Here is a 90833-nt window from a genome sequence, read left to right on the forward strand (position 1 = left end):
TGTAGGCTCCCTCACCATAAACGGAACGACTGGACGATAGCACCACTCGCTTGACCTTATGGCCATTCATTTTGCCAAGGACGTCGAACATCAAAGCAGTGCCTTGGCTGTTTACCTCATTGTAGTGCGCTATCTGATACATTGATTGGCCTGTGCCAGTCTCAGCAGCCAAATGGACCACCGCTTCAACACCTTTAAGAGCCCGCTCCCAATCCTCGCGTCGAGTCACGTCACCACGCATAAACTCAATTCCGTCGCCGTTTAACCATTCCAAGCCCGACGGCATCGCACCATGAACCTGAGCCGATAGCGAATCTAAAACACGAACACTTAAATCACTATCAATCAATTTTGGGATCAGGTGAGAACCTATAAACCCAGAACCACCGGTCACCAGCACAACTTTTTCCATGAACACCTCGATTTAAATTTGTAAAACAGCCCAAGCCATACAACACATATACATAGCAGTTAATAGCTCAACCCACAACTTAGCGCTGGTGATTTGAGCGGCGACCTCGTTAGACTATTTCTTTTCCGGCAGCCTCGTACAACCGAAGAAGAGAAAGCAACCGGGCGACTAAAGTGTTTCACAAGAAGCATTACGACCAAAAAATACGGATTAGTTAAGGAATTAGTCAGAAAAAGCAAAAGCAAAGCAAACCAAGCGACCCCGCCAGAGAGCAGCAATAGCAACAAAAGCAGTAAGCCGCCAGAAATCCCAAACAATACAAAAATATAGCTTAGCGAATTAAGCCAACTCACAGCCTGAGTATCTAGCCTGCCCAAACCTGGGAAAACAAAATCATTTAAGTTTCTGAAAAGATAAAGAAATGGATCGAAAAGCCTAACGGCCAGGCTTCCACCACCAGCGATAGTCTCCGCTACTCTAGAAGGAAAAAAACCGAAACTATAGCAAAAAACAAAAACCATCGATGAAAGCAATAACGCTAGAGCTAAAAAAGATTTCCTATCTGCAAAGAAACTGTAAAAGGTAACAACGACAAATAGAAAACCCAACGCAGAAGTGGACAAAATAATACTTACCGAAAAGAACGACCAAAGAACTATCTTCTTGGAATTGGCCGCGTAAAAAAGCGCAGGAAACATATAGATCACGTAATAACTTGGCTCCTTAAACACCCCTCCGGTTCTCATCCCATAGGCTTCGACGCCCAGCGACCGAACCGAGTTAACCTCAATATCGTAGGGCGTTTCCAAATAAACAAAAACCACACCAAAAAACTTATACAAAAAAACCTGAAGCACCAGCAAGACTGCAAACAGTACTGATAAACCCATGTACAATAAAGCAATCTGCCGCATAAGCCCTTCGCTTCGAAAGCCATCTAACAGAATAGCGAGGCAAGATATATAAAACAACATGCGCAAGGCAGGAAAATAGCCAACATTGAAAAAAATCAATTTATATATCAAAACAAAAAAAGCAAAAAAAGCAACAACACCTAACGCAACCCAAGAGTTCAGGCTTAAACTTCTCCGGGAAGTTAAAAACCAAACCAAAAAAAATAGCACCGCAAGGTCTCCCCAAGAGAAGCCAGGCAGAACCTTTATGTTACTTAAAAGCGGAGAAAGCAGGAATAAAAAAACCGCTATTAAGCGAATCATGCGAAAACTCAAAAGATTCAAATATATCCGAAATTCCATCTACCCAATTACTCGCTTAATGAAATACTTCAGGCCCACAATAGAACGCCCCAGCACCCGACCTCGAAGGGCGAAATGATTCATCCGCGCCAAGTAGTAGAGGACTTGGTATTTGAATCCTGACTGATTCCCTAAAACATCATACGCAAGCTTTAAAGCTAATGCGGAATCTTCCTCTAGCTGCCTAAATGCTTCTCCAGCAATATATCTCGCTTTTGCTTTTTTTATTAGCAACGAAGTGTCAGCTCCTCTAACACGATCCTGGAAGACATCCAACGCATATAACGATTCAGCAAGGAGTGAATATGTTTGTCGGCTGACCCCACCAACATGCTTTCGATATCTAGCAAGCACTTCATCGACTTTTTGCAGATTACCTTTTCTGGAAATCTCTAAAAATAACAGCCAGTCACTTACAGTTTTTAAGCGCTCGTCATAACCACCTTCCGGTATGGCACTCCGGCGAACCATAATGGAGCAGCCTCCCGGTATGCCTCCCTTCAGTAACAAATCCTCAGTCGAATATACATCTTCACCTCGATGCTGATTCGTAACGTACAATATCTTATTTGTGTCTGAGTCGAAAATTTCAACTGGGTGATAACATAAAACGCATTCCGGATCGCTATCCATCAATGCAACTTGCCGGGAGAGTTTGCCCGACAACATAACATCATCCCCCGCAAACAGCGAAACGTAGTCACCATCACAATACTTCAACGCCAAATTGCAATTAGCTGTAACACCCAAATTAACGGAATTAAATATGGCAATAATCTTATCAGGGAATTTTTCCTTGTAGCGCCTAATGATACTGGCCGTTCCATCCGTAGAGGCATCATCGCTAACGACTATCTGAAAGTCAGAATAGTCTTGTGAAAGGATCGAGTCCAATGCTTCAGAGATAAAGCTTTCTGCATTATATGTAGGCATCATCACACTAACCTTGGGCATCATATTTTCCTAATATGCCAAAAAGCAATGAAGGCAGTGAAAAACAAATACAGAATGTAATTGACCACAAACGCATACATTGCTCCAATCAAACCAAACTGACTGGTTAACAAAACCACCCAACCACAATACATACTGCTAAATGCAAGCTCCGAAAGCAGAAATGTCTTAGTCATTGCTTTCGCAAGCATCATATAAGAGAAAATGAACGAGGCGATTTTTATGACGTCTCCTATAAGCTGTGGTGCATATAGGTAGCTTGCCGACAAAAACTCCCTTGAGAACAGAACAACAGTAATAAGGTCACGGAACAAGTAGATAAGAACTCCAAGCACTGCCACTAACGGCATTAAATATACATAAGCGCCTTTAATCTCTCTTATGAGCTCTCTTTTAGCCTGTAACGCGGAAAGCTTTGGTAAATAGTAGACGCTAATGGCCATTGTAATAAAAAGCAGATAGGCTTCAGACACCTTACTAACCGCCTGCCAGTACCCCACCTCCTCCCAAGAGAAAACACCAGCCAAGTAGTTACGTACTGCAATCTGTACTATTGGGGCCAAGAGAGCGGACGTCAGTGTCATCAATGAAAAACGCGCCAATAGCGCAAAATCCGTTTTCTCGACACGCCAACCTATATTTTTCCATTTGAAATAATTACTGCGTTTGTAGGCCGAAAAACTAATCACCAGCAAAGCGGCCTGGGCCAGTACGAACGCCAAAAGTACTCCGTTGAGTGCGTAGAAATACCCCAGCAAAACGGGAAGTATCGTCCCGGCAAGGGCGCCACATACGTGTATGAATGCAAGGCGCTTTACATCCATCATCCCATTGACTGTGGCGATTACCAAATTATGCAAAGCCACAAATATCTGAGCAACAGCCAGAATAACTATAAGCCATTGAAACTCGCTGCCACCTAGAAGCCAGGCTGCGATGTAATTGCTCGATAGCAATACCAATAAGCACATGCATAGTGAAGCGATGACAGTAAAACTGAAAGCCGAGCGTAATAGATTAGCTGACTTGGCATCATCGCCCTTGAATTCCGCGAGATACTTGATTACGCCAGGGCCGACCCCCCCGCCAGCAAACACCACTAGCAATGCCGTCAAGCTCATAAACTGTCCCAACTGGGCCACGCCTTCAGGGCCTGATAGCACAGCCACCAGCTTCATCACAATGAATCCGGACAAAAGACGTGCAATCGTGGCAATGGCCGTTAAGACACTCGTTTTGAAGATATTCACAGCAAGCTGAACGCCAAGCAAGAAGCCAGACCAATGGTCACATGACCACTGTTGTTAGCTATTTCAAGCGAAAGCATTCACCGCTCCTATTACAGTGCTGATCTCTTCTTGGGTCATAACCGGACTGATCGGCAGGCTAAGCACTTCACTATGGATGGTTTCGGTCAAAGGTAATGTTAGCGAGTTATAAGATGCATAAGCCTGCTGTTTGTGGGGCGGAACAGGATAATGAATAAGTGTCTGCACACCCTGATCAGCAAGAAAAAGCTGGAGTTCATCGCGCCGGTCAGTGCGAACCACAAAAATATGCCAAACATGTGACTCTTCATTACCAACGTACGGTATTGAAACTAGTGGATTACTGATACCGGCACGGTAAGAATCAGCTATCTTTCTACGCAATGCAATTTCTTGGTCAAGATGCGCAAGTTTCACTCGAAGCATGGCGGCCTGTATTTCGTCCAGCCGGCTATTCACACCTAGATACTCATTCTCATACTTTTTATAGCTTCCGTAATTGCCCAGCCCGCGAACCAACTTTGCCAGCTCCACATTCTGGGTGAGCACTACGCCCGCATCCCCAAGTGCTCCAAGGTTTTTACCGGGATAGAAGCTGAAGCCCGCTGCATGCCCCCAAGCCCCAGCTTTTCTACCATCAATACTGGCACCATGTGCCTGTGCCGCATCTTCGAGCACAAGTAGATTGTGCTCAGCAGCCACAGCCATAATGCCAGGCATGTCTGCCAGCTGACCATAAAGGTGGACTGCAAGAACAGCTTTGGTCTTGGGGGTCAAGGCGGCCCTCACGCCCTTGGAAGAGAGATTAAATGTTACGGGATCCGGCTCGACAAATATCGGAACCAAGCGATTCTCTGTAACAGCCAACACACTTGCAATATATGTATTAGCCGGCACTATGACCTCATCGCCCTCCCGTAACAGCCCCATCTCCTTCCATGCGCGCAGCGATAGCGTTAACGCATCCAGGCCATTCGCTACACCTACGCAATGCTCGACACCGCAGTAAGAAGCAAACTCCTGTTCGAACGCAGCGAGCTCTTTGCCACAGATGTACCAGCCAGAGTCAATTACACGCGCGCAAGCTTCGAGCAACTCTGAAGCATAAACGCCGTTGAGCTTTTTAAGGTCAAGAAAATTAATCAATTTATACTGATCTCGTAAAAATCTAGAACCATACCGCGAGCGCCAAAACTTTCCTTTTGGTTAATCAACCCTGAGTTCAAAGTCTTGCCGCCATCCTCAGTAGAGATTCCGAAGCTGAAGTACTTACTGCCTCTTGCTGCGCTTTCCTGAATACAGGTTTCAATTAGCGCATCCAGCGCGCCCATTTCTTTTCCCTCATCACTTGTTGCCAAATATTGTGTATGAGTGACCTGGCCAAAGCGAAACAGGACGGCTCCAGCTAGCAGCCTCCCCTCATGACGAATCGTCTTGAGTTCGATATTTTGCTCGAAACGTGAGTGCAGCAACCGTAGCTCTTCAGGAGTGTGCGTAGGCAATGCCCCATGGCGTTCTAAAACGGAAGAGAGCAAATCATGGAAACCTTCCCAGTCGGTCGATATTTCGGGCTTCAGCCCAAACTTGGCTGCCCTAGCAATCAACCATTTTCTGCCCTTTGAGAGTTTCGGTCGGCTGTCTAAATGAATCACACTAGACAGGTCGCGGCGTACCAGAACGGCACCATGACGGGTTAAAGCATACAGGTCTTCCTGGCAACTCTGACTGGCAAAGACGTAGGGAATGGCCTTATATAACATTTTTTTATAACCAAGACCGCGAGCATGGGCAACCAGTGCATTAAAGACCGCCAGTACCGTATCGGCACGTACCTTGGAGCTTAACAACATTCCCCCAAATGTAAGTCCACCATGGCTGATCAGTGACTTTCCGTGCCTCGATGCCGGGAAGACGGCTACTAGCTTGCCGTCTTCATAGAACATTAGCGACGCGTCTTCGAAACGATCCGCGTGATACTCCATAAAGCCGCGTTTAAAGAAGAACAACGGTGTACGTGCGGAGTCAATCAAGTCGTCCCATGCATTACAGGCTTCAGGCTGGTAGGCAACGCATTTCATTCTGCTAGCAACTCCGCAACACCAAAGCCCTCGGCGCCCATATTGTTCCCGTTGTAAAAACAAAAGGTACGATCTCCTGCAACTATAAGCCTTGGGTAGCAAAGATGCCGGTTATCGAACCCTTCCTCGGAGAGGGATAAACCCAACATCTCATCTTTGCGCTCCCAACGGATGCCGTCGGTCGAATAAGCGACACCGGGAAAATAATCTTCACCGCTGACCCCACCCTTGGTATAGAACATCATGTAACCGTGACCGGTTTTATAGACAGAAGGACGCCCGATCCGATATTCGTCGCCTTGCACGTCTACGCACAGAATCCCCTTCGCTGGAAACGTCTTACCGTCGACAGACTCGCTATACCAGATGTTGTATTTCGGGTAAGGCACACCGTTAATCATTTGCCATTCATCACCCACTGCATACCAGATCTTCCAGATACCTTGCTCGAACAAAGCCGTATGTACGGCGCGAATCGTATTACCTTCCATCGAACGGTCAAGAACAGGCGCCTCGCTAACCCGATGGAATGTCTCTCCTTGATCCAAGCTCTCTGCTAAGCCGGTAAAAGCCAAAAACTTAGCCCGCTTCACCAACTGGAAGCCGACGTAATACATGCGCAAACAATCACCGTCACGCACCACGTCGCCTAAAATGACACCATTGTCATCGAAACAACCATCCCTTCCACGGTCCAGAACTGGCTTATCAGAAACACGAATAACACTGGTCGGATCCTGAGCGTCGACATCCACATAGCCGATCCGACTGATGCCTTCTCCATCACGAAATCCAGCATAGACGCGGATGATTTGATCGTTCAGCAGGAAAGGAGTTGGGGTAAGAGCAGAATTGCGACTCCAGGCGGCCGAGCCGCTCTGGGAGAATACCAGCCCGAGCTTTCTCCAGATCATGAGATTTTCCTAAAATTTAACGTTGAGCGCGCTTTTCTTCGGGAGCTGTTGGGCCGGTGCGCCATAATAAATACGCTCGGGTTCTTTTAGATCTTTATTAACGAGCGTCCCCGACGCAACAACGCAATCAGGCGCAATCGTAACCCGATCATTAATCGTAGCGTTTACACCGATAAAAGTAGACTCGCCGATACGGCAATAACCGGACACAACTACGTGAGATGAGAGAAAACAGTTATCTTCTATGACGCTCCGGTGACCAATATGATTGCCGCTCCAGAGAATCACATTATTTCCAATTTCCACAAAAGGCTGAACCGTATTATCTTCAAAAATAAAGCAGTTCTCACCAACCTTGGCGTTTCGCCAAACGAAAGCATGTGAGCTTATATAGGTAGCACAGCGATATCCCTTACCCTTAGCTTCTAGGTAGAGCCTTGTCCTGACACGGTTAAGCTGCGAAGCCGGAATAGCCACGAAAAGTTCAAATTCGGAAGGGGGATAAGCTCCTTCTATTTCCTCAAACGCAGAAACGGGTTTCCCGTTCAGGGTATCATCTTCAAGATACGCTCGTTCTACAGCGAAGCCGCAAACTTCATAATTCGAGTCGTATGTAAAATATTCATCGGCAATCATTGCCAGTTCGCCAGCGCCAACGATCACCAGCTTTTTATTTTTTTGCATTTCGGGCCTCTGTAAGGAATTTCTGATAGTCACGAATATAATCAGACTCGTCGTAGTGCTCGGTTGCCAAGACTAACAATACGCAATCAGGACTAAAGTCATGCATTTCACGCCATATCATTTTCTCGATAAGGAGCCCCCTTGCTGGACTATCCAACCAAGCCTCTTCACGGGTAGTTCCATTATCGAGAACCATCCTGCATCGCCCTGCTACACATATGGCCAATTGCGTAAGATTGTGATGCGCATGATAACCACGACTAACACCTAAAGCTGTACCATAGAGATAATAAACACGCTTTATATCAAGCGGTATGGCTTGCCCCAATTCGAAAGCTACCAAGCTTCCTCGCTCATCACCCAGAGCCTGGAAGTCATACCATTTAATTAGCCCTGCTCCGCGCTCCAGCCTAACCTGAGATAAAAGTGGAGCATTTTGGTCTTTTTCACTGACGATCAAATCGTCCAGCATAGGCCAAGGGATAGCCAACTCCGGGTCATCCCAGCGAATACTGGCTTCGTGAGTACTCTTGTAATAACTGGTTGTCTTGTAATGAAAATGTGTATTGTCTTCTAAAGCTACGAAGCCATGAGCAAACCCTTCAGGAATCCACAACATTCTTTGATTCCTTTCGTTAAGCTCTACAGCCACATGCTTTCCGTAAGTGAAAGAATTCGGCCTTATATCGACCGCAACGTCGAAGGCAGCGCCCTGTGTTACTCGTACCAGTTTGCCCTGAGCATGCGGTTCAATCTGAAAATGCAGCCCCCTCAGAACGCCCTTCCTTGAACAGGAATGGTTATCCTGTACAAACCTCTTGGGAACAGGCAGGTTTATTTTTTTTAATTCTTTATGAAAATCTTGCTCATTGAAGCTTTCCATAAACCAGCCACGTTCATCGCTAAACATGTCTGGTTCTATGATCAGCACGCCGGGTATCGTAGTGCGTATTATTTTCATTATTCCCCCGGCGCCAAACGCATTAGATATTGCCCATAACCGGTTTTCTTCAGCAGCTCAGCTTGAGCCTTAACTTTCTCAATACTTAGCCATCCATTATGGAAGGCTATCTCTTCGAGACAGGCAACCTTGAGCCCTTGGCGCTGCTCAATCGTATGAACAAAATGGCCTGCCTCAAGCAGCGATTCATGCGTTCCGGTATCCAGCCAGGCAAAGCCACGCCCCAGCATTTCCACGCTGAGGCTCTTGTCTTTCAAATAAAAACTATTGATATCGGTTATTTCCAGCTCGCCACGCTCGGAAGGTTTGATCGATTTGGCAACATCGACCACGCGATTGTCGTAAAAATACAAGCCAGTAACGGCATAATGCGATTTAGGCTTGGTCGGCTTTTCTTCAATGCTGACTGCTCGCCCCTGCTTGTCAAATTCCACTACACCGAAACGTTCAGGGTCTGATACGTGATAACCAAATACGGTTGCGCCTTCAGTGCGTGCGTTAGCTGCCTTCAGATTCTCAGAGAAGTGCTGCCCATAAAAAATGTTGTCCCCAAGGATTAGGCAGCAGGAATCGTTACCGATAAAGTCCTCTCCGATAATGAAGGCCTGAGCCAAACCATCCGGTGATGGCTGAACTGCATAGGAGAGCTTGATACCAAACTGCTCCCCATCACCTAGCAGCTTCTGGTAACTAGGCAAGTCTTCCGGAGTACTGATGAGAAGAATTTCGCGAATGCCTGCCAGCATCAGGACAGAGATGGGGTAATAGACCATTGGTTTATCGTAGATGGGCAACAACTGCTTGGAAACACCAAGGGTAATCGGGTGCAGTCGGGTGCCAGAACCGCCAGCGAGAACAATGCCTTTACGTTGGATCATATTTATTGTCACTTACTTCTTTCAACAGACGAGTTATGCCTTCCCGCCACGCTGGCAGGTGTAACCCAAAGCTATTAGACAGCTTTCCGGTGTCAAGGCGAGAGTTGCGTGGCCGCTGGGCCGAGGTTTGATATTCGCTCGTGCTAATGGGTGATATATCCTGAACCTTGAGTTTTATTCCATGGTTTAGCCCGCTAGTCACGATAAAGCGTGCATAGTCGTACCATGAGGTTTCACCAGCGGAGGTGACGTGGTACAGCCCAGCCAAAGCTGGCTTGATCACCGCGCGGTGCAAAGCATGAGCAGTAATATCAGCCAAGAGATCGGCCCCCGTTGGAGCACCTATCTGGTCATCGATGACTTTCAGGTGATCACGCTCACCAGCCAAACGCAGCATGGTTTTAGCAAAGTTGTTTCCATGCGCGCCATAAACCCAGCTGGTACGAAAGATCAGGTGCTTGCACCCGGATGCCTGTATAGCCTGCTCGCCAAACAACTTGCTCTTCCCATAAACACTTAATGGGGCAGTAAGGTCATTTTCACGCCAAGGGTTCTCGCCACTGCCGTCAAAAACATAATCGGTTGAGTAATGCACAAGCCAGCCATTGAGCCGGTGCATTTCTTCAGCGAGAAACTGAGGTGCCTCATGGTTTATCTGCAGTGCCTTAGCTGCCTCGCTTTCAGCTTTATCCACGGCGGTGTAAGCCGCTGCGTTGACGATGATGTCTGGCTGTACCCTTTCAATGGTAAGGCGCAAGCCATTTAGGTCGGCCAAATCACCACAAAGGCCGTTTTCACCTTCGCGATCAAGCGCCACCAATTTACCGAGTGGCGCTAGAGAGCGCTGTAGCTCCCAGCCGACCTGCCCATTTTTGCCTAAGAGAAGAATTTTCATGGAGTTACAGTCCGGTGGCTGTAGTTTTTCTCAAGCCACTGCTGATAAGCCCCACTCTTGATGTGTTCAATCCACTCGGTGTTTTCCAGATACCACTCAACCGTTCTGCGAATTCCGGTCTCGAAAGTTTCTTCTGGCGCCCAGCCCAGTTCGCGCTGGATTTTGCTTGCGTCGATGGCGTAGCGCAGGTCGTGGCCGGGGCGGTCCTGGACGTGGGTTATGAGCTGTCTGTAAGAGCTGATTGTCAGGCCTGTGACCTGATTCGCAACGGGGGCGGCGCTCCCACAAATTTTGTCATTGCTGGATACAGGGCGCATTTCATCGAGGATATCGCAAAGGGTATGGACGACTTCGATGTTCTGTTTTTCGTTGTGACCGCCGATGTTGTAGGTCTCGCCGATCTGGCCTTCGGTCAGCACCTTGTACAGTGCACGGGCGTGGTCTTCGACGTACAGCCAATCGCGAATCTGATCGCCTTTGCCGTAGATAGGCAGCGGCTTACCCTCCAAGGCGTTGAGGATGATCAGCGGAATGAGCTTTTCCGGAAAGTGGTACGGGCCGTAGTTGTTAGAACAGTTGGTAATCAGAACCGGCAAACCATAAGTCCGCAGCCAGGCGCGAACCAGATGATCGGAACTGGCCTTGCTCGCCGAATAGGGTGAGCTTGGCGCGTAAGGCGTGGTTTCGGTGAAGAGATCTTCAGGGCCTTCCAGATCGCCGTACACTTCGTCGGTGGAGATATGATGGAAGCGGAAGGCTGACTTGCGGTTTCCATCCAGCGCCTGCCAATACTGGCGGGCTGCTTCCAACAATGTATAGGTGCCAACGATATTGGTTTCGATAAAGTCAGCTGGGCCATCGATGGAACGGTCAACGTGAGATTCAGCAGCTAGATGCATTACGGCGTCGGGCCGATGCTCACGAAAAACCCGGTCCAGTTCGGCACGGTCACAAATATCGACTCGCTCGAAGGCATAGCGTGGGGTTTGACTGACATCAGCAAGCGATTCAAGGTTGCCGGCATAGGTCAGCTTGTCTACGTTGACGACGCAGTCATCTGTACAGCCAATGATATGCCGGATTAAAGCCGAACCGATGAAGCCGGCACCGCCGGTTACCAGAATTTTCATTTCTCAGTGATCCTTTAGTTACTTCCCTAGGCACCACGAACATGAAGGCCTAAAACATAACGTGTTGCCCGAAGCGCTCAGCGCATTATCTTCAGTTTCTTTTCGCCCTCGACATAGCGCGCTTCAAGATTGTCAGCCAATGCCCTCTTTGCCCCCTGCTCCCCATGCACCACACGTATCTCACTCGGCCACTGCTGCATCCCAGTCACGAACTCCACCAATCCTTTCTGATCTGCATGAGCCGAATAGCCACCGATGCTGGTAATGCCGGCGCGGATATCGATGCGCTCGCCATCAAGATCAACATAGCCGCCTTTGGATCCATAGGACTGGATTGCATGGCCGCGTGTACCCTTGGCTTGGTAGCCGACGAACAGGACGTTATGCCTTTTATCGCCCAGCATCGCCTTGAGATAATTAACGATGCGACCGCCGCTGCACATGCCGCCACCGGCTATAACGATGGCTGGGCGTGCGGTCTGAGCCAAATGGTTCACGATGCGCTGGTGGTCGCTGTGGCTGTCTATTGTGATCAGTTGTTCGAAGGCCAGCGGCCGGCGCCCGGATTGGATGCGGTCGTGGGCCTCTTGGTTCCAGAAGGGCTTGAGGCTTCGGTAGGCCTCGGTGAAGCGGCTTGCCAGGGGTGAGTCGAGGATGATGGGGAGTTCGGGCCAGTTGGCGTGATCCGTCCCTGGATAATTTTTGTTCGCGAGCGAGCTCGCGCCTACAGGAGCGGATGCGTCGTTGAGCCTGGTGTGGATGATCTCTTCGAGTTCGTAAAGCAACTCTTGGGTGCGGCCGATGCTGAATGCGGGGATAAGGACGGTGCCTTGGTCTTCGAGGGCTTGCTCGATGACAGCTTCGAGCCGCTTTCGGCGGTTTTGTCGATCTTCATGGAGGCGGTCGCCGTAGGTGCTTTCCAGCACCAGAATGTCGGCGCGCTCCGGTGATTCGGGCGGCATCAGGAATGGCGCGTGCGGCGCACCGAAGTCGCCGGAGAAGACTACGCGCTTGCTCTGCCCTGTTTTTGGATAGGCGAGATCGATTTCAACGTAGGCAGAGCCCAAGATATGCCCGGCGCGCTGCAGCCGTATGCGAGCCACCAGCTCGTCCGTATCCGTCAGGGTGAACCAGTGTTTATACGGCAGCGCGATAACCCGCTGCTCTACCAGTTGGATGTATTGCTCAATCTTTGCCCGGTCACGGCTGAAGCCTAACTTGAAGGCATCCTCCAGCACGATCGGCAGGAGTTTGGCGGAAGGCTCGCTACATAGGATGGGGCCATCGAAGCCTGCCGCCAGCAGGTAGGGGATGCGTCCGACGTGATCAATGTGTACATGGGTCGCGACCAGCGCTTTTATCGTGTCCAGCGGGAACTCGATGTTGAGGCGATCCGCGCCCGGCTCACCTGGGATCGATGCGTCGTTGCCCTGGAACAAACCACAGTCGATCAGCAGACTGTTAGCGGCGTTCATACGCAGTTGGTGGCAGGAGCCGGTTACGCCATCCTTGGCGCCGTGATGTTCTATTTGTGGATAGTTCATGGTTATTCCTTTAACTAGCACTTGAGTAAGCGCTCCACCCTTGGGAGGAGCACTCGACGTCTCCCCGCTCAGCAACACCGCAACGGAATGCGGCGAGTTTGCTTACGCCTGGCTCGCGTTTCGGCCAACCATGAGTCGTATCAATGCGACAAATACGCCGAGCATCCCGCCTAGTACCAATCCAAGCGCAACAATCATCATCTTCTTGGGCTTGATTGGGGTTTGCGGTTGCTGGGCAGCACTGTCTAGCGTGAACACGGCGACGGCGCTGGGGTCGATCTCGATGGTATTCAGGAAGGACAACTCTTCCTGCAGGCTGCGTAGTTCAGGAATGAACGGGTCATCGGATTTGCGCGCTTCCAAAACTGCCAGTTCAGCTTCGATGGCCCTGGCACCGCGCATATAGGTCAAGGTCCCATCGACAAACTGTGCCAGCTCATTGCTCGAAGACGTATGGCCCGCAGTCACTTGAGGCGTGATCATCCCGACCGCCCTTGCAACCACTAGCGCTTCTTGAAGCACAGCTATACGGTCCTGGCGGCGTTGGGATGCGGTGCTGCGCAAGGACGCAATGCGGCGTTCGGTTGAGCGGATCCGAGTATCTATCTCGCTCATTACGTTGCGTTGCATATCGCTCTTCGCCGCAGCCGAAGCACGGCTGACAAGGTCGTTGACCCAAGCCGCCGCTTGTTCTGGATCGTGATGCTCGACTTTCACCTCGTACATATCCAGCTGCTGCTCATCTGGCGCTTTGATAGAAAGCAGATCGTTGAAATTCGCCCAAAGGCGATCATCTGCCGCAGATTGGTCATCCGGCGGCAGAGATGGCAGATATACATCTCTGAAGAAAGCGCGGCGCAACGACAATGAATTCAGATTGCGTTTGAAAACAGCGTAAACATCCTCAGTCGAGAAGGTCTTCTGCCGTCCCTCGGTTGAGTCATCTCGATCTGTTCTGTAGGCCGGTACGTTTCGGCCAGCGTTATAGGCGGTAATGTCTGAAAGAAGCGGCGGCAAAACAGTCGCATGGGCTTCATATACGGGCCTCGCTAAATATGCGTACGCAGCCGCGCATGCAGTTACGGCGATGGTTACCCCTATTATGATTAGTTTCTGTTTCCAGAGTCCCTTGAACAGCTCCACCAGATCGATTTCATCGTCCCGGTATGAATTTGGATGGGTGTCCTTGTCCTGCATGAATCTCTCCAGGGGATGCGCCTAAAAAACGCGGAATCCTGCCATGGACGGGACTCAAAGCCAAACACAAATCACGTTTTTATCGGACGAAAGGAGGTGTGAGGTTCAAGCCGGCCTTAAACTTCGAGTCGTAAGTGAAAGCGGTTCTTATTCGTCCTCATTCACCCGGTCACGCAGCTCTTTTCCCGGCTTGAAATGCGGAACGAATTTGCCATCGAGCGGGACGGACTGGCCGGTTTTGGGGTTGCGGCCGACGCGTGGGGCGCGGTAGTGGAGGGAGAAACTGCCGAAGCCGCGGATCTCTATGCGGTCTCCGGTCGCCAGTGCTTGGGCCATCTGTTCGAGCATGGTCTTGATGGCCAGCTCAACATCCTTGGACGAAAGAAGGCCTTGTTGGGTGACGATACGTTCGATCAACTCCGACTTGGTCATGGTTTTCCCTTCGTTTTCAAGCGGCTAGATCAATTAGGTTGCGCTCGTTTGTAGCATGTTGTTCAGAGTTTGAACAGCCTAGACGTTTGGTTCAGGTTTTTGAATGTAGTGCAGGGTTGGGACGTTTAGCTTTTGGCTCGCGGTAGGGTGAAGCGCGATTCACCCTACCCTTCCGCCAGCGGTGCAAGTCGCTCCGGGGGCGACGGGTTTCATTCGCGCGGCACAACCCAGCCGAAAACCAGGCAACTACCGCAGGGTGGGTGACGCTTTTTTAAGCTCGACCCCATAACCCTGCTTGCGCAACTCCTCGGCGACAGCGGCGCAGGCGGAGCCGCAGCGGTGGCGTCGACTTGCTTGGTGGATCGGTGAAGCGTGATCCACCCAACCGTTCTCGCTTCAACGAGTTGAGCGCAAAAAAAAGGGTGGACCGAAGTCCACCCTTTCTATATCTGACGAGGCCTAGCCTCATCGCGTGCCGCTACATCCAAGCATCAATCTTCGCGATAGCGACGCAGCTTGAGTTGCTTACCGCCGACACGGGTGTCCTTGAGCTTGCCCAGCAGGCGCTCGAGGCCCTCTTCCGGCAGCTCGACCAGGCTGAAGCTGTCGCGCACTTGGATGCGGCCGATGTCTTCACGGGCCAGGCCGCCTTCGTTGAGGATGGCGCCGAGTAGGTTGCGGGCAGCAATACCATCGCGTGCACCCAGTGCGGTGCGGCAACGGGCGCGGCCTTCGGCCAACGGGACCGGGGCACGACGCTCGCGGTCACCGCTACGCTCGGGACGATCGGAGCGCTCACGCGGGCTGCCGGTCGGGACCAGCGGCTGCTCTTTTTCAACTTCAGCCAGGGTCAGCGCCTGACCGTTGGTGGCCTTGCGCAGCAGCGCAGCGGCCAGGGCACGCGGGCTGCAGCCGATATCGGCGATCAGCTTGTCGAGCAATTCACCGTGGCTTGCTTCAGCATCGGCTACCAGCGGCGACAGGCTGTTGGTCAGCTTCTTGATGCGCGCTTCCAGCACTTGCTGGGCGTTCGGCAGACGGGCTTCGGCAACCTTCTGGTTGGTGACGCGCTCGATGACCTGCAGCATGCGACGCTCACGCGGGGTGACCAGCAGCAAGGCACGACCTTCACGGCCGGCACGGCCAGTACGACCGATACGGTGTACGTAGGATTCCGGGTCGTAAGGCATGTCGACGTTGAACACGTGGGTGATACGCGATACGTCGAGGCCACGGGCAGCGACGTCGGTCGCAACCACGATGTCCAGACGGCCATCCTTGAGCGATTCGATCACGCGTTCACGCTGGTTCTGGGCGATGTCACCGTTCAGCGCGGCGGCCTTGTAACCCTTGGCTTCCAGCGCAGCGGCCAGATCCAGCGTGGCCTGTTTGGTACGCACGAAGGCGATCAGCGCATCGAAGTCTTCGACTTCCAGCAGACGCAGAACAGCCGGGATTTTCTGGTCGGCGTGGACCATCAGGTGCGCCTGCTCGATGGCGGTCACGGTCTGGGTCTTGGTAGCCACCTTAATGTGCTGCGGCTCGCGCAGGTGCTTCTCGGCGATTGCGCGAATCGAATGCGGCAGGGTCGCGGAGAACAGCACGGTCTGACGGCTTTCCGGCATGGCTTCGAAGATGACTTCGAGGTCGTCCATGAAGCCAAGCTTGAGCATTTCGTCAGCTTCGTCGAGCACCAGATACTGGATGGTCGACAGCAGCGTGCCGTTACGGCTCAGGTGGTCGACCAGACGACCTGGGGTGGCGACGATGATCTGCGCGCCCTGGCGGATGGCCTTGAGCTGAGGGCCCATCGGAGCGCCACCGTAAACGGCGACGACGCCAACGCCTGGCATCTGCTTGGAGTACGTTTCGAACGCAGTGGCAACCTGCAGGGCCAGTTCACGAGTCGGCGCGAGAATCAGCGCTTGTGGCTCACGCTTGGCCGGATCGATCTTGGAGAGGATAGGCAGCGCGAAGGCTGCGGTTTTACCGGTACCGGTCTGGGCCTGGCCGATCATGTCGTGGCCGCCGAGGATTACCGGGATAGCCTGGCTCTGAATGGCCGAAGGCTCTTCGTAACCTACTGCAATGACAGCAGCGAGTACGGAGGGATGAATACCGAGTGCGGCAAAGCCGCCGATTTCCTGGGTCATGGGTCTTTTCCTGATGCTCCGCAAAGACCCATGTTCCGAAGCTGCGCATGCCATGCAAAACCCGAAGGTCACCCTGGCAGCCTGGTCGGCGGGGTTTGCGAAAACGTAATGAATGATGAATCGTCTAGGACAGCCGCGAGAAGCGGACAGCAGCCGAAGCAGCGCTTCGTGTGTTGCAGTACCTGAACGCAGGCTGTGTTTCAGCCGGCGCGTACTATACCGGATTTCTGTGAAGCTGTGCGTGTAATTTGTCTTTGGAGTTAGGTTCCGGGAAGTGCATTTATCGGTGTCTCGCCGCTAGCGAATATTCCTGGAGTGGCCTCATCAGGGCGCGCCACAAATGGCGAAGGGTCGAGCCAGTCTTCGCGAGCAAGCTCGCTCCTACAAGAGCGTCGTGCTTAACCGTTGCCCTGGATGCCTCAGGCATTAAAGGGGTGCTGATAGCCAGCTCACTGCTTGCTCAGCTCGCCGGTCGTAGCGCATTGATCAACGAGTCCAGCGTGTATCCCAATCGCGGGGCCAGCGCTGCGGCGCGCTCGCGCAGGCTCGCCTCGTCGAGCGTCTGTTCCAGATCGGCGGGCACGAACAGGATGACGTTGCCCTCCTTCACCGGGCATTCCCAATAGTGGCGATGAAACAAGCCACGAAGCAACGCCGCGCCCAGCGGCTTGTCCTCGTCGGTACCCCACTGATTGATGATCAACCAGCCATCTGGGCTCAGCTTTTGCTGGCAGCTTTGGAGAAAACGCCACGCCAGGTGCGCGGCCGCCGGGCCTACGTCTGTATAAAGGTCGACAAATATCAGGTCCGCGGTCTCGGCCGAATCGAGCAACTCCACCGCATCGCCAATGCGGATGTAAAGCCGGGAATCGTTCTGCAGGCCCATATAACGCATCGCCAGTTCAGGCACGTCCGGCCGCAGTTCGATGGCCTCGACGTCTTCCAGCGGCAGGAATTCGAGGCATGCTTGGGTCAGGGTGCCAGCGCCCAGCCCGAGAAAAAGCGCGGTTTCCGGAGCAGCGTGCAGCAAGCCGCCCATCAACATGGCGCGCGTATAGTCGTACTCCAACCAGCTCGGATCTTGGGTAAACACGCAGCTCTGCTCGACCGCCGCGCCGAACTCTAGAAATCGGTACTCGCCCACTTCCAGCACACGGATCAGGCCGAACGCGTCATGCACTTCAGCCAGCAACACTTCCTGCTTGTCCACCTGCGTTCACTCCCAAACCGGTCGGCGCATCTTACCAGCCCGATTGGCAAGGGCTATCAGCGCTGAGCTGTCGCATCAGGTAAAATCCGGGCACTTTTTTGCGGACGGAATCAATTTCCATGACCCACGCCTGGAGCCCCACCAGCTGGAGAACCAAACCTATCCAGCAGCAGCCCGAATACCCGGACGCCGCGCATCTGCAGCGCGTCGAGAGGACGCTGGCGAGTTTGCCGCCGCTGGTGTTCGCTGGCGAGGCACGGGAGCTGCGCCGGCAATTCGCTGAGGTCACCCAAGGCCGCGCGTTTCTGCTGCAGGGTGGTGATTGCGCGGAAAGCTTCGCCGAGTTCTCCGCACCGAAAATCCGCGACACCTTCAAAGTACTGCTGCAGATGGCGATCGTGATGACCTTCGCCGCCGGATGCCCTGTAGTAAAGGTTGGTCGCATGGCCGGCCAGTTCGCCAAACCGCGCTCTTCCGGCGACGAGACTATCGACGGCGTGACCCTCCCGGCGTACCGCGGCGACATCGTCAACGGTATCGGCTTCGATGAGAAAAGCCGCGTGCCGGACCCGGAGCGCCTGCTGCAGGCATACCACCAATCCACGTCCAGCCTGAACCTGCTGCGCGCCTTCGCCCAAGGCGGTTTCGCCGACCTGCACCAAGTGCATCAGTGGAATCTTGATTTCATCGCCAACTCCCAGATGGCGGAGAAGTATCACCGCTTGGGCGCACGAATTGATCAAGCGCTGAGGTTCATGCGCGCCTGTGGAATGGACAATGCGCCCCAGCTGCGCGAAACCAGCTTCTTCACCGCTCATGAGGCATTACTGCTGAACTACGAGCAGGCGTTCGTGCGCCAGGACAGCCTCAGCGGTGGTTGGTACGACTGCTCTGCGCACATGCTCTGGATTGGCGACCGCACGCGGCAGCTGGACGGCGCCCATGTGGAGTTCCTCCGCGGCGTGGGCAACCCCATCGGGGTGAAGGTGGGGCCAAGCATGGCCAGCGAGGATCTGATTCGCCTTATCGATATCCTCAATCCAGAGAATGATCCCGGCCGCCTGAACCTTATCGTGCGGATGGGTGCAGACAAGGTTCAGGAAGGCTTGCCTCGCCTGATTCAGACTGTGCAGCAAGAAGGTCGTCAGGTGCTGTGGAGCTCCGACCCGATGCACGGCAACACCATGAAGGCCTCCAGCGGCTACAAGACCCGGGACTTTGCACGGGTGCTGGCGGAGGTGAGGCAGTTCTTCGACGTGCACCGCGCCGAAGGCAGCTACCCCGGCGGGATTCATATTGAAATGACTGGGCAGAACGTCACCGAGTGCATCGGCGGCTCACGCCCGATTACCGAGGACGGGCTCTCCGACCGCTACCACACCCATTGCGATCCCCGCTTGAACGCCGATCAGTCGCTGGAGATGGCGTTCATGATCGCTGAAACGCTGAAGCAGGTCCGACCTAGCTGATATCACCTGCAATAGCGTGCGCCTGCTCGGTTGGCGAGCCGGGCGCAAACCTCACGTTAAAGGACAGCGCGAGTCGCTGGAGTCAGGTGTACGGGACTGCAGCGAAGCGCTATCCGACCGTTCCCAAGCCCCCACTGCCGTGGTGGGCTGAAGCGGTGCACCGCCCACCCTACAAGCGTTCGCTTGGGACTTATGGCTTGAAGCCCGCGGCTGCCGTTACAAGCTCATCACATCGAGGAAGCGTGGCGTGGCGTCGTTGTCGATGCGCAGGCTGGTGAAATCGAACAGATTACGATCGGCCAGTTGCGAGGGCACCACGTTCTGCAAGGCACGGAACATGATCTCGACGCGGCCCGGCGATTTGCGCTCCCACTCCTGCAGCATCTCCTTGACCACCTGGCGCTGCAGGTTTTCCTGCGAGCCGCATAGGTTGCACGGGATGATCGGGAACTCTTTCATCTGGGAATAGGCTTCGATATCCGCCTCGCTGCAATAGGCCAACGGGCGAATGACCACGTTGCGGCCATCATCGGAAAGTAGCTTGGGCGGCATGGCTTTTAGCGTGCCGCCATAGAACATGTTGAGGAAGAACGTCTCGAGGATGTCGTCACGGTGGTGACCGAGCGCCATCTTGGTCGCACCGATCTCGTCGGCAAAGGTATAGAGCGTGCCGCGACGCAGGCGCGAGCACAGCGAGCAGGTGGTCTTGCCTTCCGGGATCTTCTCCTTGACCACCGAATAGGTGTCTTTCTCGACGATGTGGTACTCAACGCCGATGGACTTCAGGTATTCGGGCAGCACGTGCTCGGGGAAGCCGGGTTGCTTCTGGTCCATGTTGACGGCCACGATCTCGAACTTGATCGGCGCAACCTTTTGCAGGTACAGCAGCACGTCGAGCATGGTGTAGCTGTCCTTGCCGCCGGACAGGCAGACCATCACCTTGTCGCCTTCCTCGATCATGTTGAAATCAGTGACCGCCTCGCCGGCAAGGCGACGCAGACGCTTCTGCAGTTTGTTCTGGTTGACCGAGAGGTTGCCCATTTCAGGAGTCCGGTGAGATGCGAAAGGCGCGCATTTTACGCGCAAAAGGCACCAGTGCCCCACCCCATCCATCCAGCCGTTTGCAACGCTGGCCTTGTGCTAGGCTTTTCGACATGAACGACGATCTCGAACCCGAAATGGACTTGGCCGAGCAGATACTCGTGCTGCTGCGCGAGCAGCCGGAAGGCTGCAGCGAATATGAGTTGATTCAACAGCTCAAGGCCCGCCATAGCACGCATATCCCCAACCTTCCGCTGCTCGACAAGCTCGTGCTGTTCCGTACCCATTTCCTGGTATTCAATGCGCTATATCGCTTGCGCGACCAGCTCTGGGGCGAGACGAGCCATACCGTGCAGATCTCGCCGCTGTGCGTCCAGCTTCAACCCTACGTACCCGGGGTCAGCGGTATTGTTGAAAACGATCCGCTGCGCGATTACTACCTCGACATGACCAACCTTCGCGATACCGATGAGGCTGAAGTGGAGCGCCTGCTGGCGAGCTTCTGGTCGCGCATGCGCGGCGATCATCTGGGTGAGCGCAACGAAAGCTGGGACCCAGATCAGAAGCGCGCTGCTCTGGAGCTGTTCGAACTGGATCAGGACGCTGCGCCTTTGAGCCTGCACACCATCAAACGGCGCTATCGCCAGCTAGTCAGCATTCACCATCCGGACCGGGGCGGTAGTACGACACGCCTGCAGTCAATCAATCTGGCGATGGAAATACTGCAACGCTATTACCGATAGGCTCATAGCTCCCAAATGCTCTAATCCGGCTCAGTGCGCCGTACCGTCCTCTTCCTATACTGCGACTTAAGGTCGCACGCCCGTCCAACTGACGGCACGCCAGGCGAAGCGACCCTCCAAAACCGAGGAGACGCTGGCATGATCAATCACGTTTGGGGACTGTTTGCACACCCTGGCCAGGAATGGCAGGAAATAACCGGAGAAGAACGCGCCGTTGGCCGACTGCACCTTGGAGAAGTGGCGGTACTGGCAGCGATTCCAGCCATCTCGGCGTTCATCGGCACAACGCAGGTTGGCTGGAGCATCGGCGGAGGCGAAGCAGTCAAACTCACTGAAAGCAGTGCACTGCAACTGACCATCCTCTCTTACCTGGCGATGCTGGCGGGGGTCGCGGTCATGGGCGGCTTCATCCATTGGATGTCGCGCACCTACGACGCCAGCCCGACGCTCGTTCAATGCATCGTGTTTGCCGCATACACCGCCACGCCGCTGTTCGTCGGTGGCCTGGCCGCGCTCTACCCGCATATCTGGCTGGGCATGATCGTGGGTACGGCTGCGATCTGCTATACGACCTACCTGCTCTATGTCGGCTTGCCGACCTTCATGAACATCCACGCCGATGAGGGCTTCCTGTTCTCCAGCTCAGTGTTGGCTGTCGGACTGGTCGTCCTGGTCGCGATTCTGGCGCTCTCGGTGATCATGTGGGGCATGGGGGTTGGCCCGATCTACGTACGCTAACATCACCACGAAACGGGCCGACGCGATGGCCTCCGCGTCGGCCCGTTTTTTTGCCTGCGACAGAATGGCGTTGAATCCCTGCCGCGCTCGAGCGTCTAAACCAGCAAGACCCGCTCAAGCGTCAGCATCGGAGGCCTCATGACCCCAGAATTCATCAGCTTGTTCACCCGGCCCGACCGCGCCTGGGAAACCATCCGCCAGAAGGAAGATGCTCACTCGCTGCACTACCTGATGCACCTACTCCTGCTGGCCCTGGTTCCGGCCGTGTGCCTTTTCATCGGCGTCACCATCGTTGGCTGGAGTCTGGTGGATGAGGAGCGCGTTCGGCTCGATACCGCGAGCGCCCTACAGCTCTGTCTGTTGCTGTATCTCGCGATCGTTATCGGAACCGTGATCATGGGCTTCTTCGTACGCTGGATGGCACGTGCGTTTGATGTTCGTCCTAACCTCAACCAGTGCATCGGCTTCATTGCCTATGTCATCACGCCGTTCTTGCTCGCCGGTTTGACCGGGCTGTATCCTAATCGCTGGTTTGCAGCCATCGTGCTGCTTATCGCCGGCATCTATTCGACCTACCTGCTGTTTACCGGACTGCCTGCATTCATGCGTCAACGCAGCTCACAGAGCTTCCTCTATGCCGCTTCAATCTGGGGGGTAGCGTTGCTGACACTAGTAACGGTGATGGTTACTACGATTCTGTACTGGAATCTCTCCCTAGCGCCCACATACGAACGAACTGTGCAGCAGGACCAGGCCTACGGTACTCAGGACGATCTCCCAGAGCGTGTTCCCCCTAAGCTGTGAGTGGTTGTCAGCCAAGCGGAATGCGGCATAATTCAGGGCTTCCTCGGAGGCCCTATGCCCGATCAGCTACACGCTCGAGTCGAAGCCTGTTACCAACAGGCCGAAGCTTTTTTCAACAAGCGCTTCGAGCGGCCACAAGTCAGTTTCAAACTGCGTGGACAGAAAGCCGGCGTTGCGCACCTGAACACCAACTTGCTGCGATTTAACCCTCAGCTGTATCAGGAAAACAGCGAGCACTTTCTCAAGCAAACCGTGGCTCACGAAGTGGCCCACCTGATCGCTCATCAAATGTTCGGCGGCCGGATTCGTCCACATGGCGAAGAGTGGCAATTGATCATGCGCGGCGTGTATGAACTGGCGCCTGATCGCTGCCATAGCTACGCAATCACTCCTCGGCAGACCAGCGCTTATATCTACCGCTGCGCCTGTCCCGAGCGGGACTTTCCATTTACAGCGCAGCGTCATGCCCTGGTACGCAAAGGGCGACGCTACTTCTGCCGCAGCTGCCGCGCCACGCTGGCTTTCAGCGGCGAACTGCGTATCGACTGAGCGAACGGCGCGCTACAGGCGCCTGGCGCGCCAGGCGGCAATCAAAAACAGCGCTGCCAGCACCGCCATCAGCGGCAGCCATCCCGCATGTTCCCAGACGTAGCCCGCCGCATAACCCACCACACTCGAGCCCAGATAATAGGCACACAGGTAGAGCGCCGAGGCCTGCGCCTTGGCGCCCTTGGCATGTACGCCAACATGTCCGCTGGCCACGGCGTGCGCGGCAAAGAAGCCGAGCGTGAACAGCGCCAGCCCGACCACAATCGCGAACAGCCAGGGTGTCGAACACAACCCCACGCCCAGCAGCATCAGCCCAACACCGCCTTGCAGCACCGTTCTCGCACCCAGGCGTGGCACCAGCCGCCCGGCCCAACCGGCACTGAATATTCCGGCCAGGTAAACGGTGAACAGCAGACCGATAACGGTCGACGAAAGCCCGAACGGTGCCCCGGCCAGACGGAAACCAATGTAGTTGAACAAGGCGACGAAGCCGCCCATCAGCAGAAAAGCCTGAAGGAAGAGATTACGCAGGGTCGGATTGCTCAGGTGCTCGGCAAAATTGCTCAGCAACCCGCGCAGCGACAGCGGTTGAGCCTTGAAATGACGAGACGGGGGAAGCAGCCAGACAAAGGCGCCCAGCGCCACCAGACCCAAGCCGGCAATTCCGCCAAGCGCCAGCTGCCACCCGCCGAGATCGCTCAGCAGGCCCGACAGGAGCCTGCCCAAGAGGCCACCCAGTGCAGTTCCGCCGATATACAGCCCCATTGCCGCTGGCAACGATTCGGGATCGAACTCCTCCCCCACATAAGCCATCGCCAATGCCGGTAGCCCGCTGAGTGCGAGACCCAGTAAGGCTCGCAACACAAGCAGCAGCGTCCAGGACTCCACTATGGCGCAAGCAAGCCCAAGCAAGCCCGCCAACAGGAGCGCCACGCCCATGACATGCTTGCGCCCCCAGCTTTCCGCCAAGCCGCCTGAAATCAACAGGCAGAGCGCCAGTGACAGTGTGGTCAATGACAGGGCCAGGCTGCTGGTGGCGGCCGATACTGAAAAATGCAAGGCCAGCAGCGGCAGCAGTGGCTGCACGCAATAGAGCATGGCAAAGGTTGCGAACCCGGCGCAGAACAACGCCAGGGTCGCTCGACGGTAAGCAGCGGTGCCGCGTTTCAGGTGGGAATCAAGCGAGTCACAGGACATGAAAACAATCTCTACGCCCGCGCAACACGGGCCCAAAAAGCTTCACAAGCTAGCACAACCTTACTATCAGCAAGCTGCCTACATACCGTCCCAGAGCCTCGTATCCAGCAAATCGCGATCGAGCGCGACGGACGAAACACCTCCAGCACGAGCCAGTTTATTGCGCCAAATCAATATAAGTGGTTTTAGCTCATATAGCCCTTAGTCAAATAGACAGCTGACTTTGATTAAGCAGGGAACGCTTACTAGACTCCCACTACGCCACTCGGATTAAAGGTGAACGTAGTGCCGCACCATACCGATCCCGCACCTGTGGGAAAGCCGGAAGAAACACGGCTATTTGTCTTTCTGCTGGTCTTTCTATTTCCGCTTTTAAGCGTCCTGACCGTATCCGGCTATGGCTTCATCGTCTGGATAAGCCAGCTGTTTTTTGGCCCGCCCGGCCCGCCGAGCTGATTGCCTCAGCCCTGAACTCCTCCCTCCAATGTTTGCTTGCTCGTTTCCGGGCAGGCGGAGCTTCATAACAAAAATGACCAACGCCTTGCATATCGCGAGCCTGCTCGTGCACTGCCGCCCCGAGCTGATGGATGCAGTGAAACAGAACCTGATGCTATTGCCTGGCACAGAGCTGCATCAGGAAAGCGCCGCCGGAAAAGTGGTGGTGGTCCTCGAGGCGGAGCATGAAAGCCGCATTCTCGACACGATCAGCCACATTCAACAATTACCCGGCGTCCTCAACGCTGCCCTGATTTACCACGAACTCCTCAGCCCCGAAGGAGAGCCTGAATGAGCCTCACACGACGTCAATTCGCCAAAGCCAACGCCGCGGCCATCGCCGCCAGCGTTGCAGGCATGCCTATCGCTACCAGCGCCAGCAATCTCGTTACTGATCCGCAAGCGACGGCACTCAAGTGGCACAAGGCGCCGTGCCGGTTCTGCGGCACCGGCTGCGGCGTGATGGTCGCCACCAGCGGCGACCGCGTCGTCGCCACGCATGGCGATGTGAAGGCCGAGGTCAACCGCGGCATCAACTGCGTCAAAGGCTATTTCCTGTCGAAGATCATGTACGGCGCCGACCGCCTCACTGAGCCGTTGTTGCGGATGAAGGACGGCAAGTACGACAAGCAAGGCGAATTCCAGCCAGTGAGCTGGGAACAAGCGTTCGACATCATGGAAGAGAAGTACAAGGCTGCGCTGCGGGACCACGGTCCCACCGCCGTCGGTATGTTCGGTTCCGGTCAGTGGACCGTTTGGGAAGGCTATGCGGCCAGCAAGCTGATGAAGGCCGGTTTCCGTTCCAACAACCTCGACCCGAACGCGCGGCACTGCATGGCCTCCGCGGCCGTCGGCTTCATGCGCACCTTCGGCATGGACGAGCCCATGGGCTGCTATGACGATATCGAAGCTGCCGACGCGTTCGTGCTCTGGGGCTCGAACATGGCCGAAATGCACCCGGTTCTCTGGACCCGGGTGACCGACCGACGCCTGAGCGCGCCGCATGTGAAAGTCGCCGTGATGTCGACCTTCGAGCACCGCAGCTTCGATCTTGCGGATATTCCGATGGTGTTCACGCCGCAGACCGACCTAGTGATCCTCAACTACATCGCCAACCACATCATCGAGAGTGGCGCAGTCAATCAGGACTTCATCAAGAACCACACCAAATTCGCCAAAGGCAATACCAACATCGGTTATGGCCTGCGCGCAACCGATGCGCGGGAGATGAAGGCCGAGAACGCTGCCGCCGCAGGCGGTTGGACCGACATCAGCTTTGAAGACTACGCCGAGTTCCTCAAGCCCTACACGCTGGAGCGTGCGGCTCGCGAATCGGGTGTTCCGGCAGAACGGCTGAAGATGCTCGCCGAACTCTATGCCGATCCGAAAACGAAAGTGATGTCGTTCTGGACCATGGGTTTCAACCAGCACACCCGCGGGGTCTGGGCGAACAACATGATCTACAACATCCATCTGCTGACAGGGAAAATCAGCGAGCCCGGCAACAGCCCCTTCTCGCTGACCGGACAGCCGTCAGCCTGCGGTACGGCACGTGAAGTCGGCACCTTTTCGCACCGTTTGCCTGCGGACATGGTTGTTACCAATCCCAAGCATCGGGCTGTTACCGAAAAGATTTGGAAACTGCCCGAAGGCACCATCCCGGAAAAGCCCGGTTTCCATGCCGTGCAGCAAAGCCGCGAGCTGAAGGATGGCAACCTCAAGGTCTACTGGACCCAGGCCACCAACAACATGCAGGCCGGGCCGAACATCATGCAGGAGGTGCTGCCGGGCTGGCGGAACCCGGAAACCTTCGTGATCGTTTCCGATGTTTACCCCACCGTATCTGCCCAGGCAGCAGACCTGATCCTGCCCGCCGCGATGTGGGTAGAAAAGGAAGGCGCCTACGGCAACGCCGAGCGTCGCACGCACCTGTGGCATCAACTGGTCAGCCCGCCTGGCAAAGCGCGCTCCGACCTCTGGCAATTGATGGAGTTTTCCAAGCGTTTCACCACTGAGGAAGTGTGGCCGGCGGCGCTGCTGGCCAAGACACCGGACCTCAAGGGCAAAACGCTGTTCGAGGTGCTGTTCAAGAACGGTCAGGTCGACAATTTCCCGGTGTCGGACATCCAGGAAGGCTATCGAAATCAAGAGTCGGAGGACTACGGTTTCTACGTGCAGAAAGGCCTGTTCGAGGAATATGCCCAGTTCGGCCGTGGCCACGGTCATGATCTCGCCGACTTCGACCGCTATCACCAGGAGCGCGGCTTGCGCTGGCCCGTCGTAGACGGCAAGGAAACCCTCTGGCGCTATCGTGAAGGCCATGACCCCTACGTCGAGAAAGGCTCAGGCGTCCAGTTCTACGGCTACCCGGACAAGAAAGCGATCATCTTCGCACTACCGTATGAAGCACCTGCAGAGATGCCGGACGAAGAGTATCCGTTCTGGCTCAGCACCGGCCGCGTCCTGGAGCACTGGCACACCGGCAGCATGACCCAGCGTGTCGATGAGCTACACCAGGCAGTACCCGATGCCCTGGTGTACATGCACCCCGACGATGCGCGTGACCTCAAGGCCCGCCGCGGCAGTGTGGTCAAGGTCATCAGTCGTCGCGGTGAAATGCAGGCCCGCATCGAAACCCGTGGTCGCAACAAGCCACCGAAGGGGCTGATCTTCGTGCCCTTCTTCGATGCCAACAAACTGATCAACAAGGTCACCCTCGACGCTACCGACCCGATCTCCAAGCAAACCGACTTCAAGAAGTGTGCCGTGAAGATCGAAGTGGTCAGCATCGCCTGAGGAGAGTCACCATGAAATACCGTTTACTGCCTTTGATGCTCCTCGCGGTGTTTGGCCTGGCCGTCGCAGCCGGGCCCGACTACCCACTGGATGCGCCTGCCCCGGACGGCCGCCGGCCGGGCGGCACCATCACCCAGGAGTTCACCCCGCCGCCGCTCAAGGATGAGGAAAACAAGGACCTCAAGCGCGAGCGCAACTATCCGGAGCAGCCGCCGACCATTCCGCACACCATTCGCGGTTATCAGGTCGACAAAAACAGCAACAAGTGCCTGTCCTGCCACAGCCGCGCCAACAGCGCGCGCACCCAGGCGCCGATGATCAGCATCACGCACTTTACTGATCGCGATAGCCAGACGCTGGGCGCCGTCGCCCCTCGTCGCTACTTTTGCACTCAGTGCCATGTGGTGCAGCACGATGTGAAACCGTTGGTGCAGAACAACTTCGAGAACATCGACGAGCTGCTCTATCACGAAAACAAACAGAACGAACAGTGAGGACGCCTGGATGAAGTCGATACTGTCGTTTCTCAAACGTTACTGGACCGTCCTGCGCCGACCGAGCGTGCACTACAGCCTGGGTGTCCTGACGCTCGGGGGTTTTCTAGCTGGCATCATCTTCTGGGGCGGTTTCAATACCGCACTGGAGGCAACCAACACCGAGGCCTTCTGCATTTCCTGTCACGAGATGGAAGACAACGTGTACATGGAGATCAAGGACACCATCCACTACACCAACCGTTCCGGCGTGCGTGCGACCTGCCCGGATTGCCATGTGCCGCACGAATGGACGGACAAGATCGCGCGCAAGATGCAGGCCTCCAAGGAGGTGTGGGGCAAGATCTTCGGCACCATCAACACACGCGAAAAATTCCTCGGCATGCGCCGGGAAATGGCCGAGCGTGAATGGCGTCGCCTGAAAGCCAATGACTCGCTGGAGTGCCGCAACTGTCACAACTACGAGTTCATGGATTTCACCCGCCAGAGCAAACGCGCCGCTGAGTTCCACTCCACAGCGCTAGGCAAAGGCGAAGCGACCTGTATCGACTGCCACAAGGGCATCGCCCACCGCCTGCCGGATATGCATGGCGTGCCTGGCTGGTAACCCACAGAGCCGGCGCTGATCTACATCGACAGCGCCGGATCGCCATTGATGAACCTGAGCCCAGAAACGGGCTCGGGCCTTCCAACCAGTTGGTTCCTCCCTCTCTCAAGCCACTGAACAACCCTGTTGCAGCTATGTCGAACTCCAGCTATCTATCGGATCGTCTCGACATCAACGACAACAAGGAGTCCACCATGCGATATCACCTGTTCGGTGCAGCCCTGATGGCTTTCAGCGCCTTCGCTCACGCTGAAATTCAGACTCAGGAAATCCCCTACACCGCCGCCGACGGCACCAAGATGGTCGGCTACTACGCCTATGACGACGCAGTCGAAGGCCAGCGCCCGGGCGTCGTGGTGGTCCATGAGTGGTGGGGCCTTAACGACTACGCCAAGAGCCGCGCCCGTGACCTGGCCGGGCTTGGTTACAGCGCTCTGGCGATCGACATGTACGGCGAGGGCAAGAACACCGAGCATCCAAAGGACGCGATGAGCTTCATGAAAGCCGCACTGGCCGATGCCGATGCCGCCAAAGCCCGCTTCAACGCCGGCCTGGATCTGCTCAAACAGCAACAACAGACCGACAGCGCCAAACTCGCCGCCGTTGGCTACTGCTTCGGCGGCAAGGTCGTGCTGGACATGGCCCGCCAGGGCGTCCCGCTCGAAGGTGTAGTCAGTTTCCATGGCGCGCTGGCTACCGAAACCCGCGCAGCGCCGGGCAGCGTCAAGGCGCGTGTACTGGTCGAGCACGGCAGCGCTGACAGCATGGTCAGTGCCGAAGACGTCGCTGCCCTGAGCGCGGAAATGGTCAAGGCCGGCGCCGACTATCAGTTCGTCAATCTGCCCGGCGCCAAGCACGGCTTCACCAATCCAGGCGCTGACAAGTTTCAGGAAAAAGGCGTCGACGTGGCCTACAACAAAGCTGCAGCCGAACGCTCGTGGAACGACATGCAGCGGTTTCTCGACGAAACATTCGATAGCAGCCGACCATGACTTAACAGGGATCGCACCGGCACTCGTTGCGAATGGCTTGGATGTTGGAATAGCTGAACGCTCTGCTTCAGCGTTCTGGTTGTACTGAACGTGTTGACCACTCCTGATAGCCAATGCCGAGGATGGCTTAGTGGAAGCAGTTCCAATACGTCCGAAACTACTGTACGGCCTGCCCCCTCTCCCCTGAGGGGAGAGGGCTGGGGTGAGGGGCTAGCGTCGCCGAATACCGGTTGCCTATGGCCCCACCCGCAACCTGCCTCGGTTGCGATTACATTGCCTGCAATTCGCGGTAGTGATCTGCCGGCCCGCACCCATCTGGTCACCAAGAATCCTCGAAATATACCTCGCGACTAGAGCTGCCAAACCTTGTCTCGACAGCCCACCGAGCCGATGCCGTGCTAGCATTGCGACCTCATCGCCCCTCTCCATTTCGAACTGATCGCGAGTCATGGCCGAACACGATTTCCGCTACACCCTGCTCAATCCCGGACACACCCTCACCGAATGCCGCGCCTTAGCGCCGGGCCGTTACCAGGTCACCGGTAACGGCGGCAACGTGCGCGCCGGTGACGTCCTGATCGTCACCCTCAAGGGCAGCCGTGACCTCTACCAGCGCCTGACCGTGGACAAGGTTCGTCACCTGATCAATCCACCAGGCCAGTGGATGGCCGTGGCGAACGGGCCTGTCTTCAAGGAACTGGCGATCATCAACTGGCAGGTCGACTGTGACGGCTGCGGCAAACAGCTGGATTTCGAGTTCGCCGTGGACGCCGCCAAAGGCGAAGCCGCGCGCGCCCCAGCAGCCGAAGCGCGGATCGCCGAGCTGGGCTGGAAGAACGACGCTGGCCGTCACCTGTGCCCCGCCTGCCAGAGGGCGAATCCGTGAGAAAAGCCTTGTTTGCCAGCTTGACCTTCTTGTCCGTAACGGGCTGCTCAGTTGAACCCTTGACCCTGCAGAACGAAGTCACCTATATCGCCGAATGGATCGGTGACGACCCAGTGGTAGGCCGTAACCCTGTCTCGCTGACCTTCAGCGAAGACCGCGCCTACGGCAACGCCGGTTGCAACCACTGGTTCGCCAGCTACCAGCTCGACGGTCAGAAGCTGCGCTTCAGCGAAATCGGGAGCACGCGGAAGATGTGTCCTGAACACATCATGAAGCAGGAACGGCACTTCCTCGAACTGCTCTCGCAGATTGAGCGCTGGGACGTTTCCAGGATCGATCAACTGCGCTTCTGGCCCGCAGAAGGCGCACCGCTGCGGGTATGGCCAGAGCAGAACTGAACTGCGCCAAAGGTGGGCATGCCGACAGTGGCGTGCCCTTCGAGCAAGCGTAAATCCGATGTGACGCTGAGCATTCAAGGCCTCTGGTAACCAGAGATACCGCTCGTGTCGTCTGCAGTCAGCATCAACAAAAGCCGCGAGAAGCCGCATAAACGCTGCAGCTCAGGCCGCATACCGACCTTAAGGCTGCCGTCTGACGGTTACCCACCGCAACAGCAGAGATAGTCGCAGGAATTGGCACGCCCTCTGCAATGACCCAGGTAACCAGTTTTGGGGACCCTGGTACAGGCAGGCCAGGGATTCCCCTCTTTTACACCCAGACGAAAAGGCCGCTCAGTGAGCGGCCTTTTTGTATTCGGTTATTCACATTCCCCGGTAAATCTCGCGGCGGAAGATCAACGGCTTCGGGCCATGGTAGATCCCAAAACTGGCCAGCCCCTGGCTCGCCTCCCGTCCTTCTCCCCGCCAGTCATACCAAAGCCATTCCGGCACATTTTGAAATCCGATGCGAGCTTCGCCGGTGGCTTCCGGTCTAGTAATGGTCAGGCTGCCTTCGTACCCAGCTTGTCCACCAGCAATCAGTAACGTCTTGCCTACAATTTCGCCAGTTTGCTTCGTGGCCTTCGCATCCCCCCAAACCGTTGCACTGCAGGCATCACCGGCTTCAGGGAGAAAGATATTCGAGCTCTCCCAGGTCTCAATGACCCAGGGCAAGCTCAAGTCCTGCAACTCCGATCCATGGCCGTTGCCGATATGTAGCCGGCCTAGGCGGAACTCGCTTTGATCCAGGATCGCCTCGGTGTCCTGACAAGTGCTGCCGGTACAGACACCGTCTCCGTCTGTCAGCTCTTGCGCAGTGAAGTGCAAGAGGACTTGGAAAGGATGGTCATCGGCATCCGGTTGCGCTGCTCGACCGTATCGTAGCCAATCTGCGTCCCAAGTATAGGTCCGCTGCCCGTCGCCGTCGTTCTCGCCGCTCTCGCTTGGAGCGAGGTCTTTGATGGACTGCCAGGTCACCGTCTCAAGGATGCCCTCTCCCTGATCCAGTCGAGGGGTCAGGTCTAGATTCCCGTCAGCCGCCAACCAACGCGGGACTGGGCTACTATCGAAGCCCCAGAAGCCATCGAAATCATAATTCTCGGTGGGGTACTCCGCCCCGTCGGCAACGCCATAGCCGGTGATCGTCAGCGCGGGCGGCGCAGCCACAACTACTGGCTGATCCTGATAGCTGAACACGCCGCAACCCGCTTTCAGCACACCTTCGATCTTTGCCTTCAGGTGGCGCGGGATAAACCGCCCGACTGGAGCCGAGTCGCTGACTGGTACCGTCACGCCGAGATAGGGGGGCGGCTCGACGCGCAGACGAAACACGCCAACCTCCGACAGCGCCACATCTTCGGCGACAGTTCCATCCCAATTCGCCGGTAATCCCGGTGGCAGATGATCATAGTGTTCGTCTACCGGTGTGAGTACACGTCCGGCGACCCCGCCGATAGCTGAAGAGGGGGTCAACACAACCGGACGCAGCTGCAGCCGGTCCTGTCGATAGTTTCTGGTCGTGCTCGCGTTACAGAGCTCACCATCGGCACGCCAGGCCACCGGCCTGAGCGTTGTTGAAAAAGTCTGCCCAACTTTCCGGAACACATCGCAGCTGCTGTCTCCTGCCGAGCAGGTCTGCGACGGCTCGATGCAGAACCCCGCCGGCGTGGAAACGAAGTCATCGCTGCCGCTCATCGGTCCGCTGTCACTCTCCTCCGTGCTGCCCGGATAGTAGGCGTTGAGAAGCATTCGGCCGGCTTCAACGTAGTTCACGTCGAGCGAGGTGGCGCCGTTCTGATCGAAACGAAGCGCGAGCGACCGAGCCTCTGCAAAGTTCTGCCCGACCGATTCGGCATTCACTTGAACCGGTTTCGAACTGTCCGACAGCTCGCTGACGGAAGGGGTGACAAAGCTGCTCCAGAAACGCACATCACGCGTGGTATCGGTGAACGCCGGCTCGCAGCGAGGGCTTCCCTCATCCCCAACGTCAACGACCGCTCGCATAGCGACGTTGGTCTGCCCACGATCAGCCTGCATGTCCGGCACATCGAAGATAAAGCCGCTCTGCGCGAAGTTCAGAAGACAGTTGGAAGAAAGCGGCGCATCGCCAATCCGGCAAAGTGTCGATCTAAAAGCATCGGGCTCTGAAGCGTCGACGGCTAAGGGCATCTGCAGCTGGAGTCCCTGCAGCTTAAAGGTCCCGACGCCGCCCCTGAGCGTCTGCTGGTTGCCACCGAGCCAGCCACCTCCTCCGAGCGTGACCGATACCTCACCCGGATAGGGGTGACAGGCCTCAGGGGCTGCATTGGTACAAGCCATGAGGGTGACGGTTTGGGGGCTACAGGTATGTGCCAAGGCACTAGTGGTGAATTCGAAATGATCAATGCTTGCTGGCGTGCCACACCAATGGCGCGCTGCCATCTGCCTCTTGTAGTCATCGATTGTCCATAGCCCTTGATGTAACCGAACCTCGTCGATCGATCCGACCAGACCACTTGGATCACCTGCGATGATAAGAGGGTCAGTGTCATTCGGAATTGAACCAAACAAGAATGTCTCACTGGCTGCCGACTCGGCAGTTCCGTCCAAATAGAGTGCCCCTTCTAGCCTGTCTATGCCTAAGAAGACGACCGCTAGTTTGAGGTGAAAGCCTACGTGGACCCACTTGCCAATCGGGAGTGGGCCAGATTCAACCGTCAAAGCTCTTCCGCCGAACCAGGTAGGTGCTCGTGAAGTTAGTACCAACCGACGTTGGTTATCTAACTCAAGCCTGTACCTAGCTCCCTTAGTAAACACGGCGACGTTACCGCTCGGCGTTGCCTCCACCTTGAGCCAAAAACTCGCGCTCAATTCACTATTGAGATCCAGTGAGTCTTGATCTCGCACCTGGACCCCGCTTGCAGGCGCATCGAATCGTCCATATCGACAGGTTCCCTCGCCCTGCGCGTTGGCTTTCAGCGCAGGATCGCCCCCGGATGTAACAGCTCCGCCAAAAGCCTGAATATCGAAAGCCCCACGCCCAGTGTTCGCTGGTACGCCCCAGCTCGCCTCGTCGAAGCGCAGGTAGAGCGGGATATTTTCCGTAGTCTGGCAGAGGTCGCCTTGGGCAAATGCCGAAGCGGCCACCTCATCGTAGGTGATGGTGTCCTTGACCTTGGTATTGATACTGCCTTCGGCTGTTAGGGCACCCTCTATGTGGGAGCTGGGATTAGCGGTGACATCGCCGGTCACATACACCAAGGCATTGATATCGTTCTTGGTGCCGATGCTCAGATTGCCGCGCACGACAATCAGCAAGTCGGACGCCGAACCGTCCGGATTGATCTCGCTATGTGACGCAAGGTCAAGGTCGCCATTTACGAATATGCGCACGGGCCGGCCGGCCGTTATCGAGATAGTCTCGCCATTGTTCAGCTTGCCAGCGTTGTAGAAGTAATCCCCAGACGCGGCGTACGCCGCACCGCGGGAGGGAAAGGGACCGTAGACCTGGCGATCCATTACGGCAAGGTCGAGTGTCGCGCCAGTATCCGGTGTCGCGTCCTGGGGAAAGACATTTGGGCAGAGCGCCGCCGACGCGGTTGGGCTGCCCAGGCAGGCAATACAGAGCAGGCATAGCACCGCGAGCGACGATGCCTTCACCCGCACCCAGTTCGCGAGGATCCGCCAGCCGCCGCGTATTCTGTCGATCATGTCAGTCTTCCTTTTCCACGACGGCATTCAAACGGCGATAGGCGTGATCCGGGGTGCCTGGCGAAGCGTATTCGGCCGCGCTGGTAATGCTGAAAAAGGTAACGGTCGAGACTCCTTCTTCCGGCAGGGGCGTCGACCCTTCTGTCTTCTCGCAAGAAACATCCACGCGAAACTGTTCTGCGAAACCGTCCGGTGTAAAGCTTGGATTCACAAGCGAGCAGTTGCCCGCGAGCGCGCTGGATATGCCCCACTCGATTCCCGCCCGCGCAGCCTGATACGCACGGGACTGTTGCAGAGACAAATTGTTGGTTGCAGTTTGCGTGACCGACATACGCCACATGGACGCAATCGCTCCGGCGACCACGATGATCAGGAACATCGCCGCGACCAGGCCGAATCCCCGCTGCTGGCGGCCTGGAAGGAGCGAGCCAAGCGCGCTGTGCTTGTGGGCGACCGGCGTTAGCGGGAATCGCCGGCTCGTACGGCGTACGGCGTGGGGGGAATCAGGGTGCATTGTCGACCTGAACCTGCTGAAGCAACGTGATGGCTCCACCGTCATTGGCCAACACCAGCTTGAGCGTTACGACGCCGTTACGTGTATGGGTGCTGGTGTCGTAAGCAAACCGGCTCCGGCTGCAGTCGACGTGATCGACCACTTTGGCGGCTCGCGAGTAGTCAGACCCATCGAGCTCGTCGAACTCGGCACGAACGAGCGCGCCGGCTTGGCAGCGATAACCGATGACCCGGTCGGCCAGGAAGAACCGATGCTGCGGTGAGGCGAATTCGAAGCGGAAACTCCATAGATCCGCCTTAAGCACCCCATTTTTCCAGGTGAAGGCCTTGGGTGAAATCGGCGAGACCGCCCCATCGACGGCCTCGGGGCGCCCGACAAGCGAACCGGTGTTGTAAATGATCAGCCAGTGCTTGTTGTCCTTGCTATCTGCCGGCTCGATTGGGCTGAGAATATCGATCGCACAGGAAGCGCCGGATGGCTGGGTGCAGACTGGAGGGTCCTGGCGCGGACCGGCTGGGTCCGGCTGATTCGCACGATAGCGACCGGCCGCCGCGATCGGGATAAGCCGGATTTCGTCACCCGCGTCGGCTACGACAACGGAGTTTGGTACGGCTAGCCGAATGTCACGCGCCATCCGGTTTAGCGCGGTGGCAGCCAGATCGGTCAGCTCTGCCCGCAGGCGATGATCCGCAAAGCCCTGCAAGGGCCGCGACATGACCGTGCCGACCATAACCGCGACGACGCCGGCCAGCGCGATGACCATAACCAGTTCGACCAGGGTAAAACCCTGGACACAGATCCCGCGTCTAGACGCCTGGCGGCGGAGTGCCCCGTCTTGAAGCTTCATGGGCATAGGCCGTTTCCGGCAGCGTCGTACTCACCGTAACAGGTGCGCCATCCTGACAGCTGTATAGATTGCTTTTGCGGGTCGAGTACGATCACCTCGATATATGTGGCATCCACGCCATTCAGGCTGGCGCCGCTGTCTACTGCCACCCGCACCGAGTAGCCTCTTAGCTCACCGATAGGTCTTTTGTCCACATCCTGCGGCGGCGTGGGTCCTTGCGCCGCTGAACTTAATTGTCCATATGGAAGCGCTAAGGCTGCCTCCAGGTAGCTCTCCGCAATCATCAGGCTTTGCTCGCGCAGCAGCGGGTCGGCCGAGCGAGCAGTAATGGCGGCCATGGCGGAAAACAGCGCGGCGGCGGCGATACCGATGATCACGATGGTGATGACCAGCTCGACCAGAGTCATGCCGCGTTGAGCGCGGGTCATGGTAATGATCTCCGCACAGTAGGAAATCCGTAGGGTGGAAGACCGCGATGCGTTTTCCACCGTTTATTCGGAATGAGGATCTGGGGCTGTCTCACATTGGTGGATGGGTGAAGCGTCATCCACCCTACTTTTGTACCCGGCAGGCTGTGGTTGGAACGTGTCACGTCCAAGTCCAATGTGCATCGAAGCGGTGGCAGGAGCGTGCCGCCGTGGCGCCTTTTTCTCTGCTCGTTGGGCTTCGCAGGCTCAACCCAATCTACGGTCTGGGTCCGAGTCATTGGCCTTCCTCGATAAAACCGGTGGAGTGGACAGTTAGCTTGAAACTTCCATCTGCGAATTCGACGCTATCGGTAGGACTGGCCGCCCCGAGAGAGTCGAATGTCACAACCAAGTTTTTATTAATTTTTACATGGCGCTCGTTAGCACCTTGATAAACCCCACCCGATGGATCAGCAACAAGATCGTTGATCTTGGGATCAGTCGCTCCATCGCCACAATCTTTTGCATAGGTCAATCGATAGCCATCGTGATCGACCAAAACTTTTATTGAACAACCACTCGCCACCGCCAACTGCTGTGCATAACGAACAGACGAAAGAACTTCTTCGAAATAAAAGCGCTCATCGAAAGTCTTTCGATCGAAAAAGCGCGGAAGGGCCACGGCGGAGATGATACCGAGGATCATGACCACCATGATCAACTCGACGATCGTGAAACCGCGCTGCCTAACCATTGGCCAGCCCTGTCATCGAAGCGGGAAGGAACCTGAAATCAACCAGCCTTCTGAAATTGCGCACCCCGGCCAAAAGCCAGGGTGCGGTATAGCATTGCAGGGCGGATGCAATCCGCCGAACCAAAGCAAGGTTACCGTCAAAGGCGGGTTGCAACCGCCCTACTTCGGAGAGCAAATTACCTGCAATTATCAGCGATGACCGGAAGGTTAGTAGTAGTTGCGCCTTCGCCTTCACCAGTGATACCCGCAAACGTGGGTGCTCCACCTGCAGCCAATGGCGCGGTATATGTGAAAGCGCAATTTGTATATGTATTACCAGCTTGCTCTATTCGGCTACCCGAAGCTTTGAAATCACCGGTCATTCCGGCCGCCTTCACAAGCTCAGCTGCATTAGCGGGATAGCCATTCGCCAGCGTTATATCTGTACCTTCAAGAGTAACTTTGGTCACCGCCGCCTCACCCTCGCCTGTAGTACTTGCTTTCCCCATTAAATAAGCAGAATGCACAATAGCACTGGCCGACTTAGCAGACCCCAAAGCACCATTAATGGATGCGGCCCGGGCATCGGAACCAAAATCTGCGAATTTCGGCAAAGCCACTGCCGCCAAAATCCCCAAAATCACAATAACCATAATCAACTCAATCATGGTGAAACCGCTCTGTTGCTTTTTCATAGTTTTCGCTCCTTGTTGACTCAGTTGAAGTTGATGAAAACTTCGCCGGTATTGGCGTTGTATTCGATGACGTCGTCACCGCCATCGAGGTTGTAGGTGTACAGGCAGCGGGTGCCGTTGGCTGTAGCGGTCAATGCCGGGTTGCTGCCGGTCAGGCTCTGCGAGGAGGCCTGCAGCAGATTGCTCCAGAGGTTGCGGCATTCATCGGCAGACATGCTGGTGTTAGCGAGCGGGGTGCCGCTGCGTTCTGTGCCGACCGGCCAGCCGTTGGCATTCACATCCATCGCGCCATTGCCGTAGCCCTGCACGTTGATCTGGCAGTTTCCGGCCAGGCAGGTATTGCTGCCCCCGTTTCGGTTCAGTTCGTACTGGCCACGCAGCAGCGAGACGGCAGACGTTAGCGCACCGCCTGCGCTGCGCACGCTGGCGCGGTGGGCGTCCTTGGCGGAGTCGATAAAGTGCGGCAACGCCACCGCTGCTAGGATGCCGAGGATGGCGATGACCACCACCAGTTCGATCATCGTGAAGCCCTTGTATCGCTGCATTCCGCTTGTCCGCTGTCGATTTTCAGTCATCTGCTTGCCTATGATTGGGCACTTTGCAACCGCCGTGCCTGTCGGATCGCTTCTATGTTCGTGTATCTCGAAGCTCATCACCCTCTCCCCTGCGCTGCACTACCCAGCTCCCACATCGGCAGAAATACGCCCAGCGCCAGCACCAGCACCATCACGCCCATGCAGACGATGAGAATCGGTTCGATGGCTTCGGCCAATTGCTTGAGGTCGTAGTCGACTTCCTGCTCGTAGAAGTCGGCGACTTCGATAAAGAGGTCGTCCAGTGCGCCGGTTTCTTCACCGACCGCCATCATTTGCAGGACAAGCGGTGTAAACAGACCGGAGTTGTGGGCAGAGCGAGTCAGCGCTTCGCCGCGCTCAACGCTTTCGCGGATGCCGAGAATCGCCTGACCGATATGCTGGTTGCCGACGCTGGCGCTGTTGATCGAGAGGGTTTGCAGCAACGGCACGCCGGCGCGGTACATCATTGCGAAGGTACGGGTGAAGCGCGCCAGGGCGATGCGTTCGAAAATGCCGCCGACGATGGGCAAACGTAACTTGATCCGGTCCCACTTGAGTTGACCTGGGTCGGTCTCGATCCATTTGAAGAAGGCGTAGAGCCCACCGACGATGCCGAGCAGCAGTAACCACCACCAATCGCGCATGAAGTTGGAGGTGCCGATAAGCACACGAGTGGCCCAGGGCAGCTGGGCGTGGAACTGAGCGAAGACCTTGGCGAAAGCCGGGATCACTAGCAGGTTGATCACCGCCAGCGCGACGCCCATGGCGACCATGACGAATATCGGGTAGCGGGTCGCCTGCTTGATGCGCTTGCGCGTTTCACGCTCCAGCTCAAGGTAGGCCGCCAGTTGCTTGAACGCCTGATCAAGCTGGCCTGTGTTCTCGCCGACGCTGACCATGCTGACGAACAGGTTGTTGAACACCTTGGGGTGCGCATTCATCGCCACGGCCATCGACTGGCCGCTTTCCAGGCTGGAGCGCACGTCCTGCAGGATGTGGCGGAAGAACAGGTTTCGGTTCGACTCTGCCAGACCGCCGATAGCGCGGATGATCGGCACGCCCGCCTTGCTCAGGCTGTACATCTGACGACTGAAGATGATCAGCTCATCCAGATCGACGCGCTTGCGGCGCAGCTGTTCGCGCAGCATCACCAACGCATCGCCGCTGCCCGTCTGGCTCTCGCTGGCCTCGATGGTCAGCGGGGTGATTTGCCGTGACAGCAGTTCGCCCGCAACGGAATTGGCGCTGGCGCCCTCGAGTGCGCCGCTGATCTTGGCGCCCTGGGCGTTGCGCCCGGTGTATCGGAACGTGGGCACTAGATGGGTGCTCCAGCTGTTCGCAGGCCGCGTCGGCTCTGTGCACAACCCAAAAGCGTCCCCTCACCCCAGCCCTCTCCCCAGAGGGGCGAGGGAGCGTTGGTGCGGACGTGATGATCAAGCTTTCTGAAGAATTCCGAGGAAGCCACGCGTCTGTGGGAGCGAGCTTGCTCGCGAACGCAGTTCAGTAGCGTGCATTGCGCATTCGTCAGCAAGCTGACGCTTACAAAAACTATTTGGCGGCTGGCCCTGCACGCTTTGTTCGCCAGCATGCTGGCTCCTACGAGAGCAGCGTGGCCAGACCGATGCTGGGCGTTCACGCCGTCACCTCGTCATCCGCGAGGGTCGCGCAAACCTTGAGCACTTCATCGACGCTGGTGATGCCGGCGATGGCGTAATCAAGCGCGCATTCAGCCAGCGGCCGGTAGTGCGGTTGCTGGCGTGCCGCTTCGGCAAAACCTTGCGGATCACCCCGGCGCAGCGCAGCGATCATTGGCTCATCGAGTTCGAGCAGTTCGTAGACGCCAATCCGGCCGCTGTACCCGCTGTTGTGGCACTGGTGGCAGCCGCTGCCGCGACGGAAACGCTTGTCGGCGAGCGAGCCGCCATGCAGCGTCTCCAGCCAAGCCAGCTGGCGCGGATCCGGCTGGTGCTCTTCCTGGCAGTTCTCGCAGACGCGGCGAATCAAACGCTGGGCCAGCACCGCGTTGAGCGCCGTGGCGACGAGGAAGGGCTCCACGCCCATGTCGATCAGGCGCATGGCCGAGGTCAAGGCGTCGTTGGTGTGCAGCGTCGACAGCACAAGGTGGCCGGTCAGCGCCGCGCGCAGGCCGATCTCGGCGGTTTCCTGATCACGGATCTCGCCGACCAGGACGATGTCCGGGTCCTGACGCAGGGCGGCACGCAACACGCGGGCAAAGGTCAGGTCGATCTTGGCGTTAACCTGCACCTGGTTGATTCGTGGCAGGCGGTATTCCACCGGATCTTCCACGGTGATGATCTTCTTTTCCGGGCTATTCAGCTCCGAAAGTCCTGCATAGAGCGTGGTGGTCTTGCCCGAGCCGGTCGGGCCAGTGACCAGCACCATGCCGTGGGGACGTTGCAGCAAGCGACGGAAGCGTTCGAGCATCGCTGCCGGCATGCCGGTGCCGTCGAGTTGGAACATCGCCCCGCTCTGGTCGAGCAGGCGCATCACCACCGACTCACCGAACTGCACGGGCATGGTCGAAACCCGCACGTCGAGGTTGCGGCTCTTGACCCGGATATTGAAGCGGCCGTCCTGCGGCAGACGTTTTTCGGAGATATCCAGACCCGACATGATCTTCAAGCGCATGACCAGCGCCGAGGCGACGCGGTGCTCCTTCATCACCTGCTCATTGAGCACGCCGTCGATACGCTGACGGATCCGCACCACGCCTTCGTCCGGCTCGATATGGATGTCCGAGGCTTTCATCTGTACCGCATCTTCGAACAGCGTCTGCAGCAGCCGCACCACGGGTGCGTCACTGTTGCTTTCGGCACCAAGGCGCGAGAGGTCGAAATCGCTTTCCTGCAGTTCGCCTTCCAGCTCACCGGCCAGCGAGGCGATTTCACTTGTCCGGCGGTAGAGCTGGTCGAGCGCGCCGAGCAATTCGCTTTCACGCACCACGGCCGGGAACACCCGCTTGCCCAGCATGCGCTCCATCTCGTCCTGCGCGAACAGGTCGAGTGGGTCGGTCATGCCGACCAGCACGCCCTCGGCCTGGCGTGACAGCACGATCACGCGGAAACGTCGCGCCACCGCCTCGGGCAGGCTCTGCGTCAGCTGATTATCGAACTTGTAGTGTTTGAGCTCGACGAAGGGAATCTGCAACTGCTCGGACAGCGCCCTGAGCAGGCGGCCTTCATCGATAAAGCCAAGGTCCAGCACCGTGCGCCCGAGCTTAGAGCCGGTCCGCTTCTGGTCCTGCAGCGCGAGCTGCAACTGAGCGTCACTGATCAGCCCGGCTTGGACCAGGAGATCGCCGAGGCGAATCTTGCGCTGGCGGATATCCTGAGTCATTGCGTGCCTCCGAGTGGACCGGCGCGTTCGGTGGCGAACCGACGCGCGCTTTCATCCAACCCCTGCCCTTGAAGAGCGAGCCGGTAATGCCGGCCGGCCTGCGCCGGCTGATCGAGTTGTTCCAGCGCGATAGCCAGGCCAAGCTGCCAGGCGCCCTGCCCGGGTTGAACGGCGATCAGCTGGCGGTAGGTCGCAGCGCTTGCGGACCAGTCGTTGACCTGCTGGTAGAGCGCAGCCAGCAGCGCGTGATACGCCGTGTGACGCTGCAGTGGCGGCGCGCTCTGCTGCAGCGTCGCGATGGCTGCGTCTTGATCCCCGAGCTGTAGCTGTCCGCGCGCGAGCAGCTCGCGCAGCTCGGCATCGAACGGACGCGCCTGTAGCTGAGCCGGCAGCCACTTGAACAATGCGGCGGTGTCGCCGGCACTGAGGTAAGCACGAGCCAGCCAGCGGCTGATCTCCGGGTTGTCCGGTTGTGCCTGATGCAGTGCCTGCAATTGCTGAATAGCCGCTAGATGATCACCTCGATCCAGAGCGCTGCGGGCTTGCGCGAGGGGATCGGGCTGATGCGCACCGATGGTGAGATTTGCTTTCGCTGAGGGAGCAACGGGTTCTGCAGCAACTGCAGCGCGGGGCACGGCCATGGGCTCTGGTGACGGCTTAAGGCGGGCCGGCTCGTTGAGCGTCTCAGCCGGCTCGACTTCACGGGTCACCCAGTCCGGCAATTCCTCGTCCATATCCGGCGATTCGGCAACTGGCAGCGATAGGGTCTGCGGGTCGGCTTCAGCGGCGCTGCCAAGCGACACGTCGAGCCAGAGCTGCGAGCGTTCACCAATCGATTCGAGGCGATCAGCGACGTTCAGCTGGTCGCCGAAACCGATGATCAGCACATTGACATCGCCGTCCTGCGGCTCGACGCGCCACGACAGCGTTTGCCCGGCTTTTTCGATGCGCCCGGTGCGCGCCTCGCCTGTGAACTGCACATCGTTGAGCCGGAAGCTGACCGACCCGGTCGTATCGACTCGCTGGTAGCTGACGGATCGATCAAGAAGCAGTTGCAGGACGAAACGCCGCCCGTCGTTTTGTGGCAACACATCCAGCAGCCGCGTCGTGGCGACAACCTCTGGCGGCGGTGCAACCTCTTCGATCAGTGCCGGGACAACAGGGGCTGAGACGACTGGTGGCTTGGCAACCGGCTGCAGGCGTTCTGAAAGCAGGAACAGCCCAACGGCCGCTACCACGAGGGCCGCGGCGACCAGCAAGCCACGACGCATGCGCCCATGACGCTCACGCCTTGCCGCGGCGGCCTCGTCCACGGCGTAGAGGCTGCCCAGTTGCTCACGTTCGGCCGGCGCGGCGCGGCGGGTCTCCAGATCCCGCAACATGTCATTGACCAAGCTCACGGCAGCACCTCGGCGAGGTGCGCTAGCCAGGGCCAGGCACCGACGATCAGCACCAGTGACAAGCCGCCAGCAGCGATCTTCCAACCCAGCAGTCTTGAGGCACTTCGCCAGAATGGCTTTGCCCCTTCGGTATCGTGCAACGCACGGCGGACATGACGGGCCAGGACCTGACGAGACCCTTCGCCGAACGCCACCATCAGGCACTTGTTCGCCAGAATGTTGAGCAAGCGTGGAATGCCGCCACTGCCGCGCACCAGCAATCGCACCGCCGCAGCCTTGAACAACGGCTCGCCACGGTGGCCGGCCACGGCCAGCCGCTCTTGCAGGTAGCGAGTAGCATCGCTGACATCCAGCGGCCGCAGGCTATAGGAAAAAGTGATGCGCTGACGCAGCTGGCGAAAGTCTTCACGGGCCAGCGTCGCGTCCAGTTCCGGCTGGCCGAACAGCACCACCTGCAGCAGCTTGCGCTGTTCGGTCTCGAGGTTGGTCAGCAGACGCAAGGCTTCCAGCGTCGCTGTCGGCAGCGCCTGGGCTTCGTCGATCAGCAGCACAGTGCTCTTGCCCTGCCCGGCCAGCTGGATCAGGCGCGCATGGAGCGCGGTGAGCAGGCCGTGGTTATCCAGCTCCGCCGCCCCGGCTATATGCAGCTCTTGCGCCAGCGCCTGGCGCAAGGCCATCGGCGTCAACGTCGGATTCGGCAGCCAAGCGACCTGGTACTGGGCAGCGTCCAGTTCGTTGAGCAGCGCGCGGCACAGTAGCGTCTTGCCCGTGCCCACCTCACCGGTGACCTTGATGAAGCCCTCGCCCTCGCCCAATGCCACCCGCAGCAGATTGAGGCAGGCCTGGTACGGCGCCAGCTGGACCATGAAGCCGGTGTTCGGCGTTAGCGCGAAGGGCTTCTCGCGCAGGCCGAAAAATGCTTCGTACATACCGGCCGTTACCTGGTCGACCGGAAGGATTCGGCGGATTTGCGCAGATCATCCAGCCAGACCTGATCGTCCACTACTTGCGGCCGCATGAGGATCACCAGCTCGGTCTGCAGCAGGGCTTTGCGCTGCTGCTGAAACAACGTGCCGACTATCGGCAGCTTCGACGCCCAGGGAATGTTCGCGTCAGTGTTGGTGTTGCGGTTTTCCAAGAGGCCGCCGATCACTACAACCTGACCGCTGCGAGCGCGCACAATGGAGTCGGACTGACGCGTGGTCGAGAGTGCCAGCGGCAGATTGAAGACGTTGTCCGAGCCGCCCAACTGGATGCTCTTGTTCTGGTCCTGCACGCGGCTGACAGTAGGCCGCACATGCAGCGTGACCTGGCCGCTTTCATCGATCTGCGGGGTGACGTCCAGCGAGATGCCGGAGAAGAACGGAGTCAGGGTGATGTCCAGATCCGGCGCGGTGGTGCCGCCCACCAGGGAAGTGGTGGTGGTCGAGACATCGGTCACGAAGAACTCGTCGGTCCCGACCTTGATCACCGCCTTCTGGTTGTTCAGGGTCGAAATCCGCGGACTGGACAGCACCCGCACCTCGCCCTGGGTCTCCAATAGCTGCAGCACACCGCTGAAATCGCCGACCTGCACAGCGGCACTGAACACACCACCAACACTGTTCGGTCCGCTCAGGGTGTCGCCTTGCACGCCGAGGCTGAAATCGGCATTGCCCATGCTGCCGAGCTGCGCCCAGTTGATCCCGGACTGGAAGCCATCGGACAGGTTCACTTCGAGAATCTTGGTTTCGAGGATGACCTGACGCTGCAGGTTGCGCTGCGCCAGCGCGAGAAAACGTTCCACCGCCTGCTGGTCTGCGCTGGAGGCGCGCACCACGAGCAAGCCGCTTTGCGGATTGACCACGACCTGATTGCCTTCTTCGCCGCCAATCATCATTTCGATCACCGCGCGTACTTCACTCCAGAAGTCCACATTGCTGGTGGTCAGCAATTGGCTGGCGTTCACGGTCGAGGAGGTGCTGCTGGTCGTGGTGCCTGCCGCGCCCACACCGGTACTGTCACTGCTGGTGACCTGACCGGAACTCACGCGGGTATCGGTCATCCCCTGGCGCTGGACGTTCAGGTAGTCCAGATCGTAGGTGCGGGTGATCGCCTGATTGGGCTGGATCTGATAGCCGTAGGCAGTGCGGCGGTAATCGTAGCCGTAGCTATCTCGCACCGCCGCCAGTGTTTCTTCGAGGGTGACATTACGCAGGCTGAAGGTCACGTTGCCGGTCACCCCGGGATGCACCAGCAGATTCTCCCCAGCGCTTTCCATCAGGCTCAGGAAAAATTCGCGGGCCGGCATGTCGCTGACGGCCACATCGAAACGAGGCCCCGACACGACCAGGTTGTCAGCTGCCAGCGGCGGAATCAGACCGGCCTGTACCGAAACCGGCGGAACAACCTTCAGCTGATTCTGTTCCAGGCTTTCCTCGAACAGACGATTGCTCTGCTCGTACAGGCGTTTGTCGCCGTCTTCAAAGGTCTGGCAGGCAGACAGCAGGCAGAACAGGCTCAACACGCCGAAGCGAGACATCTGGGTCGGCATCATGGCTGGGTACGGCTCATTTGAATGATGGGGGTGCTCAGGTGCAGCTCTTGCTGCTTACCCTCGCGATCGATGACGACGGCGTGCCGGTGGACTGCGAGGATGCGGGCATCCCCCACTCGATCTCCAACCCGCAGGATGTTTCCGTTGATCACGGCACTGGCACGCCCGGGACCTCGCAGGATCGCCTGCAGATGCAAGCTGGCCGCAGCCTCTGCCGGCGCATCAGCAGCGAGCCGCCCGGTCGGCGGTTGGGTAGGATCCAGGGCTAAGACCGGCGCGGTGAAACACAGCGCGGCCAAGCAGATCGTGTTGACTGCAGACTTAAACACCAACCCACCCCGCATCGCGACTCAAGGTATGCAAGTCGAGGATGACGCGAGCCCGGCTAGCGCCCTCCTCTCCGACTTCGTAATTCAGGCTGTCCCAATGCAAGCGCCAGCCACTTGCCTGGATTGCGTTGAGATACGCCAGCAGATCGAAATAGCCACCTTCCAGCGTCAGGCGCAGGCCGTGGCGGTAGAACACCACCGGCGGCGTCTTCTGTTCTTTGTTATCAGCCGTTACCGCTGAAGGCACAGCAAGGGGCCCGCTCGAACTCTGCAGGGCGACCAGTTTCAGCTTGGCCTGGTTGCGCAAGAGATCCTGCAGCAGCGCCTTCATCCGTGCCGGTGATATCAGCGTGCTGGTTTCCAGATCAATGCGCTGCAACAGGTTGTCGTGGCTGGTCTGAGCGGCCGCCAAGGCCTGGCGGTAGCTCAGGTTCGGATCAGCCGCGAGCTTGGCCTGGATTTCGAGGATGCTGTTGTCGGCCGCGAGGAGACGGGTATGCGCGTCCTGTTGCCGACTGCCTTCGGCCGCGATGCGCAAGCCCAGCGGCTCGGCGATCAGCAGGACGTAGAGCATGATCAGCAGTGCCAACCCGACGCCGTAGGTCAGCCATTGCTCACGCGGCGCCAGGGCCTGCCAATGCTGGATGAGCTTATTCATCGTCCTGCTCCGTCACGGCTTGCGAGGACAAGCGGAATTGCAGCAGATCGCTGTCGTCGCGCTGAATCTCGAACCGGGCAAACGCTCGCCCGCTAAACGCGCTGCTTTGGCCCAGACTCTGCAAATAGAGCGGAAGAAGTTCCTGATCCTGCGTCAGCCCCAGCAGTGCCATCTCATCCCCTCCCGCCTGCAGGCGAATCTGCGTCAGCCACAGCCCGTGCGGCGGGTGGCGATCAGCCAAACCCTGCAGCAACGCCGAGAAGCCGCTGCTGCGCTGCGCATCGAGCGTTTTAAGATGGTCGGCCAGTCGTTGCAGTTCGCGGTTCTCGGCTTCGCGCGCGGCCAGCTGCAGCGGAAGCCGCGGATCGAGTGTCGGCTCGCGGAAATCCGCTTTGACCACGTCTAGCCGGGCCTCAGCCTGCGCGGCCTGTTGTTCGGCAACTACGGCCGCTTGGCCGGCGGCATGCAGCTGCCAACCCTGCCATGCGCCATGGATCGCCAGCACTGCGATAACCGTTATGGCGCCAAGCAGCATATGCCTGGGCCGTGGTCCGCCGCCGCTACGGCGCTCGCGTTGATAGAGGTTGATGTTCTGCATCAGACTTCATCCTGACGCAGGGCGGCGCCGACCGCGCCGATACAGAAGGCCTGGCTCGATTCGGAGAGTTCGGCCGCCGGTTGACCCGGGAACAGCTCGCGCAGATCCATCCGTTGCAGATTGACTGCCAACCCGGCCGCCAGCGCCTGGTGGGTCCGCTCACCGTCCTGTTTCATCGGCAGCAGCAGTAGGCGGCTGATATAGCCTTTGCCCAGTTGGCTTTCGTAATAATCAAGCGAGCGTTGGATTTCCAGGGTCATGCTGGACAAGTCCTGCTCGGCACGCGCCAGGCCGTGTTCGATACGCCGCGCCATGTAGAGTTCGGCGCCATTCTGCACACTAATCAAGCCTTCGCTGGTGCGCAGGCGCAACAGCGCCAGATTGATGGCATCGGCGCCGGCCAGCAGCCCTAGGTTGCGAAAGGCCATCTCGGTGATATCAATGCTTGCCAAGGTCAGGCCGGCCTGCTGAACGAGCGAGCGAAACTCGTTCATCCGGGACTTTTTCAGCACCACGCAATAGACCATGCGCGTGCGGCCACGGTAGGCATCTTCAGGAAGGCTGAAGCAATCGATGACAACGTCTTCAAGCGGTTCGCTGAGCAGATCCTTGACGCGCCAGCGCATGGCGTCACGCAGCTCTTCGGCCGGAACCTCGGGCGCTTCCAGCAGGAACATCTGATAAGCCGAAGGGTGCAGCAGGAGATTCACCGGCATACCGCTCAGGCCATGGTCGGCAACGACTTGCCTGAGCAACTCGGCTTGCGCCTCCGGCTGACCTTCGAGGTAGTCGCAACGCAGCAACTGTGGTGCCTCGCCGTCAGCGCGCCGAACCTGCGCGAGCGCGACGCCTTGCGGCGCGAATTCGAGGCCCAGCAGCCCGGCTGCAGCGGCTTTGCGACGCTTGAAAAATAGCCCCATCAGGGAAGGCACTCCTGCCGCTTCGCGACTTGCACAACTGTAAACACGAGACGGAACACACTCACCCAGCCTGATATCAGATTGCCACCCTTGCCGCGGGAAGCCTAACAAAATGCGTTGCCCAGTCCAATCACCGTCACCCGTGCACGCTTCAGATGGAGCCGCGCCGGAAAAGTGACCTTTTCGGCAACGCCGCTACGCCTGCAGCAACAGGCGTACCAGAAAGCTGGATAATTTTTGACAGAGACGATCGACCGACGGGTGGTGACCTAAAACAACCGCAACTGCTCGAAGCCGCTACGCAGGTCAATCAGGCGAACCCCGACACCAATCAGCCGCACCGGTCGCTTGCCACGGGCGAAGGCGCCTGCCAGAAGATCGGAATAGTCTTCAAGCTCCAGTCCGGCCCCGGACTGTTCGAGGGTCGTCTGGGTGAAGTCATGGAACTTCAGCTTCACGAAAGGCTTGCCGGGACGGTAGCCACTATCGAGTCGGGCCATTCTGCCGGCGAGCTGCTCGAGCAGCTCCGGGAGGCACTCAAGGCAGGCGGCGAGGTCAGGCAAGTCGCGCTCGTACGTGTTCTCGACGCTGACCGATTGGCGCCGGCTCTCGACCTGAACCAGGCGCTCGTCGACGCCATGCGCCAGCCCCCAGAGCCGCTCACCGAACGAGCCGAAATCCCGAACCAGATCAAGGCGCCTCCAGCTGCGCAGGTCAGCGCAGGTGTGAATACCCATGCGCTTCAGCTTCTCCGCCGTCACTCGGCCGACACCATGGAGTTTGGTGACCGGCAGTGCGAGTACGAAGTCGTCCACCTGATCCGGGGTAATCACGAACAGTCCGTCCGGCTTGTTCCAATCGCTGGCGATCTTCGCCAGAAACTTGTTGGGCGCGACGCCTGCCGACACCGTGATGCGCAGCTGCTGCCAGACTCGCCGGCGGATGTCCTGAGCGATACGCGTGGCACTGCCGGCAAAATGCTCGCAGCCACTCACATCGAGAAAGGCCTCGTCGAGCGACAGGGGTTCGATGAGATCGGTGTAGGTTCGAAAGATCCCGTGGATTTCGCGGGACGCTTCCTTATAGGCATCCATCCGGGGCCGCACAATCAGCAGATCCGGACAGAGCTTCAGCGCATGTCCGGAGGCCATCGCCGAGCGAACGCCGTATGCGCGAGCTTCGTAGTTGCAGGTTGCAATCACGCCGCGCCGATCAGCCAAGCCACCGACCGCTATGGGCCGGTTGGCGAGGCTGGGATCGTCACGCATTTCGATCGCGGCATAGAAGCAATCGCAATCGACATGGATGATTTTTCTGGACGGGCTAACGGTAGGAAACTCGTGAGTGGACTGAAACGCCGCGCCTCTTGCACAAGGTCATCAAGAGCGAAGCGGGCCGCCCGACATTATGGCCGATCCGGGCGGCGACGAGGATATGGCGGGGATGAGCGGATAAGCGAGGCGTCAACCTGAGAACCGTCCAGAAAAATTAGCTGCTTGCCCTTCAAACAGAGTAATTACCCAACTGAGCAAGCCACTCACACGGCAAACCGACCAGAGGTAAGACGCACGAAAGCGCTGCGCTAGAGGCTACGCCAACGCTTGCACGCCCGGCGGCAGGGGCTATCCACGAACAATTTCCGGGCTACCGAGTCGGATTTTAAGAGGTAGAGCAGCAAACACTTCCAAGCTACCCGGAGGATGACCGATGAAGACCTTGAGTATTGCCACTGCCGTTTTCACCAGCCTGCTTGCGACCGGCGCCATGGCCAATCAGGAAGCCATGCAGGACGACGACCTTGGCTTATCCAGCACCGCCCAGGGCAGCGCGATGAACGAAAACCACCAGCGCGCCAATACGGCGAACATCAAGAATGATCCCAAGACCCTCGAGCAGAAAATGGAAAACGAGGTGCAGGACGACTGGCGCGGCGATGCCGAGGAACGTCGCGAGGCAGACGTCAGCAAGCCAGAACAGCGCTGACCGGTACAGGCATCAGAGTTCGAGGGGATAAGGCTGAACCAACGCCTTGCCGTACCCCTCGACGAACTCGCCCGGCATGCGTTTGGGCTTGCCGGTGGACAGCTGGATGCAGACGAACGTGGTTTGCGCACGCAGCAGCGTCACCTGGTCTGCTGTCCTGATCAACTGGAAATTACGCTTCATCTTCAGGCGCTGATCAGAGTCCACGATCCAGGTGCCGAGCTGCAATTGATCGCCCTTATACGCAGCAGCCACATAGTCGATCTCGTGCCGCAGCACGGCCATCGCGCGATCCAGACGGCGATAATCCTCCAACCCCAGCCCTAGGTTCTGTGAATGCCGCCAGGCGCATGTTTCCAGCCAGGTCACATACACCGCATTGTTAGCGTGGCCGAGCTCGTCGATGTGCTCGGATTGCACCTCAATGTCGATGACGAATGCGTCCGCCTGGTCCCAGATCATGCATACCCTCGCTGTGCAGTGCGCCGCCTATGCGGCCGTATCGCCTATTGGAAGCCACACACGGATGATTGTCACGCGTACTGCGGACATCTATGACGAGCCATTCAGCATGACGGTTCACTTCAGATTGATGACGCTGCGCTGAATTACAGGCAAAACAAAAAGGGTCATTTCGTGAGAAATGACCCTTCGGTGCCCAAACCGGGCAAAAAAATGGCGTCCCCTAGGGGACTCGAACCCCTGTTACCGCCGTGAAAGGGCGGTGTCCTAGGCCACTAGACGAAGGGGACGAAACCTTCGATGAACAGACCGTAAGTCGCTACGTTCTGTCGTGGATTGGTGGAGCTAGACGGGATCGAACCGTCGACCTCTTGCATGCCATGCAAGCGCTCTCCCAGCTGAGCTATAGCCCCGGATTTAACGTCTCTCGACTCGCCTCGCTTTCGCGTTGCGATTTTAATAATGGCGTCCCCTAGGGGACTCGAACCCCTGTTACCGCCGTGAAAGGGCGGTGTCCTAGGCCACTAGACGAAGGGGACGCAAAGCCCTTCAAAGGCAACCGGCGTGAACCGGTGTGGCAATCGAGATTGGTGGAGCTAGACGGGATCGAACCGTCGACCTCTTGCATGCCATGCAAGCGCTCTCCCAGCTGAGCTATAGCCCCATCTCGAGGACGGGGCGCATATTAGGTGTGGCCTCTCGGAGTGTCAACGATATTTTTGCCTGACCCCGAAGATTTTTTGGCATCAGAACAAATACTTACCGGCGACGAGTGGCAAGCGGCGGACAACTGCGGCGCAGCGCCAACCGCCGCCCATGAAGCAATCGCGGGTCAGCCCATCGCAGCGAAGAGCTTCTCCCACTCCTTCACTTCCTTCTTCGAGGCGCCGCCCAACAACTCCAGCGCCTGACGCAGGCGGAAGCGGGTCAGGTCTGGCCCGATGATTTCCATGGCGTCGAGTACCGACACGGAGCTGGCCTGGCCAGTGATCGAGGCGAACATCAAGGGCATGACATCGCGCAGCTTCAATTCGAGATGCCCCCCAACCGCCTGGATGCACTCGGTAATGCGCTCTTTGTCCCACTGACGCAGCGCTTCCAGCTTCCACAGCGTCAGCTGCAGCACCTGACGGACCTGGGTGCCGTCGAGCTTTTTGTGCTCGAACAAGGCCGGATCGAGCGTCAATGCGCCGGAGAAAAAGAACCCTGCCAATGGCGCGATCTGACTGAAGGTCTCGACACGCTGCTGCACATGGGGCGCAATCTTCATCATGTAGTCAGGGTTGAATGCCCACTTCTGCACCTCGTGTGCGAACTGCTCGACCGGCAGCTCGCGCAGCCACTGACCATTGAGCCAGGACAGCTTCTCGACGTCGAAAATCGGCCCACCCAAAGAGACGCGGTTGATGTCGAAGTGCTCGATCATTTCCGCCAGGGTGAATTTTTCGCGTTCGTCCGGCATCGACCAACCCATGCGGCCCAGGTAGTTGAGCATCGCTTCGGGCATGAAGCCCATGCGCTCGTAGAAGGTCACCGAGGTCGGATTCTTGCGCTTGGAAAGCTTGCTCTTGTCCGGGTTGCGCAGCAGCGGCATATAGCAGAGCTGCGGCTGTTCCCAACCGAAATACTCGTACAGCTTGATCAGTTTCGGCGCCGATGGCAGCCACTCCTCGCCGCGTAGCACATGGGTGATGCCCATCAGGTGGTCGTCAACGACGTTGGCCAGGAAGTAGGTCGGCAGGCCATCAGCCTTCATCAGCACCTGCATGTCCATGCGATCCCAGCCGATCTCGACCGTCCCGCGCAGCATGTCATTGACCTGACACACGCCCTCGCTCGGGACCTTCATGCGGATCACGTGCGACTCGCCTGCCGCGATACGCTGTTGCGAGGTCTCGGCCGAAATATTCATGCAGTGGCCGTCGTAGCGCGGCGTTTCCTTGTTCGCCATCTGCTCGGCACGGACCTGATCCAGACGCTCGGCACTGCAGAAGCAGGGAAAGGCATGGCCCTTGGCGACCAGCTCGTCGGAGTACTTCTTGTAGATCTCGCCGCGCTCGCTCTGCCGATAGGGGCCGTGCGGGCCGCCCACGTCCGGGCCTTCGTCCCACTCGATACCCAACCAGCGCAGCGCGTCATAGATCTGTTGTTCCGACTCACGCGTGGAGCGCAACTGGTCCGTGTCTTCAATGCGCAGGATGAACTGGCCGCCGTGCTGGCGTGCGAAGCAGAGATTGAACAACGCGATATAAGCGGTGCCGACGTGTGGATCGCCGGTGGGAGATGGTGCGATGCGGGTGCGAACGGTGGTCATGATGTTCTCGAATCAAGGCACAAGAAGACACGGCGGCTGCGATAACCGGCTCGGTCGGCTGAGTCAGCGCGTGTAAAGGCGCGATGTTAGCAGGCGTGCCTCTACCGGCTCCACCAGACGACCCTCGACAACCGGCAGCGATTGCATCAGGAAGTCGAGAAAGGCCTTGACCTTCATCGCCTGAAATCGACGCGTTGGGTACACCGCATAGACCTCTCCGGTCGGTAATAAGACGTCGGGCAAGAGCTCCACCAGATGCCCATCACGCACCTCCTGATCAGTGATCATGGTTGGCAATGCCGCGATACCGGCGCCGGCCAAGGCCGCTTCGCGGGCGAAGGTGATGTTGTTGCAGGTCAACACGCGACGGCAGCTGATGTTCCGCTCGGTGATGGGCCAATAGCGAACCGGATCGCGCGACAGCGTGATCGCACGATGACTGGCCAGGTCCTCAACTTGCATCGGCACACCATGCCGAGCCAGATAGTCTGGGCTTGCGCAAAGTCGACGCCGCGTCTCGAATAGCTTGCGCGCGATCAACGTTGAATCCTGCGGTTGTCCGACCGATATGGCGATATCCACGCCCTCCTCCACGGGATCGACCGGCCTTGAGGCCAACTCGACCTCAGCGTTGATATCCGGATACAGGCGCATGAATTCCCCCAGCACCCGTCCCAGAATCCACTGACCAACCTCAATCGGCGCGGTGATCCGCAGCAAACCTGCCGGTGCCTGCTGAAGCTGCATCACCGTCTGCTCGGCCTCGGCAAAGTCGAGCATGATCTGCCGGCAGCGCTCGTAGTAGGCCTGGCCGACTTCGGTCAGGCGCAAACGCCTTGTGGTGCGGTGGATAAGCCGAACACCGAGTCGCTCTTCGAGCTGGACGATGCGCCGGCTCACAGTGGATTTCTGCATTCCTAGGCTTGTGGCCGCTTGAGTGAAACTGTGGCACTCCACCACCCGGGTGAAAATCAACGCGTCGTCCAGGCCCATCCATTGTTCCTTATACGCAACAAAGTTTAGCGATTGTAACGGCTTATTACAGAACCGGAACACTGATAGATTGCCCGGCTCACTTACCGGCCAAGAGCGACGACATGCCCGCCAAGCTGAAACGCCGACTGTTCATTTTCATTGCCCTGGTCCTGCTGGTGGCGGCTGCCTTTTTCGCTCACTGGTACTTTGTTGGCCGCTATTACGAGCACACCGACAATGCTTATGTGCAAGGTGAGATCACGCGTGTATCCAGCCAGCTTCCTGCCCGTATCGAACAGGTTCACGTTCAGGACAATCAGCATGTGAAACCCGGAGACCTGCTGGTGACGCTGGAACCGGGCGATTTCCGCCTGGCACTCGAGCAAGCCCGAGCCAACCTCGCCATCCGTGAGGCAGAACTCGCCCAGGCGCGAAGCCGACTGGCACAGCAGAGCAGCACAATCGCTGCCAGCCAGGCGTCGGTCGGCGCGGCTCAGGCCAATCTCGAACGGAGCCAGATGGACCTGTCGCGGGTCGAAGCGCTACGTAAGCCCGGCTTCATCTCGGAGGAACGTGTCACTACGCTCTCTGCAGACGCAAAGGTCGCCCGCTCCCAACGGCAAAAGGCTGAAGCTGATCTGACAGCTCAGCGCCAGCAGGTGGAGGCCCTGGATGCTGACGTCAAGCGTCTGCAAGCGCAGATCGCCAGCGCTCAAGCTGAAATCGAGCAAGCCGAGCTCAACCTGAGCCGCACGGAAATCCGCTCGCCCATCAGCGGCATCGTCGGCCAGCGGTCGGCGCGCAGCGGCCAGTATGTGCCTGTCGGCGCGTACCTGATGTCCATCGTTCCCGACGAGGAGATCTGGGTGCAGGCCAACTTCAAGGAAACCCAGATTGGCCCAATGCAGGAAGGCCAGCGCGCAGAGCTGACCTTCGACAGCTATCCCGATACGCCTATCGAAGGCCGTGTCGAAAGCTTGTCTCCCGCATCCGGCGCTCAGTTCAGCTTGCTGCCGCCTGACAACGCCACCGGTAACTTCACCAAAGTGGTTCAACGCATCCCCGTCAAAGTGACCTTCGCCAGCGACAACCCGCTCAAGGGCCGCATCCGCCCCGGCATGTCGGTGGATGTGAAGATCGATATCCGTGGCCGCTGATGCGCTGATTCGGCCGGTTGGCGAGCCCAGCCGGCGTGACTGGATTGCCGTGATGAGCGTCATGCTGGGTGCGTTCATGGCGGTACTGGATATTCAGATCACCAACTCTTCGCTGAAGGACATCCAAGGCGCGTTGTCCGCCACGCTGGAGGAAGGCTCCTGGATTTCGACGTCCTATCTGGTCGCGGAAATCATCATGATTCCGCTCACGGCCTGGCTGGTGCAATTGCTCTCGGCGCGCCGGCTGGCGGTATGGGTGTCGATTGGTTTTCTGATCTCCTCCCTGCTCTGCTCCTTCGCCTGGAACCTCGAGAGCATGATCGTGTTTCGAGCGATGCAGGGCTTTACCGGCGGCGCGCTGATTCCGCTGGCCTTTACCCTGACGCTGATCAAACTGCCCGACCACCACCGCGCCAAAGGCATGGCACTGTTCGCCATCACGGCGACCTTTGCACCCTCGATCGGCCCGACTTTGGGAGGCTGGCTCACCGAGAGCTGGGGCTGGGAATACATCTTCTACATCAACGTGCCGCCCGGCCTGCTGATGATCGCGGGCCTGCTGTACGGCCTGGAAAAGAAGCCACCGCACTGGGAGCTGCTCAAGAGCACGGACTACGCAGGCATCGTCACCCTGGCCATGGGGCTGGGTTGTCTGCAGGTATTTCTCGAGGAAGGCCATCGCAAGGACTGGCTGGAGTCGACCCTGATCGTCCAACTGGGCTCGGTGGCCGTGGTCAGCCTGATCCTTTTTGTGATCCTGCAGCTATCGCGCCCCAACCCGCTGATCAACCTCGGCATTCTGCGCGAGCGCAACTTCGGCCTGACCAGCATCGCCAGCCTGGGCATGGGACTCGGGCTTTACGGATCGATCTATCTGCTGCCGCTGTACCTGGCGCAGATTCAGAACTACAACGCGCTGCAGATCGGCCAGGTGATCATGTGGATGGGCATTCCGCAGCTGTTCCTGATTCCGCTGGTGCCCAAGCTGATGAAGATCATTCCGCCGAAGCTGCTCTGCGCAGCGGGGTTCGCCCTCTTTGGCATATCCAGCTTTGCCTCCGGTGCGCTCAATCCCGACTTCGGCGGCGATCAGTTCCACCCGATCCAGATCGTTCGCGCGCTCGGCCAGCCAATGATCATGGTAACCATCTCGTTGATCGCCACCGCCTACATCCAGCCGCAGGATGCCGGCTCCGCCTCCAGCCTGTTCAACATCCTGCGCAACCTCGGCGGCGCCATCGGCATCGCCCTGCTCGCCACCCTGCTGGACAGCCGCGGCAAGGTTTACTTCGACTACCTGCGAGAATCCATCGTACCCAACAACCCGGCAGTAGCCGAACGCCTGACTGCACTGACCCAACAGCTGGGGAGCGAGCAGGCGGCGTTGGGACGAATCAGCGAGATCGTGCATCAGCAAGCCATGATCATGGCGTACAACGATGCCTTCCACTTCGTCGGTATTGCCTTGGCGGTCAGCATGGTCGCGGTACTGCTGACGCGTCATCTGCCCGAGAACATGAAGGGTGGCGCCGCGCACTGACCTCGGGGGCGCCATGGAAAGGAGCAGATAAACTTGACGCAGCAGGACTGCAAGCCCGCACCGCGGCGCCGGCTTAGGCACATCAGAACCTGCGCTGAGCGCCAGCCATCAAACCTGCAGCAAGCGCTCACGCAGCTTGTGGATTTCGTCGCGGGTCTGCGCGGCGGCCTCGAATTCCAGGTCGCGCGCATAGGCGAGCATCTTTTCCTCCAGCTGGCGAATCCGCTTGGTGATTTCGCTCGGCGAGCGTAGCTCGTTTTCGTAGCGCGCCGCTTCCTCTGCTGCCTTCGCCTCGCCACGGCGTTTTTTACTGCGCGAGCCTGGCACAGTGGCGCCTTCGAGAATGTCCTTCACATCCTTGAAAACCCCTTGCGGAACGATGCCATGCGCCTCGTTGAAGGCGATCTGCTTGTTGCGACGGCGCTCGGTTTCGCCAATGGCTCGCTCCATGGAGCCGGTCATATTGTCGGCATAAAGGATGGCGCGCCCGTTGAGGTTACGGGCCGCGCGACCGATGGTCTGGATCAAAGAGCGCTCGGAACGCAGGAAGCCCTCCTTGTCGGCGTCGAGGATCGCCACCAGCGACACCTCGGGCATGTCCAAACCTTCGCGCAGCAGGTTGATGCCCACCAACACATCGAACACACCCAGGCGCAGGTCGCGGATGATCTCAACCCGCTCCACGGTATCGATGTCCGAGTGCAGATAACGCACCCGCACGCCGTGGTCGCCGAGGTAGTCAGTGAGGTCTTCAGCCATGCGCTTGGTCAGCGTCGTGACCAGCACCCGCTCTTCTTCCTTGACCACACACTTGTTGATTTCCGAGAGCAGATCGTCGACCTGAGTCAGGGCCGGCCGCACCTCGATCTGCGGGTCCACCAGGCCCGTAGGACGCACCACCTGCTCGATCACCCGACCGGCGTGTTCCGCCTCATAGGGCCCCGGAGTGGCGGAGACGAAAATCGTCTGCGGGCTTATTGCCTCCCACTCATCGAAACGCATCGGCCGATTATCAAGAGCCGAGGGCAACCGAAACCCGTACTCGACCAGCGTTTCCTTGCGCGAACGGTCGCCTTTGTACATGGCGCCGACCTGCGGCACGCTGACGTGGGACTCGTCGATCACGAGCAACGCATCGGCCGGCAGGTAATCGTAGAGGGTCGGTGGCGCTTCGCCGGAGGCTCGACCCGACAGATAGCGAGAGTAGTTCTCGATGCCGTTGCAGTAGCCCAGCTCCATGATCATTTCCAGATCGAAACGGGTGCGCTGCTCCAGCCGCTGCGCCTCTACCAGCTTGTTATTGCTACGCAGGTAGTCGAGGCGATCTTTCAGCTCCGCCTTGATGTTCTCGATGGCGTCCAGCAGCGTTTCCCGCGGCGTGACGTAGTGGCTCTTGGGATAAAAAGTGAAGCGCGGCAGCTTGCGGATGACCTCGCCAGTCAGCGGGTCGAACGCAGACAGGCTCTCCACCTCATCGTCGAACAGCTCGATACGCACCGCTTCCAGATCCGATTCGGCCGGATAGACATCGATCACATCGCCACGCACGCGAAAGGTCGCACGGGCGAAATCCATTTCATTGCGGGTGTACTGCAGACCGGTGAGTCTGCGCAGCAGCTCACGCTGATCCAGACGATCGCCTCGATCGATGTGGAGCACCATTTTCAGGTAGGTTTCGGGGCTACCCAGACCGTAGATGCAGGACACTGTGGTCACGATGATCGCGTCCGACCGCTCCAGCAGCGCCTTGGTCGCTGATAAACGCATCTGCTCGATATGGTCATTGATCGACGCATCCTTCTCGATGAAGGTATCGGACGACGGTACATAGGCTTCCGGCTGGTAGTAATCGTAGTAAGAGACGAAATACTCCACCGCATTGTTCGGGAAGAAGGCCTTGAACTCCCCATAGAGCTGGGCTGCCAACGTCTTGTTTGGCGCAAGCACCAGCGTGGGCCGCTGCACGTGGGCGATCACGTTGGCGATGCTGAAGGTCTTGCCGGACCCCGTTACACCCAGCAACGTCTGGTGCGACAAGCCGGCCTCGATGCCTTCGATCATCTGCCGAATGGCTTCAGGCTGGTCTCCGGCTGGCTTGAAGCGCGTGACCAATTCGAACTGCGACATATCGACCTCTTCAGATAGCGAGACGACTCGAAACATGAATATTCGAGCCGCTATGGCGGTGTTTCCAGACGTGCAACGTGCTGCTGGCAACGCGGCGCACAGCAACCACAACCCCTTTCAATGCGGGCTCGCCCAGCGATATCAAGTGCTAGGGCGACGAGCAGGCAAGGCCATGAAAAATCGCGGCCTCCGCTGGGCTTAAACCGACAGAAAAACCGCCCTAGCATATCGCGACGCAAGCCTAGTCCCGTTATACTCTTGCCCCGTTTGCGCACCGCCCTCAGCGCGAAGCGAGGGTGCTGCATCAGTCACCTCCTCTCTTCGAGCCTCCCCATCATGAGTTTGTTCTCCGCTGTCGAAATGGCGCCGCGCGATCCGATCCTCGGCCTCAATGAAGCCTTCAATGCCGACACGCGGCAGAACAAGGTCAACCTGGGGGTGGGCGTCTACTACAACGAAGAAGGTCGGATTCCCCTGCTGCGCGCTGTCGCTGCCGCCGAGATGGCGCGACTGGAGCTGAACGCACCACGTGGCTACCTGCCGATCGAAGGTATCGCCAGCTACGACATGGCCGTGCAAGGCCTGTTGTTCGGTGCCGACTCGGCGTTGGTTGCCGATGGCCGCGTGGTCACCACCCAGGCACTGGGCGGCACCGGCGCACTCAAGATCGGCGCGGACTTCCTCAAGCGCATGTTGCCCGATGCGGTCGTGGCCATTACAAACCCAAGCTGGGAAAACCATCGCGCACTGTTCGAGGCCGCCGGCTTTCCTGTGCAGAATTACAGCTATTACGACGCGGCCAGCCATGGCATCGACCGGGCTGGCATGCTCGAAGATCTGAACAGCCTGCCGCCCCGCTCCATCGTCGTTCTGCATGCCTGCTGCCACAACCCGACCGGTGTCGATCTGCAGCCGGAAGACTGGAAGCAGATCCTCGAAGTACTCCGCGCCAACGACCATGTACCCTTTATCGACATCGCCTATCAGGGCTTCGGTGACAACATCGAAGAGGACGCTGCTGCAGTGCGCCTTTTCGCCGAATCAGGCATGAGCTTCTTCGTCTCCAGCTCCTTCTCCAAGTCGTTCTCGCTGTATGGAGAACGCGTCGGCGCGCTGTCGATGGTGACTCAGAGCCGCGACGAATCAGCCCGCGTACTCTCGCAGATCAAGCGAGTGATCCGCACCAACTACTCCAACCCCCCGACCCATGGCGCCACGGTGGTGTCCGCCGTGCTCAACAGCCCGGAATTGCGGGCCATGTGGGAGACCGAACTCGGCGAGATGCGCACCCGAATCCAGGACATGCGCCTGACCATGGTGCGCCAGCTGGCTGAAAAAGGCGCCAAGCAGGATTTCAGCTTTGTCGCCAAACAACGCGGAATGTTCTCTTACTCAGGACTCACGGCCGCTCAGGTCGAGCGCCTGCGCGTCGAATTCGGCGTATACGCGATCGGCACCGGCCGCATCTGCGCCGCGGCACTGAACCATGGCAATCTGGACCATGTAACCGACGCCATCGTGCAGGTCCTGTAACTGGCGAGGGGTTGACTTCCCCTTAGTTATCATTAGGATACGCACCGCTGTTCCGCGATAGCTCAGTCGGTAGAGCAAATGACTGTTAATCATTGGGTCCCTGGTTCGAGTCCAGGTCGCGGAGCCAACTTCAAAGCCTCAGACGATTGTCTGGGGCTTTTTTGTATCACCCGGACTCTCGCCAGGGACGCTGTCCCAGGTTATTCGGCTCACTCAGCCTCACGGAGCCGCGCCGAAGCGCGTTCTGCTGCGCAGTCGAGTCCAGGTCGCGGAGCCAACTTCGAAGCCTCAGACGATTGTCTGGGGCTTTTTTGTATCCGCTGCACCCTCACCAGGGACGCTGTCCCAGGTTATTCGCTTCGCTCACATTCACGGAGCCGCGCCGAAGCGCGCTCTCCTGGCAGGCCACATACGCCGCGGAGTCGACGTCAAAGCATCAGATGAGAACCAGGCGCTTTTCGCCTTCGTACGACAGTAATCAGTTACGAGAACAGCCTGTAGGAGCCAGCTTGCTGGCGAACCGAGCTCAACGCTTGCTTCGCGACGGCATAGACACTGATCGCAGGTACGCTCGCCCCTACAAAGGGCATGCCCCGCAAACCATTTCGAACACCATGACAACTCTGAAAACAAAAACGCCCCGCATCTGCGGGGCGTTTGGTTGGCGCGGAGCAGTTACTCCTTGGTCGCCTCGATAGCTTCTTCGACCGCTTCCGGCGGAGGCGTTGCCTCAGCCTTCTCGTCTTTGATACCCAGCAGCTCCAGGTCGAAGACCAGAACGGAGTTGGCCGGGATCAGCGGGCTCGGGCTCTGCTCGCCATAGGCAAGCTCGCTCGGAATATACAGCTTGTACTTCTCACCTACGTGCATCAGTTGCAGTCCTTCGACCCAACCTGGAATCACGCCACCAACAGGCAGATCGATCGGCGTGCCACGCTTGATGGAGCTGTCGAAGACCGTACCGTCAGTCAGGGTGCCTTCGTAGTGAACAGTGACGACATCGTCCGGACCCGGCTGGGCGCCGTCGGATTCTTTGATCACTTCATACTGCAGGCCAGACTCAGTGGTCTTCACGCCTTCACGCTTGGCATTTTCTTCGAGGAACTTCTTGCCGGCGCTAACCGCCTCCTTGTTCATCTCGACCATGCGCTCTTCGGCACGAGTCTGCAGGTAAGCGAAGGCTTCCATCAGTTCTTCATCGGTCAGCTGCTGGTCTTTCTTGCCGAGCGCATCATCGATGCCTTGCGCGACGGCTGTCGAATCCAGATCAGCCAGGCCTTCCTGCGCCAGGCTCTTGCCCATATTCAGGCCGATGCCGTAGGAGGCTTTCTGCGCCGGCGTTTCCAGCTTAGCGCTGGTTTCCGAATCACAGCCCGCCAGGACCAGGCCAACCAGGGCTATCGCCGACGCCAAACGTTGAGGTCTCATTCTGTTTCCTTATTACCCAAGAAGTGGTGCAAAAACATTGCCGGAGCTTAGCAGCGAGCTCGGGCAGTGGCTACCGAGCACACCGCGCTAATAGGTAAAGACAGTGAAAAGCACAGAAGTGCCGCACGAAACGACGAAACAGATGAAGGGAAAAATCGAGGACAAAAAAAAGCGACCCTAAGGTCGCTTTTTTCGAGCTATCAAGGCGTTCAGTGGTCCTTGATGGCAAATTTGGCGCAGCGGACGGGACTCGAACCCGCGACCCCCGGCGTGACAGGCCGGTATTCTAACCGACTGAACTACCGCTGCGCTAAACCTCGAGTGGTGGGTGATGACGGGATCGAACCGCCGACCCTCTGCTTGTAAGGCAGATGCTCTCCCAGCTGAGCTAATCACCCGTTTGCTCTCGAAGTGGGGCGCATTCTAGAGATGGATCTGGACCTTGGCAACCCCCTTTTGAAAAAAAAATTGAAGAACTTACAAAGACTTAGGAATCCCTCGGTTTAAGGGGCGTTTTTGTGGTTTCCATCGGCATTGCCCTTGCGCAGGGTTGGCCTGCGTTCGCCGGAGGGGAATAATGCGCGCTTTGCTTTTACCGGAGTTTCAAATCGCCATGTGGTTTCGCAACCTGCTCGTCTACCGTCTCACCCAGAACGTCCCTTTCGATGTCGAGACACTTGAAACCGCATTGGCCGCCAAGCCCGCGCGCCCCTGCGCCAGCCAGGAACTCAGCACCTACGGTTTCGTCGCGCCCTTCGGCAAAGGTGAGGATGCACCGCTGGTACATGCCAGCCAGGGCTTTCTGCTGATCTCCACCCGCAAGGAGGAGCGCATCCTGCCCGGCAGCGTGGTCAAGGACGCGCTGAAGGAAAAGGTAGACGAGATCGAAAACGAGCAGATGCGCAAGGTCTACAAGAAGGAGCGCGAGCAGCTCAAGGACGACATCATCCAGGCTTTCCTGCCTCGCGCATTCATTCGCAAGTCCGGTACCTTCGCAGCCATCGCGCCGGAGCAAGGTCTGATCCTGGTGGATGCTTCCAGCCCGAAGCGCGCCGAAGATCTGCTTTCCACGCTGCGTGAAGCCATTGGTTCGCTACCGGTTCGCCCGCTGACCGTGAAAATTGCCCCATCGGCCACCATGACCGACTGGGTCAAGACGCAGAAAGCCGCGGACGACTTCTTTGTCCTCGACGAGTGCGAGCTGCGCGATACCCATGAAGATGGCGGCGTTGTGCGCTGCAAGCGCCAGGACCTCACCAGCGATGAAATCCAACAGCACCTGGAAGTCGGCAAGCAGGTGACGCAGCTGTCGCTGGGCTGGCAGGACAAGCTGTCCTTCGTGCTGGATGACAAGATGGTGATCAAGCGTCTGCGCTTCGAAGAGCTGCTGCAGGATCAGGCCGAGCAGGACGGTGGCGACGACGACCTCGGCCAGCAGGACGCCAGCTTCTTGCTGATGATGCTGACCTTCAAGGAGTTCCTCCCGGCGCTGTTCGAAGCCCTGGGTGGTGAGGAGATTCCGCAGGGCATCTGATCGGCCTTGTGCGCCGCCGGTTGAGACTGGCGGCTTAGACGCACGTTGATATGCCGAACCGGGCCGGGCCCATTGCCCGGACCATCGCATCGTGGACAATAGCGCCAGCTGAGGACGACCTCAGGCTGCACCACTCACCGGGGACGGCCCCACCCAATCACCGTCCTGCCGAGGTGCATATGTCCTGGATCATTCTGTTTCTTGCCGGCCTGTTCGAAATCGGCTGGGCTGTCGGGCTGAAATACACCGATGGCTTCACCCGTCCCCTTCCCACGCTGCTGACCATTGCGGCAATGGCCGCTAGTCTGGGCCTGCTCGGGCTCGCCATGAAAACGTTGCCACTGGGCACCGCCTATGCCGTGTGGACCGGGGTGGGCGCAGTTGGAACGGTGATCGCCGGCATCATCCTGTTCGGCGAATCGATGAGCCTGCTTCGTCTGGGTAGCGTGCTGCTGATCTGCATTGGCCTGCTTGGCCTGAAGCTCAGTCATTGAATGCACCAGGACGACTGGCGACAGAGACCGGTCGGATACAACAGCACTGGCGGGATATGCCCCCGCGGGCCGGGCCAGTCAATACGGCCGCTTCCCAGCCACCCAATGCCGCGGCTGAAGCGTTGCGACATGACGCTGCCGCTAGCGACTCCCCGCCGCGTAATACCGAGGCAGATGCCCAAGCATAGAGGCCGTCCACCACAGAGAGCTTAGGAACAAGCCTCTGCACGAGCTCCCAACCATACCGCTCGTCATAAAAGCGTCGATAAACAAGCGAATCGACATTTATCTGTCACGACCAACTTCTAGGATTGATGAAGCTCCAGGACTGATTCGCAGTAGCTGCCGCCTAGCAGACCTGCGCAGCCGCCCAGTCAGGAGCGACACGCATACAAAATCCATGGAGAGATTAAATGTTCAAGTGCAAGCCCCTCGCAGCCGCCATCATCGCGATTCTGGCCACCCAGGCACACGCCGCAGACAATAGCGCAGAACAGAATCAGTCCGGTGCGGACAACATTGTGGAAGTCACCCAGACTGGCGGTCAGGACAACATTTCCTATCAGGCCCAGACCGGCGAGGCCAACGACGGCATGGTGACCCAGACCGGGGCCACAATGTCCGACGCCGTGCAAACCCAGGCAGGCAACCAGAACTTCGCTGACATCGTCCAGACCACGACCGAGCAGAGTGAAGCAATCCAGCTGCAGGACGGCGAGAACCATGACGCGAGCATCATTCAGAGCGACTCCTTCGGCGCCACCGCCCGCCAGTACCAGCAGGGCAGCTTCAACACGGCATACACCGAACAGACCGCCGCTGACCTGAGCACCGCCGTGATCGACCAGGACGGCAGCGACAACTTTGCCGAGTCCATTCAGAGCAGCACAGAGCTAAGCGTTTCGGAGCAGCGCCAGGTCGGCAATGAGAACGTCTCGCTGGTCTGGCAGGAAGGCGGCGCGCGCAATGATGGCGTGGTCAATCAGGAAGGCAACGGCAACGAAGCGACCGTCTACCAGATGAACGCCTCTGACTCCATCGCCGATATCGACCAGCAAGGTGATCTGCAGGTCGCGTCCGTTACGCAGGGAGGCACCGATCACAGCGCAGATATCGAGTCCAACGGACTGCAGAACGAAGCCTACATCGACCAGAGCGGCTCGCTGCAGACCGCATCGATCTACCAGGACGGCACCGCAAACAGCGCCGACATCTTCCAGGTAGGCGATGGAAACACCGCCAGCACCGAGCAAACCGGGGACAACAACTATGCCATCGTCGATCAAGACGGCAGCATGCAAACCGCTTCGCTGCAGCAGGCTGGTGAATACAACGAGGCCTATATCACTCAGCAAGGCACCGATCACCTGATCGATTTCGCCCAGGACGGCACCGACAACCTGCTCACCGTGACCCAAACCGGAAATGGCAACGAGCTGACCGGCTCCAGCTACGGCGACAACAACCGCGTGGATGTCCTGCAGGGCGGCGACCTCAACGTGGCTGACATTCAGCAGATCTACGGCTCAGACAACGAGGTCAGCCTGACACAGACGGGCGAAGCCAATCTGGCGCAGGTCATGCAGGGTGGTGTCGGCAACCAGGCGATGCTGACCCAGAGCAGCATGGGCGACTCGGCAATCGTGTCGCAGATGGGTTCTGGCAACATGGCCACCGTGACTCAACAGTAATGTGTATGGCGGCCGGTCCCAGGTCGGCCGCCACACACCTTCGGTACGCCACAGACTGCTGGAATGCCGTAACCGAACGGTTCAGATCAAACCTGACCGGCAGCCTTGGCTGCGGCTTCCCTTACCGCATCAGCACTCGTCGGCCGCACCACCCGCGACAATTCCTGCCCAAGGCGGACGAATACCAGCGTTGGCCATAATTTGACCCGGTAGCTGCGCCCGAGCGGCCGCCCCTGGCCATCTTCGATCTTGATGTGGTTGACCTGCGGAAAATCAGCCAGCGCCCGCTCGACATGCGGCTCCGCGGAACGGCAATGCCCGCACCAATTGGTGCCAAAGTCGAGCACTGTTATCCCGTCCAGCGAATCGACCTCGGAACGTGTGATGGTTTCTGTCTTGTATAAGTCGGCCATGCTTCATCTCCGATCCTGTTCTCTTAATCGACCCCGACTCGACGCGAGCGATCCATGCCCTTGCTTGAGCACGCTGAGATGCATGACGCCTTAACCCTTGGTGCCCTGAATGCAGACACTTGCTGCCTAGCGCCGGTCGCCACGTAACAGACTGACTTGCGCCTGTAGCTGCTCACGACTGGCTTCGCTGGCGGCGACAGGCGAACTGGCGACCAGATCTACCTGCGACCAGATCCGCCGGAAGAAGCCTTTATCCGGATCGCGACTGAAAAAGCTGCCCCACAGCCCTCGCAGGGCCATCGGCACCACGGGCACAGGATTGGCCTCGAGGATGCGCTCGACTCCCGCCTTGAACTCGTTGATCTCGCCGTCGGTGGTGAGCTTGCCTTCGGGGAAGATGCACACCACTTCGCCATTGCTGAGGTAGCGACTGACGCGCTCAAACGCCTGGGTGTAGATCGTCTCGTCTTCGTGTCGCGCAGCGATGGGCACTGCGCCTGCCGTGCGAAAGATGAAGTTCAACACAGGGATGCGGAAGATCTTGTAGTACATCACGAAGCGAACGGGTCGGCGCACCGCCCCGGCAATCAACAGCGCATCAACGAAGGACACGTGGTTGCAGACCAGTACCGCCGGCCCCTCATCTGGGATCGCATCAAGTCCTTGCTGGCGCATCCTATACATGGAGTGGCCGAGCAGCCAGACCATGAAGCGCATGCTGAATTCCGGCACGATGCTGAAGATATAGGCGCTCACGGCCACGTTCATCAGCGACACCACGAGAAACAGCTGCGGAATCGACAGCCCCACGACACTCAGCAGCAAGATCGCCACAATCGCAGAAATGACCATCAGCAGCGCATTGAGAATATTGTTTGCCGCCACCACCCGCGCCCGCTCGTGCTCAGCGGTGCGCGACTGAATGAGCGCATACAGCGGCACGATATAAAATCCGCCGAATACACCGATCCCCAGCACCGAGGCGAGAATCCACCAGGCCTGCCCGATACTCAGCAGCGTTAGCCAGTCGTGAGGCACTGCAGCCTGCGGAAAGTCGCCCGAACACCACCACAGCAGCAGACCGAACAGCGTCAGACCAAAAGAGCCGAACGGCACCAGGCCGATCTCGACCTTGTGGCCGGAGAGCCGTTCGCAGAGCAGCGAACCGAGGGCGATGCCCACCGAGAAGACCGTCAGGATCAGCGTGACGACGGTTTCATCGCCATGCAGCAGATCCTTCGAATACGCCGGGATCTGCGTCAGATAGGTCGCGCCGAGAAACCAGAACCAGGAGTTACCAATCAGCGAGCGCGACACCGAGAGGCGCTGTCCCAGGCCCATGCGCAGGATCGCGCCGGTCTGACGAAACAGATTCCAGTCCATCTCGAGTGTCGGTAAGGACGCACCGGTCGCAGGCACGGCTCGGCTGGCGAGATAGCCGGCAACCGCTACCAGTAACACGCTGCCTGCTATCAGCTGCGCATACCCGTCGGTGGCCATCATGACGCCAGCCGTGATGGTGCCAGCAAGAATGGCCAGAAAAGTGCCCATCTCCACCAGCGCGTTGCCACCGACCAGCTCGTGATCCTCGAGCAGCTTGGGCAATACGGAATATTTGACCGGCCCGAACAGCGCGGACTGGGTGCCCATGCAGAACAGCACGGCCAGCAGCAACGGCAGGTTGCCGAGCAGCATGCCCGCGCCGCCAGCGAGCATGATGAAAATCTCACCGGCTTTGATTGCCCGGATCAGTCGCTCCTTGGCGTATTTCTCGCCAAGCTGGCCGCCCAGCGCCGAGAAAAGGAAGAACGGCAGGATGAACAGCAGCGCGCACAGGTTGATCAGCAGGCTGCTGTCAGCATTCGTGCCGATCTTGTAGAGGATCGCCAGGATCAGCGCCTGCTTGAACAGATTGTCGTTGAAGGCCCCCGACAGTTGCGTCAGGAAGAACGGCAGGAAGCGCCGCTTACCGAACAGAGTGAACTGGGAATGAGGCTTGGTCATCGATCCGCTTCCATGGAAAACATGTTGGCTATTTGAGCCTCCAGGGTCCGGCAAAGGCACAGCACTGCCACGCGCGTGTCGCGGACTGGGCGATACGTCACAGCGGCAACTGCCCGAACGCCCAGCGCAACAGAAAGAAGGCCAGCAACCCGCCCGCGATGGTCGCCAGCAGATTTCGGCTGAGGGCCGCGATCAGGATCGACAGCACGCCCGCCAACAGATAGGCGTTACGCCAGTCCAGCCACCATTCGCCTGCTGGCATCAGCATTCCTGGCACCACGATGGCGGTCAGCACCGCGACCGGCACGTAATGCAGCCCCTGCTCCACCAGGCGTGGAAAGCGCAGGTTGGGCCAGGCGAAGAAGCTGAATCGAGTCAGAAAGGTGATCGCCAACATTCCGAGAATAAGTAGCCAGATCTGCATCAGCACACCTCCGTTTGAAGCTGCCGCTCGGCCCGGCGCTCCAACCAGACACCCACGACAATGCCCGCCAGCGCGGCGGCGATCAGACCGAGCTTGTAGGGCAGCTCCCAGGTCAACAGCGCGACGACCGCTGCGACCAGCGCTGATGCCACCTGCGGGCGGGTGCGCATCATGGGTACGGCGATGCCGATAAAGGTGGCGATCATGGCGAAGTCCAAGCCCCAACTGGCAACGTTTGGCACAGCTTGGCCAAAGGCGATACCGGCCAGTGTCGCCAGCTGCCAGCTCAGGTACATGGTCAGCGCAGCACCGAAGAAGAACCAGTGCTTGTGCGGCGAAGCGTCATCGCGCGCATATCGATGCTGGATCACGGCGAAAGCTTCATCGGTCAGCCAGAACGCCAGCGGCACACGCCAACGGCCAGGAAGGTGTCGAACGAAGGGCTGCATCGAGGCGCTGTAGAGCGCGTGGCGCAGATTGACGACGAAGGTCGTGAGCAGCACCACCGCTGCCCCAACGCCACCGGTGATCAAGGTGATGGCAATGAACTGCGCCGAGCCGGCGAAGACCAGGGCAGACATGCCCATGGCCTGCCAGCCGGACAGCCCGGCACCTATGGCCAGGGTTCCGAAAATGATGCCGAAGGGAATCGCGCCGACGATAAGCGGCAGAATATCGCGGCAACCGTGCAAGAACTCTTGCGAGCGGGACATCGGGGCTCCTTAGGTATGCACCGCAAACGATGATGAGCTACGCACCGCCGTCGTGGCCGGAGCATAGGGAAGGTTGAAGACAGGCGGATGAACGCTGAAGCAGCGCTTCTGGAGGGGCCCAACATTACCCCAAGTCGAGGCCCGAGGGCGATGGCCGGCACCTGAGGTGTTGATACCGGCCGAAATCCAAAAGTCGAACCGAACTCGGTCGGCCAGCTAGGGTTCAACGCATGCCGGTCTCCAGCAAACGCTTGACGGACGGCCAATCGCGGTCGGTGATGCTGTACAGCGCGGTGTCATCCAGGCGGCCGTCGGCGAGGCGGCGGTGATTGCGCAAAAGCCCCTCCCGCTGGGCTCCGAGCTTTTCGATGGCGCGCTGGGAGCGCAGATTGCTCACCGCGGTTTTCAGCTGCAGACGCACTAGCTGCCAGTCCTCGAAGGCATGCTTGAGCAACAGGTATTTGATCGCAGTATTGAGGCCGCTGCCATGCTCGGCCTTGTCCAGCCAGGTCCAGCCCAGTTCTGCGGCTGGCAGCGAAGGATTGAAATCAGCAAAGCGGGTGGTGCCAACAATGCGTCCGGCCATGCGCAGGGTGAAGACCACGGCACGACCCTGGTCCTGCTCGGCAAGCGCCAGGCGATACCAGTCGGGGCGCAAGGGCCCGCACAGGTAGATCAGTTCGTCGCGGTTGTGGTTGGCCAGTTCGACCAGGGCCGGGATATCGGCGTCCACCAGCGGCTCCAACCGCAGCGCTCCCCGCTGCAAGGTGACTGGCCCTGGCATGAACATCGCGGTTTCTCCTGACATGGATGGAATGAGGCGCTGCTGTTATCTCAGCGGCGACGGTAAGTGTGTCGAGCATGAATGACCAGCGCGGCACGACCAAGCGGACGTGCGCCTCGGTGGCTCGCTCCTGCTCAACGGCAATCGCGCGGTACTGACTCTGCAAATTGCCACTATGACCAAGCAGGTTGTCTATCGCAGGGCTTTGCGGCGGATCCAATCATACTTGTCGCGCTCATGCGACCATGGTCGCAGCCGCAACACGCCGCCCCGTTTTACTGCGAAACTTTACCCATTCAACTATCAATGAGCGGTAATTCCGGCCATCCGAAACCTGCAGAGTATGAGCAGCACCCAAGCACTATCCCGGTAGCCTCCCATCTATCGGCTGCGCCTGAACGCAGCTCGAGTGACCAGGCCGGCTACTGGCAAATGTGAGTGCTGCCCGACCCGGCATGACTCGACCACCCGGCAGAAATGGCCAGGCTGAAGCCCGCTTGATTTATGTGTATCTGGAGTTCGCATGTCGTTGTCCGGTGGGCTGATTGCGCTGGTCGCCCTCACTTATATGGCCGTGCTGTTTGCCATTGCCTTCTACGGCGATCGCAACCGCAGCCAGTTGTCGCCGCGGGTTCGTGCCTGGGTTTATAGCCTGTCGCTGGCGGTCTATTGCACCAGCTGGACCTTTTTCGGCGCGGTCGGCCAGGCGGCTGAACAACTCTGGGCCTTCTTGCCGATCTACCTTGGCCCGATTCTGCTGATGCTGCTGGCGCCTCAGGTCATCCAGAAGATGATCATGATCAGCAAGCAGGAAAACATCACTTCGATTGCCGACTTTATTGCGGCGCGCTACGGCAAGTCGCAGCCGCTGGCGGTGGTGGTGACGCTTATCTGTCTGGTCGGCGTGCTGCCCTACATCGCACTGCAGCTCAAGGGCATCGTCCTTGGCGTGAACCTGCTGGTGGGCAATGAAGGCGAGGCCGCAGCCGGCTCCGGCGCGCAGGACACCGCGCTGATCGTATCGATGGTGCTGGCGCTGTTCACCATTCTGTTCGGCACTCGCAACCTGGACGTGACCGAGCACCACCGCGGCATGGTCCTGGCTATTGCTTTCGAGGCATTGGTCAAGCTGTTTGCCTTTCTCGCGATCGGCGCCTTTGTCACCTTTGGCCTGTTCGATGGTTTCGGCGACTTGTTCAACCGCGCCCACGACGCCCCCGAACTCTCGGCCTTTTGGCAGGAGACGGTGAACTGGCCGGCCATGATGGTGCAGACCACCGTCGCGCTGATGGCGATCGTTTGCCTTCCACGCCAGTTTCACGTGACGGTGGTGGAAAACATCGAACCGCGCGACTTCCGCCTGGCCCGCTGGGTATTCCCGCTGTATCTGGTGCTGGCCGCCGTGTTCGTCATCCCGATCGCCCTTGCGGGTCAGTTGCTGTTGCCCAGCGGCGTCAGCCCGGACTCCTTCGTGATCAGCCTGCCGCTGGCAGAATCGCATCCAGCCCTGGCCCTGCTCGCCTTCATTGGCGGGGCGTCAGCGGCGACCGGCATGGTCATCGTGGCCAGCGTGGCGCTGTCGACCATGGTCTCCAACGACATGCTGCTGCCCTGGTTGCTGCGTCGCAAGGAAGCCGAACAGCCGTTTGAAGTGTTCCGCCACTGGATGCTCTCGGTGCGCCGGATCAGCATCGTCGCGATCCTGCTGCTGGCTTATGTCAGCTATCGCCTGCTGGGCTCCAACGCGAGCCTGGCGACCATCGGCCAGATCGCCTTTGCCGCGCTCACTCAGTTGGCACCAGCCATGGTCGGCGCCCTGTACTGGAAGCAGGCTAACCGCCGCGGTGTGTTTGCCGGCCTCACTGCGGGCGGATTGATCTGGATTTACACCCTGATCCTGCCGCTGCTCGGCTGGCCGCTGGAAATGTTCCCCGGCCTGCAGTGGATGTACACAGCCGATCTGCCATTCAACACCAGCGCGCTGACGCTTGGCGTCACCCTGTCGCTGGTGGGCAACGCGACGCTGTTCTTCTGGGTGTCCATCCTGTCGCAGACGCGCGTCGCCGAACACTGGCAGGCCAGCCGTTTCATCGGTCAGGAAATTCACTCCACCGCGAGCACCCGCCGGCTGCTTGCCGTGCAGGTGGAGGACCTGCTCTTGCTGGCCTCGCGTTTCGTTGGTGCCGAGCGCGCCGAACTCAGCTTCCAGCGCTTCGCCCGGCGTCACGGTCACGACTATTCACCCCGGCAGCAGGCTGACGGCCAATGGATCGCCCATACCGAACGACTGCTGGCCGGGGTACTGGGCGCCTCGTCCACCCGTGCCGTAGTCAAGGCTGCGCTGGAAGGCCGCGACATGCAGGTTGATGACGTGGTGCGCATCGTCGGCGAAGCCTCCGAGGTGCTGCAGTTCAACCGCGCACTGCTGCAAGGAGCAATCGAGAACATTACCCAGGGCATCAGCGTGGTCGACCAGTCGCTGCGGCTGGTGGCCTGGAACCACCGCTATCTGGAAATGTTCGAGTACCCGGACGGGCTGGTCTACATCGGCCGCCCGATCGCCGACATCATCCGCTACAACGCCGAACGGGGCCTTTGCGGTCCCGGTGATGCCGATACGCACGTAGCCAAGCGGCTTTACTGGATGCGTCAGGGCCGTGCGCACACCTCGGAGCGCACCTTCCCCAACGGCCGGGTGGTCGAGCTGATCGGCAACCCCATGCCCGGTGGCGGCTTCGTCATGAGCTTCAGCGACATCACCGCCTACCGTGACGCCGAACGTGCCCTGAAAGAAGCCAATGAAGGCCTCGAACAGCGCGTCAGCGAACGCACGCAGGAACTGTCCAAACTGAACAAGGCGCTGACGGCCGCTAAGAGTGCGGCCGAGGCCGCCAGCCAGTCGAAGACACGCTTCCTTGCCGCAGTCAGTCATGACCTGATGCAGCCCCTGAACGCGGCGCGGCTGTTTTCCGCCGCGCTGTCGCACCAGCACGACGCCCTGCCGGTAGAAGCGCGGGAACTGGTGCGTCATCTGGACAGCTCCCTGCGCTCTGCCGAGGACCTCATCTCCGATCTGCTCGATATCTCGCGGCTGGAAAACGGTCGCATCACACCCGACCGCAACCCCTTCCCGCTGGCGACCCTGTTCGACACCCTGTCCACGGAGTTCACCATGCTTGCCGCCGAACAGGGCGTCGACTTCAGGGTGCATGGCAGTCGTTTGCGGGTCGACAGCGATATCCGCCTGCTGCGCCGAGTGCTGCAAAACTTCCTCACCAACGCCTTCCGTTACGCCAAAGGCCGCGTGGTGCTGGGAGTGCGTCGCCAGGGCTCCTCGTTACGTCTTGAGGTGTGGGACCACGGCCCGGGCATCGCCGAGGACAAACTGCGCGTGATCTTCGAAGAATTCAAACGGCTGGACAGCCATCAGACGCGCGCCGAGAAAGGGCTCGGACTGGGTCTGGCGATTGCGGACGGCTTCTGCCAGGTGCTCAATCATCCACTTGCGGTTCACTCCTGGCCCGGCAAAGGCAGCGTATTCAGCGTGACCGTGCCAATCGCCAGCCAAGTGCTGCGACAGGCTACCGGCAACGGCAAAGGCGAAGCGCAGCAAACCGCCCTGACCGGCATTCAGGTGCTCTGCATCGACAACGAAGACAGCATCCTGGTGGGGATGAACAGCCTGTTGTCACGCTGGGGCTGCCAGGTCTGGACGGCCAGTAACCGGGCCGAATGCGAGGCGTTGCTGCGCGAGGATGTGCGTCCGCAACTGGTGCTGGTCGACTACCACCTGGACCACGGTGAGACAGGTTCGGAGCTGATGGCCTGGCTGCGTACCCGCCTAGGCGAGCCGGTGCCCGGAGTGGTGATCAGCGCAGACGGGCGCCCGGAGCTGATCGCCGCGATCCACGCGGCGGGACTGGATTTTCTCCCTAAGCCGGTCAAGCCTGCCGCGCTGCGCGCACTGATGAGCCGTCACGTTCCGCTGCATTGATGCCGCGTTGCGCCAGCGCAAGCCGCCGCGGCAGCGAGACGGCTAGACTGATGTCATCAGAAGTTGCTGACGGCCTTTGCCCATGACCCTCGAATTACTGTTGAACCTGGCAACCGCTCTCGGCGTGGGCCTGCTGATCGGTACGGAACGAAGCTGGAGCGGCGGTGACCAGGAAGGCCAGGAGATGGCCGGCATTCGCACCTTCGGCCTGGCAGGACTGTTCGGCGGCTTGGCTGCACTGAGCGCCAGTCACTTCGGTATGCCCGCCTGGATTGCAATGTTCGTCGTACTGGCCCTGTTGACGATTGCCGGCTATGTAATCGAATCCCGCACCAACAGCGACCACGGCATGACCACCGAGATGGCGCTGCTGCTGACCTTCCTGCTGGGCAGCCTCGCGGTAGCGGAGAGTCGCTTGCTGGCCGCCTCCGTGGCGATCGTCGTAGCGCTGCTGTTGAGCCTGAAAGCGCGTCTACACGGCGCGCTGCACAAGCTCAACGAGGCCGAACTGAGCGGCGTACTGAAACTGCTGTTCATTTCCGTGGTGCTGCTGCCAGCGCTACCCAATCAGGGTTATGGACCCTGGCAAGCTTTCAACCCCTACACCACCTGGTGGATGGTGGTGCTGATCGCCGGCATTGGCTTTGCCGCCTATGTCGCCATCCGTCTGCTGGGCACCCGACACGGATTGATGGTCACGGCGCTGCTGGGCGGCATTGTTTCATCCACGGCGATGACCATCACCCTTGCTCGACTGGACTCAGGGAAAATGCGCCATGCCTTGGCCGCCGGTCTTCTGGCAACCTCGGCGCTGATGTTCCCGCGGGTGCTGCTGGAAGTCGGGGTGGTCAATCGGGCGTTGCTACCGGCATTGCTTGCGCCGATGCTGACGGCCGGTCTGATCTACGCCGCCGGTGCGTTGTTTTACTACTTGCGCGCCGGTCAGCAGCACGACAACACCGCCGAGCCGCCCTTGAAGAACCCCTTCGAACTTGGCCCCGCGCTGCGTTTTGCTGGCCTGTTAGTACTCATCCTGTTCCTCGTCGAAGCCGCGCAACGAGGGCTTGGCGATGCGGGGGTCTATCTGGTTTCCCTGTTGTCAGGGCTGACTGATGTGGATGCCATCACCCTGTCACTGGCCAACAGCGCCCGGACCGACCTGGCGGAGCAGGTCGCGGTGCAGGGAATCTTTCTCGCCGCGCTGAGCAACAGCCTAGTCAAGGGCGGCCTGATCGTCTTTATCGGAGGGCGTACCCTGGCGCTGCTGACCTTGCCGTTCATGCTCAGCGGTCTTCTCGCCGGCCTGGGAGTGCTGTGGCTGCTGTGACAGAGACGCGCGCTATTCCTCGGCCTCCAGCGGCGCCTCGGCCCCGGCGCGCTCGAGCCAGTCGGCCGGCAGGCGCTTGCTCGCCCGTGCACCCAACAACTTGAGCTGTTCGGCGCGGCTCACCAGATTGCCGCGCCCGTCGGTGAGCTTGTTGCGCGCGCCGAGGTAAGCCTTGTCAAGTTGCTGCAGGCGGCTGCCGATTTCGTCCAGATCCTGAATGAACGCCGCGAACTTGTCGTAGAGCGCCCCAGCACGCTCGGCAATTTCGCGGGCGTTCTGGCTCTGTCGCTCCTGGCGCCAGAGGCTGTCGATCACCCGTAGCGTCGCCAGCAACGTCGTCGGGCTGACGATCACAATGTGCTTGCTGTAGGCCTCCTGAAACAGCTCCGGGTCGCCTTGCAACGCCGCCGCGAACGCAGCTTCGATCGGCACGAAAAGCAGGACGAAATCCAGACTCTGTAGCCCCCCAAGCCGCTGATAGTCCTTGAGCGACAAGCCCTTTAGATGGTTACGCAGCGACAGCACGTGCTGCTTGAGTGCAAGCACACGGCTGCTTTCATCCTCGGCGCTGATCATCGCCTGGTAGGCGGTCAGGCTGACCTTGGCATCCACCACGACCTGCTTGTCGCCGGGCAGCTGAATCAGGACGTCGGGCTGAAAGCGTTCGCCATCGGAGCTCTTGAGACTGACCTGAGTATGGTATTCGCGGCCTTTTTCGAGGCCGGCATGCTCAAGCACCCGCTCAAGGATCAACTCGCCCCAGTTGCCCTGAGTCTTCTGCCCCTGCAGCGCGCGAGTCAGGTTGGTCGCTTCATCACCGAGGCGCTGATTGAGCTGCTGCAACCGCTCCAGCTCCTTGGCCAGGGAAAAGCGCTCACGCGCCTCGTTCTGGTAGCTCTCCTCGACGCGCTTCTCGAATGACTGAATTCGTTCTCTAAGCGGATCGAGCAGCTGCCCAAGCCGCTCATGGCTGGTCTCGGCAAAACGCTGCTCGCGCTCCTCGAAGATCTTGCCCGCCAGCTCGGCAAACTGCGCACGCAATTCATCGCGCGCACCCTGAAGATCTTCCAGGCGCTGCTCGTGGGTTTTCTGCTGTTCGTTCAATTCGGCTGTAACCCCGGCGTGAGCGGCGCTCAGCGCGCGCAGCTCGGCTTGCTGAGCATCGCGCTCGGCCTGCAGGTCATCAAGGGTTTCGCGGGTTTCTAGGCGCTGAGCCTGCAGCCATTCGGTTTCCCGCCGCAGCACGGCGGCTTCCGCCTGCAGCGCCGCCCGGGCCTCATGCAGGTCGGCCTGCTCCTGACGACTGGTTTCCAGCTGCGCGCCGAGGCCTTCCTGCGCCATGACCGCCTGACTCAGCCGCTCGTCCAGCAACGAAAGCTCAGCCCGCTGCAGGGACAGGCGCCGTTGCAGTGACAACGTGACGACGGCGAGTAATAAACAGAGGGCACCGAGACCGGCTGCTAGATAGAGGGGATCGAGAGGCATGTACGGCTCCGACTGAACTGCCCGGCAGTATAGCCAGCCAGCCCGTACAGGTCAGGCCGGCCCGTCTGCGACGCCGAATCTAGCGCTTGGCCGGCAGCCGCAAAAGGATGCGCGAGGCTTCGGCCGAGCCTTGGGCCGCTGCCTGTTCCAGCCAGTGGCGCGCTTTGGACAGCTCGCGGTGCTGCCCCTGACAGTAAAGCTGACCGAGCTCGAGCTGGGCCTGACGGTCGCCGGCTCTTGCTGCCTGGCGCAGCAGTTCGAAACCGATGCGGCGATCACGCTGGCTGTCGCAGTCATGACAGAGCAAGCGTCCCAGTCGGCTCTGTGCTTCAACTACACCTTCGAGTGCCGGCTGCTTGAGCATCCGACCCGCGATACGTTTAACACTCTTGGTCTGTCCTAGACGCTGGCTGTCCAGCAGCCACAACGCCATGCGCATCGGCAGGCGTGGAGAAGATGATGTGCTCTCGAGCGGGCTCGAGGCGAGTGGACGCGTTCTCATGGTCACCGAATGGTTCGGGGGAACAAGGGCGCGCACTCTACTCCTTTTTTCACAGAGTTAAAGTCTTGAAAAAATCGGAAATACACGATCTGGTTCACACAATTTTTTAATCCACAGAAGCTGTGGATAAGTCTGTGGGCAAACAGGTTACAAAATCCCCTAGAGCCTATGGTTAGTGGGCTCGAGTTAAACTGGCGTTTTTTTCGACAACGCAAAATATGCTTATTTTTCAATTAGTTATTGAAGACATAAGCTTCCGCTTGGTTTGCGACAGATTGTCATAAGCGCTTGACAAGGCATGCTGGCAGATGTGCACAAGTTTGGCGCAGCCCTCTCCAAACGCCCGCCAGAGCGCTGTTCCTGGCCTTGCCGCTGATTTCCTGGGAACTTTCCAAGTGAAGATCAGTCTCGCCGAACACGCATCGGGGCCGGTCGCAAGCGCGCCATGACCGGCCTATGCTAGAGCATCGATTTTCAGCGGAACGGGTCATGACAAAGCGGCGGACAATCCTCGTCTGGGCGGTTGCCGGCCTGACTCTACTCATCATTGGGTTCGGGTTTTACGCAGGCTTTCGCTGGCAGCAGTTGAAGCGTGACCTCGGGATCGTCACGCTTGAGGTGAGCGGACCGCGCCTGACACTCAGCCACCTTGCCGTGCGACAGATTGTCCTTGTCAGACAGCCATCAGCCGACGAGCGGCTCGCAGTATTTCTCGATGAACTACGGCTCGACTTTGCAGACGGTTGGCAATTGCTGCCGCTGCAGTCACTGCGCATCAAGCGCCTCGACGCGCAGTGGCAGCCCCCGTCGAGCAACGATGACAACCCGCCCTTCTCTTTGCCCGACTTTAATCAACTGGTCGACTGGTCAGCCTGGCTGCCGCGACAAGCACAGATCGACTCGCTGGACCTGACCGTGCCCTGCGCAAGCGGAACCTGCCAGGCTCAAGGGCAACTGACGTGGAGGCTTGGCGAGCACGCCCCCTTGCCCGCCACGCTTGATCTGCAGCTGGACCATCAGACGCACCACCTGGCGCTGGAGCTGCAAGCCTACGAGCAAGACAGCGACACCCATCTGGATCTCGATCTCCAGCTCGACGGTCAGCAGCGCTTGAGCATGCAAAACCAGCTTTCGGCAAACAGCGACTCGACACTCTGGCGCGGCACATTGGCCATGAACGAATTGCCGGAAGCGCCTTGGCTGCTGGATTGGCTAAGTGAATGGGTGGCTTATTCGCCGCCCGCGCTGCCGGCACTGCCGGAGCAGATGCGGATCGGCGCAGGCTGGGCACTGCAGATCGACACGCAGGCTCTGCCGCAGGATTGGAAAGCGCTGAACGGCGAACTGCGGTTGTCGGCCAATTTGCCGGCGCCATGGCCAGTGGTCGGCCTGGGCCAGGTACAGGGTCAGGTCGACCTCAGCGTTCGTGCCGATGGCGGCCTCTGGATACCAACCGAACTGAACGGCGATCTCACCCTGCAGCCGGTCGCCGATCTGTTCGCCGGATTGCCGGACCCACTGCGCCCACGGGCCGTCAGCCTCAAGATCGTTCCGGCACAGAATGACGAGGCACCCCAGACGCTGCCCTTGAATGTTCAGCTGGCTGCCAGCGGTCCCTCGCCTATGACGCTCGATACGCACCTGGTACTGCAAACCGCTGCGCCCTATACAGCAGCCTTTGACCGCACCCAGGTCAAGCTGCGCAGCCCGGCGATCACAGGGGCGGACTTCAGCTTTAAAGGCTTCGAAGCGGACCTGCGATTAAGCGGACGGGTTTCACAACAAGACGCGACCGTTCGCCTGGAAAAAGGCTCGAAGCTACGGCTGAACAGCCTGACAGCCGCCTCAGACCTAGCAGCCAGCACGCTGATGATGGAGCTGGCGGGGCTCGGCGCTGAGGCAAGCTTCAGCGATGGTCAGATTCAGAGTTTGGCGGTCACTGGAAAAACAGCCGTAACCGCCGGTGAAGTGAAGCAGCCCGCGTTGCGTCCTCAGGGCTGGCGCTGGAGCGGCACGCTCAATGCGGACCAGTCCCAGATTTCGCTCGACGGCCCGCTGAGCAACGACGCCGGAATCAGCCTGCCGTTGAAGCTGACCCATACCCGGGTGGACAGCGCGACTCGACTCAATGTCACCCTGCCGGAGCTGTTCCTGCGTGCTGGCAATCCGCTGGCCGCGAGCCTCGCCGATTGGCCGCCACTGCTGGAACTCAACAACGGCCGCATGCAGGCCCAGGCGCAACTCAACCTGCCCGGCAGCGGCGCACTTGCGGCAACGGCCAAGCTCAGCGCAAAGGGGCTGGGGGGTATTTACGACCGCACCGAACTCAGTGGGCTCGATGCTGAGCTGTCAGCCGTCCTGCGGCGCAATCAACTGCGGCTGGACGTGTCCGAACTGACGCTGCGTGAAGCCAATCCCGGCTTTACCTTTGGCCCCCTGCGCTTTGCCGGCGAATACGCGGCCTCGCTCGATACGCTCGCTCAGGGGCGCCTGGCCTGGAGTACCGCCGAGGTGCGGCTGCTCGGTGGTCGCCTATGGCTGGAACCAGGCGCGGCCGACCTCGCGGCAGGTACCCAACAATTGCATGCCCATCTGCGCGGCCTGCAATTGCCTTTGTTGCTCGAAGCCTATCCTGCCGAGGGACTCACCGGCACTGGCGTGATCGATGGAGAACTGCAGCTGCAGCGCAGCGAAGCCGGTATCAGTATCGAGCAAGGCTCGCTGCAGGCGCGCGAACCTGGAGGCGCGCTGCAATTCCGCTCGCCGAAGATCCAGGCCCTGGGGCAGGCCAACCCGGCGATGCGCCTGGTGACCGAGGCACTGGATGACTTCCACTACGATCTTCTGGCCAGCGACGTACATTACGCCGCTGACGGAAAGCTGGACCTGGGACTGAAACTGCATGGAAGAAACCCAGCACTGGAAGGCGGCCGCCCGATCAACTTCTCGATCAATCTGGAGGAAGACATTCCAGCGCTGCTGACCAGCCTTCAGTTATCCGACCGGGTCAGCGAAACCATTCAACGGCGCGTGCAGGAACGCCTCAGATAAGGCACTGTAACGCCGTCCTCGACCTGGAGATGCCGTCATGCGGTTGCCCCACCCGATCAGCATTTTACTGCTCGCCCTCCTCGCCAGCGCCTGTACGCCACGCGTAGAGCTCGCCGTGCCCAACGAGCCAATTAACATCAACCTCAACGTGAAAATCGAGCACGAGATCTACATCAAGGTCGACAAGCAGCTCGACTCGATCATCAATGAAGACAGCGGCCTGTTCTGAGGAGCGTTATGAAGACCTATCTGAAACTTGGAACCCTGCTGCTGGCGCTGTGCCTCGCCCTGCCGGCCGCGGCCATGACACTCAACGAAGCCATGTCCGCGCTCGGCCAAGCCAAGGCCAGCGGCCAGCTCGGCGAAAAGCCCGACGGCTATCTGGGCGTGGTGCAGAGTGGCGGCCAGGCTGAAGAAATCGCCAGCCAGATCAACCAGGCGCGGCGCGCCGAGTACTATCGCCTGGCGCAGAAGAACGGCATCGGTGTCGCTGACGTCGAGGCGATTGCCGGCAAAAAGGCCATCGAGAAAACCCCAGCTGGACAGATCATTCAGCTGAACGGCAACTGGATCAGAAAGTAAGCGAAGCCTCCGCGGGGTGCATCCGCACCCCGTTTCTTTTCGACTTTAGAACCAGGTCGAAACCGTCAGCGATCCGAACTGATCGTGCTGGTCTTGCCCGTTGAATTCACGGGTGCGCCAGACCCTGGCGAAAGCCAATTGCCAACTGTTCCAGGTCAGCGCGACGCCTGCTTTGGCATCGCCAACCCACTCGTTTGGGTCTACCGAATGGCTGTCCTTGAAGGTATTGCCTTCGAGCAACATGTTTTGCGCCATGTAGCGCCCTTCGACGTCCGCGAACAGGCTCCAGGCGAAGCCGCCGCCCTGATCAAAAAACATACTGCCACTTTGGGCGGGCGCCACGGCCGGAATGCTGAAGCTGCGCTCCAGCCGCTGCCCGATGCGCAAGCCGAACCCGGCAGAACCGTAGGTATAGAGATTGCCCAGTGCAAAACCGGCACTCGGGCCGTATTCGAACTCCAGCCCGCCAAGGCGTTGCTGCTGCCACCAGCGGTACTGGTAAGCGAGGTTGACGAAGGGTTCGTTGCGCAGCTGGTTGTCCCAGCCGCGCGGGTCGTCGCTATTGGTGATTTCATGGACCCGGCGCTGAATTTTCTCGCCACCGGCCGCCGGGCCGACGATACCGATGTCCAGATGCAACCCACTGGCGCCGCGCCAACCCTCGTGTTGGTCATCCGAGAAGATCGACATGCCGGCAAACAGCAGCGCAGCATAGGGACGGTCATCCTCGATCAGCTCCGCACGCCTGATGTTGTCCGGCGTATAGAGCTGATGGCCAAGCCGATAGGCGATGTTGTCGACCTCCTTTGCCTCCCAGCCTGGCATCGCCTCTGCGAACCGTCGCGACCAGTGATCGGCGTCGGGCTTGAACGAGCGCATCAGCTCGAACCCGTTGGTGTAGTGGCCATCGTCAGAAGCAAAAATGTCGTTTTCGATTTTCAGCGAGTACAGGCCCGCCTGGCTCACCAGCGGCGTACAAGAAACAATGACGGCGAGGGACACGCGTGTGCGCAGCGGCGAAATAGCCATGACCCGGCTCCTTGGTTACATGCAAACAGGTATGTATCAGCCTGTTAGAGCCGGGCCGCAGGTTAAACGTTCAGCATGAGCGCGGTGCACGAGATGCGCAACGGCATGGATGGCCGCCTGTAAATGAGCGCATCAGGTTCCGATGACGCCCCCGTCATTTTTGGTGATGAGCACCGTGGAAGAACGAGGGCGCGTCTTGCCATCGCTGGTTGGGAAGCTCAGCTCGGGGTGTTGGATATTGATCCACATGGCGCGGTAATCCGGACTCCAGGTGATGCCTGTGATCTCGCACCCACGCGGGCCAACCAGGAAGCGCCTGACCTCGCGAGTTCGAGGGTCAGCGCAGAGCAGCTGATTGGTGCCCATGGCCTGCATCGCGGCCTCTTCGTCGCCGTAGTCGGTTTCGATCCACAGCCGCCCTGCTTCGTCGAACGCCAGGCCATCTGGAGAGGAGAAGATGTCGCCGTTGATCGTACCGGTGAGGTTGGGTGGCACCGGCTGGCCGCTGGCATCCTTGGCGCCTGGTTGTTCCCCGGCCAGTAGAAAGACTTCCCAGGTAAAGGCGGTGGCGGTCGGGTCGGCGCCCTTCTCGCTCCAACGCAGAATCTGTCCGTGCAGGTTGACTGGCCTCGGGTTGGCCTTGTCGGTTGGCCACTTGACTCCACGGTTGTCGTTGTTGGTGAGTGTTACGTAGACCTCACGGCTACGCGGGTGCACTGCAACCCACTCGGGTCGGTCCATGGGCGTCGCACCCGCTTGGTCCGCAGCGGCACGCGCATTGAGCAGCACCTCGGCCTGATCGGTGAATCCATTCTCGACGGTGAGCCCGTTCTGGCCGTGGACCAGCGCCAGCCATTCACCGCTGCCATCGGCTATGAATCGCGCCACGTAGAGCGTGCCGCTATCGAGCAACTGGCGGTTAGCCTGATCGGCGCCCGGCACGAAGCGGCCGGCGGGGACGAACTTGTAGACGTACTCGCCCTTGGTGTCGTCGCCTGAGTAGAACGCCATGCGGCCGTCTTCACCCAATGAGAGCACCGAGCATTCGCGGCAGTAGCGGCCAAAAGCGGTGCGCTTGACCGGTTTGCTCTGCGGGTCGAACGGGTCGACCTCGACCACCCAACCAAAGCGGTTCGGTTCGTTCACGTAGCCGCTATGGGGTTGCGTCGGGTCCGGGGTGGCGTTGAAGCGCGCGTCGGCGGTTTCCCAGCCGTAGAGCTTGCTCAAGCCTTCGCCAGCGATGCCGTAGCGCTTGTGCGACGTGCGCTTGGCCAGATCAGCCGCATCGTGATTGACGAAGTAGTTGTGCCAGTTCTCTTCACACATCAGGTAGGTGCCCCAGGGCGTGACGCCGCTGGAGCAGTTGTTGACCGTGCCGATGATTTCGCGCCCGCTCGGGTCGGCAACAGTTTTCAGCGCCTCGTTACCAGCCAGCGGACCGCCAACTGCCATGGGCGTCATCGCGGAGAGGCGGCGGTTGTAGCGCGACGGCATGACTCGCTGCCACTGCCCCTGGGCATCCTTCTTCACCTCGATGATGCTCAGGCCGTGGGCTGCCTGTTCCTTGCGCACCTCGTCCAGCGGGCGCTTGCCGTCGACGAAAGTCATGCCGTTGGGGTGCAGCGGCGGGTTGACGTATTCGTGGTTCATCACCAGCAAGCCGTGGCTATCAGGGGCGTCAGGGAACGGGAAGAAGTGCATGCCGTCATGGTTGTCGCCGGCCTGTTTGAGCTGGGCCTGCCAGTCGTCGGTTGCGTCCGGGTTCCAATCTGGCGCATCGGCCAGCACGGCGTCGCCCCAGGAAAAGAAGGTGCGCGCGCTGTAGCCCGGCGCGACCTGCACGCTGTCGAATTTAGGGTCGAGCTGGGTAGGAATCCCGCTGAAGCCGATCAGCGAATCCGACTGTACAGCGCCACGACAGGCGCTCAGCGCGCCGCCGAGAAAGCCCAGCGCGGCGAGGCCCATGCCGCCCCTGAGCAGGTTGCGCCGACCCTGATCGACCAGCTGCCCGAGCGAGGGATTGGCGCTGGGGTTGATGGCCTGATCGTCCAGGGCGGAAAGGTTGGCGTGGAAACTCTGAAAGTCCTGTTTCATTCACTGGCTCGTCTGGCAAATGGATCTGCTGCGCATCACTGGATGCGGTAATGAAAGGTGTTCTTTACTTCGGGAACGGTCACAGCACGACCCTCGACAATACGCGGCTGATAGCGAAAGCTTTTCGCCGCCGTCAGCGATGGCCGGATAAACAGCGGGTGGCAATCCTCGAGGGCCCTCGGGTTTTCGATCCGCCCCTGCGGGTTGACCGAGTAACTCACCGTGCAGCTGCCTTCGATGCCCTTGTCCAGTGCACGCTGCGGATAGTCCGGCGCGTGCTTGGCGATCGGCAGGTACTGGCGGCTGGCAGCTGCGGCGGCCTCAGCCTGTCGCGCCCGTTCCGCTGCCGCCTGGGCCTGCTGCGCAGCCTGTTCGCGCTGTTGCGCCTCGCGCACCAGCTGCTCGCGGCGCTCAGCTTCGAGCCGTTCCTGCCGCTCACGCTGGCGTTTTTGCTCGAGCTGCTCGTCGCGTAGACGTTGCTGCTCCAGGCGCGCCGCCTCTTCCTGCTTTTTCTGCTCGGCCCGCTTGAATGCCAGCTCGGCCTGTTCGAACCGATGCTGTTCGATTCGCGGATCGACCTGCGGTTCCTCGAGCACCGGCTCGATGGCTGCCTCGACCGGCTCGGGCACGGGCTCTGGTTCGACGGGCGCCTCGAGCACCGGCTGCGGCGTGGGCAGGCTGACCAGCTGGGTTTTGAGCACCTGCGTAGAGCTGGGCGGCGTCAGTTCGGGCGTCCAGCCGTGCAGCAACAGACCGAGCACCGCGGCATGCAGCGCGACCGTTACTGTCGCCGCGCTGGCATGGCTGCGCCATTGGGGACGAGCCACCGCAAAGCTGCTAGGTAACGGCATGCTCAGACTGCTCATGGTGCGGGCTGTCCGGGGGGCGCCTCGGTGATCAGACCGAGATTGACCACCCCGCCTCGCTGCAGCTCGGCTATGCCAGCCACCACGCGGCCATAGTCCGCGGCATCATCGGCGCGCACGTAGACCTGGGTGTCGCCGCGCTCGGCAATGATTGCCGCAACCTTCCCGCGCATTTCCTCAAGGTCGATGGCGCTGTCGGTCTGGTCATCGGCGTTCAGCTCGTTGCCCAGGTTCCAGTAGAAGCCGCCATCAGCCTTGACCGAGAGCGTCAGGATCTGCCGCTCGTTCTCGGTGGGCATCGCCTCGGCGGCGACCTTGGGCAGCTCGATCTTCACGCCTTGCACCAGCATCGGCGCGGTGACCATGAAGATCACCAGCAATACCAGCATCACGTCGATATAGGGCACCACGTTCATTTCAGCCTTCGGGCCGTGTTTGCGCTGCGGTTTAACCAGCATGGCGAGGCTCCTTTCAGGCGGCTGCGGCGATGCTCGGCGAGCCGGCATGCAGCCGGCGATGCAGCCGCGCCTGCAGTTCGTTGGCGAAGCTGTAGTAGCGAGCGCTGAGGGTCTGGCCACGGGCGGAGAAGCGGTTGTAAGCCATCACTGCCGGGATCGCGGCAAACAGGCCGATGGCCGTGGCGATCAGCGCTTCGGCGATGCCTGGAGCAACGGTGGACAGGGTTGCCTGCTGCACCATGGACAGCCCGAGGAAGGAATTCATGATTCCCCAGACAGTGCCGAACAGGCCGATGTAGGGGCTGACCGAACCGACGGTAGCGAGGAATTGCAGCCCGTTTTCCAGCCGCTCTTCCTGCTCGGCGATGGCCACATAGAGGCTGCGTTCCACTCCATCGATCACCGCATCCGGAGCGATGCCGGGCTGACGCTGCAGCTGGCTGAATTCCTGATAGCCGGCGAGAAAGATGTGCTGCAGGGCAGCCTCGCGGGGAAGCGACTGCTCGTTGCCCTCGCGATAGAGCTGGCTGAGTTCGCCGCCACTGCGAAAGCGCTGCAGGAAGCTTTTCAGCAGCCGTTCGCTGCGGCGCAGCGCGGCGCCGCGCTGGATGATCAGGTACCAGCTGGCGACGGACGCCAACACCAGCGTCGTCATCACCAGTTGCACCACCAGGCTGGCTTCGCTGACCAAACCCCAGACCGACATATGTTCGTTTTGCATTTCTGCTCCTCCGGCCGTCCCATGCAACGGCGCTCATTGGATTGCATTGGGGTTACGCTTCGATGACAGCGCGGCGTAACCCGGGTGGTTCACGCCGGTCAGTCCAGCCCCAGCGCTTCGGCGACGGCCGTCCACGGCACGTATTTGTAGTTCTGAGCACCTTCAGGCATGCGCTTGCGGCCGTCCTGTACCACCAGCATGCCGCGACCCCAGACGCCGCCGAGATTGGCCGAAGTGACCTCCAGGCCATCGGTCTCCGAAGCCCCGTCGATGCCGCGCTCGGCATTCAGGCCCACGCGGAAGGCGCCGCGCACGGCATAGGGCGCGCGCGCATCGAGCACCAGATAGCTGTCGTTACCCTGGCTGGAGACCACCAGGTAATCGCCGGCCGCACCGCCATAGATCGCCAGCCCCTCAACATCGGCATGCAGCGGGCCGCCCACGTCGATGACCTTTTCCAGCGCAGCCGCATCGCTGCGCAGATCCAGCGTCCATACCGCCGCGTCTTCCTCGCCCACAAACAGTCGCTGGTTGCGGTCATCGGCGACGCAGCCTTCAGGCTGGCTGTCCACCTTGAACTCGCGCACCTGCTCGCCACGCGGCGAACCGCTGCTGCCATCCAGGCGGTACTGCAGGAAAGTGCCGTCCTTGTCGTTGGCGATGGCATGGATCGCGCCCCGGCGGTCCTTGAACAGGCACAGGCCGTAGATTTCACTGAACGGCGTTTCGATCTCGCCAATGCCGCTGACCTCGCCGCTGTGCGGCTCAATGGCGAACAAGTGCAGGCTGTTGTGATCACGATTGCTCGCCACGGCCAGATCGACCCGCTTGCCACCGAGGGTGAAGCCGTAGCGCACGTCGACATTGTTCAACCGCCCTACCGGTAGGTACTGCAGCTGCTTGCCGGTCAGGTCGTAAACCGCCAGCCCGCCTTTCTTGTCGGTGCCGAGCACGCGGCTGCGTGCCGAATCGGTCGGATTGACCCAAATCGCCGGATCGTCCGCCGCATCGCCCAGGTGCGGCACCGGATCGGTCTGCACCATCGCGGGCAGCATCGGGATAACCGGCGTCACGGCCGGCGCATCCGGTTGCCAGTCCAGGCGAGCCATGTGCGCACCGCGTTCGTCGGTCAGCAGCAGGTCGAGACCGTGTTCGCCCAATCGCGCACTGACCTGCTCCGGCTCGTCGAACCCGTCCAGCGCAATCACCTGATGGCTGCGCCAGGCATCGCCATCGCGCCGATACAGGTGCAATGCACCCGCCTCTGGATCCAGCGCCAACATGCCGCCCGGCACCAGCGCCATGCCGGCGGCGGCTTCGGCGATGCCGCCGAACGGCTGCACGATGTCGATCGGATGGCGCAGCAACGGCGCTTCGGCATCGGCGGCATAACGCCAGAGGCCAACGTTTTCCTCGTTCACCACCAGCTCGCCGGTCTGGTCGTCCGCCTGGCAGTAGCTGCTTCCCGGTGGAAGGCTCAGGCCCCGCACGCGCTTTGGCGCAGCCAGCAACTTCTGCCCTGCCGCCACCAGCCATTGCTCGCCGATGCCATCCTCACCGATCAGAAACAGGTAGCCATTGCGCCCGGCGTCGCGATACAGGCACAACCCCTCGATCGCGAAGCTGGTCTTCGGCACGTAGAGCGGCTGGCTCCACCGATGCTGGCGATCGAGCCCGAGCAGCACAGCCTGCTGACGCTTGCGGTCGAGGGTCGCGACCAGCAGGCCCTCCTCGCTGGCACGATGATCAAGCCCCTCGAAGCGGCCTTTGAACGCACTGAGCGGCGCGCCCTGTGCGTTCAGCAGCTCCACGCCGCGCGAATCCGGCCGAACCAGCAGCTGCGAAGCGCCCGGCCAGAACTTATCGGTGCCGATCAACTGCGCACTTTCGGCTTCCAGTGGCGCGGCGCTCAGTGTGCTCAGGTGCAGTGCGGCCTGGCCGGCAGCTGGCTGACCGGCGCCGGCCTGACAGGCCGCCAGTGCGATGCAAAGGCTCAGCCACAGGGGTTTAAACGACGTTACGTCCATGGTTTTTCCATTCAGCAGCCGCTGACCGGCACCGGTCCGAAGGGGAACGAAGCGGTGTCGGGGCGGCGTAAAAGTGAAGTCGGTAAGGTTCGGGATCAGAAATGCGTCAGGGTCAGGCCGAGCTTGTAGGTCGGGCCGTACTCTTCGTACTGGGCGTTGTAGTTGCTGCGCCCGGTGTAGACGAAGTAGGACTCGTCGGTGAGGTTCAGCGCCTCGAACGTCACCTGCAGGTTCGGCGTGATGAAGTAGCCGGCCTTGAAGTCGAGAAACAGCTGCTCGTCGGCGTAGAGGTCGTGCGCTTCATCGTCGACGCCGGACACCTCAGCCAGGTATTCGGACTTGTAGTTGGCCGCCAGCCGCATGTTGAAGACGTCGTTTTCCCAGCCAACCATTAGATTGCCGACCGTATCGGAGTGGTTCGGCAGGTCGATGCTGCGACTGCTGTCCTGGCCTTCGATATCCGCGTCGGACTTGCTGAGGGTGGCGTTGGCGCCGAGCAACACGCCGTTCCAGGGCGCTGGCAGCCAATCGAGCTTCTGCGAGTAGGACAACTCGACACCGTAGAGCTTGGCGCTGCTGCCATTCTCGTAGCTCAGCGCCTCGTCAAAGCCGGCCCACTGGCCGGTGCCGGCCACGTCGGTGTTGTAGATGAAGTTGTCGATGTCCTTGTAGAACAGATACGCCGACACAGCGCCCGCGCGGCCCATGTAGTGCTCGATGCCGAAGTCGTAATTCATCGACTCCAGCGGCTTGAGGTTGGGGTTACCGAACTCCGCCTCGTCGCCATCGATGATGAAACCGGGCGCCAGCTGCTCGAAGGTGGGACGCACCACGGTGTTGGTCCAGGCGGCGCGCAGAAGGGTGTCGCCCGTCAGTTGATAGCGCGCGTGCAGGCCGGGTAGCCAGTGGTCGTAGCGGTTATCGCTGGAGATGGATTCGAACTCGCCCTCGCGTATGCCGGTGCCCTTGGCGCTGAACTCGGTGCCCTCGTAACGCAGGCCGGCGATGATGCGCCACTTGTCCAGGTCCAGCGTGTTCATGAAGTAGGCGGCGTTGATGTCTTCGCTCATGTCGAAGTCGCCGATGCGCGACTCTTCTTCGTCCCGGAACGCACTCGCGTCCAGACCACCAATGAGGCCTTCAAGGGCGCCGGCGCTGATGCCGGGGCCGAAGCGGTCGAGGCTGTAGTCCACGGTCCCGTGCTGATAGTCAGCCAGAGTTAGGTCATCGAAGTCATCGTAGGCCCAGACATCGACGTCGTTGGTCTTGTCGCGCCGGCTCAGCTTGCCGCCTAGCTTAAATTGCGAGGCGTAGCCCTGGATGTCGTATTCGCGGGCCAGGTCCAGGCGGATGTTCTTTTCCTTGTCGCGGGCGTCGCTCTCTTCCCACTCCACCTCATCCAGCTCGAAGCTGGCGGGATCGTAGAAGGACGGATCGACAGTCAGACGCGGCTTAGTGGTACTGGAAAAACCAACGTCAGCGAAGTCGCCTTCGAAGGTAGCACTGGAGATGCCGCCCGGGTTGCGCTCGCGCGCCTCGCTGTAGCCGGCCTGTCCGCTAAGGGTCCACAGGCCCATCATCCGTTCGCCGCCGAACACGTAGGACTGGATGGTCTGGGTCTCCTCGCGGGACTTGATCTCGCGCCAGCCCTCGGCATTGCCCAGCTCGCCGGCCAACTGCGCATCTTCGAACTCGACCCCGGCGGCATTGCGGGTTTCGGTGTCCTTGAAGCGGCTATAGAGGGTGCGCAGGTAGTAGCTGCTGAAATCGTCTGGCTGGTAGTCGAAGTTCAGGCCGACACCGGCGCGTTCGCGGGTGATCTCATAGTCGCGCTGCTCAAACTCCTCCAACCGGGCTCCGTTCTCGAAATCCCAGTTGCCGCCGGTTTCGACGTTGTCGGAGCCGAAGTCACGCTCCTGCCAGCTCAGGGCGGCGGCGACACCGAAGTTGTCCGCGCCATCACCGAGGCTGAAGCGGTTGCTGAACGCACCGGAGAACTTGGAGCTGGTCTTGCCGACGTTCTCGTCGTAGCTGCCTTCGGTGCTGAGGCTGTAGAACAATCCGTCGTGGTCGAACGCCGACAGGCTTTCCACCTCGATGGTGCCGCCGAGGGAGTTGGCGTCCATGTCCGGGGTGAGCGTCTTGACCACCGAGAGCGACTGAACGAGTTCGGAGGGAAGCACGTCCAGCGCCACGGCGCGACGACCGCTTTCCGGTGAGGGCACCAAGGTGCCATTGATGGTAACGCTGTTCAGATCCGGCGCGATGCCGCGCACGCTGACGAAGCGGCCTTCGCCCTGGTCGCGCTCGACCGAAAGCCCAGGGATGCGCTGCAAGGCTTCGGCAGCGTTGTTGTCTGGCAACTGGCCGATACCGTCGGCATGGACCACGCTCTTCACGCTGTCGGAGTTGCGTTGTTCCTTCAATGCTTCGTCGAGGCTGACGGCCTGGCCGATCACCTCGACGTGCTCCATGACAAGCGGCTCTTCGGCCCAGGCCGAACCGGCGCTGATGGCCAGGGCCAGCAGGCTGATGCGGAACCCTGCATGGCGGATGCCGCTGCGGTATGTGCTCATGAACAAATCCCCCGAACGCTGATTACCGGGTCCATCCCGGAACTGGAGCGGACGGTAGGGGTGGGATATGGC

At 59.2% G+C, this 90833-nt stretch carries 80 protein-coding genes, 7 tRNA genes and 2 pseudogenes (1 of these 89 cut by a window edge); 28 read left to right on the forward strand and 61 right to left on the reverse strand.

The features are described from left to right. From ALTERO38_RS12455 to ALTERO38_RS12535, 18 genes and pseudogenes are all read right to left on the reverse strand, one after another. Positions 1-412 carry the 5' end (the start) of an NAD(P)-dependent oxidoreductase gene (locus ALTERO38_RS12455; protein WP_159968590.1) on the reverse strand. Its footprint begins 725 nt before the window's first position, so 412 of the gene's 1137 nt are visible here — the first part of the coding sequence; it begins with the start codon at positions 410-412; its stop codon lies off the left edge, out of view. A 59-nt stretch (positions 413-471) separates the two neighbouring features. Then, entirely contained in the window at positions 472-1629 is a 1158-nt protein-coding gene (locus ALTERO38_RS12460) for a hypothetical protein (RefSeq protein WP_159968591.1), read from the reverse strand. A 39-nt stretch (positions 1630-1668) separates the two neighbouring features. Then, positions 1669-2622: a glycosyltransferase gene (locus ALTERO38_RS12465; protein WP_159968592.1), complete on the reverse strand. Its 954-nt coding sequence runs from the start codon at positions 2620-2622 to the stop codon at positions 1669-1671. Next, on the reverse strand, positions 2622-3872 hold the full coding sequence (locus ALTERO38_RS12470; RefSeq protein WP_159968593.1) for an O-antigen translocase: 1251 nt from the start codon (positions 3870-3872) through the stop codon (positions 2622-2624). The genes ALTERO38_RS12465 and ALTERO38_RS12470 overlap by 1 nt, the downstream gene beginning before the upstream one ends. A 63-nt stretch (positions 3873-3935) precedes the next feature. Further along, entirely contained in the window at positions 3936-5036 is a 1101-nt protein-coding gene (locus ALTERO38_RS12475) for a DegT/DnrJ/EryC1/StrS aminotransferase family protein (RefSeq protein WP_159968594.1), read from the reverse strand. Beyond that, a complete protein-coding gene (locus tag ALTERO38_RS12480; RefSeq protein WP_159968595.1) occupies positions 5033-5968 on the reverse strand; it encodes a GNAT family N-acetyltransferase in 936 nt (311 codons plus the stop codon). The genes ALTERO38_RS12475 and ALTERO38_RS12480 overlap by 4 nt, the downstream gene beginning before the upstream one ends. After that, on the reverse strand, positions 5965-6882 hold the full coding sequence (locus ALTERO38_RS12485) for a hypothetical protein (RefSeq protein ID WP_159968596.1): 918 nt from the start codon (positions 6880-6882) through the stop codon (positions 5965-5967). The genes ALTERO38_RS12480 and ALTERO38_RS12485 overlap by 4 nt, the downstream gene beginning before the upstream one ends. Positions 6883-6891: 9 nt before the next feature. After that, positions 6892-7566: an acetyltransferase gene (locus ALTERO38_RS12490; RefSeq protein ID WP_159968597.1), complete on the reverse strand. Its 675-nt coding sequence runs from the start codon at positions 7564-7566 to the stop codon at positions 6892-6894. Beyond that, positions 7553-7975: an FdtA/QdtA family cupin domain-containing protein gene (locus ALTERO38_RS21545; RefSeq protein ID WP_256663943.1), complete on the reverse strand. Its 423-nt coding sequence runs from the start codon at positions 7973-7975 to the stop codon at positions 7553-7555. The genes ALTERO38_RS12490 and ALTERO38_RS21545 overlap by 14 nt, the downstream gene beginning before the upstream one ends. A 3-nt stretch (positions 7976-7978) precedes the next feature. Then, positions 7979-8527 (reverse strand): annotated as a pseudogene (gene rfbC, locus ALTERO38_RS12495) (dTDP-4-dehydrorhamnose 3,5-epimerase); the annotation flags it as partial. Further along, positions 8527-9411 carry a glucose-1-phosphate thymidylyltransferase RfbA gene (gene rfbA / locus ALTERO38_RS12500; RefSeq protein ID WP_159969701.1) on the reverse strand — a complete coding sequence of 295 codons (885 nt, stop codon included), beginning with the start codon at positions 9409-9411 and terminating at the stop codon, positions 8527-8529. The gene rfbA and the pseudogene rfbC, both read right to left, overlap by 1 nt. Next, complete coding sequence (gene rfbD / locus ALTERO38_RS12505) at positions 9392-10300, reverse strand: dTDP-4-dehydrorhamnose reductase (RefSeq protein ID WP_159968599.1); 909 nt, start codon at positions 10298-10300, stop codon at positions 9392-9394. Before rfbD ends, rfbA begins: the two co-directional genes overlap by 20 nt. Then, the gene (gene rfbB / locus ALTERO38_RS12510) at positions 10297-11430 is read right to left on the reverse strand and encodes a dTDP-glucose 4,6-dehydratase (protein ID WP_159968600.1); all 1134 of its coding nucleotides are present in this window, start codon (positions 11428-11430) and stop codon (positions 10297-10299) included. Before rfbB ends, rfbD begins: the two co-directional genes overlap by 4 nt. Positions 11431-11507: 77 nt before the next feature. Further along, the gene (locus ALTERO38_RS12515) at positions 11508-12974 is read right to left on the reverse strand and encodes an MBL fold metallo-hydrolase RNA specificity domain-containing protein (protein ID WP_159968601.1); all 1467 of its coding nucleotides are present in this window, start codon (positions 12972-12974) and stop codon (positions 11508-11510) included. A 102-nt stretch (positions 12975-13076) separates the two neighbouring features. Continuing rightward, on the reverse strand, positions 13077-14171 hold the full coding sequence (locus ALTERO38_RS12520) for an LPS O-antigen chain length determinant protein WzzB (protein WP_159968602.1): 1095 nt from the start codon (positions 14169-14171) through the stop codon (positions 13077-13079). Positions 14172-14318: 147 nt separating this feature from the next. Then, on the reverse strand, positions 14319-14603 hold the full coding sequence (gene ihfB / locus ALTERO38_RS12525) for an integration host factor subunit beta (RefSeq protein WP_019340642.1): 285 nt from the start codon (positions 14601-14603) through the stop codon (positions 14319-14321). Between the two features lie 491 nt (positions 14604-15094). Beyond that, a pseudogene (locus ALTERO38_RS12530) lies at positions 15095-16788 on the reverse strand (DEAD/DEAH box helicase). 428 nt (positions 16789-17216) lie between these two features. Further along, positions 17217-17966 (reverse strand): spermidine synthase, encoded by a 750-nt coding sequence (locus ALTERO38_RS12535; protein ID WP_159968604.1) that lies wholly within the window; start codon positions 17964-17966, stop codon positions 17217-17219. 119 nt (positions 17967-18085) lie between these two features. Here ALTERO38_RS12535 and ALTERO38_RS12540 point away from each other — a divergent pair, with 119 nt between their 5' ends. Beyond that, complete coding sequence (locus tag ALTERO38_RS12540) at positions 18086-19435, forward strand: class II 3-deoxy-7-phosphoheptulonate synthase (RefSeq protein WP_159968605.1); 1350 nt, start codon at positions 18086-18088, stop codon at positions 19433-19435. Between the two features lie 216 nt (positions 19436-19651). Here the strand turns inward: ALTERO38_RS12540 and ttcA are convergent, their stop codons facing one another. Next, the gene (gene ttcA, locus ALTERO38_RS12545; RefSeq protein WP_102834678.1) at positions 19652-20476 is read right to left on the reverse strand and encodes a tRNA 2-thiocytidine(32) synthetase TtcA; all 825 of its coding nucleotides are present in this window, start codon (positions 20474-20476) and stop codon (positions 19652-19654) included. Between the two features lie 113 nt (positions 20477-20589). Here ttcA and ALTERO38_RS12550 point away from each other — a divergent pair, with 113 nt between their 5' ends. From ALTERO38_RS12550 to ALTERO38_RS12565, 4 genes are all read left to right on the forward strand, one after another. Continuing rightward, complete coding sequence (locus ALTERO38_RS12550) at positions 20590-21219, forward strand: DNA-J related domain-containing protein (protein ID WP_159968606.1); 630 nt, start codon at positions 20590-20592, stop codon at positions 21217-21219. A gap of 138 nt (positions 21220-21357) precedes the next feature. Then, positions 21358-21957 (forward strand): Yip1 family protein, encoded by a 600-nt coding sequence (locus ALTERO38_RS12555; protein ID WP_102834680.1) that lies wholly within the window; start codon positions 21358-21360, stop codon positions 21955-21957. 138 nt (positions 21958-22095) lie between these two features. Beyond that, positions 22096-22761, forward strand: a complete 666-nt coding sequence (locus ALTERO38_RS12560; RefSeq protein ID WP_102834681.1) for a Yip1 family protein — start codon at positions 22096-22098, stop codon at positions 22759-22761. A gap of 54 nt (positions 22762-22815) precedes the next feature. Beyond that, entirely contained in the window at positions 22816-23310 is a 495-nt protein-coding gene (locus tag ALTERO38_RS12565; RefSeq protein ID WP_159968607.1) for a SprT family zinc-dependent metalloprotease, read from the forward strand. A gap of 12 nt (positions 23311-23322) precedes the next feature. Here the strand turns inward: ALTERO38_RS12565 and ALTERO38_RS12570 are convergent, their stop codons facing one another. After that, positions 23323-24507: an MFS transporter gene (locus tag ALTERO38_RS12570; protein WP_159968608.1), complete on the reverse strand. Its 1185-nt coding sequence runs from the start codon at positions 24505-24507 to the stop codon at positions 23323-23325. 285 nt (positions 24508-24792) lie between these two features. Here ALTERO38_RS12570 and ALTERO38_RS12575 point away from each other — a divergent pair, with 285 nt between their 5' ends. The 8 genes from ALTERO38_RS12575 (at position 24793) to ALTERO38_RS12610 (ending at position 31175) form a co-directional block, all read left to right on the forward strand. Next, positions 24793-24963: a nitrate reductase gene (locus ALTERO38_RS12575; protein WP_081262905.1), complete on the forward strand. Its 171-nt coding sequence runs from the start codon at positions 24793-24795 to the stop codon at positions 24961-24963. A gap of 73 nt (positions 24964-25036) precedes the next feature. Then, positions 25037-25297: a chaperone NapD gene (locus ALTERO38_RS12580; protein ID WP_102834684.1), complete on the forward strand. Its 261-nt coding sequence runs from the start codon at positions 25037-25039 to the stop codon at positions 25295-25297. Beyond that, a complete protein-coding gene (gene napA, locus ALTERO38_RS12585) occupies positions 25294-27798 on the forward strand; it encodes a nitrate reductase catalytic subunit NapA (protein WP_159968609.1) in 2505 nt (834 codons plus the stop codon). The genes ALTERO38_RS12580 and napA overlap by 4 nt, the downstream gene beginning before the upstream one ends. Before the next feature lie 11 nt (positions 27799-27809). Further along, positions 27810-28292, forward strand: a complete 483-nt coding sequence (locus ALTERO38_RS12590) for a nitrate reductase cytochrome c-type subunit (RefSeq protein ID WP_102834686.1) — start codon at positions 27810-27812, stop codon at positions 28290-28292. Positions 28293-28302: 10 nt separating this feature from the next. Beyond that, positions 28303-28899: a cytochrome c3 family protein gene (locus ALTERO38_RS12595; protein WP_019341552.1), complete on the forward strand. Its 597-nt coding sequence runs from the start codon at positions 28303-28305 to the stop codon at positions 28897-28899. 194 nt (positions 28900-29093) lie between these two features. Beyond that, a complete protein-coding gene (locus tag ALTERO38_RS12600) occupies positions 29094-29891 on the forward strand; it encodes a dienelactone hydrolase family protein (protein WP_159968610.1) in 798 nt (265 codons plus the stop codon). A 448-nt stretch (positions 29892-30339) separates the two neighbouring features. After that, complete coding sequence (locus tag ALTERO38_RS12605; RefSeq protein WP_148924826.1) at positions 30340-30777, forward strand: hypothetical protein; 438 nt, start codon at positions 30340-30342, stop codon at positions 30775-30777. Beyond that, positions 30774-31175 carry an META domain-containing protein gene (locus ALTERO38_RS12610; RefSeq protein WP_148924825.1) on the forward strand — a complete coding sequence of 134 codons (402 nt, stop codon included), beginning with the start codon at positions 30774-30776 and terminating at the stop codon, positions 31173-31175. Before ALTERO38_RS12605 ends, ALTERO38_RS12610 begins: the two co-directional genes overlap by 4 nt. A gap of 363 nt (positions 31176-31538) precedes the next feature. On the opposite strand, the gene ALTERO38_RS12615 is transcribed toward ALTERO38_RS12610, so the two are convergent. From ALTERO38_RS12615 to mshL, 12 genes are all read right to left on the reverse strand, one after another. Continuing rightward, entirely contained in the window at positions 31539-34904 is a 3366-nt protein-coding gene (locus tag ALTERO38_RS12615) for a LamG domain-containing protein (RefSeq protein WP_159968611.1), read from the reverse strand. Position 34905: 1 nt separating this feature from the next. After that, entirely contained in the window at positions 34906-35283 is a 378-nt protein-coding gene (locus ALTERO38_RS12620) for a pilus assembly protein MshP (protein ID WP_256663893.1), read from the reverse strand. A 124-nt stretch (positions 35284-35407) separates the two neighbouring features. Beyond that, positions 35408-36271 (reverse strand): PilW family protein, encoded by an 864-nt coding sequence (locus ALTERO38_RS12625; RefSeq protein ID WP_159968612.1) that lies wholly within the window; start codon positions 36269-36271, stop codon positions 35408-35410. After that, complete coding sequence (locus tag ALTERO38_RS12630) at positions 36262-36693, reverse strand: prepilin-type N-terminal cleavage/methylation domain-containing protein (protein WP_256663894.1); 432 nt, start codon at positions 36691-36693, stop codon at positions 36262-36264. Before ALTERO38_RS12630 ends, ALTERO38_RS12625 begins: the two co-directional genes overlap by 10 nt. A 274-nt stretch (positions 36694-36967) precedes the next feature. Continuing rightward, positions 36968-37426, reverse strand: coding sequence for a prepilin-type N-terminal cleavage/methylation domain-containing protein (locus tag ALTERO38_RS12635; RefSeq protein WP_148924822.1), 459 nt, complete (start codon positions 37424-37426; stop codon positions 36968-36970). A 176-nt stretch (positions 37427-37602) separates the two neighbouring features. Then, positions 37603-38100 (reverse strand): prepilin-type N-terminal cleavage/methylation domain-containing protein, encoded by a 498-nt coding sequence (locus ALTERO38_RS21650; protein ID WP_148924821.1) that lies wholly within the window; start codon positions 38098-38100, stop codon positions 37603-37605. Between the two features lie 20 nt (positions 38101-38120). Beyond that, positions 38121-38645, reverse strand: a complete 525-nt coding sequence (locus tag ALTERO38_RS12645; RefSeq protein WP_159968614.1) for a type II secretion system protein — start codon at positions 38643-38645, stop codon at positions 38121-38123. Between the two features lie 107 nt (positions 38646-38752). After that, positions 38753-39991: a type II secretion system F family protein gene (locus ALTERO38_RS12650; protein WP_159968615.1), complete on the reverse strand. Its 1239-nt coding sequence runs from the start codon at positions 39989-39991 to the stop codon at positions 38753-38755. Between the two features lie 316 nt (positions 39992-40307). Next, entirely contained in the window at positions 40308-42032 is a 1725-nt protein-coding gene (locus ALTERO38_RS12655; protein ID WP_159968616.1) for a GspE/PulE family protein, read from the reverse strand. After that, complete coding sequence (locus tag ALTERO38_RS12660) at positions 42029-43432, reverse strand: lipopolysaccharide assembly protein LapB (protein WP_159968617.1); 1404 nt, start codon at positions 43430-43432, stop codon at positions 42029-42031. Before ALTERO38_RS12660 ends, ALTERO38_RS12655 begins: the two co-directional genes overlap by 4 nt. Continuing rightward, positions 43429-44361, reverse strand: coding sequence for an ExeA family protein (locus tag ALTERO38_RS12665; protein WP_159968618.1), 933 nt, complete (start codon positions 44359-44361; stop codon positions 43429-43431). The genes ALTERO38_RS12660 and ALTERO38_RS12665 overlap by 4 nt, the downstream gene beginning before the upstream one ends. A gap of 8 nt (positions 44362-44369) precedes the next feature. Next, entirely contained in the window at positions 44370-45968 is a 1599-nt protein-coding gene (mshL, locus tag ALTERO38_RS12670; RefSeq protein WP_148924815.1) for a pilus (MSHA type) biogenesis protein MshL, read from the reverse strand. A gap of 47 nt (positions 45969-46015) precedes the next feature. Here mshL and ALTERO38_RS12675 point away from each other — a divergent pair, with 47 nt between their 5' ends. Then, on the forward strand, positions 46016-46237 hold the full coding sequence (locus ALTERO38_RS12675) for a hypothetical protein (RefSeq protein WP_159968619.1): 222 nt from the start codon (positions 46016-46018) through the stop codon (positions 46235-46237). 52 nt (positions 46238-46289) lie between these two features. On the opposite strand, the gene gspM is transcribed toward ALTERO38_RS12675, so the two are convergent. The 4 genes from gspM to dinB all read right to left on the reverse strand — a co-directional run bounded on the left by gspM (position 46290) and on the right by dinB (position 49783). Beyond that, on the reverse strand, positions 46290-46955 hold the full coding sequence (gene gspM / locus ALTERO38_RS12680; RefSeq protein ID WP_159968620.1) for a type II secretion system protein GspM: 666 nt from the start codon (positions 46953-46955) through the stop codon (positions 46290-46292). After that, positions 46948-47553, reverse strand: a complete 606-nt coding sequence (locus tag ALTERO38_RS12685; RefSeq protein ID WP_159968621.1) for a PilN domain-containing protein — start codon at positions 47551-47553, stop codon at positions 46948-46950. The genes gspM and ALTERO38_RS12685 overlap by 8 nt, the downstream gene beginning before the upstream one ends. Beyond that, the gene (locus tag ALTERO38_RS12690) at positions 47553-48473 is read right to left on the reverse strand and encodes an MSHA biogenesis protein MshI (protein WP_159968622.1); all 921 of its coding nucleotides are present in this window, start codon (positions 48471-48473) and stop codon (positions 47553-47555) included. The genes ALTERO38_RS12685 and ALTERO38_RS12690 overlap by 1 nt, the downstream gene beginning before the upstream one ends. A gap of 269 nt (positions 48474-48742) precedes the next feature. Continuing rightward, a complete protein-coding gene (gene dinB / locus ALTERO38_RS12695) occupies positions 48743-49783 on the reverse strand; it encodes a DNA polymerase IV (protein WP_102834703.1) in 1041 nt (346 codons plus the stop codon). A gap of 397 nt (positions 49784-50180) precedes the next feature. Between dinB and ALTERO38_RS12700 the strand changes: the two genes are divergently transcribed. After that, positions 50181-50456, forward strand: coding sequence for a hypothetical protein (locus ALTERO38_RS12700; protein WP_148924811.1), 276 nt, complete (start codon positions 50181-50183; stop codon positions 50454-50456). Positions 50457-50468: 12 nt separating this feature from the next. Here ALTERO38_RS12700 and ALTERO38_RS12705 read toward each other — a convergent pair whose 3' ends face one another. After that, positions 50469-50918 carry a thioesterase family protein gene (locus ALTERO38_RS12705; protein ID WP_159968623.1) on the reverse strand — a complete coding sequence of 150 codons (450 nt, stop codon included), beginning with the start codon at positions 50916-50918 and terminating at the stop codon, positions 50469-50471. On the opposite strand from ALTERO38_RS12705, the gene ALTERO38_RS12710 reads away from it, so the two are divergent. Continuing rightward, positions 50917-51063, forward strand: coding sequence for a hypothetical protein (locus tag ALTERO38_RS12710; RefSeq protein WP_159968624.1), 147 nt, complete (start codon positions 50917-50919; stop codon positions 51061-51063). The two genes, ALTERO38_RS12705 and ALTERO38_RS12710, sit on opposite strands and share 2 nt — an antisense overlap. A gap of 69 nt (positions 51064-51132) precedes the next feature. On the opposite strand, the gene ALTERO38_RS12715 is transcribed toward ALTERO38_RS12710, so the two are convergent. The 6 genes from ALTERO38_RS12715 to ALTERO38_RS12740 form a co-directional block, all read right to left on the reverse strand. After that, positions 51133-51208, reverse strand: a tRNA-Glu gene (locus ALTERO38_RS12715). Positions 51209-51255: 47 nt separating this feature from the next. Then, positions 51256-51331: transfer RNA gene (locus tag ALTERO38_RS12720), tRNA-Ala, on the reverse strand. Positions 51332-51381: 50 nt separating this feature from the next. Continuing rightward, a tRNA-Glu gene (locus ALTERO38_RS12725) sits at positions 51382-51457 on the reverse strand. 49 nt (positions 51458-51506) lie between these two features. Beyond that, positions 51507-51582 (reverse strand) — tRNA-Ala (locus ALTERO38_RS12730). Between the two features lie 168 nt (positions 51583-51750). After that, positions 51751-53232, reverse strand: coding sequence for a glutamate--tRNA ligase (gltX, locus tag ALTERO38_RS12735; protein WP_148924809.1), 1482 nt, complete (start codon positions 53230-53232; stop codon positions 51751-51753). Positions 53233-53295: 63 nt separating this feature from the next. Then, positions 53296-54225, reverse strand: a complete 930-nt coding sequence (locus ALTERO38_RS12740; protein ID WP_159968625.1) for a LysR family transcriptional regulator — start codon at positions 54223-54225, stop codon at positions 53296-53298. A gap of 104 nt (positions 54226-54329) precedes the next feature. Between ALTERO38_RS12740 and ALTERO38_RS12745 the strand changes: the two genes are divergently transcribed. After that, on the forward strand, positions 54330-55364 hold the full coding sequence (locus tag ALTERO38_RS12745) for an HlyD family secretion protein (protein ID WP_159968626.1): 1035 nt from the start codon (positions 54330-54332) through the stop codon (positions 55362-55364). A 49-nt stretch (positions 55365-55413) separates the two neighbouring features. After that, the gene (locus tag ALTERO38_RS12750) at positions 55414-56904 is read left to right on the forward strand and encodes an MDR family MFS transporter (RefSeq protein WP_178114642.1); all 1491 of its coding nucleotides are present in this window, start codon (positions 55414-55416) and stop codon (positions 56902-56904) included. A gap of 108 nt (positions 56905-57012) precedes the next feature. Here the strand turns inward: ALTERO38_RS12750 and uvrB are convergent, their stop codons facing one another. After that, entirely contained in the window at positions 57013-59031 is a 2019-nt protein-coding gene (gene uvrB / locus ALTERO38_RS12755; RefSeq protein ID WP_159968628.1) for an excinuclease ABC subunit UvrB, read from the reverse strand. Between the two features lie 336 nt (positions 59032-59367). Here uvrB and ALTERO38_RS12760 point away from each other — a divergent pair, with 336 nt between their 5' ends. Together ALTERO38_RS12760 and ALTERO38_RS12765 are read left to right on the forward strand one after the other, a co-directional pair. After that, positions 59368-60564, forward strand: a complete 1197-nt coding sequence (locus tag ALTERO38_RS12760) for an amino acid aminotransferase (RefSeq protein ID WP_159968629.1) — start codon at positions 59368-59370, stop codon at positions 60562-60564. Positions 60565-60615: 51 nt separating this feature from the next. After that, a tRNA-Asn gene (locus ALTERO38_RS12765) sits at positions 60616-60691 on the forward strand. A 548-nt stretch (positions 60692-61239) separates the two neighbouring features. On the opposite strand, the gene ALTERO38_RS12770 is transcribed toward ALTERO38_RS12765, so the two are convergent. From ALTERO38_RS12770 to ALTERO38_RS12780, 3 genes are all read right to left on the reverse strand, one after another. Further along, the gene (locus ALTERO38_RS12770; protein WP_178114585.1) at positions 61240-61992 is read right to left on the reverse strand and encodes an FKBP-type peptidyl-prolyl cis-trans isomerase; all 753 of its coding nucleotides are present in this window, start codon (positions 61990-61992) and stop codon (positions 61240-61242) included. A 232-nt stretch (positions 61993-62224) separates the two neighbouring features. Then, positions 62225-62301, reverse strand: a tRNA-Asp gene (locus ALTERO38_RS12775). Between the two features lie 13 nt (positions 62302-62314). After that, a tRNA-Val gene (locus ALTERO38_RS12780) sits at positions 62315-62390 on the reverse strand. Between the two features lie 215 nt (positions 62391-62605). Here ALTERO38_RS12780 and rdgC point away from each other — a divergent pair. The 3 genes from rdgC (at position 62606) to ALTERO38_RS12795 (ending at position 65711) form a co-directional block, all read left to right on the forward strand. After that, a complete protein-coding gene (rdgC, locus tag ALTERO38_RS12785; protein WP_159969703.1) occupies positions 62606-63526 on the forward strand; it encodes a recombination-associated protein RdgC in 921 nt (306 codons plus the stop codon). A 179-nt stretch (positions 63527-63705) separates the two neighbouring features. Then, on the forward strand, positions 63706-64020 hold the full coding sequence (gene sugE, locus ALTERO38_RS12790) for a quaternary ammonium compound efflux SMR transporter SugE (RefSeq protein ID WP_102834713.1): 315 nt from the start codon (positions 63706-63708) through the stop codon (positions 64018-64020). A 413-nt stretch (positions 64021-64433) separates the two neighbouring features. Further along, positions 64434-65711: a hypothetical protein gene (locus ALTERO38_RS12795; protein ID WP_159968630.1), complete on the forward strand. Its 1278-nt coding sequence runs from the start codon at positions 64434-64436 to the stop codon at positions 65709-65711. Between the two features lie 86 nt (positions 65712-65797). Here the strand turns inward: ALTERO38_RS12795 and ALTERO38_RS12800 are convergent, their stop codons facing one another. The 5 genes from ALTERO38_RS12800 to ALTERO38_RS12820 form a co-directional block, all read right to left on the reverse strand. Continuing rightward, positions 65798-66124, reverse strand: coding sequence for a thioredoxin family protein (locus tag ALTERO38_RS12800; RefSeq protein ID WP_148924803.1), 327 nt, complete (start codon positions 66122-66124; stop codon positions 65798-65800). 126 nt (positions 66125-66250) lie between these two features. Then, on the reverse strand, positions 66251-68128 hold the full coding sequence (locus ALTERO38_RS12805) for an MFS transporter (protein WP_159968631.1): 1878 nt from the start codon (positions 68126-68128) through the stop codon (positions 66251-66253). 97 nt (positions 68129-68225) lie between these two features. Continuing rightward, positions 68226-68552 carry an AzlD domain-containing protein gene (locus ALTERO38_RS12810; RefSeq protein ID WP_148924801.1) on the reverse strand — a complete coding sequence of 109 codons (327 nt, stop codon included), beginning with the start codon at positions 68550-68552 and terminating at the stop codon, positions 68226-68228. Then, on the reverse strand, positions 68552-69265 hold the full coding sequence (locus ALTERO38_RS12815; RefSeq protein WP_102834718.1) for an AzlC family ABC transporter permease: 714 nt from the start codon (positions 69263-69265) through the stop codon (positions 68552-68554). The genes ALTERO38_RS12810 and ALTERO38_RS12815 overlap by 1 nt, the downstream gene beginning before the upstream one ends. Positions 69266-69488: 223 nt before the next feature. After that, positions 69489-70055 (reverse strand): GNAT family N-acetyltransferase, encoded by a 567-nt coding sequence (locus tag ALTERO38_RS12820; RefSeq protein WP_159968632.1) that lies wholly within the window; start codon positions 70053-70055, stop codon positions 69489-69491. A 517-nt stretch (positions 70056-70572) separates the two neighbouring features. Here ALTERO38_RS12820 and ALTERO38_RS12825 point away from each other — a divergent pair. Next, positions 70573-74043, forward strand: a complete 3471-nt coding sequence (locus ALTERO38_RS12825; protein ID WP_159968633.1) for a PAS domain-containing hybrid sensor histidine kinase/response regulator — start codon at positions 70573-70575, stop codon at positions 74041-74043. A gap of 82 nt (positions 74044-74125) precedes the next feature. After that, positions 74126-75370, forward strand: a complete 1245-nt coding sequence (locus ALTERO38_RS12830) for an MgtC/SapB family protein (RefSeq protein ID WP_159968634.1) — start codon at positions 74126-74128, stop codon at positions 75368-75370. A 12-nt stretch (positions 75371-75382) separates the two neighbouring features. Here ALTERO38_RS12830 and rmuC read toward each other — a convergent pair whose 3' ends face one another. Both rmuC and ALTERO38_RS12840 read right to left on the reverse strand, forming a co-directional pair. Then, entirely contained in the window at positions 75383-76855 is a 1473-nt protein-coding gene (gene rmuC, locus ALTERO38_RS12835) for a DNA recombination protein RmuC (RefSeq protein WP_159968635.1), read from the reverse strand. Positions 76856-76934: 79 nt separating this feature from the next. Beyond that, on the reverse strand, positions 76935-77288 hold the full coding sequence (locus ALTERO38_RS12840; RefSeq protein WP_234484500.1) for a tetratricopeptide repeat protein: 354 nt from the start codon (positions 77286-77288) through the stop codon (positions 76935-76937). 558 nt (positions 77289-77846) lie between these two features. Here ALTERO38_RS12840 and ALTERO38_RS12845 point away from each other — a divergent pair. From ALTERO38_RS12845 to ALTERO38_RS12855, 3 genes are read left to right on the forward strand one after another with little or no spacing between them, the layout of a single operon-like run. Continuing rightward, entirely contained in the window at positions 77847-80408 is a 2562-nt protein-coding gene (locus ALTERO38_RS12845; protein WP_159968636.1) for a YdbH domain-containing protein, read from the forward strand. A gap of 37 nt (positions 80409-80445) precedes the next feature. Then, entirely contained in the window at positions 80446-80637 is a 192-nt protein-coding gene (locus ALTERO38_RS12850) for a YnbE family lipoprotein (protein WP_073300661.1), read from the forward strand. Positions 80638-80645: 8 nt separating this feature from the next. Beyond that, positions 80646-80990 carry a YdbL family protein gene (locus tag ALTERO38_RS12855; RefSeq protein ID WP_159968637.1) on the forward strand — a complete coding sequence of 115 codons (345 nt, stop codon included), beginning with the start codon at positions 80646-80648 and terminating at the stop codon, positions 80988-80990. A gap of 45 nt (positions 80991-81035) precedes the next feature. Here the strand turns inward: ALTERO38_RS12855 and ALTERO38_RS12860 are convergent, their stop codons facing one another. From ALTERO38_RS12860 to ALTERO38_RS12890, 7 genes are all read right to left on the reverse strand, one after another. Further along, positions 81036-82019, reverse strand: coding sequence for a lipid A deacylase LpxR family protein (locus ALTERO38_RS12860; protein ID WP_159968638.1), 984 nt, complete (start codon positions 82017-82019; stop codon positions 81036-81038). Between the two features lie 132 nt (positions 82020-82151). After that, positions 82152-84113, reverse strand: a complete 1962-nt coding sequence (locus ALTERO38_RS12865) for a PhoX family phosphatase (RefSeq protein ID WP_159968639.1) — start codon at positions 84111-84113, stop codon at positions 82152-82154. Positions 84114-84148: 35 nt separating this feature from the next. Further along, complete coding sequence (locus ALTERO38_RS12870; protein WP_159968640.1) at positions 84149-84979, reverse strand: TonB family protein; 831 nt, start codon at positions 84977-84979, stop codon at positions 84149-84151. Beyond that, positions 84976-85437 (reverse strand): protein TolR, encoded by a 462-nt coding sequence (gene tolR / locus ALTERO38_RS12875; protein ID WP_159968641.1) that lies wholly within the window; start codon positions 85435-85437, stop codon positions 84976-84978. The genes ALTERO38_RS12870 and tolR overlap by 4 nt, the downstream gene beginning before the upstream one ends. Before the next feature lie 13 nt (positions 85438-85450). After that, positions 85451-86158: a protein TolQ gene (gene tolQ, locus ALTERO38_RS12880; RefSeq protein ID WP_159968642.1), complete on the reverse strand. Its 708-nt coding sequence runs from the start codon at positions 86156-86158 to the stop codon at positions 85451-85453. Positions 86159-86256: 98 nt separating this feature from the next. Beyond that, a complete protein-coding gene (locus ALTERO38_RS12885; RefSeq protein WP_159968643.1) occupies positions 86257-88185 on the reverse strand; it encodes a phytase in 1929 nt (642 codons plus the stop codon). Between the two features lie 95 nt (positions 88186-88280). Next, positions 88281-90761, reverse strand: a complete 2481-nt coding sequence (locus tag ALTERO38_RS12890; protein WP_159968644.1) for a TonB-dependent receptor — start codon at positions 90759-90761, stop codon at positions 88281-88283. Between the last annotated feature and the right edge of the window lie 72 nt (positions 90762-90833).

Origin of the sequence: Pseudomonas sp. 9Ag (genome assembly GCF_902506445.1) — a bacterium.
In the GTDB taxonomy this organism is placed as follows: Bacteria; Pseudomonadota; Gammaproteobacteria; order Pseudomonadales; family Pseudomonadaceae; genus Stutzerimonas; species Stutzerimonas stutzeri_AB.

Coding starts and splice junctions, on each gene's coding strand:
- ALTERO38_RS12460 (WP_159968591.1), bottom strand. CDS start 1,629: ATGATTCGCTTAATAGCGGTTTTTTTATTCCTGCTTTCTCCGCTTTTA.
- ALTERO38_RS12465 (WP_159968592.1), bottom strand. CDS start 2,622: ATGCCCAAGGTTAGTGTGATGATGCCTACATATAATGCAGAAAGCTTT.
- ALTERO38_RS12480 (WP_159968595.1), bottom strand. CDS start 5,968: ATGAAATGCGTTGCCTACCAGCCTGAAGCCTGTAATGCATGGGACGAC.
- ALTERO38_RS12485 (WP_159968596.1), bottom strand. CDS start 6,882: ATGATCTGGAGAAAGCTCGGGCTGGTATTCTCCCAGAGCGGCTCGGCC.
- ALTERO38_RS12490 (WP_159968597.1), bottom strand. CDS start 7,566: ATGCAAAAAAATAAAAAGCTGGTGATCGTTGGCGCTGGCGAACTGGCA.
- rfbD (WP_159968599.1), bottom strand. CDS start 10,300: ATGAAAATTCTTCTCTTAGGCAAAAATGGGCAGGTCGGCTGGGAGCTA.
- rfbB (WP_159968600.1), bottom strand. CDS start 11,430: ATGAAAATTCTGGTAACCGGCGGTGCCGGCTTCATCGGTTCGGCTTTA.
- ALTERO38_RS12515 (WP_159968601.1), bottom strand. CDS start 12,974: ATGAACTATCCACAAATAGAACATCACGGCGCCAAGGATGGCGTAACC.
- ALTERO38_RS12520 (WP_159968602.1), bottom strand. CDS start 14,171: ATGCAGGACAAGGACACCCATCCAAATTCATACCGGGACGATGAAATC.
- ihfB (WP_019340642.1), bottom strand. CDS start 14,603: ATGACCAAGTCGGAGTTGATCGAACGTATCGTCACCCAACAAGGCCTT.
- ALTERO38_RS12540 (WP_159968605.1), top strand. CDS start 18,086: ATGACCCACGCCTGGAGCCCCACCAGCTGGAGAACCAAACCTATCCAG.
- ttcA (WP_102834678.1), bottom strand. CDS start 20,476: ATGGGCAACCTCTCGGTCAACCAGAACAAACTGCAGAAGCGTCTGCGT.
- ALTERO38_RS12550 (WP_159968606.1), top strand. CDS start 20,590: ATGAACGACGATCTCGAACCCGAAATGGACTTGGCCGAGCAGATACTC.
- ALTERO38_RS12555 (WP_102834680.1), top strand. CDS start 21,358: ATGATCAATCACGTTTGGGGACTGTTTGCACACCCTGGCCAGGAATGG.
- ALTERO38_RS12560 (WP_102834681.1), top strand. CDS start 22,096: ATGACCCCAGAATTCATCAGCTTGTTCACCCGGCCCGACCGCGCCTGG.
- ALTERO38_RS12565 (WP_159968607.1), top strand. CDS start 22,816: ATGCCCGATCAGCTACACGCTCGAGTCGAAGCCTGTTACCAACAGGCC.
- ALTERO38_RS12570 (WP_159968608.1), bottom strand. CDS start 24,507: ATGTCCTGTGACTCGCTTGATTCCCACCTGAAACGCGGCACCGCTGCT.
- ALTERO38_RS12580 (WP_102834684.1), top strand. CDS start 25,037: ATGACCAACGCCTTGCATATCGCGAGCCTGCTCGTGCACTGCCGCCCC.
- napA (WP_159968609.1), top strand. CDS start 25,294: ATGAGCCTCACACGACGTCAATTCGCCAAAGCCAACGCCGCGGCCATC.
- ALTERO38_RS12590 (WP_102834686.1), top strand. CDS start 27,810: ATGAAATACCGTTTACTGCCTTTGATGCTCCTCGCGGTGTTTGGCCTG.
- ALTERO38_RS12595 (WP_019341552.1), top strand. CDS start 28,303: ATGAAGTCGATACTGTCGTTTCTCAAACGTTACTGGACCGTCCTGCGC.
- ALTERO38_RS12600 (WP_159968610.1), top strand. CDS start 29,094: ATGCGATATCACCTGTTCGGTGCAGCCCTGATGGCTTTCAGCGCCTTC.
- ALTERO38_RS12605 (WP_148924826.1), top strand. CDS start 30,340: ATGGCCGAACACGATTTCCGCTACACCCTGCTCAATCCCGGACACACC.
- ALTERO38_RS12615 (WP_159968611.1), bottom strand. CDS start 34,904: ATGATCGACAGAATACGCGGCGGCTGGCGGATCCTCGCGAACTGGGTG.
- ALTERO38_RS12620 (WP_256663893.1), bottom strand. CDS start 35,283: ATGTTCCTGATCATCGTGGTCGCCGGAGCGATTGCGTCCATGTGGCGT.
- ALTERO38_RS12625 (WP_159968612.1), bottom strand. CDS start 36,271: ATGCCCATGAAGCTTCAAGACGGGGCACTCCGCCGCCAGGCGTCTAGA.
- ALTERO38_RS12630 (WP_256663894.1), bottom strand. CDS start 36,693: ATGACCCGCGCTCAACGCGGCATGACTCTGGTCGAGCTGGTCATCACC.
- ALTERO38_RS12635 (WP_148924822.1), bottom strand. CDS start 37,426: ATGGTTAGGCAGCGCGGTTTCACGATCGTCGAGTTGATCATGGTGGTC.
- ALTERO38_RS21650 (WP_148924821.1), bottom strand. CDS start 38,100: ATGAAAAAGCAACAGAGCGGTTTCACCATGATTGAGTTGATTATGGTT.
- ALTERO38_RS12645 (WP_159968614.1), bottom strand. CDS start 38,645: ATGCAGCGATACAAGGGCTTCACGATGATCGAACTGGTGGTGGTCATC.
- ALTERO38_RS12655 (WP_159968616.1), bottom strand. CDS start 42,032: ATGACTCAGGATATCCGCCAGCGCAAGATTCGCCTCGGCGATCTCCTG.
- ALTERO38_RS12665 (WP_159968618.1), bottom strand. CDS start 44,361: ATGTACGAAGCATTTTTCGGCCTGCGCGAGAAGCCCTTCGCGCTAACG.
- mshL (WP_148924815.1), bottom strand. CDS start 45,968: ATGATGCCGACCCAGATGTCTCGCTTCGGCGTGTTGAGCCTGTTCTGC.
- gspM (WP_159968620.1), bottom strand. CDS start 46,955: ATGAATAAGCTCATCCAGCATTGGCAGGCCCTGGCGCCGCGTGAGCAA.
- ALTERO38_RS12685 (WP_159968621.1), bottom strand. CDS start 47,553: ATGCAGAACATCAACCTCTATCAACGCGAGCGCCGTAGCGGCGGCGGA.
- ALTERO38_RS12690 (WP_159968622.1), bottom strand. CDS start 48,473: ATGGGGCTATTTTTCAAGCGTCGCAAAGCCGCTGCAGCCGGGCTGCTG.
- ALTERO38_RS12700 (WP_148924811.1), top strand. CDS start 50,181: ATGAAGACCTTGAGTATTGCCACTGCCGTTTTCACCAGCCTGCTTGCG.
- ALTERO38_RS12710 (WP_159968624.1), top strand. CDS start 50,917: ATGCATACCCTCGCTGTGCAGTGCGCCGCCTATGCGGCCGTATCGCCT.
- ALTERO38_RS12705 (WP_159968623.1), bottom strand. CDS start 50,918: ATGATCTGGGACCAGGCGGACGCATTCGTCATCGACATTGAGGTGCAA.
- gltX (WP_148924809.1), bottom strand. CDS start 53,232: ATGACCACCGTTCGCACCCGCATCGCACCATCTCCCACCGGCGATCCA.
- ALTERO38_RS12740 (WP_159968625.1), bottom strand. CDS start 54,225: ATGGGCCTGGACGACGCGTTGATTTTCACCCGGGTGGTGGAGTGCCAC.
- ALTERO38_RS12745 (WP_159968626.1), top strand. CDS start 54,330: ATGCCCGCCAAGCTGAAACGCCGACTGTTCATTTTCATTGCCCTGGTC.
- uvrB (WP_159968628.1), bottom strand. CDS start 59,031: ATGTCGCAGTTCGAATTGGTCACGCGCTTCAAGCCAGCCGGAGACCAG.
- ALTERO38_RS12760 (WP_159968629.1), top strand. CDS start 59,368: ATGAGTTTGTTCTCCGCTGTCGAAATGGCGCCGCGCGATCCGATCCTC.
- ALTERO38_RS12770 (WP_178114585.1), bottom strand. CDS start 61,992: ATGAGACCTCAACGTTTGGCGTCGGCGATAGCCCTGGTTGGCCTGGTC.
- rdgC (WP_159969703.1), top strand. CDS start 62,606: ATGTGGTTTCGCAACCTGCTCGTCTACCGTCTCACCCAGAACGTCCCT.
- sugE (WP_102834713.1), top strand. CDS start 63,706: ATGTCCTGGATCATTCTGTTTCTTGCCGGCCTGTTCGAAATCGGCTGG.
- ALTERO38_RS12795 (WP_159968630.1), top strand. CDS start 64,434: ATGTTCAAGTGCAAGCCCCTCGCAGCCGCCATCATCGCGATTCTGGCC.
- ALTERO38_RS12800 (WP_148924803.1), bottom strand. CDS start 66,124: ATGGCCGACTTATACAAGACAGAAACCATCACACGTTCCGAGGTCGAT.
- ALTERO38_RS12805 (WP_159968631.1), bottom strand. CDS start 68,128: ATGACCAAGCCTCATTCCCAGTTCACTCTGTTCGGTAAGCGGCGCTTC.
- ALTERO38_RS12810 (WP_148924801.1), bottom strand. CDS start 68,552: ATGCAGATCTGGCTACTTATTCTCGGAATGTTGGCGATCACCTTTCTG.
- ALTERO38_RS12815 (WP_102834718.1), bottom strand. CDS start 69,265: ATGTCCCGCTCGCAAGAGTTCTTGCACGGTTGCCGCGATATTCTGCCG.
- ALTERO38_RS12820 (WP_159968632.1), bottom strand. CDS start 70,055: ATGTTCATGCCAGGGCCAGTCACCTTGCAGCGGGGAGCGCTGCGGTTG.
- ALTERO38_RS12825 (WP_159968633.1), top strand. CDS start 70,573: ATGTCGTTGTCCGGTGGGCTGATTGCGCTGGTCGCCCTCACTTATATG.
- ALTERO38_RS12830 (WP_159968634.1), top strand. CDS start 74,126: ATGACCCTCGAATTACTGTTGAACCTGGCAACCGCTCTCGGCGTGGGC.
- rmuC (WP_159968635.1), bottom strand. CDS start 76,855: ATGCCTCTCGATCCCCTCTATCTAGCAGCCGGTCTCGGTGCCCTCTGT.
- ALTERO38_RS12840 (WP_234484500.1), bottom strand. CDS start 77,288: ATGGCGTTGTGGCTGCTGGACAGCCAGCGTCTAGGACAGACCAAGAGT.
- ALTERO38_RS12845 (WP_159968636.1), top strand. CDS start 77,847: ATGACAAAGCGGCGGACAATCCTCGTCTGGGCGGTTGCCGGCCTGACT.
- ALTERO38_RS12850 (WP_073300661.1), top strand. CDS start 80,446: ATGCGGTTGCCCCACCCGATCAGCATTTTACTGCTCGCCCTCCTCGCC.
- ALTERO38_RS12855 (WP_159968637.1), top strand. CDS start 80,646: ATGAAGACCTATCTGAAACTTGGAACCCTGCTGCTGGCGCTGTGCCTC.
- ALTERO38_RS12860 (WP_159968638.1), bottom strand. CDS start 82,019: ATGGCTATTTCGCCGCTGCGCACACGCGTGTCCCTCGCCGTCATTGTT.
- ALTERO38_RS12865 (WP_159968639.1), bottom strand. CDS start 84,113: ATGAAACAGGACTTTCAGAGTTTCCACGCCAACCTTTCCGCCCTGGAC.
- ALTERO38_RS12870 (WP_159968640.1), bottom strand. CDS start 84,979: ATGAGCAGTCTGAGCATGCCGTTACCTAGCAGCTTTGCGGTGGCTCGT.
- tolR (WP_159968641.1), bottom strand. CDS start 85,437: ATGCTGGTTAAACCGCAGCGCAAACACGGCCCGAAGGCTGAAATGAAC.
- tolQ (WP_159968642.1), bottom strand. CDS start 86,158: ATGCAAAACGAACATATGTCGGTCTGGGGTTTGGTCAGCGAAGCCAGC.
- ALTERO38_RS12885 (WP_159968643.1), bottom strand. CDS start 88,185: ATGGACGTAACGTCGTTTAAACCCCTGTGGCTGAGCCTTTGCATCGCA.
- ALTERO38_RS12890 (WP_159968644.1), bottom strand. CDS start 90,761: ATGAGCACATACCGCAGCGGCATCCGCCATGCAGGGTTCCGCATCAGC.